Below are 111,187 nucleotides of genomic sequence, written 5' to 3' on the forward strand. Positions count from 1 at the left end.
ATTGCAAGCGAAAATCGCTCGCGAAACGGCGTAGGCGGAGCATTACAACGTAGAGAGGATTTCGGGCAGATCGTCCGGCCAGATCGTATCTTCCGACGCCGCAATTTGGGCCGTCGTCCACCAGCGATGCTCGATCAGGACGCGACGTTCTTCCTCGGTCCAGCCGGTCGGCGAGGGCTCGAAGGGTTCGGTGCGCAGCAGGAAGAAGCGCTGGTCCACATGGGACAGGCGGCCGTCGGGCAGGCGGAAATCGACGACGCGGCGGGCGACTTCCGGCCCGGGATCGGCGACGATCAGGCCGGTTTCCTCGAACAGTTCGCGACGCGCGGCGTCGGCATAGGTCTCGCCCGGTTCGCAGCCGCCGCCGGGCGTGGCCCAGAAGGCCGTGCCTGCGATCGGTCCATCGGCGTAGACGAAGCGGAACAGCAGCACCCGCCCCTGCCCGTCCAGAATCAGCCAGCGCGAGGTCGGCCGGTCGGGAAGGACGGGCGCGACCTGCATCACAGGCTCACTTCTTGGCGCCGCCCTTTTGGCCGGTGCGGATACGCCCGGAGCGCGAGACCTGGCGGGCGCCGCCGCGGGCGCCCTTCTGGACCGCCACCGACGATCCGGCCTTCTTGGACGCGCTGGACTTCAGGCCGCCCAGGACCTTGGGCTGGGCCTTGCGGGTCTTCTTCTGCTCCAGCGCCTTGCCGGGCAGCTTGGACAGGGCCTCTTCCTTCTCGGCCTTCTTGATCCGGCGCGGCGCGGTCTTGGCGTCGCCCTTGTAGCGTTCCGGCCCGGACTTGGCGCCGCCCTCGGCATAGGGGTTCACGCCGCTGGACTTGACGTTCAGCCGGATCGGCGTGCCCGGCAGGTCGAAGCTCTCGCGGATCGAGTTGACCAGATAGCGCTTGTAATGCTCGGGCATCGACTCGGCGCGGTTGGCCATCAGCACGAATGTGGGCGGACGGGCCTTGGTCTGGGCGATGTATTTCGGCTTGATCCGCTTGCCGTCCACGGCGGGGGGCGGGTGCCGCTGGGTGGCCATGGACAGCCAGGTGTTCAGGTCCTTGGTCTTCACCTTGACCGACCAGGTGTCATAGGCCTGGAGCACGGCCGGCATCAGGCGTTCGACGCCCCGGCCCGAGTGCGAGGACAGGGCCACGAAGGGCGAGCCCTTCAGTTGCGGCAGCTTGTCCTCGGCCATGCCCTTCAGCTTGGCCATGCGGGCCTGGGGCTCGTCTTCCAGATCCCATTTGGACGCGACATAGACCAGGGCGCGGCCTTCGCGCTCGACCAGGTCGGCCAGTTGCAGATCCTGGGTGTCGAAGGCGTCGTCCTTGTCCATCATCAGGATGACGACTTCGGCGAAGGTGATGGCGCGGATGGTGTCGGCGACCGACAGCTTCTCCAGCTTCTCCTGCACGCGCGCCTTGCGACGCATGCCGGCCGTATCGACCAGGCGGATGTTCTTGCCCTCGAACGTCCAGTCGACCGAGATGGAGTCGCGGGTGATGCCCGCTTCCGGTCCGGTCAGCAGGCGGTCGTCGCCGATCAGACGGTTGATCAGAGTGGACTTGCCTGCGTTGGGACGACCGATGACGGCGATGCGGATCGGCTTGTCCGGCTCGTCGATCTCTTCGATGAAGATGTCTTCGGACGCCGTGCGGATGGCCTTGTACAGGTCGGCCATGCCCTCGCCGTGCTCGGCCGAGATGGCGACGGGTTCGCCGAAGCCCAGGGCGTGCGCCTCGCCGACGCCGCCGCCGCTCTCGCGGCTCTCGGACTTGTTGGCCAGCAGGATGATGGGCTTGTGCACCTTGCGCAGACGCTCGGCGAAGATCCGGTCCAGCGAGGTGACGCCTTCGCGGGCGTCCATCATGAACATGACCAGTTCGGCGTCTTCGAGCGCGGCCTCGGTCTGCTCGCGCATCCGGGCTTCCAGGCTGTCGTCGGTGACGTCCTCGTAGCCCGCCGTGTCGATCAGCGTCAGGTCCATGTCGCCGATATTGCCGTCGGCGTAGCGCCGGTCGCGGGTCACGCCGGGGCGATCATCGACAAGCGCGAGACGCTTGCCGACGAGGCGGTTGAACAGTGTCGATTTGCCCACATTGGGGCGGCCGACAATCGCGACCTTCAGAGCCATTTCGGCTTTCTAGCTTAATTCGGGCTGAAGAGTCAGCGAATGCAGATCAGCTGGCCGTTGTCGGTCAGCACGTACAGGGCGCCGTTGTAGGCGGCGGGGGCGATATAGGCGGGGGCGCCCAGTTTCAGCGTCGTCTGGGCGACGCCCGTCTTGGGATCAAAGGCCACGGCCTCGCCGTAGGAGTTGACCATCACCAGGCGGTTTGAAGCCAGCAGCGGCCCCGACCATTGGGGATAGATGGTCCGACGGCCGAAGTTGAGGAACCCGCCGACCTTGCGCTTGCGCCCCTCGTTCAGTTCGCGGGTCCAGTAGATCTGGCCCGTGTCGCGATTGGCGGTGATCAGCTCGCCCGAGGTGGAGACGATGAAGACCACGTCGCCCACCGGCAGGGGGGCGTTCACGCCGGTGACCGGCAGCTGCCACTTGGGCTGACCCGAGCGCAGGTCCAGGGCCGAAAGAACGCCCGAATGGCTGACGCCATAGACCATGCCCCGGCTGATGACGGGGCGGCCGGCGACGTCGCGGACTTCCGACAGGGCGCTGGTGCGGCTGGTGCGCGACAGGGTCTGTTCCCACAGCGGCTGGCCGTTCAGGGCGCTGAGCGCGACCAGCTGGCCCGACGAGAACGGCGCAATGACGGTGTTTCCGGTCACGGCCGGGCTGGAGGCGCGCATGACGCGCGCCGGCTCGGCGATGCCGCGATAGGTCCAGTCCTGGGCGCCGCTGTTGACGTCGAAGGCGAACAGCTGGCTGTCCACATCGACGACGAAGACGTGGGCGCCGACGACCGTCGGGGCGCCGTGGATCGGGGAATCGACCTGCTGGGTCCAGACCACGGCGCCGGTGGCGGCGTCCAGGGCCGTCACCGAGCGATAGCCGGACGAGACGAAGACCTTGCCGCCGGCGAAGGCGACGCCGCCGCCGAAGCCGCCGCTGCGGTCACGCTCGGCGTCCTTGACGTTGACCTTCCACAGGATGTCGCCGGTGTCGGCCGAGACGGCCGAGACGGTCGATTCGCCGTCCAGCACGAAGATCTTGCCGTCGGCGGCGACGATGGGCGCCATGACATTGCCGACGCGGGCCGAGCCCTCGCCCACGCTGCGCTTCCAGGCGATCTGGAAATTGGGGGCCGCGATAACGTGTTCGACCAGGTTTTCCGAGGTCCCGCCCGGCTGGGTCCAGGCCGTGGCGGCCTGGGGTCCCGGCAGGAAGTAGTCGCGGCCGGACAGGGCGGCCGACGGCGCCAGCTGCTGTTCGAACTCGAGCACCGAGATGCGTTCGCCGGCCGAGGCGGTCGCCTTGGCGTCGTCCTTCTTGCCCAGGCCGAACGGCAGGTTACGGCTGACCGTGCCGCATGAGGCCATGGTGGCGGCGACGCCGCAGATCAGCGCGACTTTCAGAACTCGGTTCATCTTGGGCGTCCTGTAGGGGGTCGTCACTGTTGGGCCGGGGCGATGGAAGTGGGCGCATTGGCGGCGCCGGCGGCCGGCGGAGCCGCGTTCTTGGCCGCATCGGCGATGCTCTTGAGCGCCCCCGCCGTGCCGGCGTCGATCGTGGCGACAGCAATGTTGGCGCGCTGACGAACATCATCAGGCACGTCCTGTCCCAGTTGCAGCAGGACGAAGGCCTCGCGGGCTTCCTTGGTCTTGCCATGTTGCAGGCGGGCCAGGGCCAGGGCTTCCTGGGCGAAGGCGTGCAGCGGGCGCTTGTCTTCGGCCAGGGGCGTCAGGCGAGCCTCGATGTCGGCCAGGGGCGCGGTGTCCATGATCAGCAGGGCCGCCTTGAACGCCGCCGGGTCCGACAGGATCGGATCGCTGGAGGTCTTGGCGGCCTGGTCGAACAGGCGGACGGCGTCAGGGATCTTGTCGGCGGTCACGGCCAGGCCGGCCTGCTGCTGCAGGGCCAGGACCTTGTAGGCGTCGTTGCCTTCCTTGACCGTCTCCTCGAAGGCGAGACGGGCCTCGGCGGGCTTTTCGGCGCGCAGGGCCTCCATGCCGCGATCATAGGCCTCGGCGCCCTTGGCGGCCTTGCTCGAATTCAGGCTGTCCCAGCCCCACCAGCCCAGGGCGGCGACCAGGGCGACCACCAGAATGACGCCCACGACGGGCAGCCAGGTGCGGGCCAGGCGCTTGTACCGGTCGGAGCGAAGCTCCTCCTCGACCTGCTCGAAGACATCAACCACTGAAACGTCGCCCCAAAATCGCTAAAAGCAAACCGGCGCGGACCCTAGAGGTTCGCCCTTGCCGCCGCAACGTAGCCCGTTACTGCGAAGCCGGCTTTTTCGAGAAGTAGGTCTCGACTTCGGCAGGAAAACGGCGGGTTTTCACATCATTGGCGAAAGCGGCCGCCGCGCGGTCGATCTCGGTGCGCAGATCCGCGTATTTGCGCACGAATTTCGGGGTCCAGTCGAACAGTCCCAGCATGTCGTTGACCACCAGAACCTGGCCGTCGCAGGCGGCCGAGGCGCCGATGCCGATGGTGGGGACGTCGATGCTCTCGGTGATCTCGCGCGCCAGCGATTCGGCCACGCCCTCGATGACGATGCAGAAGGCGCCGGCCTCGGCCGTGGCCCGGGCTTCCGCCATGACACGGTCCCGCTCGAAATCGGTGCGGCCCTTGGCCTTGAAAGCGCCCTCGGCCAGAATCGCCTGGGGACGCAGCCCGACATGACCCATGACCGGGATGCCGCGCTTGACAAGGAAGGCGACGATCTCGGCCAGTTCGACGCTGGTCTCCAGCTTGACCGCCTGGGCGCCGGTTTCCTTCATGACGCGCACGCAGTTGTCATAGGCGGCTTCCTTGCCGCCCTCATACGAGCCGAAGGGCATGTCGACGACGACCAGGGCCCGACGCGATCCCCGCACCACCGCCTGGCCGTGCAGGATCATCATCTCCAGCGTCACGCCCACGGTGTTCGGCAGGCCATGCACCGCCATGCCCAGGCTGTCGCCGACCAGCAGAACATCGCAGTGCGGATCCAGCAGGCCCGCCATCGGCGCGTCATAGGCGGTCAGGCAGACGATGGGCTCGCCGCCCTTGCGGCCAGCGATATCAGGCACGGAGACGCGCTTGATCGTCTCCTGGGTGTGAACGGACATCGAGAGGCTCCTGACTTCAAGTCGGGTCAGATAAGCCCCGCGATCCCGCAAGTCACCCTCACACGTCCTGAGACAGTTTCACCAGGCCCGCCGCCAGCACGGCGACGAGGGCTCCAGCCACGATCCAGAAGGCCATCATGCCCGACCCGTCCATCAGATCGAACGATCCGACACCCAAGCCCTCCAGCCCAGATTGGGCCGCGCCCTGAGCCGTCGCCGCCGCCGTCCGCACGCCCTGCGTCAGAGTCGTCTCTCCGTCTGCAGAGAAGTTGAAATTCACCCCCTCGCGCACCGCCAGGACGCCGCCGACCAGGCCGGCCCCGGTCAGGGCCAGGGTGCGCCAGCGCGACCGTTTCTCCATACTGGCCTGGACGGTCGCCAGAAACAGGCCCTCGTCGGCCAGTCGCGGGCTCTGCGCGAACAGCCGCTCGATCATCGGATCGAATTCATCAGCCGACATGGGTCGACCTCCCGCCTGATGCCTGCGCCGGCTGAAGCCGGGCGCGGAGTTTATCCAGACCACGTTTGACATGAGACTTCACCGTGCCGAGCGGCAAATTCATGGCCGCCGCGATTTCGGGGTGGGACATTCCTGCGCCGTGGCACAGGGAGACGCAGACCCGTTCGGTTTCGTTGAGCGTCTTCATCGCTTCGTCCAGGTCCATGAAGCCGGCGTGATCGACCACGACGTCGGCCTCGTCCGCCTCGACTTCCGCGACATAGCGGGCCTCGCGCGCGACGCGCTTCAGATAAAGGCGCGCGGCGATCTTCTTGATCCAACCGGCGAAAGTCCCCTGCCCCCGGAACTCCGAGCAGCGCTGGAAGCCTTGCAGGAAGGCGTCCTGGGCCACGTCGTCGGCCAGGGACGGCGCCGCGCCCATGCGGCGGAGCAGGCCCCGGACCGCCGACCCGTGCCGACGGACCAGTTCGCCATACTCCCGCCGTCCGCCGGCCGCCGCCTGGGCGGCCAGCTCGACGTCGTGGAGATCTCTGAGTGGTTTGATCATGACGTTCCCCCCTTCCGGCGGACGTCAGTCTTTGTTCGGGTTGAACAAGCCCAGGATGATGAAGGCGATGCCGATAGCGACGGGGATGCAGGCCAGACCCAGCAGAGGCCCCTCGCCATTTCCGCCCCATTGACTGGTGAACCCGCCGACCGTGAACGCAAATCCGGCGATACCCACGCCGCTCGCCAGGCTGAGCACGCCCTTGCGGATGTCCTTGCTGCGCGACGGCAGCCCTTTCTGCACGTCCTTGGTCATGGCGTCGATCAACTCGGGCGGAAGGGTCTGGCCCTTGTCGACCGCGTGCCTTACCGTCAGTTGCATCTCGCGGCGCTCCCGATTTTTCAGGAACGATGGCCCGACAATCACGGCGACGATCGCGGTGAAGACGATGAAGACGATGAAGACGGGTGTAGCGCCCATGATGAACTCTCTCTTGATCCGATGCGACAGCCTGATGTGGCGGCCTTCTGATCACAAGAGGCTGTGGGATGCGCGTACGGATGCGCGGCCCGACGTGAAATCTTTGTAAGGTCGCGAAGCGAAGCCCATGACGCGACAACGGGTTCGGGCTAACGTCATGGCCTGACCCCCTGAAGGAGATTCCCATGGCCCACGTCACCTATCGCATCGTCGAGCACGACGGCGGGTGGGCCTACCAGTCCGGAGGCACCTATTCCGAGACCTTCGCCACCCACGAGGCCGCCAAGGCCGCTGCGGTCCGGGCCGCGCGCGAACAGAAGGTGCCGGACGAGAACGCCGCCATCGAATACGAAACCTCCGACGGCCGCTGGGTCACGGAAAGCGCCGACGGACACGACCGCCCGGCGACCGACGTCGAAGACTGACGGCCCCCGCCCCTATTCAAAGACGGCGGCGTAGGCTTCGGGCTTGAAGCCGACCAGGCGCCGGTCCCCCAGATCCAGAACCGGCCGCTTGATCATCGAGGGCTGGGCCGTCATCAGGGCGACGGCCTTGTCCCGATCAATGTCCGCCCGGTCGGCCTCGGGCAGTTTCCTGAAGGTCGTGCCGGCGCGATTCAACACCGTCTCCCAGCCGTGGTCGTCGATCCACTGGCCCAGTTGGACCGGGTCGACGCCAGCCTTCTTGTAGTCATGAAAGACATATTCGACGCCGTGCTGGTCCAGCCAGACGCGGGCCTTCTTGACGGTGTCGCAGTTGGGAATGCCGTAGAGGACGACGGTCATGGGCGGTCCTTTTCCTTGGGGCGGCCGCTGTGCCTGTAGATAGTCCTCCTGACAAGCTTGGAAACCCGCTGTTCATGAGCGGGAACCCAATACTCATCGCCCCGCCAGAACACGGTTTCCCATGTCGATCCGCGCCGCTTCAAAACGTGTCCTGGCCTTGATGAGGACCAGGGCGGCGCTGTCCGCAGTCTCCATGATGGCGACGATGACGGCGATGATGGCCGCCATGATCGTCGTGGTGTTCGGGAACCTGTCCACCATAGAGGCCGCAGACCGCGCGGTTCACCACACCCGGGTCGTCGAAACCGCGGCGGCCGATCTTCTGGCGTCCAGCCTGGATCAGGAAACCGGCATCAGGGGATACGGAGAAAGCAGGGGCGAACCGGCTGCGCTCGAACCCTATTTTGCAGGCCAGGCGAAGTTCAGCGAAGAACTGCAGACCCTCTACCGTCTGTCGAGCGACAGTCCGCAGCAGACAGCCCGACTGGACGCCCTGCGTGAGGGGCTCAACCGCTGGCGTTCCGTCTATGCAAGCCCTCAGCTGGCCCGCCCCCAAAGCCAGATCGCCGATCCCGCCCTGGCGGAGCGTGGTCGAGTCGCGATGGGCGAGGTGCGCCAATTGCTGGACGATCTTCGTGCGGAGGAGGCCTTGGCGGCCCAGGAAAGCGAGGAGGCGCGTGATCGCGCCTATACGACCGCACGGATCGTCGTCGGCGGTGTCGGCCTGGCGGCGCTGGGGTTCGGGACGAGCCTGGGTCTTTGGGCCGTCCGCGCCTCGGCGCGACGTGAACGCGAAGCCGTGGCCTTCGCCAAGGCCAAGACGCGAACCCTGGCCGTCGTCAGCCACGAGATCCGCACGCCGCTGAACGGCATGCTGGGCATGTTGCAGGCCATGGCGGCCGAGCCGATGGCGGCGACCCAGAAGGAACGGCTCGAGGTCGCGCTTGAATCGGGAGAAACCCTGACGGCCCTGCTCAACGATCTGCTGGACGCGTCGAAGATCGAGGCAGGACGCCTGGAGTTGCTGGAGGCCGATTTCGACCTGACGCGTCTGCTCGCGCGCATGGAGACCGCCTTCGGCGAGACGGCGCGCAAGAAGGGCGTGCCGCTGCGGATCGACATCGCGCCCGAAGCGGCGGGCGACTGGATCGGGGACAAGGTGCGGATCGGCCAGATCCTGGCCAATCTGATCTCGAACGCCGTGAAGTTCACCGATCAGGGCGAAGTGGCCTTGTCCGTCGACGTCCCGAGCGCAGGCCTGCTTCGGATCGCCGTGCGTGACAGCGGCATGGGCATGAATGAAGCCACCCTGGGCCGCCTGTTCTCACCCTATGCGCAGGCCAGCGCCGAAACCGCGCATACGCACGGCGGCACCGGCCTGGGCCTGGCGATCTCGCGCTCGCTGGCGCGGATGATGGGGGGCGACATCACCGTGACCAGCGCGGTCGGTCAGGGCTCCTGCTTCACCCTGGAGCTTCCGCTGCAACGCGGGCGTTCGGCCACGACCGAGCCCGAGAGCGCAAGAAGCCTGGCCGACCTGCACGTCCTGGCGGCCGACGACAACGCCGTGAATCGCCAGGTTCTGTCCGCCATCCTGCCCAGTCTGGGCGTCGAGCTGACGGTGGTCGAAAACGGCGACCAGGCTGTGGCCGCCTGGCGTGAGGGCGCCTATGATCTGGTGCTGCTGGACCTGCGCATGCCGCTCTGCGACGGCTTCGAGGCCGCCCGCCGGATTCGCGCCGAAGAGACGCCCGGCCAGCGCACGCCCCTGATCCTGTTGTCCGGCGACGTCTCCGCGTCGGTGCGCCAACAGGGCCGCGAGGCCGGTCTGGACGGCTTCGTCGCCAAGCCGCTGGACATCCATATGCTGATCGAGGCGATGAGCGCCGCCCTTCCCCCCGCGCATCCTCTGGCCGCCTGACTCCAGCGCCCTGATCAGAACCGTTTCGTCAGGCCCAGGCTGAACACCCGTCCACGCGGATCGGCGACGACCGGGTCGTAGCCGAAGGCGTACTGGGCCAGAGGCGGCGCCTTGTCCGCCAGATTGACCAAGCCCAGGGCCAGGTCGAGATCGAGGCCGAGCGTGCGGGTGTAGAGCAGATCGACGGTGGTCTGGCTGGCGATGGTGGTGTCGTTGATCCCGCTGCGGTCATTACGATAACCGGCTGTGTAGTGGACCAGGCCGGTCAGGGCATGACCGCCGCCGCTCCAGGACAGGGCGAACTCGCCGCGATTGCGCGGCAGGGACCGGCCGATATTGTTCAGATTGGTCGAGCCCACGCCCGACACCTGGGCCGCGCCGTCGCTGAGCCGGATGTCGTAACGGTCCACATAGGTCCAGGTCGCCGAGGCCGAGGCCCGACCGCCCCACAGATCGCGACCGTAACGCGCCGCCAGGTCGATCCCCTGCGTCTCGATGGAAGAGGCGTTGACGAAATAGAGCTGGACGAAGGTCAAGGCGCCGCCGGCCGAACGGGTGATGCGCGACTGGGCGTCCGTGCCGGTGCGGCCCGCCGCCGTATCGGCCGCCGCCTGATCGATGATCGCCTGGGCCGACTCCTTGACCACCTGGTCGGCATAGTCGAAGCGCCAGGCGTCCAGGCCCAGTTCCAGCCCCTTGATCGGACGCCACAGGGCGCCGAAGGTCAGGCTCTCGGACTTTTCGGGTTTCAGGTCGGCGTCGCCCGAGGTCAGGGTGTTGACGAAGACGAACGCCCCCCGATCGAACACCGACGGCTGAGAGGCCTGGGCGCCGGACTGGGCGTAGACGGACGGGGCGCGGAACCCCTGCCCCCACGAGGCGCGCAGCGCCAGGGCGTCGGTCACGTCCCAGCGGACCGCCGCCTTGGGGCTGAACCGCCCCTGATCGCCGTCATAGGACTCATAACGCCCGGCCAGTTGCGCCTCGATCCGGTCGCCCAGGTGGATGCGAGCCTCGGCGAAGCCGGCCAGGGTTTGCTGGTCGCCCTCGAAGTCGGGCGAGAACCCGGCGGTCAGCAGTTCGCCGGCGTTGACCAGATCGCTCCAGTCGTGACGGAAGGCGCTGCGGCGATACTGGGCGCCCAGGGCCACATCGACCCGCCCCCCGGCCCAGGCCAGGGCCTGACCGCCGGTCGAGGCGTCGGCCGTGGTCAGGCTGGACGCGCCGCGCAGACCGGTTGAGCCGGTCAGGCTGTCGATCAGTTCGGCGCTGTTGGCCGTGCCGGTCCCGAGATAGGCGCTGCCGAAGGGATTGAAATACTGACAGGCGCCGACGCCCGGCGACCCCGTCGCCGCATCGCAGCCGGCGCCGCCCAGACCATTCAGGGCGTTCCGCAGCGCGCTGCCGATCACGTCCGGCTTGTCATAGGCGACATGCTGGCGGCTGGCGGTCGCGGCCAGGCTCCAGGTCCAGCCGCCGGCGAAGTCACCGTCCAGACCGGCCGCCAGTCGCCATGTCTCATACTCGAACACGGCGGTCGAAGCCCCGGCCTCTGCGCCCAGAAGCCGGCCCCGGAACAGGACGTCCTCGCTGAACGGATTGTCGGGGTGCGAGGCCGGCACGGTCAGGGACTGGGCCAGGATGGGCAGCGACGGCGTCTGGCGGGCGCGGGTTTCGGAGGTTGACCAGGCCGCCTGAAGCGACAGGCTCATGTCCCCGACCGGACGGCGATAGTCGGCGAAGACCTGGGTGCGCGTCTCCTCCGGCGTCAGGTCGAAGAAGTCGGAATAGTCGAGGCGGCAGAAGGCGTCGCCGGCGCTGTTGCGATAGGCGGCGTCGAAGGCGGGATTGTCGCAGGCCGGGTCCGGCGCATAGCCCCCCGTGCCGGGCCGGTAATAGGAGCCCGGCTGACCGTAGCTGGTCACGGCGGTCCAGGACGCGCGGCCGTAACGGTCCGCCTGGGTGAAGTCGCGCTCGTCGGTGCTGAGCGCCGACCGGTGGAAATGCGAGGCCGCCAGGGTCAGGTCGCCGCCCAGCAGCGCAAGACCGCCGACGGCCTGGATCACGCTCTCTTCCGATCCGTCGGCCACGGCGTATTTGGCGCTGATCTCGGGCTCCGCCACATTGTGACGGGTGATGAAATTGACCACCCCGGCCACGGCGTCCGAGCCATAGACGGCCGAGGCGCCGTCCCTGGCCACCTCGACCCGCTGCAGGGCGATCATGGGAACGAGCGAATTGATGTCGACGAAGGCCGAGCCGTCGGTCGCCACCACGGCGCTGGTCGTCCAGCGCTGGCCGTCGACCAGGACCAGGGTCGAACCCAGGCCGAGATTGCGCAGATTGAACTGGGCCGTGCCCGAGCTCTGCGGCTGGTTCAGCTGATCCACCTGGGCCTCGGAGCCCGAGTTGGCGGTGATCAGGCGGACCAGTTGCGAAGCGTCGGCGGCGCCGGCGGCCGCGATGACGTTCCGCTCCAAAGTCTCGACCGGCGCGATCCGGTCGCCGCCGGCGATGCGCGATCCGGTGACGACGATATCGTCCACGCGCGACGGCCCCTCCTGCGCCTGAACCGCACACACGCCCGCCAGCCAGGCGACCGAAGCCGTCGCCATCAGGATTTTACGCCGCGCCATGTCTGTGCTCCCCAAAACCGTGACGGCGGCTTCTAGCGAGGGCGTGTATTTTGCGAAAGAGCAATTTTGCAGATTTGCAAATTATCGGTTCTGCATACGCTCTGGAATATCGCGAGCCTTTGATCCGGCGATGTAACCGGTTACGGTAGAGAAAAATGGAAGCAGTTCAGGAAAGAAGCATGGCGAACGTCCGTCTGGTCGACGTGAAGAAGGCGTTCGGCGCCGTCGAGGTGCTGAAGGGCGTCGATCTGGAGATCGCCGACGGCGAGTTCGTGGTCTTCGTCGGCCCGTCCGGCTGCGGCAAATCCACCCTGTTGCGCACCATCGCCGGGCTGGAAGAGGCGACGACGGGCCAGGTCTCCATCGGCGACCGGGTGGTCAACGACCTGTCGCCGTCCGACCGGGGCATCGCCATGGTGTTCCAGTCCTACGCCCTGTATCCGCACATGACGGCCTATGAAAACATGGCCTTCGGGCTGAAACTGGCCAAGACGGACAGAGCCGAGATCGATCGCCGCGTACGCGCCGCCGCCGAAGCCCTGAGCATCACCGACTATCTGGACCGCAAGCCCAAGGCCATGTCCGGCGGACAGCGCCAGCGCGTCGCCATCGGCCGCGCCATCGTGCGCGAACCCGACGTCTTCCTATTCGACGAGCCGCTGTCGAACCTGGACGCCGCCCTGCGGGTTCGGATGCGCTACGAGTTCGCACGCCTGCACGCCGAGCTGAAGACGACGATGATCTATGTGACCCACGACCAGGTCGAGGCCATGACCCTGGCCGACCGGATCGTGGTGCTGAACGGCGGCCGGATCGAACAGGTCGGGGCGCCGATGGACCTGTACCAGCGCCCGGCCAATCTGTTCGTCGCCGGCTTCATCGGCAGTCCGCGCATGAACCTGCTGACGGGCGAGGTGGTCGCCGCCTCGGCCGCCGGGGCCACGGTGCGGACGACGGCAGGCGAGACGATCCGCGTGGCGGTGGACGCCGCCTCGGCCAAGGCTGGCGACCGCATCACCCTGGGCGTCCGGCCCGAACATCTGAGCCTATCGGCCGAGGGCGACGTGCTGACCGCCGAAGTCCTGTTCGTCGAGCCCCTGGGGGCGACGACCATGGCCCATCTGAAACACCCGGCGTCGCAGGACACCCTGACGGTCCAGCTGGCGGGCGGGGCTCCGGCTAGGGTCGGCGAATCGCTGACCCTGCACGTCCCCGCCGACCAGGCCCATCTGTTCGACGCGGAAGGTCGCGCCTTTTCCCGACTTTAGCCGCGCTTTTCGTCACCGCCGATGAAGGCGCCGGCGATCCAGCTGACCACGCCGGTGACGATGGCCGCCCCGATTCCCGCCCACAGGCCGTCCACGGCGAAGCCGTTCAGGAACAGGGCGGTCAAGCCGATCATCGCCGCGTTCACGATCAGCAGGAACAGACCCAGGGTGACGACCGTGATCGGGAAGGTCAGCACCACCATGATCGGCCGCACGATCGCGTTGACCAGGCCCAGAATGATCGCCGCCGCGATCAGCGAGCCGTTATTGGTGAAGTCGACGCCCGGCACGATCTGGGCCGACAGCCACAGGCCGGCCATGGTGACGACGGCCTGGATGATGAAACGGATCATGTTGTCCTCAATGATGTGGAAGCGTCACCATAACGCGGCATGCCGGCAAAGGCTCCCCCTCGCCCGCCCCGGCTGCTAATCAGGGCGCTGATCCAGACCGCGACACGATACGGAGACCGGCCATGAGCCTTCACGGCGAATACGACCCCGACAACATCTTCGCCAAGATCCTGCGCGGCGAGATCCCCTCGGTGAAGGTGTGGGAGGACGACCACGTCCTGGCCTTCATGGACGTGTTTCCCCAGTCGGAAGGCCATGTCCTGATCATCGCCAAACAGTCGCAGGCGCGGAACCTGCTGGAGGTCGAGCCGGACATCCTGGCCCGGCTGACGGCCGCCCTGCAACGCACGGCCGTGGCGGTCGAAAGGGCGCTGAAGCCCGACGGGATCGCCGTGATGCAGTTCAACGGCGACGCCGGCGGCCAGACCGTCTTCCACCTGCATTTCCACATCATCCCCCGCTGGGCCGACCGGCCGATGAAGGGACACGGCCACGCGCCCATGGCCGAAGCCGCCGCCTTGAGGCCCCTGGCCGACCGGATCGCCGCAGAACTGGCCTGAGCGTGGCGGATCCGTCTTGCACAGGCGTCAATCCGTCCGCATAAGGCCAGCCAGTCCTCAAGACCGGGGCCGGTTTAGCTCAGTTGGTAGAGCGCCAGTTTTGTAAACTGGATGTCGCGGGTTCGATTCCTGCAACCGGCACCATCTCTTCACGACTTGGCCCTGCAGTTTTGCAGGTGGCGCCTTGAGGGCGCAGCGGATCACAGACCGATATCGAACGGGTGCGCTTTCACAGCGTTTCAGTCGGGAAGGCACGGGCGACCACGCGGTATGGCTTTGACCATAGCCGAGCCCTGAAGGGTGGCGAGACACCGATCGCGCCGAAACACTCAGGTCGGAACATCCTTGTCCGATACGGCTTAGGTATCTGAAAGCCGCGAAGACACGCCGGGGCCACGGACGCACGACACTCATCAATCGGCAGGGAAACGCCCTGAATGCACGCCACTTACTGCGGTCCTGCGCCGCTTCCCGGCGAACTCGCCACGAGCTGGAATCTGGACCCGATTCTTCTCGCCGCGCTGTTCGCGCTGGGCGTGGGCCTGCGGCGCGACCGGGCCGGACTGGCCGGCGTGGCGGTGTTGGCGATCGCCTTCGTGTCTCCGCTCTGCGCTCTGTCGGCGGCCCTGTTTTCGGCGCGGGTCGTGCATCACGTCCTGCTCATCGCCGTCGCCGCGCCGCTTCTGGCCTTGGCGGTCCCGGCGCGACGGCCGGCCGGGATCGTGATTCCCTTCTTGGTCTCGACCGCCGTCCTCTGGATCTGGCACATTCCCGCAGCCTATGACGCCGCCCTGACCAATATCCCAGTCTATTGGGTGATGCAGATCTCGCTGCTCGGCAGCGCGGTGCTGTTCTGGCGGGCGGTCCTGGCCGGGGACGGCGCGCCTGTGGATCGCCTCGGGTTTGTGATCGCCGCCTTCGCCCAGATGGGGCTGCTCGGCGCCCTGCTGACCTTCGCCCCGACGTCCCTCTATGCGGCGCACAGCTTCGCGCCCCTGGCCTGGGGCATGACCCCGCTTGAGGATCAGGCCCTGGGAGGGCTGATCATGTGGGCGCCGGCGGGGATACCCTACGCGATCGCAACCATCTGGATCGCGCGCCAAGGCTGGTCGCGACTGAAGGCGACGCGCGCATGATCGACTGGCTCGCACCCGCCGTTCCGCTGTTCAAGGCGGCCCATATCGTCGCCCTGGTGATCTGGTGCGGAGGGCTGCTGGCCCTGCCGTTGATGTTGACGCGCCATGACCCGAACATCTCGATTGAAGACTATCGCGTCGTCCGGAACGCCTCGCACCTGACCTATACGATGTGCGTCACGCCGGCGGCCGTCATCGCCGTGATCGCCGGCACCTGGCTGATCTTCCTGCGCGAGGTCTATGTGCCGTGGCTGTTCGCCAAACTGGCGTTCGTCGCGATGCTGGTGATGGCCCATGGCTGGATTGGCCACACCCTCGCGCGGATCGGCGAAGACCCTGACGAACACACCCCGCCCCGGGCCTATATCCCGATCGCCCTGGTTCTCTTGCCGATGTTGATGATCCTCACCCTGGTGTTGGCCAAGCCGACGCTGGCCTGGGTCGTCCTGCCGGACTGGCTGACGGAACCCCGGAGCGGTCAGCTCTTGTTCGACACGCCCAGTCGATAGTCGAAGACGAGTTTGCCGCCATGCCAGCCCGTTACCGCCACCACCCCGACACACAGGGCCGAGAGCAGGATGCCGTAAGGCAAAACGGCCGTCTCATATCCATAGAGACGATGCCCCCAGTTCGCCCCGAGCAGCGCCAGCAAGGTCACCGCGATGATGAAATGGGTCCAGGCCGGAGCCCGCGCCCGGATGCCCGACACCATCAGCAGTTCGGCCGTTCCGGAAACGCCCGCCAACATGCCGAACAGAAAACCCGTGCCGGCGGACCACAGGGCGGCCCGGGCCCAGAAGCCGTCGCCCGTCCACCAGTACAGGGCGTCCGCGCCCAGGGTGCAGAAGGTCAGGGCCACGGGGAAGGCGACGCTCATCGCATGAATCGGGTGACCGAACACCGCGACGCGCGACTCGGTCGCGGAAAATCCGGGCGCGGCCGCAATCGGGTCGATCAGGGCCTCGGCTTCCTCTTCGATCTTGTCCGTCATTTCCCGTCCCTGCCGCGTCCCATGGTGGTTCTGACAACGGCGCTGGCGCTGGCGGGTTGCGAGGGGGCCCTGTCGACCGTCGATCCGGCCGGCCCCGCCGCCCGCACCATCGCCCAGATCTGGTGGGTGATGCTGATGGGGGCCGTCGCCATCTTCGCCCTCGTGATGGCCCTGGTCGCGCTGGCGTTCCGGGCGCGCGGCCCCGTTGACGAGACGCGGCACGAGCGCCTGTGGGTGATCAAGCTGGGCATAGCCTTTCCGGTCGTCGTGCTGCTGGCCCTTCTCGCCTATGGGCTGGCGGCGGGCGAGCGATTGCTGCCCAGGCAGGGCGCGGATGTCGTCCGCGTCGGCGCCGAGGCCCGCCGGTCCGCCTGGGCCTTCAGCTACGCTGATGTTGCGGGGCTGAGGACCGACCAAGTGCTGCACATTCCCGCCGGGCGGCCCGTCGATGTCGCGATCACCTCCACGGACGTGATCCACAGCTTCTGGGCGCCGCGTCTGGCCGGCAAGATCGACGCCATTCCCGGCCATGTGAACATCCTGCGCATCGAGGCCGACGCCCCCGGCGTCTATGCCGGCCGAAGCGCCGAGTTCAGCGGCGTCGGCTACGACGATTTCGCCTTCACCGTGGTCGCCCACGACCCCGCCTCCTGGGAGCGCTTCGTCCGAAGCGGCACGCCATGAACATGCTCCAGCGCCACCGCCGCCTGACCGAAATCTGGTCGTCCGAACCCGGCGCTCGCGGCCTGTTCTCGACCGTCAACCACACCGACCTCGGCCGGATGTTCCTGGCCGTGTCCTTCTTCTTCTTCCTGGTCGGCGGCGTGCTCGCCATGCTGATCCGAGCCCAGCTGGCGACGCCCCACTCGGCCTTCGCCGGGCCGGAGATCTACAACCAGATCTTCACCATGCACGGGACCATCATGATGTTCCTGTTCGCCATCCCGACGTTCGAGGGACTGGCGATGTATCTGCTGCCCAAGATGCTGGGCACGCGCGATCTCGCCTTCCCCCGCCTCTCCGCCTACGGCTTCTGGTGCTATGTCTTCGGCGGGACGATGCTGCTGGTGTCGATGGTGCTGGGCATCGCGCCGGACGGCGGGTGGTTCATGTATCCCCCGCTGACCGGACCGATCTACTCGCCGGGCATCAACACGGATTTCTGGCTGATCGGCATTACCTTCGTCGAGATTTCGGCCATTGCGGCGGCGGTCGAGATCACCGTCTCGATCCTCAAATACCGCGCCCCCGGCATGTCGCTGGACAAGATGCCGATCTTCGCCTGGTACGCCCTGGTCACCGCCCTGATGATCCTGACCGGCTTTCCGCCGCTGATCCTGGGCTCGATCCTGCTGGAGTTGGAACGGGCGTTCGGACTGCCCTTCTTCCAGGCCGAGTTCGGCGGCGACAGCCTGTTGTGGCAGCACCTGTTCTGGCTGTTCGGCCACCCGGAGGTCTACATCATCTTCCTGCCGGCGGCGGGGGTGATCTCGACCATCCTGCCGGTCATGTGCCGCACGACCCTGCTCGGCTATGGCTGGATCGTGGCCTCGGCCACGGGGCTGGCCTTCCTGTCGTTCGGCATCTGGGTCCACCACATGTTTACGACCGGCATCCCGCATATGGGGCTGGCCTTCTTCTCTGCGGCCTCGACCCTGGTCGCGGTGCCGACGGGCGTTCAGTTGTTCGCCTGGATCGGGACCATGTGGAAGGGCAGGCCCAGCCTGCGCATGCCGATGCTTCACCTGCTCGGCTTCTTCTTCACCTTCGTGATCGGGGGGCTGACCGGGGTCATGGTCGCTGTGGTTCCGTTCGACTGGCAGGCGCACGACACCGCCTTCATCACAGCCCACCTCCACTACGTCCTGTTCGGCGGCTTCGTCTTTCCGATCCTGGCCGGGCTCTACTACTGGATGCCCCACGTCAGCGGCCGTGCGCGGTTCTTCCGGCTGGGCGAGCTGGCCTTCGCCCTGGTCTTCATCGGCTTCCACGTCACCTTCCTGGCCATGCACTGGGTCGGTCTGCTGGGCCAGCGGCGGCGGATCTCGACCTATCTGCCGGAGGACGGCTGGACGACCGTCAACCTGATCTCGTCGATCGGCAGTTTCGTGCTGGCCATCGGCATCGCCATGGTGATCGTCGATCTGGTGCTCCACGCCTTCACCGCGCGACGCAGCCGTCGCGACCCCTGGCAGGCCGGAACCCTGGAGTGGGCGATGATGACGCCGCCGCCGGCCTATAATTTCGCCAGCCTGCCCCATGTCGACAGCCGTCAGCCGCTCGCCGACGATCCAGAGCTGACGCTCCGCCTTGCGCGCGGTGAAGGCTATCTCTCGGAACCCGAACAGGGGTGGCGCGAAAGCCTGACGGTCGAGGTCGCGACCGGCAAGCCGGACTTTCACATCATCTACCCGACCAACACCCGCCTGCCGATCCTGATGGCGGCGGTCACCGGGGTGTTCTTCGTCTCCCTGTTGCTGAAGTTCTACTGGACGGTTCCGCTGGCGGTGGTCGGGGTGACGATCCTGGCGTGGCGCTGGGCCTGGTCGCTGGGACGCACGACCGATCTGCCCCCTCGGTCGATCGGTCGCGGCCTGACGCTGCCCAACGCCACCCAGGTCAGCCGTTCGCCCAGCTGGTGGGGGTCGGCCCTCCTGCTGACGGCCAATGCGACCTTCTTCGGCTCGCTGCTGTTCGGCTTCGCCTTCCTGTGGACGGTCGCCCCGTCCTGGCCGCCGCCCGCCTGGTTGACGTCGTCGGCGCCGGAGCTGGCGCTGGGCGTCATCGGGGCCGGGCTTGGCGTGGTGGCGATCCGACGCGCCGCGCGGACCAATCGAGAGGGCCAGGACGCCCGGCCTTGGCTGGGCCTGACCTTCGTCGCCGCCCTGGGGGTTGCGGCGGCGGCGGGCGGGGTGGTCCTGCGGGCCCCGACGCCCGGCGACCACGCCTATGGAGCGACGCTCCTGGTGCTCGGATCCTACGCCCTGTTTCACGCCGTCCTGGCGGCCCTGATGGCCGCCTTCCTCACCGCCCGCGTCGTCAGGGGCTTCACCTCGCCCAGCCGTCAGGCCGAATTCCCGGTGGTGACCCTTTGGGTCGACTACCTGGCCGGCGCCTCGACGCTGATCCTCGTCGTCGCCCATCTTCCGGGATTGCTGACGTGAAGGATATCCTGCGCATCCTGGTCGCGCCCCTGGTCTGGCTGGCCAGCTTCAGCGCGGTCTACGGCCTGCACGGGCTGATCTGCGGACACGGGATCGGCGGGTCGGCTTTCGGCCTGGTCTCCGTCCCGCGCCTGCTGATGGGGGGCGCCTATGGGCTGGCGGTGCTGCTGCAGGTGGGTCTGATCCTGGCCCTTCACGCCGCGCGCTTCAGTTCGCCCTCGCCGTTCGTGCGCTTCGTCAGTCGCGCCACAGCCTGGGTGGGACTGATCGCGGCGGTCTGGACGCTGTTGCCGACGTTGGTCACGACCTACTGCCTTTAACGAGCCGACAGCGAGCGATAATCACCGACTTGATCTGGATCAGATCGTCTCCCGACCTTGCCCCTAGTATCCAGGGCTCGAAGCGCGGGACAGGACGATGCGTCATTTCATCGACACGCAAGATTTCACGAGCACCGAGCTCCGGTCGCTGCTGGAGCTGACCGGCCTGCTCAAGGCCGCCGACAGACAGGGAGGCTTGCCGCCTCTGCTGGCGGGGGCCTCCCTCGGGATGATCTTCGAGGAGCCTTCGACCCGAACCCGTATCTCGTTCGAGGTCGCCATGACGCGGCTCGGCGGGCACGCCCTCTATCTGAAGCCCGGGGAGATTCACCTCGGCGTTCGCGAGAGCATCAAGGACACCGCCCGGGTGATGAGCCGGATGGTCGACGCCATCGAGGCGCGGACCCTGAAACACGCCACGGTGACCGAATTGGCGCGCTGGGCGACCGTCCCGGTGATCAACGGCCTGACCGACTACAATCACCCGACCCAGGTGCTGTGCGACGTCTTCACCATGATCGAGCACAGTCCGGCCGGGAAACGGCTCGAGGATTTGCGGGTCGCCTTCATCGGCGATGCGACCAATGTCTGCTCGTCGCTGATGATGATCTGCACCCGGCTGGGCCTGAACTTCACCCACTGCGCGCCCGCCCGCTACCAGGCCCCCGAGGCGTGGCAGGCGATCGCCCGGGCCAACTGCGCTGCGTCCGGCGGCTCCTTCACGGTCGCCGAGGATCCGCAGGCCGCCGTGGCCGAGGCGGATTTCGTCTATACAGACCTGTGGTGGTGGGTCGGTCAGGAGGCCGAAATCCCTGAGCGCACCGCCGCCTTCATGCCTCGCTACCAGATCAATGAGGCCTTGCTGGCCCATGCCCCGGCGCACGCCAAATTCATGCACTGCCTGCCCGCCTCGCGAGGCGTCGAGGTGACGGACGCCGTGATGGATGGCCCTCGCTCGATCATTTACGACCAGTCCGAGAACCGGCTGCACGCGGAAAAGGCCATTCTCGCCGCCTTCGTCGCCCCGCGCCTGAAGCCGCGGTCGGCCGCGCGCTCGCATTGGCATGCCGGGCGCATCGCAGAGTTTCTCAAGCACCATCCCCTCACCGAGCCGGCTTCGCCGGCTCTCCTGTCGGAGGTCGACCGCCATGTCTGACGCTGTTTCCGCCACGCCGCGCCCGCGCTTCAAGCGCGTCATGGGCCTGTTCGACGTCACCCTGTTCACCGTCTGCGCCATCCTGGTGATCGACACCCTGGCCGCATCGGCGGCGATCGGCCCCTCGGCCCTGTCGTGGTGGGTGATCACCTTCCTGCTGTTCTTCATCCCCTACGGCCTGATCACCGCTGAACTGGGGGCGGCCTATCCCGGCGAGGGCGGCATCCAGCAATGGATCCGGCGCGCCTTCGGCGATCGCTGGGCGGCGCGCACGACCTGGTACTACTGGGTCAACGTCGCCCTGTGGATGCCGTCGGGATACATCCTGATGGCCGGAATGATCGCCCAGATCACCGGCGTCGAGATGAGCCTGTGGGGCAAGATCGGCATCGGGATCGGGGCCACCTGGCTGACCGTCCTGATCGGCGTCACCAGCCTGGCGACGGCCAAATGGGTGCCCAATCTGGGGGCGGTCATCAAGGCCGCCATCATGCTGCTGATCGGCGGTGCGGGGATCTACGTCCTGACCACCCGGGGACCGGCCAACGACCTGTCCTGGCCGAGCCTGATCCCGCAATGGGGCGCCGGTCTCGCCTTCCTTCCGGTCATTGTCTACAATTTCATGGGCTTCGAACTGGTCTCGGGGGCCGGCGAAGAGATGCGCAACCCCGCCCGCGACGTGCCGATCGCGGTCATCACGGCCGGCCTGCTGATCTCGGGCTTCTACCTGCTGGCGACCTTCGGCATTCTCGTGGCCCTGCCCGTCAAGGACATCGGCCTGATCGAAGGCCTGCTCGACACCCTGAGGTCGCTGATGGCCGGGGCTCCGGGGCTGGACGTGATCATCCCCCTCATCGGCGTCGGGGCGGTCTTCACCATCCTGGCCAATCTGGTCACCTGGTCCATGGGCGCCAACCGCACCGCCCAGGCCGCAGCGGCCGACGGCGAACTGCCGACCGTGTTCGGGCGGCTGCGCAAGTCCAACCAGACCCCGGTCGGAGCCTATCTCCTCACCGGCCTGGTCTCGACCTTCGTGATCGTCGTCTATGGCGTCTTCGCCAGCAGCGCCGAGGACCTGTTCTGGTCGCTGTTCGCCTTCAGCTCGGTCATCTTCCTGCTGCCCTATCTGGTCCTGTTCCCCGCCTTCCTGCGTCTCCGAGCCCGCGACGCGGAGACGCCCCGTCCCTACCGGGTTCCCGGGGGCGCGATCGGGGCCAGCGTCATGGCGCTGGTCTGCACCCTGTTCATCGTTCAGGCGATCTTCTTCTTCCTCTGGGTTCCAGGACAGCCGGTGGATTGGCGCAAGACCGGCCCGATCCTGACCGGCGTGCTGCTGATCCTGGGGCTCGGCGAGATCGTCATCGGCGTGATGAAGGCCAACCGGCGCGGACCGCCCCCCCCGGCCCGGTCCGCTGAACCCACCCTCTCGTTTCCGAAAAGGTCCGCCATGTCTGAGGTTCTCGACACCACGCCCCGCGCCGACGGGTTCCGAATGCCCGCCGAATGGGAGCCCCATATCGGTTGCTGGATGCTGTGGCCCGAACGGTCGGACAACTGGCGGGGCGGCGCAAAGCCGGCCCAGCACGCCTTCGCTGCGGTGGCGGCCGCGATCGCCGAAGGCGAGCCGGTGACGGTCTGCGTCTCGCCCGCCCAGTATGTGATCGCGCGCGCCATGCTCGCGCCGACCGTGCGGGTCGTGGAAATGACCAGCAACGACAGCTGGATCCGGGACTGCGGCCCGACCTTCGTCGTCAACGACCAGGGCGTGGTGCGCGGCGTCGACTGGAAATTCAACGCCTGGGGCGGGCTGACCGACGGCCTCTACTTCCCATGGGACCAGGACGATCTCGTCGGCGAGAAGGTCATCGAACTTGAGCGCGACGATCGCTACGCCCCGGACTTCGTGCTGGAGGGCGGCTCGATCGACGTCGACGGCGAAGGAACGGTGCTCGCGACCGAGGAGTGTCTGCTGAACCCCAACCGCAATCCCGGCAAGACCCGTGAGGAGATCGAGCAGTCGCTGCGCGACTACCTCGGCGTCGAAACCGTGCTGTGGCTGGAGCACGGCGTCTATCTCGACGAAACCGACGGCCACGTCGACAACATGTGCCGCTTCGTCGCTCCGGGCGAGGTGGTGCTGACCTGGACGGACGACCGCGCCGACCCGCAGTACGCCCGCTCGGCCGCGGCGCTGGAGCGCCTGGCCGGTTATCGCGACGCCCGCGGGCGTCCTCTGCAGGTGCACAAGCTGCACCAACCGGCGCCGGTGCTGATCACCGCTGAAGAGGCCGCCGGCGTCGACAAGGTGGCCGGCACCCTGCCGCGCGAGCCCGGCGACCGGATGGCGGCCTCCTATGCGAATTTCTACATCGCCAACGCGGTGGTGGTCGCGCCTGCCTTCGGTGATCCGCAGGACGCCCCCGCAATGGAGACATTGGCCCGACTGTTCCCGAACCGGCGAATCCTCTCCGTGCCTGCGCGGGAGATCCTGTTGGGCGGGGGCAACATCCATTGCATCACCCAGCAGGAACCGCTGGGGGCGCGCGAGCGCGCCGCAAGTCGGCCTCGGTGACATGCGGCGCGTGATCGCCGTGGGCGGCAACGCCCTGTTGCGCCGGGGCGAGCCGCTGTCGGCCGAAAATCAATGGCGCACCATGGCGGCGGCCGCCCCGGGGCTGGGCCGGGCGTGCGACGGTCACGAGATCGCACTGGTTCACGGCAACGGTCCCCAGATCGGCCTCCTCGCGCTGGAGGCGGGAGCCTATGAGGCGGCCCCTGGCTGGCCGCTCGACGTGCTAGGAGCGGAATCCCAGGGCATGGTCGGCTATGTCATCGCCCAGGCGCTGCGCAACGCCCTTCCCGCCCGCGAGGTCGCCGTGGTGCTGACCCAGACGCGGGTGGATCCCGCCGATTCCGCCTTTCTTCGGCCGACCAAGCCGATCGGCCCGGTCTATGCGTCGGACGTGGCCAAGGCGTTGGGCGCGGCGCGGGGCTGGACCTTCGCGCCCGACGGCTCCGGACTGCGGCGCGTCGTCGCCTCGCCCACGCCGCTCGAGATCGCCGAGGCGGCGACCATCGCCCGGCTGGTGGGGGCCGGCGTGATCACCGTCTGCGCCGGCGGCGGCGGCGTTCCGGTCGCCGACGCCCCGGACGGGTCCCGCCATGGCGTCGAGGCCGTCATCGACAAGGATCTGGCGGCGGCCCTGCTGGCCGCGCGGCTGGACGCCGACGAACTGCTGATCCTCACCGATGTCGATGCGGTCTACCTCGACTGGGGGCGGCCCCATGCGCGGGCGGTTCGGGACGCCCGGGCGGAAGACCTGCTGGGCCGCGACTTCGCCGAGGGCTCGATGGCGCCCAAGGTGCGCGCCGCGTGCGGCTTTGCGCTTCAGACCGGGCGGCCCGCCCTGATCGGGACGCTGGACGACATCGACGGCCTCCTGGCCGGCGCATCGGGCACCCGTATCCGACCCTGACATCGTTCGGAATGGCGTCGCTGTGCGGCCGACGAAGCTCGGCCGGACGTCACCCCGCGCGCCGGGCCTTCACCCGGACGCCGTCCCGCACCTGGTCCGAAGGAAAGACCACCAACGAATCGCCGTCGGCTGCGCCCTCCAGAATTTCCGCGTCCCGGTCCGTGATCGCCCCGACCTTGACCGGACGCAAACGCGCCCTGCCCTGCTCAATCCGGAACACGGCCCATCCTCCGCTGTCGCGCACCAGCGCACCGGCCGGGGCGATCACCGCCGACGGGGTTTCGTGCAGGAACACCCGTCCCCAGACGCGATAGCCGGGCGCGAGCCCCGCGCGGCCGGATTCGGGACCAGTGAAACGCAGCATGACCCGCGTCCGCTGCTCCTCGATCCCCAGAGCAGATATCTTGGTGAAGGCCTGCGGCTCGACCAGCCGCACCTCGGCGGGAAGGTCTGTGGCGCCGCCCCAGTCATAGATTTCGGCCCGGTCGCCCGGCCGGATCCTGACGGCGTCCTGGGACAGGAATTCGATCTGCGCTTCCAGCCCTGCGGTCGCCCCGACCTCCACCAGCGGCGTGCCGGCGGCGACGTCGCGCTCGCTCTGCTGCAGCAGGGCCGTCACCACGCCGGATGTCGGGGACGTGATGGGGATCAGGCCGGCGCCCGCTGCTTCGGGACCGGTCAAAACCGCCTGGGCCGCCGCCACATCCGCGCGCCGGGCGAGAACCGCCGCGTCACCCGCCCGAAGCGCCTCGCGCGCGGATGTGGCCGCCGCTTGGGCGTTCTCCAGACCCTGGCGTGAGACGACGCCCTGCGCCGCCAGCGGCTCCAGCCGCGCCTGCGCCCTCGCCGCCCGGTCAGCCTCGGCCCTGAACTGAAGGCGCTGCGCCTCGGCCTGGGCCAGCATCGCGCGCGCAGCTGAAATGGAGGCCTCGGCCTGGGCGCGCATGCGTGGATCGAGAAAGGCAGAACGCGCGGGGCGCAGGGTCGCCACGACCGTGCGCCCCGCGATCACGGCGTCGCCCACCTCAAGCGGCAGCCGGGTCAGATGACCACTGACCGGGGCCGACACGACATAGGCTTGACGAACGCGCGCCCATCCCTGGTCCGAGACGGTTTCCGCGATCGGCCCGCGATGCACGGCGGCAGCCTCCACCGTGACCGGACGGGGCGCGAACAGGACCGCCAGAATCGCCGCGGCCGCGAGCGCCAGCCCCCCCATGACGATCCAGCGTGTGTTGCGTTTTGCGGCCATGATTACTCCCGGGTCTTGAGGGCGGCGACAAGGTCAAGGCGCCAGATACGCTGACCGACGAGAACGGCGGCGGCCAGGACGGCGGCGAAATAGACGCAGACGGCGACGCCGTAGCCGTGCGCGGTGATGATCATCGGAAGTTGCATCTCCTGCTCCGCAAAGGCCGCGACGAGCGTCCTGGCGAGCGCCACGCCGCCAATGACGCCGAGAGGCATGGCCACGAGGGCCAACAGGAAGAGCTCACCCAGCAGGATGTAGGCGCATTCCGACTGGTCGAGGCCGAGAACCCGCAGGGTGGCCAGATCACGGCTGCGATCGGCGAGCGCGATCCGGGCGACATTATAGGCGACTCCGAAAGCGATGGCGGCGGCGAAGCCCGCGAAGAAGGTCATCTCGTCGTTCAGGATGCGCATGAAATTGGTCCGATACGCCTCGACCGTATCCGCGCGTGACGCGGCGCCCACGATCGCGGGCGCGCCCACGACGGAGCGGTAGAATTCGGCGCGACGGTCGCTCGCGACCTGGAGGGTCACCAGATTGACCAGGTCTCCCTCGCCCATGATCTGGCCGAGCGCCCGGCGGTCCATATAGGTGGAGAAGCCCGCGTAGTCCCGCGTGGTCCCCGTAACCGGCAGCACCACCCGGGGGCGCCGGCCCTCGCTGACCTCGAGTTCCACCAGGTCGCCCGGCTTGACGCCCATACGTCCCGCCAGCGATTCCGAAAGGATCAAGCCCCGCCCCTTGAAGGGCACGCGGCGATCATCCACGTCGATGGGCAGGGAGAGCACCGCGTCCGGCTCAAGGCCGGCGACGTACCCCTGTTCCTCGCGACCGTGGGCGCGGATGCGCGCGGCGGCGTAGCGCTCGCCTTCGGCCGCGACCACGCCCGGCAGGCATCGAACCTCCGCCACCGCGACCACGCCTCGGTTCTCGGCGAAGGCCACGGCGTCCGTCCAGTGGCGCGCCCGGAAATAGGCCTGGTCGATCACCTCGTTGAGGCTGCCGAACATGAATTGCGAACCGACCAGCAGAGCCAGGCTCACCGCCAGGCCCAGCAGCGTCGACACGGCCCGGGTCGGAAAACGCTCGAGATTGCGGACAATCATCCGGCTGGACTGGTCCAGCCGCTCCCACAACGGAATCCGTTCAAGGAAACCTTTGCGATAGGCCGCCGGGGCCGGCGGGCGCATGGCCACCGCCGGGTCGAGGCGGGCGGCGCGCCTGGCGGCGAACAGCGATCCGCCCAGGGCGGCCGCGACGGAGAAGACCGAGGCCACAAGAAAGGCCTGCCAGGAAAACTGCAGGTCGAGGCGCGGAAAGCGCATGTACTGCGCCAGAAGCTCGGTGATGACCCGGCCCATCCAGGCGCCCAGAAGTCCGCCCCCGATCGCTCCGACCACGCCGATCAGCGCAGCCATCTTCAGATAGACGGCCGCCGCGTCGATGTCGCCGTAACCAAAGGCTTTCAGCAGGCCGATCTGTTCGCGCTCGCTCTGCACCAGACGCCCCAGAACCATCTGCACCAAAGCCGCCGCCACCAGTAGAAACACCGGCGGAATGACCCAGGCGACAATGCCGAACCGGTCGATGCGATCCTGCTGGAACCGGTTCGAGACCTGGTCGGCGCGCCCCACCGCCGGAACCCCTCCATAGGGAGAGAGAATGCGGTCGACCGCCGCCAGAACGGCCGCCTCGCGCGCGCCCGCCGCAAGCTTGAGCGAGACCATGGCGAAGGCGCCGCCCAGGCCCGTCACCTTCTCGACCGTGGTCCTCGGCGCCCAGAACACGCCCTGGTGCGCTTCGTCCGGCATCATGGAGGCGGGACCGGGCACATAGACGAACTCCGGCGACAGGGCTGCGCCGACCACCTTGAAGGCGACCTGGCGACCGTCGATGACCATGGTCACCCGTTCGCCCATCTGAATGTGCGCGGCGTCGAGAAAGGTCTTGAGCGCCAGGGCCTCGTCGGTCCGCCCGGGCTCGGGATACCGGCCCTCGATCAGGACCAGCTTGTTCAGCGCCTGCCGCGGATCGTCCGGAAGAGAGATCAATTGGGCCGTGGCCGGACGCGTCAGCCCCGGGATCTGCATCAGGCCGTAGTTCACCGCGCGGGCGTCCACCGCGACGACGCCGTCGATGGTCGCCAGTTCCCGGGCGGCGGCCAGGGGCGCGCGCTTGACGCGGGCGAAGACGTCCGCAAACCGGGTCGTCTCATAGTAGCGGCCCTGGGCGACGACCAGCGCCTCCTGGGCCGAGAAACTCATGACGGCGACCGAAACCCCGCATGTGATCAGCAGGGCGATGGCGAGCACCTGCAGCCGCATGCGCCAGAGGTCGCGCAGGAGCTTGCGATCCAGCGACGAAGGTTTCACCAGCGCATCTCCCGCGGCGCGATCTTGCGGCTGTTCCGGATCGTCTCGGCGATCTGTCCATCCCGGAACTTGACGACCCGGTCGGCCATGTCCGCGATAGCGGCGTTGTGCGACACGATCAGGGTGGTGGCTCCCACGGCGGCGGTCACTTCCGCGATGGCTTCCAGGACCTGGATCCCGCTCTCGCTGTCGAGCGAACCGGTCGGCTCGTCGCAAAACAGCAGTTGCGGCCGTTTTGCGATGGCGCGGGCCACCGCCACGCGTTGCTGCTGCCCCCCGGACAGCTGCGCCGGGAAATGATCCATCCGATCGGCCAGCCCCACCCGCTCCAGCGCCTCTTCCGGCGACATCGGGTCGGTCGCGATTGCGGTGATCAGGGCCACATTCTCCCGGGCCGTCAGGCTCGGCACGAGGTTGAAGAACTGAAATATGAAACCCACGGACGCCCGTCGGTAGCGGGTCAACGCCGCGTCGGACGCGCCCGTCAGCTCGAAGGTCCTGAATTTCGCCGAGCCCGCCGTCGCACGATCCAGACCCCCGAGGATGTTGAGCAGGGTCGATTTTCCCGAACCCGAGGGACCGATCAGCACCAGGGTCTCGCCTTCGCGGATCTGGAAATCGACGCCGCGCAGCGCATGCACGGCCCCGGCCTCGGTCTCGTAGACCTTGGTCAGACCCTGGATGTCGAAGGCGATCGCGACGTCAGAGGCTGCTAAGGGAGAGGACATGAAGCTTGAGACCAGGCGGACCCTTTCCGGGCATGTTCGGACAATGCCACTTCGAGCGAAGGCGCGACTTGATGGAGGTCAACAGACGCGTCGGGGAGTGACTGCGGCGGGATAGGCCGGCGAAGGGCGGAGGCTGCGGCGCGTGATCTGCGTCAACAGGAGAGACGCTGCGCGGAACGCCGGTCTGACCCGAGCCCGCGCCCAACACGACCGGCGGATGCGGGGTCGGGCCAAACAGCGATGAGACGGGCTCCCGGGTGCGCAGAACCTAAGAGGCCGGTCTGTGGCCGGCCGTCAGTCGGCGGGCGTGGCGATCGACCTCGGCGCAACATTCCTTAAACCGTATGGGAGCCAGTCCTGGCCCGATGGCGCCGAAGTTGTGACGATCCGCGATCTCCAGACCGGTCATGAGCGAGAGATGCTCATCGAACTGTTTATGCATGGCGGCCCAGGCGCCGCTGCGCTCCACCCAGTCCTGAGGCGCGCCGGACGAGGTGAAGCTGACAAGCTTGCGCCCGACCAGCAGAGGTTGATTGCCGCCGCGCTGGATCGGCGAATAGCCAAAGCCCATCCCGAAGACGCGATCCACATAGCCCTTCAGCATGGCCGGCGGCGCATTGAACCAGAGCGGATAGAACAGGGCGAAAACATTGGCGTCGCCGATCGCCTGGCGCTCGCGCACGACATCCGCCCGAGGCGCGTAACCGGGATGGTCCGGCATCTCCCGCGCGCGCATTCGCGGATCGAAGCCCAAACGATAGAGGTCGCGCACCTCCACGACCGCCCCGTCGGCGCGGCACGCGTCCGCAAAGGCGGTCGCCATCGCCAATGTGAAGCTGCGGCGGCGAGGATGGGCGGCGATGACGGCGATGTGGAGGGACTGGGTCATGATCCAACCATGCCCCACCGACGGGCGGCGGCCTTGATCTCGCTCAAGGCGGGGCGTTTCGATCGCCTCCGTACCGACCCTTAGGGGCCGCTCCTGAATGTCGCGCAGATTGGCGGCTCTCTACTCAGATCGGGTCAGACAGGGAGAACCAGACGATGAGCGCCGCTGAAAGCTTCGCCTCCGCCCGTTCGATCGGCCACGACGCCTGGATCGGCGCGGCTCGGATGAGTTTCGCCGAGGGCAAGGAGATTTACGCCCAGGACGAAGACGCCGACCTGATCTACCGCGTGATCCGCGGCGCGGTGCGGACCTCCCACCTGCTGGCAGATGGACGCCGCCAGATCGGCGACTTCTACTACGAAGGCGAAGTGTTCGGCCTGGAGTTGTCGTCGGCGCACCGGTTCTCGGCGGAAGCCCTCACGTCTTGTGAAATCGCCATGATCCGTCGAACCTCCCCGGCGTCCGGCCGTGACGTCCAGGTCGACCGGCTGATGTGGGCGGCGGCGGGGTCGGAGCTGGCTCGGGCGCAGTCTCACATGCTGCTGCTTGGCCGGACCACTGCCGCCGAGAAGGTGGCCCGCTTCCTTCTGGACGTCCAGGCGCGGTGCTCGGGCGACGCGGCGATCCTGCCGATGAGCCGGCAGGACATGGCCGACTACCTCGGCCTGACCATCGAAACCGTCTCACGCATGCTGAGCCGGTTCCAATCGGAGGGCTTGATCCGTTTCGCCGGCGCGCGCCGTTTCAACGTCGTGCGGCCGACGAGCCTGGCCGCCAGCGCCGCATTCTGAACCGCCGTGCCGCCAAACGTGCTATATCGCCCCCAAGACGTGGAGCACGGGAAGGGGTGTTGCAGATTCAGTCGTCGATCCTGCGTCACACCCCGGGCCGCTGGGGCTATGCGGTGGCGGTCTTCGGCGCCCTGATCGCCCTGCTCCTGCGTCTACTGGCTGATCCGGTCTTCAATGACCGAAGCTTCCTGCTGCTCAACGTCCCGGTGATGCTCGCGGCGGCCGCCTTGGGCGGACGAGGCCCGGCGCTACTGGCCGCAGGCTTGTGCCTGCTCGGGAGCGTCCTGGTCTTGGGTGAGGCTTTCTGGCTCGGCCCCGCCAACCGGATCGAGGCCTTGGTCTTCCTCGTCATGGGGCCGGCGATCGCAGTGGTGGGGGAGCGACTGTGGCGAGGCGCCCGCGAGGCCGAAAGCCGGCAGGCGCAACTGCAATCCATTCTGGAGACCGTGCCGGAGGCCATGATCGTCATCGACGAGGCCGGGATCATGCAGTCGTTCAGCCCGACGGCCATGCGCCTGTTCGGCTGGAGCGCCGAGGAAGCGATCGGCCGGAACGTCAGTCTTCTGATGCCTGAACCCTACCGCCACGAGCACGATGATTACCTCAGCCGCTACCAGACCACGGGGGAACGTCGCATCATCGGCCTCGGCCGCATCATCGTCGGTCAGCGCAAGGACGGCTCCACCTTCCCGATGGAATTGGCGGTCGGCGAGGCGCGGATCGGAACCGGCCGCTTCTTCACCGGATTCGTCCGGGACCTGACCGAACGGCGGGCGCAGGAGCGGCGGCTTCAGGAGTTGCAGTCCGAGTTGGTCCATGTCTCCCGGCTCACCGCCATGGGGGAGATGGCCACCGCCCTCGCTCACGAGCTGAATCAGCCCCTGTCCGCCATCGCCTCCTACACCATGGGGTCAACGACCCTGCTCGCCTCGCCGAAGCCGGACCTGGACAAGGTGCGGAACGCCTTGTCCGCCGCCGGAGATCAAGCCCTGCGGGCCGGCGACATCATCAAGCGCCTGCGGGAGTTCGTCGCCAAGGGCGAGACCGAGCATGTGCTGGCGGACCCCGTGAAACTCATGGAGGAGGCGAGCGCCCTCGCCCTCGTGGGCGCCAAGGACCAGGGGATGCGGGTCGATCTCGCCTTTGACCGGAACACCGGCCCCGTCATCGTCGACAAGGTGCAGGTCCAGCAGGTCGCCCTAAACCTGATCCGCAACGCGATCGACGCCATGGGGGATGCGCCGAAAAGAGCGCTCCATATCGCCGTGGCGGAGGACGACGGCGATATGGTCCGCTTCACGGTCTCCGACACAGGGCCGGGCGTTCCGGAGACTGTTCTTGAGCGGCTGTTCCAGCCCTTTGTGACGACCAAGCCGGACGGCATGGGCATCGGCCTGTCGATCTGCCGCGGCATCATCATGGCACACGGCGGCCGCATCTGGGCCGAGAATCCGCCGGAAGGCGGAGCCCGATTCATCTTCACCTTGCCGACAGCGGACCAGGAGACCGCAGATGAGTGACCGAATCCATGTCATCGACGATGACGACGGCGTTCGCCAGGGGCTGGCTTTTCTTCTTGAGGCCCACGGGCTCGACGCGCAGTTTCATGCTTCAGCGACCGCCTTCCTGGCCGATGTCGAGGACCGGGGTGCCTGCATCGTGACGGACATCCGCATGCCGGAAATGACGGGTCTCGAACTCGTGAAACGGCTCCGCGACGAGGGCGATCAGACGCCCGTGGTGGTGATCACCGGACACGGCGACGTACCCTTGGCGGTCCAGGCGATGAAGGCCGGCGTGCACGACTTCCTGGAGAAGCCCTTCAGCGACGCACACCTGGTCGACGCCGTCAGGTCGGCCCTCGCCGAGCGGCCGCAGCCGGACGCCGCCCGGCGCGAGGCCGAGGCCCGGCTGTCTTCGCTGTCGCCCCGCGAACGGGACGTCCTGGCCGGAGTCGTGGAGGGCAAGCTGAACAAGGTGATCGCCTTCGAACTGGACATCAGCCCGCGGACCGTCGAGATTTATCGCGCCAATCTGATGAGCAAGACCGGCGCGCACAACATGGCGGAGCTGATGCGGATCGCCCTGGCCGCCGGCCTCTGACTTGCGCCAGATCAATGCGGTTGGACGGCAGACGCCTTAACCAAAGGCTTCACTTTGAAGCCGTCCATGTCTCTATCTCCACCACCGGTCGTTCTGCTCGTTGAAGACGACCCCGCTGTCCGCGCCGCGCTCGCCTTCGCCCTCGAAACCAGGAATTTCACCGTCGTCCTGGCCGTCAACGCCGCCCATGCGCTGGCTCAGGATGTCGAATCCGCCGCTGCCCTGATCCTTGACCAGAATCTTCCCGATGTTCAGGGGCTCGAGCTTCTGTCCTTGCTCCGTCAGCAAGGGGTAGCGGGGCCTGCCGCCCTGATCACGACTCACCCGCCCACGGACCTGGAGAACCGCGCGCGGGCCGCAGGCGTCCCGATCTTCGACAAGACCCGGCTTCATGATGGTCTGTTCGCCTGGCTCGCCGACGTGGTCCGGCCCTAGTCCGGCGGATTTCGGGCCGCGCCTCGTCCGCGCATGACTTGGATCAAACGCCGACCTGCCGGCGAAGGGTAGCTTGGCCGACAACCACAAGGAGATCGCCATGCCGCTGCAAAGCCAGGACGCGCGCGACGCTGTTCGCGCGGCTCATCACCAGATCGGGAACAGCCTGCAGTCTGTCGTCAGCCTCCTGCGCCTCGAAGGGCGTTCGGCGCGGCCGGAAGCCGCCGGCGTCCTCCTGGAAGCAAGTCGCCGGGTCCAGACCGTCGTGCGTCTACACCAGCGCCTGCAGGAGAATGGCGGGACCGTCCGCCTCGACGATCTGCTCGGCGACGTCTGCAGGGACGTGGCGGAACTCGACGCGTTGGATCGGGACGCCGAGATCCACATCGACGTCCACCCCTCCACGATGGACGCCCAGCGCGCCTCGGCTCTTGCGGCGGTCACCGCGGAATTGGTCGGCAACGCCCTGGAGCATAGCCTGGCGCGACGCTCCGGCCGGATCTCCGTCCTGCTGGCTCCTGCCGGAGAAAGCCTGATGCTGACCGTGACGGACGACGGAGAAGGCGCGGCCGGCGGTCGGCTGCCGGAAGGGTTCGGCCTGTCGCTGGTGCGCAGCCTGTGTCGTCAGTTGGAAGGCCAGTTCGCCTATGAGACAAGCGGTTCCGGAACGTGGGTCCGACTGGTCCTCCCTGTGTGAAGCCTGGCTAAACAGTATCCAGCCGGAAACGACGGGGCGCGCTGCGGCCGTCGCTCACCGTCACAAGACTCAGGCTTTCCGGCGAGAAACGGAAAAGCGCCACGGCGTTGGAGGCGGCGCCGAAGGCATGCTGATCGCGTCTGCGCTTCGCAACCAGGTCGTTGACGTGCGCGACGAGCTCGAGGTCGACAACCTCTGCGGCGCGCCCGGTCATGGCGACGCCCAAGGCGTCCGCTGAGTCGGCGCCGGACCGCACCACCGCCGCCGTCCGGTCGTCCGCCGCCAGACGCTCGGTCCGAAGACTGTCGCGCGCAGAGACGAAATAGAGGATCAGGCCTTCGTTCACATAGCCGACCGTCGCCGCCCAGGGGTAGCCGTCGGCGCCGTTGACCGCGACCGTCGCCAGCCTCTGGCTGTCAAGGAGGCGGACCGCGTGGCGAACCACCTCGGGCGGCGCGGGAAGACGCTCGGTCACGGCGTGCGCTCCTCCGCCTGGAGCGATTCCAGATAGGCGATCAGGTCGTCGATCTCGCGCGCCCGGAACACATAGTCCGGCATCGACGGATGGTCGGCGATCGCGCCGTCGACGAAGCGGTTCTCAAGCTCCGACAGGGACCGTCGTCGCACGATGTCGCGAAAGGGCGGGGCCGTCTCCATCGGACTGGTTCCGGTCCGCGCCACGGCGTGGCAACTGGCGCAGGTCCGCCGCGCCACCCAGCCGCCCCGATCGGCCGCGTCCTGCTGGACCGTCCGCTCGACCGTCGGCTCCTGAGCGGCAGCCGCCGCTGCGAGATTGATCAACACCAGGGCGACAAGATGAACGCGGATCATGGGCTGTTTCTCCAATTGTCAGCTTGGCTCTTGTCCGAGGCGGCGCGTGTTCGGGGGCGAGCGCGCCTCAGGCGTCCGGACGTCGGCTGCGCCAGGCGGCCCACCCCGCAAGGGCGGCGAAGGCGGTCAGACCAGCGAAAATCGCGCCGCTCGTCACCGGCCGCGCGCGCGCCTGATCGCCCAGATGCTCCGCGCCCGCCTCGACCTCGCGTCTCAGGCGCCGCATTTCCCTGCGCCCCGCCTTTCGCCAGCGCTTGGCGGACTTCCGCAAGGCCGCCGTTCGCTCATCGACGGCATCATGCAGACGGGCGGCGGCATCGTGGGGGTTATGGGTTTCAGACCGTTCATGGGACATGGAAAACTCCTTTCATCGGAGGATCATGGTCGTTTGGCCGACGATAACCTTGACCGATATCAAGATGCTCTGAAGCCCCCTCCATAGGCTCGCAGAATACCGGGCGAGCCGTTCGCGCCCCTCGATGACGAAGAAGCGCCAGGGCTGCTGGTTCATGCCGCTGGGCGCCCAGACGGCGTCCTCGACCACCCCCTGGATGAGATCGCAACCGAGAGGGACGTGGCGGTAAAGACGGACCGCCCGGCGGCCTCGAATGGCGTCACGCGCGTCCATGACGCCCTCCCGGTCGCGACGGCCTAATGCGACGCCTGGATGGCGACGGTCCGTGTCGTCGCCTGGCCGTCCTTGGGCGCGGAAATCTTCAGCACGCCGTCCTTCATCACCGCAGTGATCTTGTCGGCGTCGACGCTGCGCGGCAGGACGATCGAGCGCGAGAAGGCGCCGTAGCTGCGCTCGGACAGGCGATAGTCCTTCTCCTCGACGGTCTTCTCCGCCTTCTTCTCGCCGCTGACGGTGAGCACCTCGTCCTCGACGGCGACCTTGACCTCCGCCTGGGTCAGGCCTGGAAGCTCGATGCTCAGCTCGAGGCCGTCCTTGGTCTCCGTAACGTCCATGCGCGGCGAGAGGGCGAGGTCGGAGCCGATGTTCCAGCCGGCGAAGCGGTCGAACAGTCGGTCGAATTCCCGCTGGATCGGCCCCAGGGGACCAGGAACGGCCGACCTGGCGGGAACGGAAGGCGATGTCGGGTGGGAGGCCATGAGAAAATCTCCTTGAATGGCTTGAACGCCACGACAATTCCCGATGCGCCGCCGACGCGTCTTGATCAGGGTCAAATCAGCTCGAATATCCCGTCAGCGGCCCCAGCAGCCGCCCCCGGCCGAGACGCTCGAACCAGGTGTCGAGCGCATGGTCCGGTTCCCGGGTCAGGTCCTTGCCGATCGTGCGCGCCACAAGCGCGACCCGGCCGTCGCGGAACCGGCGTCGCAGCGGCCCGATCAGTTGCGGAGGCGCAGCCAGGACCACGCCCTGAAGCCCGCGCCGTCGCACCAGTTCCACGGCGCGGCTCGCGACAGTGGCGACGAAGGCCTCCTTGGCGGGGCGCAGATAATCCTCCCGTCCGACGGCGTGCCGCAGCCGCCCCACGCTGTTGAAGGTTCGGGCCGGCGGGCTGGCGCGGAGTTCGCGGCGCAGACGACGGAGCGAGGCCGCATTGTCGATGGCCTCCAGGGTGACGAAGGCGCCGGTCTCGACGTCCCGTTCCACGAACCGGGCGCGCCCGCCGTCGGCCAGCACGAAGAGCAGTCCCTTGCGCATGACGACCTCACCTCCCCCCGGCTTCGACCGGCCATAGCGTGCGTAGCGCACCCGGCGAATGTCGAATGATCTTGTCGACCTCGCCCGGATCGAGCCGCTTGGCGGCGACCGCCAACACGGCCTGCGCGGCCGCAATCGTCTCGCGCGGAAACCCGGGCGGCAGCCGGCCTTCGACGTCGTCGAGGAAGGTCTTGAGGTCCCGCGAGCCGCCGGCCTCCTCAGGACGCCAGCCTTCCAGGACGAAACCTCGCATCAGCATCGGCAGCTGCGCCGACAGGCCAAGAACCAACGCCAGCGGCAGCCGGTCGCGCAACCCCTGCAGCACGGCGCGCGTGGCCCCGTAGGCCTCGACCCGACTGCACGGCGGCAACCGCGTCTCGACGGCGCGCAGCCATTCATTCGTCTCCTGGACCGTCGTGTCGAAGACGGGAAGCCCGGTGCTCATGACGTCCTCCTCCTTTCGTCGCAGCATCGACGCCTGCCGGACGGCCGCCTTGATCTCGGTCAAGCGCCGTCGGTCACAGCAGACGACCAAGCCGTTGCAACAGCGCCGTCCGCGCGCCGTCGTCCGGCTGCGCCTGCAAAACCTCGTTCAGGCGCACCAGGAAGTCGGCCCGATCATTGTGCCAATCGAGCCGCGCCGCCTGTCCCGGCGCCAGGCGCGGCCGCCCCCCGACCAGGCGCTCGGCCGAGGTCTTCGTCAGGACGAAGGCGTCGTCCATGGCCGGGACGGCCGTTCTCCATCCTCCGTCGGCCAGCCTTGCGCGCAGGGCCTCCAGCGCTACGGGTTCGCCGTGGTCGAGCAGGACGCTTCCTCCCACCTGTCCGCGCGCCTTCAGCCAGTTCACGAGATCCGTCGCGTCGGCGTGGCCGGAATAGGCGTCAAGGGTGCGAATCCGCGCCCCGACCCGGATGTCCTCGCCCTGGATGCGGAGGATCGGCCGGCCCTCCAGCAGCAGGCGGCCAAGCGTTCCCGCCGCCTGGAAGCCGGTGATCAGCACCGTCGTCTCCCGTCGCCACAGCAGCCGCTTCAGATGGCGACGGATCCGGCCGGCGTCGCACATTCCGCTGCCGGCCAGGATCACGTGCCAGCCCCGTATGCGCTCCAGGCCGTCGCTCTCCTGCGGCCGCTGCAGATGATGCAGGCGCGTCGCATGACGCAACGTCTCGAACGGATTGGAGCCGGCGTCCGGATTCCAGCCCCGCCGCAGGAAGACGTCGGTCGCCTCAATGGCCAGCGGCGAGTCCAGGTAGATTTCCCCGGCGAGCGCGGGGTCGGCGTCCATGACGGCGAGGAGGTCGAGGATCAGCTCCTGCGCCCGTCCGACCGCGAAGGTCGGCATCAGCAGCGGCCCGCCGGCCGCCTGGGCCGCCCGCAACTCCTCGGCCAGCCCTGCGCGGCGTCCCTCCAGGTCGAGATCCTCGCGGTCACGGTCGCCATAGGTGCTCTCCAGGATCACATGGTCCACGTCGCGGGGGCCGTCGGGTGCGGGCAGGAAGGGCTGGCGCCCCGAGCCCAGGTCGCCTGAGAACAGCAGGCGGACGGTCTCCCCGCCTGCCGCGATCGCCAGTTCGATCGACGCCGCGCCGAGCAGATGCCCGGCCGGCCACCAGGTCGCCTCCATGCCCGGCCCCGCCGCGAACCGTTCGCCGAACTTCACCGTCTGGAACAGGCGCAGCGCGGGATCCACGTCGACGGTCGAATAGATCGGCTCGACCGGCTTTTCGCCGCGACGCAGCTTGCGTCGGTTCAGATGCTCCACCTCGCCTTCCTGGATCTCGGCGGAGTCGGCCAGCATCACCTCGCACAGATCGCGCGTCGCGCGGGTGGCGTAGATCGGCCCGCGATAGCCGGCCCGAACCAGCTTGGGCAGCAGGCCGGAATGGTCGATGTGGGCATGGGTCAGAAAGACGCCGTCGATCGAAGCCGGGTCAAAGGGAAAGGCTTCGTAGTTCAACGTCTTCAGCGTCTTCGGCCCCTGGAACATGCCGCAATCCACCAGGAACCGGCCATGGTCGGTGTCCAGCCGCATGCAGGAGCCGGTCACGCACTCCGCCGCGCCGTGGAAAGTCAGGGTGAGGCTCACGCGCAGGATCTTTCCATCACGGCGTCAGTGCGCCAGGACCAGGCTCGGCCCGTCCGCGTCCTTCAGGAAGGCCCGCGTGGCGCCGCCGAACATAGTCTCGCGCAGCCGCGAATGACCGTAGGCGCCCGCGACCAGCAGGCCCGAACGGCGGGAGCGCGCGGCGCCGACCAGGGCCGGCCCCTCCTCACCCTCCACCAGAACCGCGACCCCTTCGCCGACGCCATGGGCCTTCAGATAGGCGTTGAGCCGATCGACATCCGGGTCAGCTGTGGACCTGTCGAGGCCGGACACGCACTGCAGGATATGAATCTCCGACGCCATGGCCAGAAGCGGCAGGGCGGCGCGGACGGCCCGCCCCGCCTGCGGGCTGCCGTCCCAGGCGATGGCGGCCGGGCCGTCCAGCCTGGCTGGATCGCCACGGCCGACCAGGACCGGCGCGCGCAGGTCGAGCAGGATCTGGGCGAGTGCGTCGCGCCCCGCGCCGGCCGCATAGGCCTGTCCCATGACGACCAGGTCGCACAGGGCCAGGATGCGCGTCAGCGCCAGGGCCGGCCGCAGCCCGCGCTCCAGCACCGCCATCCGGGGGGCGCCGTCGCCGGCGCCGAAGACCACGTCATGGGCGGCTGCGGCACGGGCGGCCGTCGCCTCGATGCGGCGCTGCAGTTCGAGCTGCGCCCGGGCCAATTCGTCGATCGCCTCCTGCGACAAGGTGGAACCGAGGGTCAATCCCAGCGTCACCATGTCCACGGCCATGTCCGGATAGACCGGCAGAACCTCCACACTCCCCTCGTGCTGGGCAGCCAGGGCCGCCGCGAAGGCCAAGGTCTCGCCGTCGCCAGCGCCCCCGTCCGTGATCGCCACCAAGCGCTTCAGGCTCATGTTCCGCTTCTCCCTGATGACCGACACCCTGGGCGCGCCCTCCGGCCTCCACCTTGATCAATGTCAATCGGCCGCTTGACCCTGATCAAGGCCCCCTCCCCGCAAGGCGTCATCCTCCTGTCCAAGGAGAACGCCATGACCTACGCCAGCCTGATCGTCGCCGTGGAGTCCGGAGAGGCGGGCGACGCCGCCGTCCGCCAGGCCGTTGAACTTGCCGCGCGGTTCTCGGCCGCTCTGACCGGCGTGTGCACCGTGGCCGTTCCGCCGCTGATCGGCGACGACCCCTTCACCGGCGGCGCCGCGCTCACGGTCTTGCTCAGCGACTACGAGGCGACCGCCGAGGCGGAGCTCCTGACGGCCGAAAGACGGTTTCGCGCCTTGGCCGAGGGTCTCGCCGTCGATTGGCGCGGCCGGATCGGATGGCCCGCCTACGTTCTGATCGAGCACGCCCGCCTCGCGGACCTGATCGTCATGCCGGGCCGCATCCCCAGGCCGCCCTATGGCCGGTCGAACCCCGTCGATATCGTCATGAGCGCCGGACGCCCGGTCCTGATCGTCCCTTCCAGTGCGGGCCCGGCGCTCGGCCGGCCGGCCCTGGTGGCCTGGAAGGACACGCGGGAGTCCCGGCGGGCGGTCGCCGGCGCCGTTCCCCTGCTCAAGCAGGCGTCGGCCGTTCGTCTGGCCCAGGTCTGCGCCGGGGAGGATCGCGGCGACGCCCAGGCCGCGCTCGTCGAGGTCGCGACCTTTCTCGCGCGTCACGGGATCGAGGTCGATATCGAGATCCTGTCCGCCGAAGACGCTGCGGCAGGGAACCGGTTGCTGGACCACGCCAGGGAGACAGGTTGCGGCCTTCTGGTCGCCGGCGCCTACGGTCATTCCCGTTTGAGGGAGTGGGTTCTCGGAGGCGTGACCCGATCGCTTCTGGATCGGAGCGACCTGTGCCTGCTCCTCGCGCACTAGGCTCGCCAGGACGCATGCCGCCAGACTTCGCCGACGCCTGGGACGTCGCGGCGTCCCCGCGAGACAGGCGCGGCCTCGAGGAGGCCGAAGCGCGCCGCCGTCTCGAGAGCGGCGGGCCGAACAGCCTTCAGCAACCTGAAAACCGAACGATACGGGCCAGCGTCTACGACGCGGCGCGCGAGCCGATGCTGCTTCTCGTGGCCGCGGCGGCGCTTCTCTATCTGGTGATCGGCGATCATGGCGAGGGCCTCTTCCTGATCGGCGGCGTGGTGGTGACCCTCGCCTTGGTTGTCGTGCAGGACCTTCGCGGCGAGCGCGCCCTGGCGGCGCTGCGGACCCTCGCCCAGCCGTCCGCGCGCGTCATCCGGGACGGTCGCGAACGCCGCATTCCGACCCAGGATCTCGTGCCCGGCGACCTCGTCCTCGTCGGAGAGGGTGAAAGACTCCCGGCAGATTGCCGCCTCCTCGGGGGCGACATGCTGGGCGTGGACGAATCCGCCCTGACGGGGGAATCCGCCACAGTGCTGAAGACGCCCGGCGGCGCGGGCGACGATGCGCGCCTGTTCGCGGGAACCCTGATCGTGCGAGGGCACGCGGTCGCCGAAGTGGTCCTGACCGGAGCTCGCACGGCGCTGGGGCGGATCGGCGGCGCCTTGGCCGAGATGGACGACGAGCCCACGCCCCTGCAACGGTCGTCCGGGCGGCTCGTGCGTCTTCTGGGCCTGGCCGCCCTGGTCTTCTGCGCCCTGATCACTGCGGCCTACGGCCTGACGCGCGGCGACTGGATGGAGGCGATCCTGGCGGGGATGACCTTCGCCATCGCGCTGATCCCCGAGGAATTCCCGATGATCCTCACCGTCTTCATGGCCCTCGGCGCCTGGAGGCTGGCGCGCCACAATGTCCTCGTGCGCCGCGCCGCCGCCGTTGAGGCGCTCGGCGGCGTCACCCTGCTGTGCGTCGACAAGACCGGAACCCTGACCGAGAACCGCATGGAGCTGGTCCGGCTGACGGTCGACGGCGTCGACCATGCGATCGCCGACGGCCTGCCCGCCTCCGGCGCCGCCGTGCTGAGAACCGCCGCCCTGGCCTCGGCGCGCCGGTCGATCGACCCCATGGATCGGGCGGTGCTGCGCCTCAGTGCGGCGCCGGAGTCCGACCCGGTCAGGAGTTGGCCGCTGCGTCCGGAGAAGCCTGTGGTCGTGCAGCTCTGGTCCCGACCGGAGGGCGCGTTCGCGGCCGCCAAGGGCGCGCCGGAAGCCGTGTTCCGGCTGTGCCGCCTGACCCCGGACCAGGCCGCCGCGCAGCTTCGCGCGGTGGACCGCCTCGCCGGCGAGGGCCTGCGCGTGCTCGCCGTCGCCGCCTGCCGGACCTCGGAGTCTTTTCCTGACGATCCCTGGGAGGCCGTCTTCATCTACGAAGGCCTGCTGGGCTTTGTCGATCCGCTGCGCCCCGACGCGGCTGCAGCGCTGCGGGACGCGTGCGAAGCCGGGATCGCCGTCGCCATGATCACCGGCGACCATCCGGCCACGGCTCTGGCCATCGCCCGCGAGGCCGGTCTGGACGAGACGGCCGGCGTCATGACCGGCCAGGACGTCGCCGCCTTGTCGCAGGAGGCCCTTCCGAGCCGCGTCAGGGACGTTCGCATCTTCGCCCGGGTCACACCCGACCAGAAGCTGCGGCTGGTCCAGGCCTTCAAGGCGGCGGGCGGCGTGGTCGCCATGACCGGAGACGGCGTCAACGACGCCCCCGCTCTGGAGGCGGCCCATATCGGCATCGCCATGGGACGGCGCGGCACGGATGTCGCGCGCGAGGCGGCGGACATCGTCCTGCTGGACGACCGGTTCGCCTCCATCATCGGCGGAGTGCGGCTCGGACGCCGCATCTTCGCGAACCTGCAAAGGGCCCTGACCTATGTCACGGCCATCCACGTCCCCATCGCCGGCCTCGCGCTCGCGCCGGTCCTTCTGGGCCTGCCGCCGCTGCTGTTTCCCCTCCATGTCGTTCTGCTCGAGCTTGCGGTCGATCCGATCTGCGCCCTGGTGTTCGAGGCCGAACCCTCCGAGCGGAACGCCATGCGCCGTCCCCCCCGTCCGGCGGGATCGCCGCTGTTCGGACCGAGGCAGGTGATCGCCGCCCTGGCCCAGGGCGCGGGCGTCCTCGTCCTGGTCCTCGGCCTGTATGTCTGGGGCCTGTCCTGGGCGACCGAGGCCGAGGCGCGGGGCGCCGCCTTCCTGGCCCTGATCGGGGGCAATCTGATGCTCGGCCTGGTCGATTCCGCCGCCTCAGCGCGCATCTTCGCGCGCCAGAGACGCGCCTACTGGGTCATCGTCCTGCTCATGTCGGGGGCGATGAGCCTCATCTTCTCCGCGCCGCCCCTCGCCCGGATGTTCGCCCTCCAGCCGCCCGGCCCTGCGCTTCTGGCCGCCGCAGTCGCGGTCGCAGTCCTGGGCGGCGGGTGGGCCGTGCTGGCCCGTCTGGCCGGCGACTTCATGGGGAAGGACCGGAGTCCTGGGCACAGGGCGGCCGTCCCGGAGACCGCGCCGCTCAGTGGATGAGCAGGCAGGCGAGTCCGGTCTGCTGCAACAGCGCGTGGGTGACGCCGCCCAGGACGACTTCCCTCAGTCGGCCGCGACTATAGGCGCCCGCTACGATAAGATCGCTGTCGTCGTCTTCGGCGATCTGCAGCAAGCCTTCCGCCGCATCGGCGTCCGCTATGTCTGTATTCTGCCAGCCCTCCGCCGGCAATCCGTGCCCCTTGAGGAAGTCGACGGCGTCCGCCAGTTGGGGTGCGGTCGTCCCCTCCCCCAGCGCCGCCACCAGGATACGGTCGGCGCGCGACATCAGCGGCAGTCCGGCGGATAGAGCGAGGCGCGCTTCGCGCGAGCGCTTGTAGCCGATCAGGACCCGTCTGAACCGCAGGGTCTCGGCGGACCTCGGCACGGCCAGCACCGGTCGGCCGGCCTGGAGGACCAGACGGCTCAGATCCGCCTGACCCAGATCGGTGTCCAGCGCACGGTGCTGGCGGGTCACGATCAGGTCGCAACGCGCCGCCTGGTCGAGCAGGAAGGCCGTCACATCGAGAACCCCGGCGCTGCGGAAGTCGAGCGCGAACCCGTCGGCCGCCTCGCACAGGGCCTGTTGGAGCGACTCGATCAGGTCGTACATCTCACGCTCTCGCGCCTGCGCCTGTGCGAGGGGAAAGGCTGCGGCGACGAAGGGATCGGGCAGCCGCCCAGGGGCGGCGGCGACGAGATCGCGCACCTGGTAGTCCCGGGCGAACTGCAGAAGCGGCGGCGCGAAGCGCAGCGGCGCGTCGCCGTCATCGAGGTGGAACATAACGCTGCGCAGGGTCATAGCCGTACTCCTCAAGCCAGGCTCGACGCGCCGGTCTGGCGCGCAAGGAAGGCGTCGATGGCGTCGCCCTCGAAGCGGCCAAAGTTGCGGGTGAGCTCAATGTGAACACGTTCTTCAAACGCGTGAATCACGTCCTCGGTGCTGAGCGTCATGGCCGTCTCCTAGCGAGCGCTGGGCAGATCAGCAGATATCCGGGAGGCGGCCTTGACCAATATCAAGACTCTGCTGCTCTGACGGCGGTCATCGGACGCCTCGACTGCGGAGGATATCCGATCACCCTGACTCGGGCCGGAAAACGCCAGCCTCCGGCGCTTCAGAAAAAGGGGGCGGATCAGTTCCCCCGCTCTTCCCCCTCCAGCGTTTCCATCCTGGCGACCCCGTCCTCGCCCTTCGTCAGGCGGAAGGCGTCCAGTTCGCGGCCTGTCGCGGTGAAGGCGCGATAGACCACCGCGTCTTGCGACACATTCAGCGTCTGGAAGGTCTGGGTCCGCGCGGCCGTCCGGTCGGCCCAGGTCAGATCCGCCATCGGATACATCTTCGGCCCGGCGACCGAGACCACATAGGTCGAGCCCTGGTCCGACCTGTGGCCAGGGCCGGCGTTGGTCATGGCCCCCTCGCCTATGGCGCCGCGCGCATAGCCGTGGTCGTGGGCCTGAAGCACCAGGTCCACTCCGTACTTGTCGATCAGCGGCTTCAGCGCATCCCGGACGCGGCTGTTGTCCCGGTCGGGGTCGATCGAGAACAGCGGGAAGTGCAGGAACAGCACTGTCCAGCGGTTCGGATTGTCGGCCAGGACCTGATCCAGCCATCGCACCATTTCGGCCCGCATGGCCTCGTCGCCATGGAACAGCGGGGCGTCGATCGAGATCAGGCGCAGACCCTGATAATCGACGGTCCAGGCGGTTTCCTTCAGACGTTCGGCGCCCGCCGGCCCGGTCTCCGGCAGGGTGAACTGCCGGCGCCATTGGGGGTTCAGGATCGGGCCGCGGCCGTATTCGTGATTGCCCGGCGTCGGCATCTGCGGCGTCTGGGCGTACAGGAATCCGCCCGAGGCGAACCATTCGCCCCACTCGTTGTCGCTGTCGTGCCGGTTGATCAGGTCGCCGGCGTGGATGACGAAGGCCGCGTCACCGGCCTTGCGGAACCCCATCCTCAGGGTGCGGGACGCCTCGCTGAGGATATTGTTCTGCATGTCCCCGAAATACAGGAAGGTGAAGGGCTCGGGCGTCGCGGCCGCCGTCCTGAACTGCAGCCACTCGGACCAGGCCCCGCCCGAACCGACCCGGTAGACATAGACGGTCGCCGGCTTCAGCCCCTTCATTACGGCCGAATGATAGGCGGCGCGGAAGTCCGCCGCCTCGCGCACCGCCAGGACCGCGTCGTCGGTGGTCGCGGCCACGCGAACGGCGGAGGCGATGAAGTCCGGCCCGTCCTGGGCCTCGGCGAACTCCACCTGACCGTCCAGGCCCGGCGCGGTGCGCCAGGTGACTGCCATCTGATGCGCCGGATCAGCGGTCAGGTTGAGAATGATCCGCTCCGGCTGCACCGTCGCTGGCGCTATTGGGCGTTCGGACGCCTGGACCGGCGTTGGTTCGGGGCGATCCGGACGCTGCGTCTGGGCGAGTGCCTGGGCGCCGGTGGAGACGCCCAGGGCCGCGACAGCGGCCCCGAGCATGAGGGTGCGAGCAAACATCATTTTCGCCACCTCAGAAGACGTAGGTCAGGCCGAGCGAGATCGACCGCCCGTTCTTGATATAGGCCCGGCTGGACCCCGTGCTCGAACCGGCGGTGTACCAGTAGGTGTGGTTGTCGAAGAGGTTCTGCACCTGCAGTGAAGCGGTGGCGCCGCCCCACAGCTTGCGCCGCACGTTCAGATCCACAAACTCATAGTCCTGTTCGTAAGGATTGTTGCCGAAATCTTGGATGCCCTCCAGGAACTCTGACTGGTAGCTGTAGGCGGCGTAGGCTTCCCATCCGCTGTACTGCCAGAACAGCTGCACATTGGCGATGGCCTCGGGCGTCTCCATCAGCGGTAGGGTGTAGCCCGCCGGGTGCCAGGAGATTCCGGTCTCGGCTTCCGAATGCTGCAGCGTCAGGTTCACGCTTGCGCCCAGGCCCGACAGGGCGCCCGGCAACCAGTAGAAGATCTGCTGGGCGCTCATCTCGACACCGTAGACTTCGGCCCATTTGCCGTTGTTGGGCATGGAGATGGTGACGCCGTCCGGCCCGATGTTCGCCCCCGCCGTGCCGTCGCGGATGTTGCTGGAGGCCGAGCGGAACAGGAAGTTCTCGATATCCTTGTAGAACAGGCCCAGCGAATAGGCGCCGGTGTCGCCGTTGTAGCGCTCGATCGACAGATCGTAGTTGATCGCCTTCATCGGCTTCAGATCCGGGTTGCCCTGTTCGATGCCGATCAGCACCCAGTCTGAGGTGGGGTTCTCCTCGCCGTCGCCGTCCGGATCGATGTCGTAGCTGTATTCCCGGGCCGAGGTCATGCGCGCGATGTCGGGACGGGCGAAGCTGGTCCAGATCGCCGCCCGCACCTTGGTGTTGCGATTCAGCGCATAGTTCAGGTGGATCGACGGCAGGACATTGACGAAGTCGCTCTTGTCCGTGGTGAATCGCTCACCCTGAACCTCGTCCAGCACATAGGCCGAGATGTCGTTGCGGGTGCTCTCGACCCGCAGGCCGCCGATGATCTGGGCGTCGCCGAAGCGGGCCGTGGCCATCAGATAGCCGGCGAGAATGTCTTCCTTGAACTCGAAACTGTCTTCTCCGCTGACCTTGGCGCTGGAGGGATCGGTGGCGAAGCCTTCGAAGAAGCTGCTGTCGCCGTTCATCGCCCGCTGAAGCTCGGCCAACATGGCCTGATTGTCGATGATCACGCCCAGACGATAGAGGCCCGTATATTCGCCGTCGAACAGGTCGGTGACCTCCTTGCCGTAGAAGGCCGAGAAGTCCGCCAGGGTCCCCTCCGCGTCCAGATCAAGGAACTCGCCGCTATAGGTCGCGCGTTTGGAGGAATAGAATTTCGCGCCGCCCTTTACCGAGTCCAGCCAGGGCGAAACGGGCCGCCATTCGGCGTTGAACTGGCCCTGCCACAGATCCTCCTGCGCCCCGCCGACCTCGCCGGATAGGCCCGCATACTTGTATTGCGCCGGGTCCTGCACCGCCGCCATGCCGGCGTCGTTCAGCACCCATTTGGGGAAGCGGCTGTCGCCGAAGTTGACGATATCGACGCCTTTGTTGCCCAGCCAGCCGTATTTGTCGCTACGGAACTCCATGTCGTAGCTGTCGTCGATATTGTCCTCGGACTTGGCGTAGGACAGATCGTAGTCGAGCTTGAAGTCGCCGTAGCGGCTGACGCCACCCAGGTTCAGCGACATCAGAGACCCCGTCTCGCGCGAGCCTTCCCAGAAGCGACGCAGACGGAAACCCTGCGGATCCCAGGTCCCCGAGGCGCCGTTCAGTGTGTAGTAGGACCTGGTCGATCGGTCCGCATCGGTGATGACGCCGTCGCCGTCCCGGTCAACGATCTGGGCGGTGGTATAGGAATAGATATTGCCCTTGGTGCCTGAACCTATGATGGCGTCGTCCGGGTTGGCCAGGCCCGTGGCGGTCTTGTCCACCTGGGTTAGTCGCGTGGAGTTCTTCGACGTGTCGTTGCGGAAGTTCAGCCGGTTGTCGAACTCGTCCTGGGTGTATTCATTGAACTGACCGCGAAAGTGGAAGTCGTGGTGATCGCCGCGGTAGTCGAGGCTGGCGTTCAGCCCCTTGCGCTCGACCTCGGTCTCGCCGAACGCCAGGTCCATGCCGCGCAGCACGAAGGTATCGGTTTCCCAACCCAGGCTTTCGCTGTCTTCGTACCAGACGGGAGGCTGGTTATCGCCATCGACGCCGTTCTGTTCGAACTGGGACTTGCGCCGCGACCAGCTGGCGGTGACGAACACGCCCCAGTGGTCGTTGAACTGGCGGCCGAAGGAGCCGGAAACTTCGCCCGAGGTCTTGTCGTCGAACTTGTCCAGCAGACCGGCCGAGGCCGACAGGACGCCGTAGGTCGGCTTGTGGTCGAAGGCGGTAGGGGTGCGGATGTCGATGGAGCCGCCCAGGGCGTCGCCGTCGCGGTCCGGCGTCAGGCTCTTGACCACCGTGATGGAGTCGATGCCTTCCGGCGGCAGAAAGCTGAGCCGCACGCCGCGATAGAAGCTGTCGTCCGGGGAACCGGTGCCGCCGATGCGGACGCCGTTCATGGTGTAGTTGTTCAGCTCGGTCGACAGGCCGCGGATCGTGATCCGGTCGCCCTCGCCCGTGGTGTGGTTGCGCACGGCGTTGACGCCCGGCAGGCGCGACAGGGACTCGGCCACATTGTTGGCCGGCAGGTCGCCCATGTCGTCAGCGCTGATGACGTCGGATATGAAGTCGGCGTCGCGCTTGGCGTCCAGCGAGCGGCGCATGCCGGCGGCGTAGCCGACCACCAGGACCTCCTCCAGCACCGTCGCATCCGGGGTGGGCATGGACGCCTCGGCCGTCTGGCGCACCAGGGTCAGAACGCCGCGAACCTCGCGCGCCTCGACGCCGGAGCCTGCGATCATCCGGCGAAGCGCCTCACGGGGAGTCATGGAGCCGGAAACGGCCTGAGCCCGCAGACCCCGCGTCAGTTCAGGGTCGAAGACGATCTGCAGGCCGGTCTGACGTGACAGGGTCTGGATCGCACGTCCCAGATCCTGCGCCGGGATGTTGATGGCGGCGCGCGCCTCGGCGCTGCTGGCGGCCTGCCAGGCCTGGGCCGGAGCGGCGGCGGATGTCAGGACGGCGACGGCGGCCGCCGCAAGGAGGCCGGTCTTGTAAATGCGCATGTGATAGATCCCCCGCGGCCGAACCTGGCCGCTATTGGGGAAGACGACGAACATCGCGGTCCTGACACCCGTCTTGAAAACTTGCTCTATCCGTCACCTAAGCTTCAGACAGCAGATAGCGGCCAGCGTCTTTTCGGGTCAGCCTGAGCCCATGAAGCCGGGCGATCGCGGCCAGGGCGTTCTCGGGATTCTCATAGGAGAAACGACCGCTCACGAGCGCACGGCCCAGTTTCGGATCAGAGAGTGAGACCTCCACCCCGGTGGTCCGTTTCAGATCGCCGATCACGCTGGTCAGCGTCGTCTCATCCAGTTCCAGCCACCCCCTGGTCCAGGATGGAAGGTCGGTCTTGGCCTCGGGTTGTCGCAGGCTGGCGCGTTGAACACCGGCCTTCAGCACCCGACCACGCTCCCCGGCCCGGATTCGCACGACGCGCCCCTTGGTCGGCGTCACATCGACGGCGCCTTCGAACACCACGACCTCGACCATCGGGCCGTCAGGGGTCTCGAGAGAGTCCACGTTGAACCGAGTGCCGACGGCGGTGATCCGCACCCCTTCGGCTTCCACCGTGAAGGGGCGGCCAGCGTCATGGGCGACTTCGAAGAAGCCTTCGCCGTCCAGTCGCAGTCTCCGTTCCGTGTCGCCCAGCAGGACACGCACCTTGCTTGCGCCATTCAGCCGGACCGCCGAGCCATCCGCCAACGCCACGGCTTGCGGAACGCCGCGACGACCGACGATCATCTCTCCCCGAAGGGAGGAATTTGCGCCGAACAAGGCCGCGCAGGCGACACAGGCGGCCAGGCCCGCCGGCGCCCAGATCTTCACCCAGGCCGGCGTCGAGGCGAACAGGCCCGGCTTCGCCGTCCGGTGAGCGGCTCGCCGCGCCGCCCACAGGATGGCCGGATCGGCGATCAGAGCCTCATGCTGCTCCAGCAGGCGCTGTCGATCGGGCCGCCCCGCCAGCCAGGTGTTCAGCGCGGCCTGCCGCGCCGGGGTCCAGCCGTCTCCCTGCTTTTCATCCGCCCAAAGGGCCGCCGCCCGGTCGTCACGAGCGTCAAAGATTTCAGTCGACATGACGCCCCTCCGCCGTCTTGCGAAGCGTCTGAGCGGCGCGACTATAGTGTTTCTGAACCGCCTCAACCGACATGTTCAATTCGCCGGCGATATGTTCATAGGATTCCTCGCCGGCGCGGCGTCTCACGAACACCTCGCGGCGCACGGCGGGCATGGCGTCCAAGGCTTTCTGACACAGACGCAGCCGTTGGTTCATGTCCAGCGCTTCCAAGGGAGACGCCGCGCCGTCCGCTTGGTGGTCCGTCTCGCCGAAATCGTCAAAAGGCGTGGTTTCTGATCGGCGCGCGCGATCGATCAGAATATTGCGGGCGGCCCGCATCGCGTAGGACAGCGGATCCGTGATCAGCGCCACCCGCGCACGGGAAAGCACACGCAGAATAGCCTCCTGCGCGACGTCTTCCGCATCGGCGCTCGACGCCAGTCTCCGTCGCACATAGGCGAGAAGCGCACGATTGTGCGTCACAAGCGCCTGCCCCACTTCGTGCTCGTGACTCACTGGGCGGCCCCTTACCGAAGGGGCCGACATAGAAGCGGCGCGTAACGGAAATTCGACATCTTGATGTCGGTTTGACTTCGCATCCGCGAATGACGGGCGCCGTCGAGCCTGGCCTGGCGCCCCAACGCAGGCTCTGCCCGCGCCGGGAACCAAGCCTCGGCTTCGACGGTGCGCGACGGTTCAAGGCCTGGGGGCGGCCTCCCTGTCTGCGGCGGACGCGGCATACCGTATCTGTGAGGGACGCGGCGATGTCGAAGCCATCCCCTCCGCCGTCATGCCGCGCGACATCATCCACGCCTGGATGCGGTTCAATGTGGCGAACGTCTGAGGCGTGAGCCCCTCGCCTGTATTGATCACCTCGAGCAGCCAGGCGGCTTCCCGTTCGGACGTGGGCGTGCAGGCGAGCAACTGGCTCTCGCATCGCTCAAGCCGCATCTCAAAATCGCGCTCGGCCGCGCAGCAGGCTTCGTAGGATGCAAATTCATCGGGCAGGAAGCCGTCGAACCGGCGAAGGATGTCCCATTCGGCGAACAGGTCGGCGAAGGTCGGCATGTGGCTCTCGGCCATGGGGGAATCTCCTCGCCGTCAGCCCCTGGCGACGGCGAAATCAACAAGAGTGAGTTAGGCCGGCGCGCCAGGCAGCAATCGATACCGGCGCACCAGATGAGCTTCATAGGCGCCGGCCAGAAGCACGATCAGCAAGGCGATCCAGGTCGCAAGCCTGACCGTGACGGCCGTCCAGTTATAGATGAAGGCGGGGCCCAGGGCGGCGAAATGGGTCAGGACGACGGCGACCTGCAGACCAGCGGCGAACAGAAGCCACCATCGGTCCGCCCGCAACGCCAGGCCGATCAGGCCGATCGCGCAGGCGAGATCCACCAGGGCGACGCCCCAGCGGACATCGCCGAGCATCAGATGCTGCGCCAATGGGCTGAGCACCATGTCCGCCAGCAGAAGCACGGCGGCCCAGCGGTCGGCGCGACCGCCCCAGACGACAGGGGCGGCCAGGGCGACCAGACTGATGATCAGCAGCCCCGCCTGGAGCATCAGGCGTCCAGCGCCAGCGCCGTCGCTCCGCCGGCGGGCTGATCCTTGCCCTCCAGCGGTCCGCCGGCTGTGACGATTATGCCGAGCGTGCGGGCGATGCGCGCCAGTCGATCGTGACTGGCCACGAGCCGGGACCGCCCCTCGACAAGCGCCCCGGCCGCGGCCTGGACGTCGACCAGGGCCTGGTGGCCCGCCTGGGCGGCGAACCGGGCGCCGGCGCGGTGGCGCGTCATGTCGTGGGTCAGAAGGCTGATTTCGGCGAGCGCCTGATCGAGCGCCTGTTCAGCGGTCTGAAGTCGTCTGGCGATTAAGTTGGCGAAGTCGGTCTTGTGATTCATGGCGAGGATCCCGGCTAAGAGGGCCGCCATGCGTCGAGCGTCGAGAAGATCGTCATCACCAAGGACGTCAGACCGCCCAGTACGAGCAGCCAGAGCGCCGTCGCGCCGACGATGACGCCCAGACGGATGAGCCGGTTCGCCGGAGGCGGTCGCCAGAAGCGCGCCGCCCAGGGCCGGTCATCGATCGGGTTCCCCACGCCCGGCGAGACGGCCGGACGCAGTCGTTCTGGCAGCCGCTCGGCCAGTTCGGCATCGGTCATTCCGGCGCCTGGGTATTGAATGCCCAGCGCCTGGGCCGCCGCCCGCCGGTGACTGGTGCCGAGTTTGGCGTTGGCGCTTTGCAGATAGTTCGCCACGGTGCTGGGCGTGATGCCCAGCACGTCTGCAATCTCCTGATTTGACAGTCTCAGGCCGGCCAGTTGCACGCATTCGATCTCGCGCCGCGTCAGTCGCCCCATCGCCTAGCGTCCGATCCGCGAAAGGGCTCGCCGTCCGCAACGGACAGCGAGCCGAAGTCTAGACATCGATTTCCGCGCCGGTCTCTGCAGAAACCCGGGCCAGTTGCTGGATCAGGTCCAGAACGAGCTTCTGGTTTCGCACCGACAGCTCGGGCGCCCGCCGGGCGATCTCGGCCGTCTGTTTCGTGGGTGCGCCGCCCATGCGCGCCTCAGGTCCATCGGGCAGACCCAGACCCTCGAAGAAGTAGTTCAGATCGACGTTCAGGAATTCCGCAATCTCCCACAGACGCGAGGCGGCGATCCGATTGCTCCCGCGCTCGTACTTCTGGATCTGCTGGAAGGTGACCCCGGCCGCCTGGGCCAGTTGAGCCTGACTGTAGCGCAACGCCTGGCGGCGTTCGGCGACACGCCGGCCAACGTGCAGGTCTACGGGATTGAGGTTATCGCCTTGGGGCGTCTTGATCGCGACTTTTGCCATGGCGAAAGCTAGCCTTGGTCCGACCCGAGTCGTCAAGCCGCCTGACGGCCTCGCCGACGTTTGCCGCCGATATGGAAGACGCCGACAGCCATCGCTTCGATGATGCGACAGGATGATGGCTTGTCGCGGCAGGAAAAAGCTCCAGTACTTGCGCTCCGCCCGCAACGCGTCGGCCGTTCAGATTGAAACAAGCCCGATGATCATGAAGTCTACGCGCCGCGCCGTCTCGCCCTGAAACCACACCAACCCTTCCCCTTGTCCCGGAGTTTCGCCCTGCCCCTCTCTCGTCGTCTCGTTCTCGCTGGAAGCCTCGCGGGAAGCCTCGTCGGCGCCGGTTGCGCCGCGGCCCGCGCGCCCGCCCCCGCCGCCCGCGTGATCCGTCACGATCCGGCGCTGGACCGCCTGATCGCACCGGACGCCCGGCTGGAGACGCTCGCCTCGGGCTTCACCTGGTCCGAAGGCCCGGTATGGATCGCTGACGGCGGCTATCTGCTGTTCAGCGACGTGCCCGAGAACCGGATTCATCGCTGGTCCGAGAAGGACGGCGTCTCGGTCTTCATGGAGCCGTCGGGCTATGACGGGCCGGACGCGTCTGTCTTTCGAGAGCCAGGGTCGAACGGACTGATCGCCGCCCCCCGCGGTTCGATCCTGATGGCCGATCATGGCGCCCGCGCCATTGCGCGCGTCGATCTGGCCACCCGCGCCAAGACCCTGCTGGCGACCCGCTATGGCGACGCCCGCTTCAGTTCGCCCAACGACCTGGTCCAGGCCTCCAACGGCGCGATCTTCTTCACCGATCCGCCCTATGGACTGAAGGAGATGGACCGGTCGCCGCTGAAGGAGACGGCGTACAACGGCGTCTATCGGCTGGACCCCGACGGCGTCGTGACCCTGTTGGACGACAGTCTCAGCTTCCCCAACGGGATCGGCCTGTCGCCGGATCAGCGGACCCTCTATGTGGCGGTCTCCGATCCCGAACGTCCGTTATTGCTGGCCTATGATCTGACCCGGACCGGGCCGGCGATGAAGCCGCGCGTGCTGATGGACTTCTCCGATCAGGTCGGGCCGTCCAATCCTGGCCTGCCGGATGGTATGGCCGTCGATCGCGCGGGCCATCTGTTCGCCACAGGTCCCGGCGGAGTACATGTGCTGACGCCCGAGGGGCGCAGCCTGGGCCGTATCGACACCGGCGGGGCTGCGGCGAACTGCACCTTCGGCGAAGACGGCCGGAGCCTGTTCATCACGGCCGGAGACCGGCTTCTGCGCCTGCGGACCTTGACCCTGGGCTGAGGGTCTGACGACCTCCATAGGGTCTCGACATCGCGGCTTCGCCAGACCATTGACGCCTATGCTTCAGCGACAAGCCTCACCCAGATCGACCGACGCGCAGCGGATCATCGAGGCGGCCATCGACCTGGTGATCGCTCAGGGTTTCCGCAAACTGACCCTGCGCGACCTGGCCCAGGCCGTCGGCAAGAGCACGACCGTCATCGTCAACCTGTTCGGCGCCAAGTCCGGCCTGGTCCTGGCGGTCGGCGAACATGCGCTGGAGGCGGACGCCGTTTTTCATCAGCGCTTCTTCGGCGCCGTGGCTGGTCTGCCGGCGAGCCGCGACACCCTGCTCGCCCTTGTCCTGCGCTATCTGAGGCTCCGCGCCGCGGCCGAAGCCGGCTTTGTTCGGGTCTGGGAGGCCCTGCTGCTGGACACGGACCTGGGCGAGGCGCGCCATGACCTGATGCGACGCTGGGAGGCGATGCGCGAGGCGGCCTGGCGGACCTATCTGGCGACCGTCCCCGGCGCCGCCGATTTCGCCGCGCCCCTGACCGCCTGTCTCGTCACCGAACAATTCTACGCCGGCGCCCTTCTGGGCCGCACCGACTATGAGGTCATCAGCGCCGAGGGCCTGGGCGCCCTGGTCGACCGAGTCCTGGGCCGAGACGACGGCCCCGCCCCGGCCACCTTCTGGTATCGCGAACATCTGGTTCTGCCCCAGGCGCCGGCTGCGGGACTGGAGGTCGATTCGATGCGGCTCAAACTGCTCGACATCGCGGCGGACCGGATCCTGGCCGGCGGCGTGGCCGGCGTGACCAATCGCTCGGTCAGCCTGGTGGCCGGCACCTCCACATCCACCATCGCCTATCATTGGCCGGACATGCGTCGCTTCGTCGTGGATGCGGTGTGGCACAGCGTGTTCCGCGACCTGCCCCATTATCTGGCGAGGCGGCGTCCCGACATGGACCCTTCCGCGGCCACGCTCGAGACCTGGGAAAGGCTGATGACGCCAACCGTCTCGATCGATCCTCAGGCCGAGGGCTTCTACACCCGATACGCCCGCCTGATCGCCAGCATCTGCCTGGAGGCCCGCCGAGATCCGCCGCTTCAGGACCTCGCCATGGTCCTGCGCGGACCGGAGGGCGGCGGCACCTTCTACAACAGCGCCGGGGTCTGGCCGACGGGTTTCGACCTGACCCGACTAGCCGCCACCCGGTTCGCGCTCTGGATCAAGGGCCAGGCCCTGGTCGCCTCGGCGACGGGGATTCCGCTGTCGGGCGCAACGCTCAAGACCGCCGCGACCCAGCTTGTGGCGCAGCAAGAGCCATAGAACGGGCGTTACTTCCAGCTTCAGGTTGCCAGGGCGCTGCCTAACAGAAAGTCTTCCTACAAGCGTCATAAAAGCTTAGCAGGGCGCGCCTAATGCCGAACCGTTGTCGAACAGTTGTTTTTCTGCGGGACGCCAGCGGCTCCAGCCTTCCTCCCCATCGCCAGGGGCCGCTCCCGTCAAATCGCCGAACCGAACGGCTGTTCGACAGCATCATCAACAGATCGGCCCGTGCGGCAGGGGGTGCCTGCGCGCGCCGCCCGCAATGGATCGTGCAATGCATCGTCTGCTCCTCGGCGTCTCGAGCGCCGCACTCGCCCTGGCCGCGGCCCTGCCCGCCGCCGCCCAATCTTCCTCGGCTCCGTCGGCGACGGTCGAGGACATCGTCGTTACCGCCCAGCGTCGGGCCCAGGCCAGCCAGGACGTCGGCCTCGCGCTGAGCGTCATCGGCGGCCAGGACCTGGACGAGAAGGGCGTTCAGGTCATCAACGACATCGAGAATGTCGTGCCCAATATGGAAGTGGACAGCCAGTTCGGCAGCGGCCAGCCCGCCTTCCGCATCCGCGGCATCGGCACCCGCGAATATTCCAGCAACAACGCCTCGACCGTCGGCGTCTACGTCGACGAAGTCGCCCACCCCTATACGATCACCACCCAGGGCGCGATGTTCGACATCGCCCGGCTGGAAGTGCTGCGCGGGCCGCAGGGCACCCTGTACGGCCGCAACACCACGGGCGGCGCGGTGAACATCATCACCAACGCCCCGACGGCGGACCGGCACGCCGGCTTGACCGCCGAATACGGCTCCTATGACCGCTACAAGGTCGAGGGCTTTGTCTCGGGTCAGATCGTTCCCGGCCTCCTGGGCCGCCTGGCCGCCGTCACCGAACTGGGCGGCGCCTGGCAGTATCACCGCACGACCGGCCAGAAACTGGGCGACGTCGACAAGACCGCCGTGCGCGGCCGCCTGACCTGGGACGCCTCGGAAGACGTCACGGTCGATCTGGCCGCCACCTATTCCATCGACAAGTCCGACGGCCTGGGCTTCCGCCTGCGCAGCGACTATCCGGTCTTCGACGGCAGCGTGACCTATCCGGCCGACACCGCCCGCCGGATCACCGGCTGGAAGATCTCCGAGGCTTTGGCCGGCGTTTCCGGCCGCAGCCTGGACGCCAAGCCGGGCCGCGACAACGACGGTCTGGACCTCAGCGCCCGCGTCCGCGCCGACCTGGGCTGGGCCACGCTGAACACCATCACCGCCTACCAGACCTTCAGCCGTTCGGAATACAACGACTGGGACGGCACGCCGGCGGCGGAGTCGGACGTCTATTTCTACAACGAAATCAAAGCGTTCTCGCAGGAAGCCCGCCTGTCGAACCAGGCTGGGCGTCTGAACTGGATGGTCGGCGCCCACTATGCCGATGAGAGCATCGACGGCGGCTTCTACACCGAGTTCCGCGGCGCCAACCGCAACCTGATCAACACCCCCTACGACCAGTCGGTCGAGGCCATCGGCGTCTTCACCCACAACAGCTTCGCCCTGACGGATCGCCTCAGCCTGATCGCGGGCCTGCGTTACGAGAACGAAGACCGCAGCCTGACCACGACCGGCACGCGTCGCCTGAACGTCGCGGTCGGACCGGAAAAGACCTACGATATCTCGCTGTCGGAATGGACCGGGCGCTTCGGCCTGGAATACGATCTCGCCGAAAACGCCCTGCTCTACGCTAGTGTCGCGCGTGGGGTGAAGTCGGGCGGCTTCACCACCTACAATGGTCAGTCGCAGACCCCCTTCAAGCCCGAAATCGTCATCGCCTACGAGACAGGGATCAAGTCGGACCTGTTCGACAAGACCCTGCGCGTCAATGGCGCGGTCTTCTTCTACGACTACGAGAACCAGCAGATTCAGGGCACCGAATACAGCCGGGAAACCGGCCAGTTGGGCAAGATCACCAATGTGCCCAAGTCCGAAATCTACGGCGGCGAAATCGAACTGACCTGGACGCCCTTCGCCGGCCTCACGATCAGCCAGAACTACGGCTACAAGGAAGGCGAATACAGCGAGTATTTCGCCATCGACGCCACGGCGACCAACGCCGCCAATCCGGCGAACGGACCGTGGGACGTGATCATCTCGAACGACCGTTCGGGCGAACCGCTGCAGTTCCCGAAGTTCAACTACGGCGGCTCCATCGCCTATGACTGGTCGATGGCCGGTTTCGCCCTGCGGGCCGAGACCAACTACAATCAGCGCGACGGCATCTACAACGCCTCTTCGGCTTCGGTTCTGCCTGGCTACTGGCTGTGGAACGCCAATCTGAGCGCAGGTCCGGAGAACGCCAACTGGCGCGTCGGTCTGTGGGCGCGCAACCTCTTCAACACCGAATACGAAGAGACCCGCAACAACTTCAACGGCGGCGCTCGTCCGACCAGTTCGCCGAACCAGGGCCGCACCGTCGGCGTCCGTCTGACGATGGACTTCTAAGACCAGGACAGGGCGGATCGGCTTCAGGCCGGTCCGCCCGATCCGTTGCTCCCGTTGGAAAGCCCCCCATGCTGCTGAAGCCCACCCTTCCGATGAACCGCCGCCTTCTGCTGGGCGGCCTGGTCGCCGCGTCCCTGGTGCTGCGTTTCGGCCGGGCTCAGGCCCAGGCGGGCGGGGCCTATGTCTTCCCGCTGGGCGTCGCCAGCGGCGATCCGGCCCCCGATGGTTTCGTCCTGTGGACGCGGCTGGCGGTCGATCCGGTGGCGCCGGACGGCCTGGGCGGCATGGGCGGCCCGGTCGCCGTGCGTTGGGACGTGGCGGCGGACGAGGCCTTCAACCGCATCGTCGCCTCGGGCGAGGCCGTGGCGGATCGCGCCGACGCCCACAGCCTGCATATCGAGGTCGAAGGTCTGCGCCCCGACCGCCCCTATTGGTACAGGTTCACCGCCCAGGGTCAGCAGAGCCCCGTCGGCCGCACCCGCACCGCCCCCGCCCCGAACGCCGACATCGACCGCCTGCGTCTGGCCGTCGCCTCCTGCTCGAACTGGGAGTCGGGCTATTTCAGCGCCTATGGCCATATGGCCGACGAAGCGCCGGACCTGACCCTGTTCCTGGGCGACTATATCTACGAATACACCCGCACGGGCGCCCAGGCGGCCAATGTGGTGCGGCCCTACGGACTGGAAGAGGCGACGACCCTGGCGGGTTATCGCAACCGGTACGCCCTGCACCGGACGGACGCGGACCTGCAACGGCTGCACGCCGTCGCCCCCTGTCTGGCGGTGTGGGACGACCACGAGATTCAGGACGACTATTCCGGCGTCTGGTCCAAGACGCCCGGCGTCATGCCCAATGATTTCCTGCTGCGGCGCGCCGCCGGTTACAAGGCCTTCTACGAGGCCATGCCCATTCGCCGCACGCGGCTGGACGCCCGGCTGCAGATGCCGATCTATCGCGGCGTCCGCTATGGCCGGCTGGCCCAGTTCTTCATGCTGGACGGCCGGCAGTACCGCTCGAAACAGGCCTGCGCCGACGGCGTCAACGGCGGCAAGGGCCAGGTGGTCACCGACGCCGCCTGCCCAGACCGGCTGGACCCGGCCCGCACCTTCCTGGGCTTCGAACAGGAACGCTGGCTGTACGACGGCCTGGCCCGGTCGCAGGCGCGCTGGAACATCCTGGGCCAGGATCTTGTGATGGCGGGGCTGAGGTTCGGAAACGGCGACGCCGAGACCCGCTACTGGACCGACACCTGGGACGGCTATCCCGTCGCCCGCGACCGGATGACCGACGCCCTGGCGACGCTGAAGCCCCGCAATCCGGTGGTGCTGAGCGGCGACTACCACTCGTTCTGGACCAATGACGTCAAGCGGGTCAGCGCCGATCCGTCATCCGCGACGGTGGCGACCGAATTCGTCGGCACCTCGATCTCGTCGTCCGGCCCGCCCTATGACGCCCTGATGGCGAACATGCCGAACAACCCGCAGATCAAATTCTTCGACAGCCGGGTGCGGGGCTATATGTCCATCGACATGGACCGCGACCGGATGAACACCCGTTATCGCGCCATCTCGGACGTACGCGATCCCCATGCGGCGGTCTCGACCCTGAACAGCTGGGTGGTCGAGGACGGCCGTCCCGGCGCCGTCGCCGCCTGATTTCCCCACAGTCTGATAAGCGTAGTCTAAATGCCCCTTCTTTCCTCGGCCGGTCGCGGCCTGGCGGTCCTGTGTCTGGCCCTGAGCGGCTGCGCCGCGACACCGGACACGGCGCCGGTGTTCTGGACCGGTTTCCAGGATCATCCCCACGGTTATCTGTCCGCAGACGCGGCGCCGAACGCCGCCCGGTTCCTGCCGCCGCCGCCCGCCGCCGGATCCCTGCGTGAACAGGCCGATATCGAGACCTATCGCTCGACCCGCGCTCTCGAGGGCGGTGCGCGCTGGGCGATGGCCCAGGCGGACAATGAGATCGAGACCCCCTCGGCCCCGCGTGTCTTCGCCCCGGCCCTGGGCGTGACCTTCGACCCCGAGCGCGTGCCGACCCTGACCCGTCTGCTGGGCCGGATGCTGGGCGACCTGGAAACGATCCAGACCCCAGTCAAGAAGGGCGTCCGCCGCCCCCGGCCCTTCGTCGCCGAGCCGGCGGCCACCTGTATCGCGCCCCAGCCCTGGCTGACGGCCAGCGGTTCCTATCCGTCGGGCCACGCCGCCCTGGGCTGGGCCTGGGCCCTGGTCCTGTCGGAAATGGCGCCGGACAAAGCTGACGAGATCCTGGCGCGCGGCCTAGCCTATGGCGACAGCCGGGTGATCTGCGGCGTCCACTACCCCAGCGACGTCGAGGCCGGCCGGATCGTCGGCGCCGCCCTGGTGGCCAGCCTGAAGGCCGACCCTGACTTCCAGGCGGATTTCATCCAGGCCCAGCGCGAACTCCAGACCCTGCGCGCCGCCCGGCCCTGATCCGGCTTCAGGTCGAGGGCGCCAGCACGCCCTCGACGCTGATCGTCGCATCGGCGTTTTCGACGACGTTCAGCGTCGTGGCCTCGACCTTGCGGTCATGCAGGGCCGCCAACCAGCCGAAGGCCGCCGTGCTGGAGACATTGGTCAGGTTGAAGCCCAGGCCGCCGTCCGGCGACATGCCCATGACCGGCGTCACCCCAGTGATCGAACCGACCTCTGCGACCACCGCCGCGACATCGACGTCGCTGCTGGCGGCGTCTGTCCTCGCCATGCGACCCGTCGCCGTCTGAACCAGGGCCAGATCGGCCTCGGCCACGGCTCGCGCCTCGGCCGCATCGGCCCGCCAGGCCCATGCCGGACGAACGATCAGCAGCCAGACCAGAACGGCGGCGATCGCCAGGCCCATCACCGTCAGCATCCGCTGCTCGCGCAGGGTGCGGCCGTCCCACCAGGCGGCGGCTTGAGACATCAGGCCGTTCATGCGGCGCCTCCCACGATGATTTCACTGACCACCCGCCCGCCGTCCTCGACGGTCGAGGCGTCGGACATGGACAGGCCCGAGGCGGCCAGGGCGGTCCGCAAGGTCTCCAGGTCCGAAAAGGCCGGATAGCTGACGGTCGCGCGCACCCCCTGGCCGGGATCGGCGCTCAGACTGTCCAGTTCCGCGCCCTCGACCTGTTCCACGGCGGCGAACAGGGCGGCGCTGACCGAGGCCAGGCCGCCCGGCGGCGGGGCCACGGCGATCTGGCGACGCGCCGCCTCCATCGGATCGCTGGCGCGGGCGGCGTCGGGCATGGTTTCGGTGATCAGGGCCAGGGTCCGGCGTTCGGCCCGGTCGGCGGCGACCTGATCGCGCGCGCCGACGGCGAGGGTCAGGATCAGGGGCGACACCACCAGAGCCGCCGCCAAACCGGCCGCCAGCCGCCAGCCGCCCGCCCGAACCTCGCGTTTGCGCTCCAGGCCCGACAACAGATCGACGGCCGGCGCCGCCGCTGCGGCCGCCAGCAGCCGCTCCAGCGTCTCGGGATCGTCCATGCGGATCAGGGGGCGCCCGCCCGCCACCGCCTCGACCAGATCGGACTGGACCGTGGCCGCGAAATGCGCGCCGCGCAGCCCCATGTCGGTCCCGAAGACGGCGGCGCTCAGAGCGTCGTCGGCCGGCGCTGGCAGGATCAGACAGTCGGGCACTACGGCGACAGGGGTCACGCCCAGAGCGGCGAGATAGTCGATCCACGCCTCCAGCAGACCCGCGCCCACGGCGGCGACCAGACGCGGCCCCTCGCCCGCGACCGGCCCCAGGGCCACGACCGGCCCCAGGGCCACGACCGTGCGCTCGGGATCGCCGGCCAGATCATCCTTCAAGGCCCAGCGCGCCGCCGCCCGCACCTGGGCCGTCCCGCCGACCGGCAGGTCCAGCCAACGCACCAGGACATCGGCGCCGGGAGCGACGGCCACCGTGCGGACATCGAGCGTCGCGGCCGAGTCTTCCAGCAGCAGCGAGCCGCGTTGCAGCACGCGTCCCCCGGCGTCGAACGTCAGGAAGGGCGCCGGCATCGAGGCCGCCGGGGGGATGATGACGATACGGGTCTGGCTCATTCTTCAGGGATCCAGCGGCGAATGACAGTACGCACGCCGCCGTCCGGCGCGGCGTGAATCAGGGCGGTGCGGACGGCGTGGGCGCCGCCATAGTCGATATCGACCCGAAGATCGAAATAGCGCGTCGACAGCGTGACTTGCCCGCGCGTCTCATCATCGGGCGTGAAGCCCTTGAGCGCCGGCTGGCTCCAGAAGGCGTCGACGCTGGACCAGCCCAGCGCCGGGCGGGCGGCGATGGCGGCGCGCGCGCCCTGAAGCCCCAGGGCGCCGCGCGTCAGCATGACCAGAAGGGGCGCCTCGGCCGGGCTCAGGGTGTTGATGTTCAGCGTCGTCTGGGTGGTCGCCGGCAGGGCGCAGACATAGGGGCGCAGCCGCCGATACAGGGCGTCGTCCATATTGGCGACCGCCCGCATCTCGCTGACGTCCGCCAGGATGACGCCGCCGGTGCGATACGGCGTGGACAGGCCGGCGTAACGGGCATCCTCGGCCCCGCCGGGTGAAGCCTCGGCGTCATTGTCCATCCAGTCGGTCAGGGCGGCGGCCGCAGCGGCCATCCGGGCGCGCGACAAGCCGAGGGCGGCGCCCAGGGCGACGAACTGGGTCGTGGCTTCGGGGCGGGGAAACAGGTCCTCGTTCTGGCCGAAGACAAGGCTGTTCAGGTTGAAACAGGCCTGGCCGTCCGTGACGACGGCGCGGATCGCGCCCTCCTCCACCGGAAACTCCAGCACCCGGCCGTTCCAGCGCGGCTCCAGCGGGGTGCGGGCGGGATCGATCTTGACCAGGTCGGCGATCTGGCTCCGCGCCAGGCTTTCGGCGCCGGCGGCGTACCACTGGGCCTGAGCCTGGGTCTCGGCGTTGGTGGTGCGGCGCACCGAGAAGCGCACGTCGTCCAGAATGGCGACCGCCACGACCGCCATCACCGCCACCAGCAGCAGCACGGTCAGCAGGGCCATGCCCTCGCGCGATCCCCGCAGCCGTCTCATGCGGCGGCGACCAGGAACAGTTGATCCAGGCGGCCGAAACCGTCCAGGGTCATGACGATCCGCACCGCGTCCGGCAGCGGCCGGTCGCTGGTCGAGATGAAGGCCGGCGCCTCGGATCCGTTCAGGATGAAGGTCACGGTCGCGTCCTTGACCCCGCGATACAGAACCTGGGGCGGTCCCGCGCGGGCGCCGTCCAGATAGGGAGAGACGCGCCGCTCCAGCCGCCCCTCGACCACCCGGTATTCGACCCTTTGCAGCGACGGGCGCGGCGCCGCGTCCGGGTTGGACCACCCGTTGCGAACCAGGACCAGAATGGGATCGCCGGGCGTCTCCTGACCCATCAGGGCGCGCGGCAGGGGGCGGCCGGTCGGGCCGCGCGTGCGACGCGGCGACGCCTGGGCCAGATCGGCCTTCAGCAGGGCGCGCGTCCGTTGCAGATCGCCGATGCGGTCGGTCTCGGCGCGGATGGCGAATTTGGCGTCGATGGTCTGGCTCAGCACCAGGGCGCCGGCCCCGGCCAACAGGGCGAAGATGGCCAGCGAGACCAGGACCTCGACCAGGGTGAACCCCGCCCGCCCCTCCCGTGACTTCGTGCGCGGCGCCCTCATGCCCCGGCCGCCCTGAACAGGACGCGGTCCGCCACCTGGCCCTCGTCGGTGAAGACCCGCACGTCAATCCGGCCCATGCCGGCGACTTCGGTCCCGGTGACGACGCGACGCCAGCGCCAGACGCGGCCGGCCATCTGGGTTTCGCCGCTGACTTCGCCCACCGGCAGGCTGGGCGCGATCATGGCCTCGGCCGCGACATTCTCGGCCACCAGACCGCCCAGGGTGCGCACCTCGACGCGCACGGCGGAACGGGTGCTCTCGCCGGACAGGTTCAACAGGGCCATGGCCGCCAGGGCGAACACCGCCAGGGCCACCAGCATTTCGATCAGCGTAAACCCGGCGCGGGCGTATCGAGCCCTGCCGCCGGCCGGACGACCACGCGCTGCTGGAACGGAATCAATCATGGATCGACACCTCGCCCGCGCCGTCGACCGTGACGGTGCGGGACTGGTTGTCGCGGGTCAGGCGGACCCGGGCGGGGTCGGCCACGCCGGTGGGATCGAAGACGATGCGCACAGGGTCCGCCGGCGCCGCGACGCCCTCGCCCCAGGTGCGGGCGATGAAGACGCCGTTCAGCGGCGTCCAGACGGCGCCGTCGAAACTGGAAAAGGCGTAGCCGGCGGTGTCCGCATCCGCCGCCACCGGCCGATTGGTCAGGATCGCCTCCTCGCGGGCGCGCGACAGCCGGGCGGCGAACTGCTCCGCCTCCAGACCCACGGCCGGGCGGGGATCGGGCAAGGACAGGGCGACCGCCCCGGCCGCCAATCCGATGACGGCCACCGTGACCATCAGCTCGACCAGGGTGAATCCAGTACGGCGACGCTGAAGCCTAGCCCTGCCAGTTGCCGAGGTCCGCGTCATTGCCCTCGCCCCCTTCCTTGCCGTCCGCCCCCAGGGAGAAGACGTCGAACTGCTGGCCGTGCGCGCTCTGGCGACGATAGCGGTAGGGGTTGCCCCACGGATCTTCGGGCAGGCGACGCACATAGCCGCCCTGGCGATAGCGTTCCGGCTGGGCCAGGCCGGCCGGCGCGGACACCAGGGCCTCGAGCCCCTGCTGGTCGGTGGGGAAGTTCAGATTGTCCAGGCGATAGGTCTCGATCGCCTGCTCCAGAACCGAGATGTCCGCCTTGGCCTTGCCGACCATGGCCCGGTCCTGGCTGGGCAGGACATTCAGCGCCACCACGGTCGCCAGCAGGCCGATGATGACGATGACCACCATCAGTTCGACCAGGGTGAAACCCTGACGCTTCTTACGCTTGTTCTGATTTTCTGACGTCATCACTAAACTCTCCTCACCCCATCGCCAGGGTGTTGATCTGAAGTATGGGCAGCAGGATCGACAGGACGATCATCGCGACCACCCCGCCCATGACCACGATGATGGCCGGCTCCAGCAGGCTCAGCATCACGGCGGTGAAGGTCGCGAACTCGCGTTCCAGATAGTCGGCGGCGCGTTCCAGCATCGGCTCCAGCCGTCCGCTGCTCTCGCCCGAGGCGGTCATATAGACCAGCAGCGGGGGGAAGACGTCGGCGCGGCGCATGGCCGCCGACAGGCCCCCGCCCTCGCGCACCGCCTCGCCCATGGATTCAGTCGCCTGACGCAGGGCCATGTTGGACACGGTGCGGGCGGTGATGGTCAGGCCCTCCAGCACCGGCAGGCCCGCGGCGATCATGGTCGACAGGGTGCGCGCCATCCTGGCCCCATGCAGGTCCCGCGTCAGACGGCCGAGGACCGGCAGTTTCAGCATCGCCTGGTCGATCCGCAGGCGGATTTCGGGTCGGCGTCGCGCGACCACGCCCGCGACGATCAGCCCGGCCAGCAGCAGCAGGAACAGCCAGCCCCAGTTCCGCATCAGGTCCGACACCCCGATCACCAGTCGCGTCAACAGCGGCAGGGTCTGGTTCATGCTCTCGAACTGATCGACCACCTTGGGCACGACGAAGGTCATCAGAATGGCGATCACGCCCAGAGCGACCACGGCCAGGACGCTGGGATAGACCACGGCGGTGATCACCTTGCCGCGCACCTGCTGGTCCCGCTCCAGCCCGTCGGCCAGACGTTCCAGGATCGGCTGAAGCGCGCCCGACTGTTCCCCGGCCGAGACCATGGCCCGGTACAGGGGCGGAAAGGCCTGGCCCTGCAAGGCCATGGCGTCGGACAGGCGACGCCCCTCCATGACCCCTGCATGCACGCCTTCCAGCACCCGCCGCACCACCGGCCGATCGGCCTGAAGCGCCAGGGTGCGCAGGGCCTCTTCGATCGGCGAGACCGAAATCAGCGTCGCCAGCTGGCGCGTCGTCAGGGCCAGGGTCTTGGCGTTCAGGCGGTCGCCCCGGCCGGCGCCGCCCGTCCGCTCGGCACGCGGCGCGATCCGGGCCGGCGTCAGCTCCAGCGGCATCAGCCGGCGCTTGGTCAGCCAGCCGCGCGCCGCCGCCTCGTCCGAAGCGGTGACTGCGCCGGACACCGTCCGCCCCGCCGCATCGACGGCCACATAGTCGAAGGCCGCCATCAGGCCGCCTCCGCCGGATCGGTCGCCGTCTCCTGGCGGGCGACGCGGACCGCCTCCTCGACCGAGGTCACGCCGTCCAGCACCAGGGCGCGGGCGCGTTCCGTCAGGGTTCCGCCCCCGGCGAAGGCGGCGGCGATCACGGCGTCCTCATCCGCCTCGGCTGCAATCAGCCGGCGCACGCGATCGTCGATCTTCAGCACCTCGTACAGGCCGACCCGGCCGACGTAGCCGGTATTGCCGCAGTGGGCGCAGCCGTGCGGACGCCAGACCTGCACCCCGGCCTTGGCGCCGACCAGTTTCGCCGTCTTTTTGTCGGCGATCTCGGGCGTGCGGCAGTGGTCGCACAGCCGCCGCACCAGCCGCTGGGCCACGATCAGCCGCAGAGTCGAGGCCAGCAGGAAGGGCTCCACCCCCATGTCGCGCAGCCGCGTCACCGCCCCCGCCGCGTCGTTGGTGTGGACGGTGGACAGGACCAGGTGGCCGGTCAGGGCGGCCTGAACCGCAACCCCCGCCGTCTCCACGTCGCGGATCTCGCCCACCATGACCACGTCCGGGTCCTGGCGCAGGATGGCGCGCAGGCCCGCCGCGAAGGTCATGCCGACCTTGGTGTTGACCTGGGTCTGGCCGACGCCGTCGATGGCGTATTCGACCGGATCCTCGACCGTCAGGATGTTGCGCGTCTGGTCGTTCAGCAGGGCCAGGCCGGCGTACAGGCTGGTGGTCTTTCCCGAGCCGGTCGGCCCGGTGACCAGGATGATGCCGTTCGGCTCGGCCAGGGCGGCGCGGAAGGCGGCCAGGGCGTCGGGCGCCATGCCCAGACGGTCCAGGGTCAGGCCCGCCTGATCCTTGTCCAGAATCCGCATCACCACCCGCTCGCCGCCGCGCGACGGCAGGGTCGAGACCCGCACGTCCAGCGTCTTGCCGCCCAGGGCCAGGGGGATGCGCCCGTCCTGCGGCACGCGCTTCTCGGCGATGTCGAGCCGCGCCATGACCTTGATGCGCGACACCAGCAGCGGGGCGATGCGCGGGTTCAGGCTCAGGGCCTCGCGCAGCACCCCGTCGATCCGCATCCGCACCAGCAGCGCGTTCTCATAGGTCTCAAGGTGGATGTCAGAGGCGCCGGTCCGCACCGCCTCGGCGATGATCCCGTTGATCAGCCGGATCACCGGCGCGTCGTCGGCCGTGTCCAGCAGATCGGCCGCCGCGGGGATGTCGTCGATCAGACTGTCCAGCCCGGCCGGCATGTCCAGATCGTCGCCGTCGGTCGCCGCCAGATGGTCGCCGGCATAGACCTCGGACAGTTGGCGGTCGAAGGCCGCCTGGCTCAGGGCTTCGACCGCGAGGGGGCGCCCCAGGACGCGCCGCGCCTCGATCAGGGCCTTGGGATCCGCCCCCTCGCGCAGACCCACCCGCGCCACCTCGCCGGCGTCCAGCAGCAGGACGCCGTGTCGTTTGGCGAATCCATAGGGCAGGCTGGGGCTGACCAGGGTGATCATGGGATCAGTTTCCGGTCGGCGGCAGGGGCGCGACCTCGACCGGGGCGACGGGGGCGGTCACGCCAGTCGGGGCGATCACCATCGGCTGGCCCGTCGCCGGGGCGGCCGGCGCCTGGGTCCGCATATAGTCCCGCACCAGGGCGTCCAGGCTGGGCTCGCGATCCGGCTGCACCGCCTGCTGCTGGTCGCGCATATAGCCCCAGCGATCGGCGGCCAGCCCTTGAGCCTCCTCGCGGGTGCGGACGATGGTGGGACGCAGGAAGACCATCAGATTGGTCCGCCCGCGCTGACGGCTGTTCGACCGGAACAGGGCGCCGACGCCCGGCAGGTCGCCCAGGCCGGGGATCTTGTCGGTCGAGATGATGTCGTTCTGGTCCAGCAGGCCGCCGGCGACCGCGATGTCGCCGTCATCGACCACCAGGGTCGTCTGCAGCTCGCGCTTGTCCAGCACCAGGTCTGTCGCGCCACGGGTCAGCCCGCCGTTGATCGCCGACACCTCCTGGCGCAGCGTCAGGGTGATGGAGCCGCCGGCGTTGATCTGCGGCTTGACCGTCAGCCGAACGCCGATGTCCTTGCGGTCGGTCGTGGTGAAGGGGTTGGAATTGCCGTCCAGCAGGGTCTGGCCGGTCGTGATCGGCACCTCCTGTCCGACCAGGAAGGTGGCCTCTTCGTTGTCCAGCGTCATGATCGACGGGGTCTGGAGCAGGTTGGAGCCCTTGTCGGTCTTGGCCGCATTGATGATGAAGCCGAACAGGCCGTCGCCGACCTCGACCCCGGCGCCGCCGATAAAGCCGTTGGCGCCCACCAGACTGTTCAGGGCCAGGGTCTGTAGCTGTTCCCGCAGCGGATCGTCCTTGTCCAGCTGCCCGGCATAGGCGCCGCCGGCCATGTTCACCAGCGGGGTGGCGTTGGCGGTGTAGTTGGTCAGACCGACGCCGTTCTCGCCGCCGTACAGCCACTGGACGCCCAGCTCGCGCACCGCGTTGTCGCTCAGTTCGACCACGATGGCCTCGATCAGCACCTGCTGGCGGCGCACGTCCAGCCGCCGGATGACGTCGGCCAGGGTCCGCTGCATGTCGGCCGGCCCGGCGATGACCAGGGCGTTGGCGCCAGGGAAGCGGGCGATGGTGGCGCGCTGGCCGGTGGCGGTGACGGTGGACGAGCCGATGGCGCCGCGGTCCGCGTCCGCTCCGCCCAGGCTGGAGGCGGCGCGCGACAGGCCGCTCGACGCGCCGTTCGTCGATCCGGTCGGGGCGGTGCGCAAGCCCTGGCTCGCGCCCGTCGAGGCCGTGACCGGCTGGCCCACCACCTGCTGCAGCACCGGCAGAAGCTGCTCGGCGTTGGCGTGTTCCAGGAAGACGACGTTCACGTCCTGGCTGGCGCGCGAACGGCCGTCCAGGTCATGGATCAGGCCGCGCACGCGGGCCAGGGCCTGGCCGTCGCCGCGCAGGACGATGGAGTTCGAGCTTTCCACCGCCGTGACGGTGACCATCCCCTGCCCGCCGCCGCTCGGCGCCGCCATCACCTGCTGCAACACCCCGGCGATCTCGCGCGCCGAGGCGTTTTCCAGCGCCACCACCTCATAGCTGGACCGGTCCACGTCGATCCGGCCGATCAGGGAGCGGATACGGGCCAGATTGTCGGCGAAATCGGCGACAACCACGCTGTTGGCGCCGGGATTGGCCAGGACCTGGCCCTGGGCCCCGACCAGCGGCCGGATCGTCTCGGCGGCCGAGGCTGCGTCGATGTTGCGCAGTTGGAACACCTCGGTCGAGAACCGCTCGGCCCCGACGGTGGAGGGCCCCTGGGCCGCGCCCTGGGCCGGGCTGATCCGATAGGCGCCCGACTGGGTCGGGGTGACCACCAGGCCGTTGGCCCGCAAGGTGGACAGGAAGACCTCGAACATCTGGGCGCGGCCCAGCGGCCGATCGCTGGTCACCGTCACCGTCCCAGTCACGGCCGGATCGACGATGAAGGTGCGGCCGGTGGTGCGGGCCACGTCCTGAATGAAGGCGCGGATGTCGGCGCCCTGGACGTTCAGGGTCTGGCGCGCCTCCTGGGCCATGACGGGCGCGGCGGCCAGGGGGGCCTGCAGGGCCAGGACGGCGGCGAGGGCGCCGACGCCGGAACGCTTCAGGCGATTGCGCAGAGAGGCGGTCATGGACGCGTCCTTATGGTGGTGGTGCGCGTCTCGCCCGCGCGCTCATATTGGATGTCGGCGGACGGGGCGCTGGCCAGCTGGCCACGCAGGGCGCCGATGGCCTGAGGGCTGTTCAGCGCCACGCCATTGACGGACAGGATGACGTCGCCCGACTGAAGCCCGGCGCTGCGCAGCTCGGACGCATTGCCGGCCGACGAGACGGTGAAGCCGTTGACGCCCAGACCCTGGATCCGGGGCCGCAGCGCGGCCTGGGCCATCAGCCTTTGGGGATCGACGACCACGCCCTGAGACGAGGCGGGCGCGGCGGTCGGCGGGGCCACGACCTGGGGTGTCGACGGCGGCGGGGGCGGCGCAGCGGCCCCGGCGGGCGTGTCGGCGAACTCCAGACGGCTCAGGGACTGGCCGCGCGCCAGGGTGACGAAATCCGACCCGACAGACTGCAAGACCAGGCCGGGCTCGACCTCCTCGCCGACGCCGACGGACAGTTGGCGTCCGTCCGCAAGACCGATGATGGCCGATCCGCCGCCGACGCCGCCCGCGCGCACGCCGAACAGCCGCATCTGGCTGGCGTCCGCGCCCGAGGCGCCGGCCAGGGCGCCCTGCCCGCCTGTGCGGAAGAAGGCGTCGAAACGCGACAGAATACTCATGTCCACCGGCCCCGCCGGGGCCGTGGCACCGGCCGGTTCGAGCTTCGGCTGAGGCCCTGCGAACAGCCAGACAAGCCGCCCCGTCTGAACCAGCAGCAGCAGGATCAGCACGACCTCGACGATGCGACGCAGCGGCAGACGACGCATACGGTCGGCCACCGAAGAGACGTTAAAACTACGGATAGCCGCGATCACGACGCCATGCCTGTTCCGACCCCGACGGCCATCCCGCGATCTAGACTAATCGTCCGTATGCGGGCCGCACCGAAGTGTGAAGACACGAAGAACATCTGGTGACAGATGCGATCCATACGGATCATTCAGTAACGAAAACGACCGGAAGGCCGAGGCCTCCCGGTCGCAACGCGTCACTTGTTCCAAAGATCAGAAGCGGGCGGTCAGGCTGACCGAGGCGCTCTGGCCCAGGTCGTAGTTGTTGACCCGGATCTTGTTGCCCCGTTCCTGGTATTCGTCGAACTCGGTTCCCAGCAGGTTCCGCAGTTCCAGGGCGAAGCCCATGTCGCGGGCCATGACGGTGAAGTCCTTGCGATAGACGAAGTCCAGGAACACGCCGGGCTCCTGGATGAAGTCAGGCTCGCGGCTCGCGCCGGTGCCAGCGCCGCGGGCGGTGATCCGGTCGCTGACATAGTTGACGATGATCGTCGCCTGCGAGCGGGCCGTATCGTCTTCCCAACCCAGTTGCAGGTTGGCGACATGGTCCGACTGGCCTTGCAGACGGCTGCCGTCCTGAATGAAGAAGGACGCCTGTTCCGGCGCACCTGCCCCACCCAGGGTCAGGACGGTGTCGCCCTCGCCCACCTTAACCTCGGAGTCCGAGTAGGTGTAGTTGGCCTGCACCAGCCAACGCTTGTTGGCGATGAAGCTCATGGTCTGGTCGGGGAACTCGAAATACTTCTTCACCTCGACCTCGGCGCCCATGATGGTCGCCTTGGGCGCGTTCAGATACGACTGCTGGCGCTGGTTGCCCACTTCGACGATGACGGATTCAACCGGCTTGTCCATGTCCTTGTAGAAGACGCCGGCGGTGATGAACTGCTGGCGGGCGAAGTACCATTCGTACCGCGCGTCCAGGTTCAGCAGTTCGGTGTCCACCAGATAGGGGTTGCCGATGAAGATGCGGTCGCTTTCCGGATCGGTATAGGCCTGGGGCGCCAGTTCGCGGAACTGCGGACGGCCGATCGTCTGCGACACGCCGAAGCGCAGTTGCTGATCCTCGGCGAAGTTCCAGGTCGCGGTCAGCGAAGGCAGCCAATACTGTTCTTCGATCTCGGTGGCCTCGTAGGTCGAGGTTCCGCCGAACACGTCGCGCGGCGTGACGCTCTGCTGACCGTCTTCGAAGCGGACGCCGACCGTGGTGCGGACCAGCGGGATGATTTCCGCATCGACCATGGCGTAGGCGGCGTTGACCTTCAGCTCGGCGTCATAGGCGCTGGCGCCGTTGCTGCCGGCGATTTCACGCAGCTGCAGCGTCGTCGGATTGATATTGTAGTCCGAGAACAGATAGTCGATGCGCGACAGGCGCTGGCTATCGGTCAGGCCGTTGACGGCTTCGAACTGCAGATCGTGGCGGCTGGCTTCGCGGTTGTTGTCGAGGGTGGCGACGCCCGCGCTGATGACGGCTTCGCGCGCCGAGGACAGCGGCAGGGTGTAGGCCACGTCCACGCCGCCGGAGACGATATCGTTGTCCAGTTCGCTGAACGAGATCAGATTGCCCTGAACGTTGTGAATGTAGTCGCCGTTCGCATTGACGCCGTACTGGAAGCGCGACTCATAGGGCGCGTCCCGCGACGTCTTGGCATAGGCCGCGCGCCAGTCGATCTCCAGCGCGCCATCCATGAACTGATGTTCGCCGGCCAGCTGGCTGCTCCAAAGCTGGCGCACGAACCATTCCGTATAGTCGTTGCGGATGACGCTGCCGCCGGCGTCGAAGTCCGGACCGGCCACCGAGCGGGCTTCCTTGGTCGTGTTGCGGACGTACAGGTTGGTCCACTTGACCTCGTGGTCGGCGTTCGACAGCGACAGACCGCCGAGGAAGTTCAGGCGAATGTCGTTCTGGTTCGAGTCGACGTCATAGGTTGAAACCGGCACCAGGACTTCGCCCTGGAACTGGCCCTCTTCCTGGACGCCGCCACGGGCGCGCCAGCTGTTGTCGTATCCGGCGACGGCGATCAGGCCCAGGGTGCCGAAACCCGTGTCCTGCGAGAAGCCGCCCGCCAGTTCCACACCGCCGTCGATCGGCGTCTTTTCGCGTTGCAGCAGGCGCAGCGGCGCATTGACCAGCGACTGCCCCATGGTCTGGAGTTGGTCGGCGGTGAAGTTGGCGCTGTTGATCTGCTTGCCCTGGTCGAAGGCGATGGCGATGGCGCCGGGCACTTCGCGGGTGTCGTCGTCAAAACCGGTGAAGTCGGTGCGCGACCCGTAATAGATCAGGTTTTCCTTGCCGGTGGATTCGGTGTTTCCGCCCAGCGACAGCTTCATGTTGAAGAAGGGTTCGTTCGGGGCGTCGATGGTGTGCAGATCGATCACGCCGCCGCCGAACTCGCCGGGGAAGTTCGGCGAATAGGTCTTCTGAACCGTCACGCCGTCCAGGATGCTGGAGGGGAACAGGTCCAGGGGCACGACGCGCTGCAGCGGCTCGGGGCTGGGCAGGGGCGAACCGTTCAGCAGGGCCGAAGAATAACGCTCGCCCAGTCCGCGGACGTAGATGAACCGGCCCTCGACGATCGACAGGCCGGTCACGCGGGTCAGGGCGGCGGCGGCGTTGCTGTCGCCGGTGCGCTCCAGGTCCTCGGATGTCAGGAAGGCCGCGACTTCGGAGCTCTCGCGGTTGGGTTCGGGAATATAACGGCCCAGGACGACGATCTCGCCGACTTCGGTCGCCTGTTCCTCGACCTGTTCGGCCGGGGTCTGCGCGGTCGGGGAAGTCGTCGGGGCCGTCTGGGCGAACGCCAGGCCGGGCGCGATCAGCGCACTGGTGGCGAGAAGGACCCCGCTCAGGGTCAGAGTAAGTCTATTCATGGTCTGCGCCTTGAAGGGGTCAGGAAACGCGAAGAACCGGCGGCGACCTCATGGTCGCCGCCGGAACTGTCATCGTCAGCAGGTCGAGCCGGAGGTCAGGCCGCAGGTCCAACCCTGCCACCAGGTGTCCTGAGCGTTCCGCACCGCGCCGATGTAGGTCACGCTGTCGAAGAAGCCGTAGACGGTCTTCGGATCAACCGCCGTCACGGCGTTTTCATTGGCGCCGTTGATGAACGCCAGGTTCTGGTTGGTGATGGTCGTGCCCGAGGCCGGAGCGGTCAGGGTCGAGGTCCCCAGCGCCGTCACATTGGTGTTGCGGGCGTTGGTGAAGACCGCCGTCGAGCGGGCGACGTTGGCCGGACGATACGAAACCGAGCAGGACATGAAGATCGAACGCAGCGACGGCGTCGAACCGCTGTCGAAGCTGGTTTGGGTGTCGCCGTCGGCGATGTCGAAGCAGCCGGCGACCGAGCCCGTCGTCGAGGTGGCGACGATATTGATCAGGTTCGGGTTGGTGCCGGTGTCGAAGTGCATGACCGTGTGGGCGTCTGTCGGCGAGTTACGGCCGACCAGGGTCCAGTTGGCGATCCTCGGCTGCGACAGGTAGCGCGAGAGGTAGGGCGTCGATGTCGGGGCGGACGAGAACTCGAAGCCGGCCGAACGGCTGGTCGAGTTCGGGGCGCGCTGGGTCACGATGCCGAACTGGGCGCCGCCGCGCCAGCCGGTGTCGGTGTCCAGGCCGTCGTCGTCGGCGCCGTTGATGACGATATGCTTCAGATTGGCGTTGCCGCCGAAGATTTCGATGCCGTCGTCCGAGCTGTTGTACGACTGGATGTGGTCCAGAGTCGTGCCCGAGCCGACGCCAGCCAGGGTCAGGGCCTGAAGCTCATTGCCGGTCGCGATTTCGAAGCCGGAGTATTTGATCTGGATGTAGCGCAGGCGGCCAGAGTTATCGGCCGGGGTGTTGCCGCCGAAGAAGGCGTTGGTGCCCTCGATCTGACCGGTGCAGGTGACCGGCGCGGTCAGTTGGCAGTTAGCCGCAGGCGCGCGGCCCGCGAGAACGATGCCGCCCCACTGACCTTGCGAGGTCGGCGTGGTCGTGCCCTCGACGTTCTGGCGGCTGGTGAAAACGATCGGGTTGGTGGCGGTGCCTTCGGCAAAGATCTGCGAACCGCGATTGACCAGAAGATAGTCGCCGCCGTTGGAGGCGAACACCCGCACGCCCGGATCGATCGTCAGGATGCCCTGCGTGCCCGTAGTCGAGGCCGGATCGACGCCACGGTCGGTGCCGACTTCGGTGCGGCCGCTGATCGCGTAGATGGTGCCTGCGCGAACCGACAGGGTCAGGTTGCCTAGAACCTGGGTCGGCAGTTGGCAGACGCGCAGAGTGCCGTTGGCGATGGTGCCGACATTGGTCAGGCCGGTGGGGCAGTCGGCGGCGGGGGTGCCGGGTGTCGGCGTCGTCGGCGTGGTCGGCGTGCCGCCGCCGCCGTTGCCGAAATCGCCTTCACCAGGCGAAGCCACCTCGGCGGAGCCGCAGGCGGCGAGCGCGAGGGCGCTGGCCGCCGTCACGAGAAGGGTCTTGAGCTGAAGGCCGGTCATCGTCAGTCCACCGTGTCTGGTCAAAGAGCTATGACAGGGGACGACCGAGCTCATGCCCGGCCGCGATGACGTGATCGTCCCTCCTGCCCGGCTCCAGTCATTAGGGATGCTGTGTGACGGCGCATGCGCCTCGGCATGAAGGTTCGGCGGAGGTTTTGCGGAGAAATAGAATCTGTTTTGCGACGATTGATCTGCCCTCCGATCAATACGCCACATCGAATACGTCTGCTGTCGGTGGTTGCAGAGGCGCAGACGCCGAGCTTCGCCCGATCAGTCGCCGTTCCACCAGCCCAGGCTGAACGGGATCCTGTGGCCCTTCACCGTCACGGCGCCGGTGATCACCGGGGTGCGGTCGCCCAGATTGCGGCGTGCGGTGGCCAGTGCGCCGGGATCGATGCGGGCGTCCAGAACGAGTTGTCGCCCATCGGGCATGACGCCGACGAAATGCAGGCGCTCGTCGGTCAGGTCATAGGCGCGCGGCGTGATCTGCACCGGGCCGTCCGGCCCCGACAGCGTCAGGATCAGGGGTGCGCCGCCCCTCTGCGCCGCTTCCCACGCCTCCAGGGCCGAGGCCTGGCCAATGAACAGGCTTTCGACCCGCCAGCCTTGTGTCGGTTCGGACACCGGCCGATAGTCGCCCGAGATGTCGCCTTCGAGCCGATGCCGGAAGGACGCCGTGGCGGCGGGCGCCGTCGCCGTGGACGCCGGGGCGGTGTCGCGCCGCTCACAAGCCGCAAGCGCCGCCAGACAGACCAGGGCTGGCGCCAGAAGACGCCGCATCACCGATCCAGCGAACGGTCCAGGGCGCGGAAGCCGGCGATGGCCAGTTCGGTCGCCGCAGTGAAGACCTCAGGCCTGATCCGCTCGAAGTCATCGGTCGGGCGGTGATAGTCGGGGTGATAGTCGATGCCCATATAGAGGAAGGGCACGCCCTTGTCGTGGAAGGCGCCCTGGTCCGACGCCGAGACCCAGTTGTTCTCCCCCTCGTCCTGCGGCGTGTCCTTGCCGAAGGCGAAACTGACCGGGCCGACCGCCGGCAGGGGCTCCAGGATCGGGCGCAGGTTCGGGTGCTGGTATGTGCCCGTGACCCACAGATGCCCGTCGGTCTCGGCCCGCGCCGTCATGTCGAAGTTCAGATTCAGGGCGATGGACGACAGGGGCACGGGCGGCGCCTTGACGAACTCGCGCGCGCCCAGCAGCCCCCGCTCCTCCCCGTCGAAGGCGACCAGCAGGACGCTGTGCTCCGGCGCCTGGGCCTTCAGCCGTTTGGCCAGCTCCAGCATCGTGGCGACCCCCGAGGCGTTGTCGTCGGCGCCGTTGTAGATCTGGCCGTCGTGCATGCCGACATGATCATAATGGGCGCTGACCACGATATAGCGGTCGCCCACCCGGGTTCCGGGGATCAGGCCCAGCACATTGACCCCGCGATAGGTGACAGGCCCCTGCGGCGAAGGCCCCGTCCCCTCGAACGGCTGCAGCCGCCCGAACGGCGCGGGCGCGACGCCCAGCGCCTCGAGTCGCGCCACCAAATAGGCCCGCGCCCGCTCCCCGCCCGGCGTGCCGGTTCCCCGCCCCTCCATGTCGTCGGCCGACAGGATCCGCACATCGTCCAGCAGCGAGCCATAGTCGGCGGCGGGCATCGGCGCGGGCGGCGGCGGGCTGATGGGCTCGACACAGCCGCTCAGGGCCAGGGCGGCGCATCCGCCGAGCAGAAGGGATCGGGCGGCGGCGGACAGCATGGACGACTCCGTAAACGATGATTCAGCCTAGCGTGCGGATCGCCCGGCGTCAGCCCGTGGTAATGAGACGACGACATGTCCAGCGCGATTCCCCCCTTCCCGCCCGTCGAAGACCTGACCGCCGAGACGGCGGCGGAAGAACTGGCCTGGCTGGCCGCCGAGATGGCCCGCCACGACGCCCTCTATAATGAGGCGACGCCCGAGATTTCCGACGCCGACTACGACGCCCTGCGCGCCCGGAACCTGGCGATCGAGACCGCCTTCCCCGACCTGGTCCGCCCGGACTCCCCGTCGCACAAGGTCGGCGCCGCCGTCTCCAGCCAGTTCGCCGAGGTCCGCCACGGCGTGCCCATGCTGTCGCTGGACAACGCCTTCGACGAGGGCGAGGTGCGCGACTTCGTCGCCCGGATCGCCCGTTTCCTGAAACTGCCCTCCGACGAACCCATCGCCTTCGTCGCCGAGCCCAAGATCGACGGCCTGTCCGCCAACCTCCTCTATGTCGACGGCCGGCTGACCCTCGGCGCCACACGAGGGGATGGCCGCACCGGCGAGGACGTCACCGCCAATCTGAACACCATCGCCGATGTGAAACAGACCCTGGCCGGGGACGACTGGCCCGACCGGATCGAGATCCGGGGCGAGGTCTACGCCCCAAACGCCGCCTTCGCCGCCTTCAACGCCGCCGCCGAGGCCGAGGGCCGCCGCACCTACGCCAACCCCCGAAACTTCGCCGCCGGCTCCCTGCGTCAGAAGGACGCCCGGATCACGGGCAAACGCCCGCTGAACTTCTTCGCCTACGCCTGGGGCGAACACTCCAGCGACTTCGCCGAGACCCAGTGGGAGGCCCTGCAAAAGCTCAAGGCCTGGGGCTTCCCCGTCAACGCCCGCTCGCGCCGGGTCGAGGGCGCCGAGGGCCTGATCGCCGTCTATCGCGAACTGGAACGCGACCGCGCGACCCTGGGCTATGACATCGACGGCGTGGTCTACAAGGTCGACCGCCTCGACTGGCAGCGCCGCCTGGGCTTCGTCGCCCGCAGCCCCCGCTGGGCCATCGCCCACAAATTCCCGGCGCAACAGGCGACCACGGTGCTGGAGGGGATCGACATCCAGGTCGGCCGCACCGGCTCCCTGACGCCTGTGGCTCGGCTCCACCCCGTCACCGTCGGCGGGGTCGTGGTCAGGAACGCCACCCTTCATAATGAAGACGAGATCGAACGTCTGGACGTCCGCATCGGCGACACCGTCCGCCTGCAACGCGCCGGCGACGTCATCCCCCAGATCCTGGGCGTCGTCCCCGACCTGCGTCCCGCCGACGCCGTTCCATACGTCTTCCCCGACAAATGCCCGGTCTGCGGCTCGGAGGCCGTGCGCGAGGGCGACGAGGTCAAGCGCCGCTGCACCGGCGGCCTGATCTGCGACGCCCAGATCGTCGAACGGCTCAAACATTTCGTCGGCCGCCGCGCCTTCGACATCGAGGGCCTCGGCGAGAAACAGCTGGCCGCCTTCAATGCGCGCGGCTGGATCAAGGAACCGGCCGACATCTTCCGCCTGGCGCGCGACGAGGCGCGGCTGAAGGAGCTGGAACGCGAAGACGGCTATGGCGAGACCAGCATCCGCAACCTGGTCGCCGGCATCGACGCCCGTCGCGTCATCTCGCTGGACCGGTTCCTGTTCGGCCTGGGCATACGCGACATCGGCGAACAGACCTCCATCGTCCTGGCCCGCGCCTTCGAGAGCTGGCCCGCGCTGAAGGCCGCCTGTCTCCAGGCCGCCTCGGGCGTGCCGTCCGACGCCTGGACCGCCCTGGCCGGCGCCCACGCCATATCGCCCCGCGTCCTGACCCTGATGGCCGAGGCGACGCCCCCCGCCGCCGATCCCTGGCCCGAGGCGACCATGGACATGAAGATCAGCCAGGCCTTCCCCGGCATGGCCGCCCCCGCTCGCCGGTCTCTGGCGACGATGACGGGCGACTGGTCCGGCCTGGTCGAACTGGCCCGCGTGGCGCGCGAGGAAGGCCCGTCCGAAATCCTGAACCAGATCGCCGGCGTGACCGGCGTCGGCCCCGTCGCCGCCCTGGCCCTGGCCCACTTCTTCCACGAGCCGCACAATCTTCAGGTCGTCGCCGCGCTGGAGGCCGAGCTGACCCAGATCCTCGACGCGGAACGGCCCAAGTCCGACACCCCGGTCGCCGGCAAGACCGTGGTCTTCACCGGCGCCCTGGAACGCTTCACCCGCGACGAAGCCAAGGCCCGCGCCGAAAGCCTGGGCGCCAAGGTCTCGGGCTCCGTGTCCAAAAAGACCGACTACCTCGTCGCCGGCCCCGGCGCCGGCTCCAAGCTGAAGGACGCCGAGAAGCACGGGGTTCAGGTCCTGACCGAGGACGAATGGCTGGCCCTGATCGGCTAGCCCCGCAGCGTCGCCAGGGCGGCGGGATAGCGGCGTGACAGGGGCGCATTGACCGCCCCCAGTTCCACGGTCCAGTCGCCGGAGCCGTCGGGTTGCAGGCCGGTGACGCGCTCTGAATTGACCAGCCACGAGCGATGGACCCGCACGAAGCCGAACCTCGACAGTTCGGCCTCGACCGCCGCCAGGGTCGCGCGCATCAACGGACGCCGCCCGTCCGCCAGCAGGAACTCGACATAGTTCCCCGCCGAACTGACGGCCAGGATGTCGCCCAGGGGCGCTCGGATGATGCGTGCGCCGTCGCGGATGTCGAAACTGACCGGCCGAACCGGTTCGTCCCGCCGCCGCCGCAGATAGGCGGTCAGCAGGAAGCCCCCGACCAGCAGGACATAGGTCACCAGGTCCTTGCGCAGTTCATAGCCGAACCGGTCGCCGAACTGATAGGCGCCCGCGTCCATGACGGCGTATCCCAGCTTCCTCAACGCCACGAAGCCGCTGACGTGCAGGGCTGAATAGGCCAGAAGCGCCGCCAGATGGATCACCGCGAACCGCGCCTTGGGCCGCCATCCCTCGCCCGCCGCCTCGTCCGGCGGCGCCAGACTGGCGGCCAGCCAGGGAATCCAGATCGCCGCCATCAGAGTGATGGCGCTCGACACCTCCCAGACCATGGGCTTCCAGGCCGATACATCCGGATTGTCCGCCTGGGCCGTCAGGACATTGACCGGCGTGTTGATCAGCGAAAAGGCCAGGGCCGCCAGGGCGCAGCGCCATAGGTCACGACCGTTCAGCCGTCGCGTTATACGCGCCCATCCGCTCGTCACGATACGCGCGCCGTTCGTCCCCGCGACCCCGGCGTCGTCCCGGCCAGACGACCGCACAGCCCCGGGCGATTGCTGACCCGTCCGTCGTTCCGCGAGGACGGGCCCTGCATCATTCGCCATGGAGTTCTCGCATGTCTGTTCCGCCCCCGCTCGTGTCGCCGTCCGCGATGAAGGGCAGACGATACGATCTGGACTGGATCCGTGTCGGCGCCTTCATGCTGCTGATCCTCTATCACGTCGGCATGTTCTATGTGCCCTGGGACTGGCATGTGAACAGTCCGCGTCAGATCGAGGCGCTCGAGCCGATCATGCTGATGACAAGCCCGTGGCGGCTGACCCTGCTGTTTCTGGTCTCGGGCTGCGCGACCCGGTTTCTGGCGGACGGGTTCGAGGCGCGCGGCCAGAGCGGATGGGCGCTGGCCGGATCGCGCATCCTGCGCCTGCTGCCGCCGCTGCTGTTCGGCATGTTCGTGATCGTGCCGCCCCAGAGCTATTACGAGATCCTCGAAGCGGCGAAGGGCCTGGGGATCGCCGACCCGGCGCACAGCTTGGTGCTCAAGGACTTCTGGCTGCGCTACGTCACCTCGACCGGCCACTGGTGCGACGCCGACGGCTGCCTGACCACGCCGACGTGGAACCACCTGTGGTTCATCGCCTATCTGCTGCCCTACAGCCTGTTGCTGGCGGCGATGATCGCCTTGCCGACCGTTCGGCGCGCCCTTCAGGCGGCGGGCGATCGGGTCTTTCGGGGATGGGGTCTGGTGGTCTGGCCGATCCTGTATCTGATCCTGATCCGCTGGTTCCTGGCGCCCCGGTTCGAGATCACCCATGCCCTGACCGACGACTGGTACAACCACGCCCTCAGCTTCGGCGCCTTCCTGTTCGGCTATCTGATCGCCCGGTCCGAAGAGGCGCGTCAGACCCTGATGCGGATGCGTTGGCCGGCCCTGATCATCGCCCTGTGCAGCTGGGCGGCCTGGGCGACCTATGCCTGGGTCTATCGCGGCGACGTCAATCCGTCCGAGCCGCTCAGGCAGGCGATGCGGATCGTCTATGCGCTGGATCAGGCGGGCTTCATCGCCGCCATTCTGGGCTTCGGCGCACGACGGTTGAACCGGGGCGGCCCGGCCCTGCGCTATCTCTCGGTGGGCGTCTTCCCCTTCTATATCGTCCACCAGACCGTGACGGTCGTGGCGGCCTATAATCTGGCCACGCTCCACCTGCCGTTGGGCTTGGAGGCCGGCCTGCTGATCCTGATCACCGCCCTGGGCTGCCTCCTCGCCTATGAGATCGCGCGCCGGATCGGATGGCTGGGCCTGTTGCTGGGGGTGAAGCCGCAGAAGGAAGGGCGAACCGCGCGGTCGCCCGCCTGATGCGAGGGCTGGGACCGCCCAGCCCTCCTAATTCCGCAGGAAAACCGTCGAGGGATCAGTGGCTTGAAAATGATTCAAGCCGCCAACCCAGCACGTTCGCCGACGGGCCTATGATCTCGCCCAGGTCTTTGACATCGCGATCCGACATCCTGACGCAACGGCTTTGGACGTCGGAAATAGACGAAATAGACGAAATAGACTCTATTTTTTGTAGAGGGATCGCGTCGATTTCAGATCGTCATCACGATCCGGCCCTCGATCTGGCCGTCGCGCATCCGCTGGAAGATGCTGTTGATGTTCTCCAGCGGCTCGACCGAGACCGTGGCCTTGACCTTCTCGTCGGCGGCGAACTGAAGCGCCTCCTGAAGGTCCAGACGGGTGCCGACGATGGATCCGCGCACCGTGGTGCCGTTCAGCACCATGTCGAAGATCGACAGGGGGAAGTCGCCGGGCGGCAGGCCGTTCAGGGCCACGGTCGCGCCGCGCGAGGTCATGTTGACCGCCTGTTCGAAGGCCTTGGGCGAGACGGCCGTGACCAGCACGCCCTGGGCGCCGCCGTCGGTCTGGGCCTTGATGTCGGCGGCGGGGTCGTTGGACGTCTTGGCGTTGACCGTCACGGTCGCGCCCAGCCGTCGCGCCAGGTCCAGTTTGGCGTCGTCCACGTCCACGGCGGCGACGTTCAGCCCCATGGCCTTGGCGTATTGGACCGCCACATGGCCCAGGCCGCCGATGCCCGAGATCACCACCCAGTCGCCCGGCTTGGTGTCGGTCATCTTCAGCCCCTTGTAGACCGTCACCCCGGCGCACAGGATCGGGGCGATGTCGGTGAAGCTGACATTGGCCGGCAGATGGCCGACGTAGTTGGGGTCGGCGATGGCGTATTCCGCAAACCCGCCGTTGACCGAATATCCGGTGTTCTGCTGGTCATGACACAGGGTCTCCCAGCCGCCCAGGCAGTGTTTGCAGTGGCCGCAGGCCGAGTAGAGCCACGGCACCCCGACCCGGTCGCCCTCCTTGACCAGAGTAACCCCGGCCCCCACAGCCGAGACATAGCCGACGCCCTCGTGGCCCGGAATGAAGGGCGGGTTCGGCTTGACCGGCCAGTCGCCCTCGGCGGCGTGCAGATCGGTGTGACAGACGCCAGAGGCCTCGATCTTGACCTGAATCTGGCCCGGACCCGGCTCGGGGACCGCCACCTCCTCGATGGTCAGCGGCTGGCCGAATGCGCGCACGACGGCGGCCTTCATGGTTCTGGACATGGAACATCCTCATCGATTTGGGGGAACGGGCGGACCGGAAGCAGGACACCGGCCCGCCCGCCTGGGAGTTAGCTCTCCGGACAGACGGATCAGAGAGCGATCGGAGAATGGCCGATCCGGAACCGGCCATCCTTGATGCAGATCAGAAGAAGCCCAGTTTGTCGGGGCTGTAGCTGACCAGCAGGTTCTTGGTCTGCTGATAGTGGTCCAGCATCATCCGGTGGTTCTCTCGCCCGATGCCGGACTTCTTGTAGCCGCCAAAGGCCGCATGCGCCGGGTACTGATGATAGCAGTTGGTCCAGACCCGACCGGCCTGGATGGTACGACCCGCGCGATAGGCGGTGTTCATGTCGCGCGACCAAACCCCGGCGCCCAGGCCGTATTCGGTGTCATTGGCGATCTCCATCGCCTCTTCGAAGGTCTTGAAGGTGGTCACGGCCAGGACGGGACCGAAGATCTCCTCTTGGAAGACCCGCATGTCGTTGGTGCCCTTGAACACGGTCGGCTTGACGTAATAGCCGCCCGACAGGTCGTCCGGCAGCAGCGACTGTTCGCCGCCCGTCAGCACCTCGGCCCCCTCGTCCTTGCCGATCTGCAGATAGCTGAGAATCTTCTTCAGCTGCTGTTCCGACGCCTGGGCGCCGACCATGGTGGCCGGGTCCAGCGGGTCGCCCTGGACGATGGCCTCGACCCGGGCGATGGCCTTGGCGATGAAGGCCTCATAGATGTCTTCATGGATCAGGGCACGGCTCGGGCAGGTGCAGACCTCGCCCTGGTTCAGGGCGAACATGGCGAAGCCTTCCAGCGCCTTGTCCAGGAAGGCGTCGTCGGCGTCCATCACGTCCTTGAAGAAGATGTTCGGCGACTTGCCGCCCAGCTCCAGCGTCACCGGAATGATGTTCTTGGTCGCATACTCCATGATCTTCTGACCCACGGCGGTCGAGCCGGTGAAGGCGATCTTGGCGATGCGGGGGTTGGTGGCCAGCGGCTCGCCGACCTCGGCGCCCGTGCCGGATACGATGTTCAGCACGCCGGCCGGCAACAGGTCCTGGATCAGTTCGATCAGCAGCAGGATCGAGGCCGGGGTCTGTTCCGCCGGCTTCATCACGATGCAATTGCCCGCCGCCAGGGCCGGGGCGATTTTCCAGGTCGCCATCAGAATGGGGAAGTTCCACGGGATGATCTGGCCGACCACGCCCAGCGGCTCATGGAAATGATAGGCGACCGTGTCGTGATCCAGCTCCGAGATTCCGCCTTCCTGCGCGCGGATACAGCCGGCGAAATAGCGGAAATGGTCGATGGCCAGGGGGATGTCGGCCGCCAGGGTCTCGCGCACCGGCTTGCCGTTGTCCCAGGTCTCGGCCTCGGCCACGGCCTGAAGATTGGCTTCGATCCGGTCCGCGATCTTGTTCAGGATGACGGCGCGCTGAGCGACGCTGGTCTTGCCCCAGGCGTCCTTGGCGGCATGGGCGGCGTCCAGGGCCAGTTCGACGTCGGCCGCGTCCGATCGTGCGACTTCGCACAGGACGCGGCCGTTCACCGGGGAGGTGTTCTCGAAATAGCGGCCGTTGACCGGCGGGACCCACTGGCCGCCGATGAAATTGTCATAGCGCGTCTTGAACTTGGGGGTCGCGGCGCGCGCGAATTCGGGTTTGGTCATGAAACACTCCTAACGTTCCCTCGGGCGTCGATTGCCGACGTCGTTGGAACGGGAAGCTCTGCCTGCCCCGGCCGATCCGCCAGACGGGCCGTTCATGGTGCAGCGCAAACCTGTCGCACGCCTGCGACAGTCGGCTCAGTGAGGTTCGCGCGAAAGCCCCAGCCGGTGCAGCTTGCGGTGCAGGGTCGCACGGCTGATCCCCAGGGCCCGCGCGGCGGCCGAGACATTGCCCCCGCTGCGCGCCAGGGCGCGACGCACCGCCCCGCGCTCGGCCTCCAGCAGCTCCGTCTCGACACAGCCCGCCCCCAGGACCTCTGACGCCGCCAGTTGGGCCGCGATCCGCTCGTCGGTGATGGACAGGGCCAGGCGGGCCGCGCGGGTGGCGCCGATCACCAGGTCGTCCCGATCGACCGCCAGCAGGGCCGCCGTATTCCGCTCGACCGGATCCCCGGCCAGGACGATCCGCGCCTGGGAGAAGGCCTGACGAAAGGTCTGGGCCTCGATGGCCCGCGCCGCATCCGCCACGGCCGCCGCGATCAGGCCCAGCACGCCCGCGGTCGCATCGGCCCGGCAGGACGAGACGTCCAGCAGACCGGCGAGGCGTCCCAGATGATCGTGGATCGGATGGCTGGTGCAGCTCAGGGCCGTGTTGCGGGTATGGAAATGCTGGTCCCGATGGATGGTCAGGGGCCGGTGTTCCGCCAGGGCCGTGCCGATGCCGTTGGTGCCCTCGACCGCCTCGGACCATATGGCGCCGGGCCATAGCCCCCAGCGGCGAAAGATGTCGTCATCCGCCGCCGCGCCCCGGCGCTCCAGCGGCACCCCGTCGGCATTGGTCAGCAGGATGCAGCAGCCGGTGTCGCCGACGGCCAGGAACAGCCGATCCAGCACCCCTTGCGCCGCCCGCGTCATCGGCTCCATGGCCTGGCGCGCCTCATGCAGTTGCGCCTCGGTCAGGGTCTGGGGACGGCCGCCGTCCTCGGGATCCAGGCCGTACAGCGACATGGACCGACGCCAGGATGCGGCCAGGGCCGAACGCGCCGGCTCGGCGCCGTTGTCGAGCGCCTGTTTGATCAGGCTTCCGTGATCGTTTCCTGGCCGATCGCCCATGGTGTCTCCCAAGGCTTGTTTCGCCAGATCAGACGCTTGCCGCGCCACAAGGTCAAGGCGACCCGGCTGAACGCCACGAAAGCTTCCCTAAGGTCCGGTTTTCATTGGCGATAGGGGATCAGTTCAGCCTTGTTTTGAACCGAAACCCGGATCACCCTGCATATCAACGGGTCGCCGAACCGGCCCGAGAAAAGGGAACGACCATGAAGACCAAGATCATGCTGGCCGCCGCCGCCCTGGCGGCTGCGCTCGCCTCTCCCGCCCTGGCCGCGGATCCGACCGGCCTGTGGCAGACCCCGACCAACGGCGGCCAGGTGCGGATCGCCCGTTGCGGCCAGGCCCTGTGTGGAACCCTGGTGACGTCGAACCATATCCGGGCGGACGCCGACGTCCGGGACGAGCATAATCGCGACACCGCCCTGCGTAGCCGCACCCTGCGGAACCTGCCGATGCTGACCGGCTTCACCGGCGGCCCGACCGAATGGCGCAACGGCTCGGTCTATAACCCGGCCGACGGCCGCACCTATCGCGGCACCATCACCATGACCAACGACAACAGCCTGAACCTGCGCGGCTGTGTCGTCGCCCCCCTGTGCAAGACCCAGACCTGGACCCGCATCCAGTAGGCCCGACCCAGACAGACGAAGGCCCGGCCGGATCGCTCCGGCCGGGCCTTTTCATGCCTGCCGTCAGGCTTGACGGATCGGCCTCGGGCGGCCTGCGCCCCTAGCGGTTCAGGGCCGCCCGCGCCGCCTCGGCGTAGCGGTGGCCCACGGCCGCGCCCCTGGGGAAGACCGCGTCGATGCGCGCCAGGTCTTCCGGCGTCAGGACGATGTCCGTCGCGGCGGCGTTCTGTTCCAGAGTAGCGATGCGGCGGGTGCCGGGGATCGGAACCAGATCCTCGCCCTGGGCCAGGACCCAGGCCAGGGCCAGTTGGGCGGCGGTCACGCCCTTGTCGGCGGCGATGGCCTTCACCGCCTCGACCAGATCCAGGTTCTTCTGGAAATTCTCACCCATGAAACGCGGATTGGTGCGGCGGAAGTCGTCCGCCTCCAGATCGTCGATGGACTTGATGTCGCCGGACAGGAAGCCCCGACCTAACGGGCTGTAGGGCACGAAGCCGATGCCCAGTTCCCGCACGACCGCGAACAGTTCGTCTTCCGGGTCCCGCGTCCACAGCGAATATTCGGTTTGCAGGGCGGTGATCGGATGGGTCGCATGGGCCTTGCGCAGGGTGTCCGGCGCGGCCTCGGACAGGCCCAGGAAGCGGACCTTGCCCTCCTTGACGAGCTCCGCCATCGCCCCGACCGTCTCTTCGATCGGCGTGTCGGGATCGACCCGATGCAGATAATACAGATCGACGTGATCGACGCCGAGACGCTGAAGACTGCCCTCGATGGCGCGGCGGACATTGGCCGGACTGCCGTCGACCAACAACTTGGAACGATCAGCGTTGTAATTGATGCCGAACTTGGTGGCGATGAAGGCCTGATCGCGCCGGTCCTTCAACGCCTTGCCGACCAGGACCTCATTGGTGTGCGGGCCGTACATCTCGGCCGTGTCGAACAGGGTGACGCCCAGGTCGAGGGCGCGGTGGATGACGGATATGGACTGGCCCTCGTCCGCGCCGCCGTAGAAGGCGCTCATGCCCATGCAGCCCAGGCCTATGGCCGAAACCTCGGGACCGTTCAGGCCCAACTTGCGCGTCTTCATCTGCGCTCTCCTGTCGATGTGGGGGATCAGCGTTCAAAGACGCCGACGATCAGGAGATGGTCACTGCAGCGGCGGGCCGCAAGCCCGGCCGCGCTGCGCGATGGTACCGCCTCTCAGGCTTGAACTGAGGACCTCCGGTTCCACAAACCGGCGCTCTAACCAACTGAGCTAAGGCGGCCCGCGCGTCGCGAGGCGCGTTCTCTACCGGGACTGCGGCAGGGGATCAAGGCGTCGTTGCGCCTGACGCAAAGAAAAACGCCCCGGCCGAAACCGGGGCGTTCTGTCTTGTCTAACTCGGCTTCGCCTACTGGAGACGGAAGCGAACCGTAAAGCGAGCCTGACCGCCTTGAGCCACACCGTCAACGGTGCCGGGCGAGAACCGCGCCGACCGCATGGAGCGGAGAGCGGCCTGGCCGAAGCCAGCGCCGGACGGCGTTTCCGAAACTACGCTGCAGTTCGTCGGCGTGCCATTGGCGGCGACGGTGCAGAGCAGGGTCACGGTGCCGCCTTCGATACCGCGCTCCTGAGCACGCTCAGGGAACTCGGGTTGAGGCTGACGCGACCAAGCAACGCTGGTCACCACCGCAGGACGAGCCGGGGCCGGCGGCGCCGGAGGCGGCGGCGGTCCAGGAATGTTCACGGGCGGACCCGTGTACTCGACCCGGTCTTCCTTCTTCGTCGGCGTGATGTTCACCGGCGGAGGAGGCGTCACGTTCGGAACCGGAGCCGGCACCCGCACCTGAAGCTTGGGCGGAGGCGGCGTATCCGTCGGCGGGGGCGGCGGGGGCGGAGGGGGCGGAGGCGGCGGAACCGGCTCGACCAACTCGACCTCGACAGACTCGTCGACGTAGTTGAACTCCTTGAGTTTGAACTTCGACTGCTGAAGGAAGAAGATCAGCAGGGCGAACAGGAGGGTGACGATCAGAAGGCAGACGATCAGGACGGGGTAGGAAACCCCCATGAAGCCCTTCTTCTTGGGTACGTCGTAACGACTGCGATGATATGCGACGTCTGTCATTCTATCTCCGCACTCTAGCTCGTCGCCTGGTCTTCGCCGACCAGTGCAACGCTGTAGAAGCCGTTATCCTGCAAAGCGTTCATGACCTGCATGAAATCACCATAGCGGGTGTTTTGGTCGCCCCGAATGAAGATCCGCTCATCGGCCGGGTTCCGGGATCCGATCTGCTTCAGCAGATCTTCGCCCAGAGAGCCGACGCTGGTCGGGAAGTCGCCCACAAAGACGTCGCCGTCGTTCTGGATCGAAATATAGACCGGCTTGGGCGGGTTCGGAGCCGCCTTAGCGACGGCGATTGGCAACTCGACCGGCACCGACACGGAAGCGAGCGGAGCCGCGACCATGAAGATGATGAGGAGGACCAACATGATGTCAACGAAAGGCGTGACGTTGATATCGCTGTTGGCCTCGACCTTGTTGCCGCCGCCGCCCGATTTAATCTTGGCGGCCATCCGTCTTACGCCCCCTTGTCGAGCTGACGCGAGATGCCGTTCAGCAGCTCGGCGGCGAAACCATCGGCGCGGGTGCCGTAGGCGGCGATGCGCGTGTTGAAGTAGTTATAGAAGACAACGGCCGGGATAGCGGCGAACAGGCCGATACCGGTGGCCAGCAGGGCCTCGGCGATACCCGGAGCAACGACGGCCAGGTTGGTCGTGTTGGATTCCGCGATGCCGATGAAGGAGTTCATGATGCCGTAAACGGTGCCGAACAGACCGACGAACGGACCGATCGAGCCGACCGAAGCCAGGAACTGCTGGCCGCCCGACAGGCGCAGGGCCAGACCGGATTGAACGGCGGCGACGGCGGCCTGGGCGCGGCCCAGGGCCGAGTCGAGGTGATCGCCGGTGACCGAGAGACCGGCCTGACGCGACATTTCGACTTCTTCGGTCGCCGCAGCGGCCATGTCGGCCAGCGGGTTGCCGTCGAACTCTTCTTGCGTCGAGACGGCGCGCATGTCCGCGATGGTGCGGGCGCCGCGGAAGTTTTCGAGGAAGTTGTCGGTCTTGCGGTTCAGCGCGCCAAACTCGAACAGTTTGATGAGCAGCAGGGTCCAGGACAGGATCGAGGCCAGCAGCAGGCCGATCATGACGACCTTAACGATGACGGTCGCTTCCATGAACATGGAGATCGGGGTGATGCCGGCGCCGTGTCCGCCGCCGACGGACTCGTTCATGGTTTGCGGGTTGGCCGCGTCGGCGGCCGGAGCCATCGCCGTCGGGGCTGCTGCGGGTGCAGCGGCCGGGGTCGGCTCGGCCGGGGCCTGGGCCAGGACCGGCGAGCTCGCCATCAGCACGGCGGCGCCGGCCATGGCGAGAAGGATGTTCGTCTTTTTGCTGTTCAGCATAATTCGCCAGTTCCTGCTTGGTCTGACTCGTGGAACCAAAGGTGCGGCCGTGTCAAAGAGCCGCCCCCCAACCTGAAAATGTTTCCTTCAACGCCCCGCGTCCCATCGGGATCATCCAGGCGCTGAATTCTTTGATGGAGACGCATCCGGTTTCCCGCACCGCCCCCGTATTCGAACCGCCGGAGAACACGTCTCCTAAGAATCCGTCTGACGCCTTTGTGGGAGGACGTCCTACCCCCTTTGGCGAACCCTTACCGGAGCGTCAAGGGAGAACAGCCGGATTTCACCCGCCGGGCGAAGTTCGAGCAAGTCTTGCTCCTTTCGACCGCCAGCAGGCCGGAAAGCGACACTTTTGTGATGATTTCACCGCGATTAGCGCAAGCTTGTTCGAAAGCCATAATCCGGAGGAGTTTTTTACTCCTCTGAGAGCGTTTCTCAGATCATCCGCCCCCAAAGCAGTCGATCAGCATCGTTTCAGATGACGTCGTTCCATGGAACGGGACGCTTAGGCTTGGTCATTTCAGGGAAGGTCGGCGCGCCGACGAAAGATGGTGCCTGGAGGCGGGTTCGAACCACCGACACGCGGATTTTCAATCCGCTGCTCTACCAGCTGAGCTATCCAGGCGCCGACGCGGCGTCGCGAGAGGCGGGTCTATAGGCGAGCCGTTTCCGCCTGTCCAGCGTCGTTTCAGTCCTTTTCGCCATCATCTTCGGCGCCCTCGTCCAGGGCGGCCGGGATGGCGTAGCCGCCCGTGAACCAGCGCTGCAGATCCACTTCCGAGCAGCGGCGCGAGCAGAACGGCTTGTACTTGGGATCGGCGTCGGCCTTGCGGCAGATCGGGCAGGTGCTCATCGATCAGGTCCTTCGATACGTCCACACCCGCGCCGCACATCGGCGTCGGCCCTCACCGAGGCGCGCGGCCCCATCCGGGCGGCCAGGGGGCCAAGAAGCGCGGCCTCGTCCGGCGCACAGCGCGCGACGACGCGCGCAGACCGGGTGTCGGACAACAGTCGTCGGCGCAGCGCCCGGGCCAGGGCCAGGACTTCAGTCTGGACCGACGGCCGGCGGCCGGCCTCGAACAGGATCTCTTCTATAGGGGTCCGCCGCCAGGGCAGCGACATCTGCAACAGGCCGAACCGGCTGATCGGGCCGAACACGGCCTGGGGTTCGTGGGAGAAGGCCGCGCGGGCCGCCTTGTCCCCGGCGGCCGCGTCCTCCGCATCGCCGACCAGGTCGACGACGATCAGCCCGCCCCAGTTCCGCAGGCTGATCAGCCGCGCGGCCTGGTTCAGCCCCAGGCGATTCGCCGCCGCCCGCGCCTGTTTCGGATCACGCCCCGTCCCGGCCGTATGATCAATGTCGACGGCGATCAGGGCGCGGGTGCGTTCGATGGCGAGGTCGACGCCGTGGGAGTTGAAGACATGGCGGGACGCCAGAGCCTCTTCCTCCGCCTCCGTCACCGCGTCGATGGCGGCGAGGCCCGTGGTCAAGCCCCCGCCTCCGGCGAGGTCCCGCAGCTGGGCGGCGATGCTGGGCGCGGCCTCCAGCAGGCGGGGCGCCCCCTCCCCCGGCCCAAGGCGGCGCAGAACCGCGCCCTTGCCGGCGCGCGGCTCGGCGACGACCGTCGCCTCCAGCCGTTCGCCCTGGGTCAGACGTTCATTGCGATGGAAGGGCAGAAAGGCCGGCGCGCCGGCGCCCAGATCGACGAAGGCGCCGCGCAGGCCGGGATTGATCTCGGTCACCCGGCCGACGGACCGTGCGCCCAGGCGATGCTGGGGCAGATCGCCGTCACGATGGATCAGCAGATGAGTATAGCGGCCGTCACGCAGGACCGCGCCGCGGGTCTCGCCCGGCGCCTCGTCGAGGAAGACCTCGATCTCGCCGCTCATGCCCGCCAGCCGACGCCATGCAGCAACTGCACCGCCTCATAGAGGGGCAGGCCCATGACGGCGGGATGGCTGCCGACGATTCGTTGAACAAAGGCCCCGGCCGGGCCCTGGATGCCATAGCCCCCGGCCTTGCCGCGCCAGTCGCCGGTGGCGACATAGGCGGCGATCTCGTGGTCCGACAGGGGCTTGAAGCTGACGCGGGTCTCATTGACCCGCGACGACAGCTTGCCGTCGCGCACGACAGCCACGCCGGTGAAGACCCGGTGATTGCGGCCGGACAGCAGCTTCAGGAACCGCGTCGCCTCAGCCTCGTCCGCCGCCTTCTCCAGGAAACGTCGTCCCACGGCGACCACCGTGTCGGCGGCGATGACCACCGCGTCGGGCCGTCGCGCCGCAACCACCTGGGCCTTGGACGTGGCCAGACGTTCGGCGAGGCGCGGCGGCGTCTCGCCCTTCAGCGGCGTCTCGTCGATGTCGGCGGGATCGATATGGTCGGGCGTGATCCCGACCTGCGCCAGCAGTTCGATGCGGCGCGGGCTGGCCGAGGCCAGCACCAGCTCAGGCCGGCTCATACGAGCCGTCCCTTACTTGAAGCGATAGGTGATGCGACCCTTGGTCAGGTCGTAGGGGGTCATTTCCACCAGAACCTTGTCGCCGGCCAGCACGCGGATGCGGTTCTTACGCATCTTGCCCGCCGTGTGGGCGATGATCTCGTGGTCGTTCTCGAGCGTCACGCGAAAGGTGGCGTTCGGCAGCAATTCGCTGACGGTGCCGGGAAACTCGAGCAGTTCTTCCTTAGCCATGCGGCCTCTCACGCCCGTTGAATATGCGTTCGACCCCACGCCGGGCGGGCGCGAGGGGCGGAATGGAGGGGCCTAATGCCCGAAAATGCAGAGATAGTCGAGGTCAGCCGCGACGGTAGAGGGCGCACAAGAGCGTAAACAGCCGTCGCGCCGTCTCGTGATCGACGATGATCTTGCCATCCAGCCGCGTCTTCAGCTGTTCGGCCCCCTCGTTGTGCAGACCGCGCCGGCCCATGTCGACCGATTCGATCTGGCTGGCCGACGAGCCGCGCAGGGCCTCGTAATAGCTGTCGCAGATCATGAGATAGTCCCTCAGCACCCCCTTCAGGGGCGTCAGGCTGATGGCGTAGGTGCGGGTGAAACCTCCGCCGTCGATGTCGAACACCAACCGGTTGTCCTGCAGCGACAGTTTCAGCCGATATCGTCCGCCCCCCTCTGCATCGTCAGGCGCGCCGACGGGTTCGAAACTGTTCTTCTCGACCAGGTCGAAGATGGCGACGCGGCGCTCGTGCTCGATCTCGGCGGTGGCGGCGGGAAGCGTGACCGTGTCCAGCTCAACCGAGACCAGCTTGTGGACGCCGCTCATGCCGCGCTCCCTTCATCGTTTTCAGGCGCGTTCAGAGGGACCGCATCCAGATGCGTCGGGGCGATCCGCGCCGGCCAGCGCTCCGAGATGTCGGTCACCACGGCGTCCAGGCATTCGACGTCGATCCTCAGATCGCCGCCGCCGGCGAACATCAGGATCACCCGCCCGCCCGGCGCCTCGGTCGGCATGAAATCCAGGGCCAGCAGTTCCAGTGAGGCGTCGGGGCTGCGCGACAGGCGCCGGCTCTTGACCGCCAGCACGTCCCCGAACTGCATGGCGCACATCACCCGCGTCCCGCCGCACTCCCAGCAGAAGCGGCTGAAGGCGATGGTCAGGGTGCGGGCGCCCTTTTCCCAGACGATGTCGACCGGCCGCAGGATGGCGTCCTGAAGCGCGGCGGAGATGATCTGCAGATCGTCGGCGTCCTCGGCCAGCAGGCGCAGCGGTTCTACCGGCGCCTTGGCTTCCGTGACGACGCCGTCGATCTCAGTGCTCATCACCTGTTCCTTTAATCCGTCGGATATCCGCCCCGCACGCGCCCAGCTTCTCCTCCAAACGCTCGAACCCGCGATCCAGATGATAAACCCGGCCGACCGTCGTCTCGCCCTCGGCGACCAGGCCGGCGATGACCAGGCACATGGAGGCCCGCAGGTCGGTGGCCATCACCTGGGCGCCGTGCAGCCCCTCGACCCCCTTGACCTGGGCCTCGCCGGCGTGAACCGAGATCTCGGCTCCCAGCCGGGCCAGTTCCGGCACATGCATGAACCGGTTCTCGAAAATGGTCTCGCGCACGGTGCTCACGCCGTCGGCCGTGGTCATCAGGGCCATGAACTGGGCCTGCAGATCGGTGGCGAAGCCGGGATAGATGGCGGTCTCGATATCGACCGCCTGCAACCGCACCTTCGGATCGCGCTTGATCAACACCCCGTCGGCGGTCGGCGACACCTCGACGCCCGCCTCGATCATCTTGTCGGTCAGGGCCCCGATCAGTTCGGCCCGCGCCTTGGTCAGACGCACCTCGCCCCCCGCCATGGCGGCGGCGACGGCGTAGGAGCCCATTTCGATTCGGTCGGGAATCACCGACCAGGTCGTTCCGTTCAGCGACGAGACGCCGGTGATGGTCAGGACGTCGGTGTCGATCCCCTCGATCTTCGCCCCCATCGCCGTCAGGCAGCGGGCCAGGTCGCCGATCTCCGGCTCGCGCGCGGCGCGGCGCAGCACGGTCGTGCCCTGGGCCAGCACGGCGGCCAGCAGGGCGTGTTCGGTGGCGCCGACCGAGACGAAGGGAAACTCGATCTCAGCGCCCTTCAGACCCGACGGAGCCTTGGCGGTGACATAGCCTTCATCCAGTTCGATCTCGGCGCCGAGCGCGGTCAGGGCCTGGAGGTGCAGATCCACCGGACGGGCGCCGATGGTGCAGCCGCCGGGCAGCGACACCTTGGCCTCGCCCGTGCGGGCCAGCAGCGGGCCCAGCACGTTGAACGAGGCCCGCATCTGCCGCACCAGATCATAGGGGGCGAAGGTCGAAGTCAGGGCCTTGGCGTGGAACAGACTCTCCTGCCCGTCCGCCCCGTCCCGTTCCGTCACCTCGATGCCGAACTGGCGCAGCAGTTGGCCCAGGAAGCGGGTGTCCGCCAGACGCGGCATATTGGTCAGCAGCAAGGGCTGATCTGTCAGGATCGAGGCGGCCATCAGCTTGATGGCGGAATTCTTGGCGCCGCTGACGGGAATATCCCCGAAAAGCTGGGCGCCGCCCTGAATGGCGATGCTGTCCATGACGTCCTTAAGCGCGCCCGAAGCAAACGCCTCGGGGGGAGGGTTCTCTAGCAAGCCGGCGCGCGCTTGCCAAAGGGCGGAACGGGCGCGGGCCGATGACTTTCAGTTGCTGTCTTTTGGCGGGGCGGGCGTGCGGGCCGGCGCCTTGCGACGTCGCAGGTTGGCGCGCAGGGCCGAAGCCAGGCGGATGGCCCGGTCCGCCTTGGCCCGTTCGACCTCCGACGGCGCCGAAATCTCGGGGGGCGAGGCCGCTGCGGCGGCGGGCGGCGTGTCGGCGTCAGGCGGGGGACGAGTCATGCCCGGATCATGCCGCGATCAGGAGCCGTGTCCAAACTTTCTTTCAGATCGTCAAAAAGCCGCTTCCCTCCCCGGAAGGGTTTGGCTATACGGCCGCTTCCTCAGTCGGGGCCGCCGTAGCTCAGTGGTAGAGCGCATCCTTGGTAAGGCTGAGGTCGTGGGTTCGATTCCCCCCGGCGGCACCATCTGAGACTGAAAAGGCCCGGCGCAAGCCGGGCCTTTTTGTTATGCGCGATCAGGAGAAGACCGGCATGATCGACACGCGGAAGACGGAGCCGCGCAAGCTGGGCTGGGCGCTGGCCGCCCTGCTCGTCACAGGAAACATGATCGGCTCGGGGGTCTATCTACTGCCCGCCTCCCTGGCCTCGGTCGGCAGTTCCAGCATGGTCGGCTGGGTCGTGGCCGCAATCGGCGCCCTGCTGCTGGCCGGGGTCTTCGCGGGCCTGGGGCGAAGGCTGCCCGCCGCCGACGGCCTGTCGGGCTATGCCGAACAGGGACTGGGTCGATTCTTCGGCTATCAGGCCTCGATCGGCTACTGGGTCGGCAACTGGTTGGGCAATGTCGCCATCGCCGTGGCCGCCACCGGTTATCTTGCGCATTTCTTCCCGGTGCTGGCGGAACGCTGGCCCAGCGCGATCTGCAATATCGCCCTGCTGTGGCTGACCACCTTCCTCTATATGGCCGGACCGCGCGCCGTGGCGCGTTTCGGCGGTCTGTCGCTGGGAATCGGCCTGATTCCCCTGGCCATAGCCGCCGTCGCCGGCGCCCTGGCCTTCGACCCCCAGATTTTCGCCGCCTCCTGGTCGCCGGACGGCGCCGGGCTGGCGGCCAGCGTGCCCGCCTCGATGGCCCTGATCTTCTGGGCCTTCCTCGGCTTCGAGAGCGCCGGGGTCGTGGCCCAGCGCCTGAAGAACCCCGAGCGCGACGTCGGCCGCGCCACCTTCGCCGGGGTCGGCCTGGCGGCGGTCATCTATATCGCGGTCAGCGCGGCGATCTTCGGGGTGATTCCGGCCGCTGAATTGGCGAAATCCAGCAGCCCCTTCGCCGATGTCGCCGCACGGGTGATCGGCGGCGGCGCGGCGGGCTTCGTCGCCGTCTGCGCCATCGCCAAGACCCTGGGCACCCTGGGCGGCTGGATGATGCTGACCGGCGAGACCGCCCGCGCCGGGGCCCGCCAGGGCTTCCTGCCCCGCGTCTTCGGCCGGGGCGCCCTGACCCCGCCCGCCAATCCGCTGATCCACGGCGGCCTGATGACCCTGATGGTGCTGATCAGCGCCCAGCCGCGCCTGGCCGGCCAGTTCAGCCTGCTGATCGGCGCGACCACCGTGCTGTTCCTGGTCGTCTACGGCCTGTGCTGCGCCGCCCTGTTCCGGTTCAGCGACCGCTGGCCCGCGCGCCTGGCCGCCCTGGGCGGACTGGGCTTCTGCGGCTGGGCGGTCGTGATGTCGGGCTGGACCTTCCTGGGCATCGCCCTGGCCTTCTTCGCCGCGACGACAGTGGGATGGGCGTTTGTTCGCAAGACGAACGATCCGACGGAGATGTCTGTTTAGGGACTTCGGGCGGACGTCAAGGACTTCAGCCAAGGGTGGGAAAGGAACAGCAACCTGCTGAGTGCGTCTCCAGGAAGAGGGCTCGCCGCAGCGCCTGATACTGTTTGAAGGTGGTGTCGCCGAACGCATCGTCGCGGCTCGCGGGAAGATCCTCGTAAGCGATCTGCCCTCCAAACTGACTGCTGGTCAGGTCGATGCGTGTGTCGTCTATCAGATTATAGAAGTGATAGTTCGGTCCCACTCTGGTCTTAAGGATGCGACCGCCAAGCAAGTCGTTGACCACCAGCGCCGTAACACTGCACTGGCCAAGAGCTGGGTTATCGCGCGTCCATGTGGTCGCTGTCTCCACCGACCACGCAGATTTCAAACGTCCTTCAAGTTCGTTTAGCGCCAGCGCCATAATTCGATGGTCTCACCGTAGGCGAGTGTCCGCAACAGATCGATTGGCGGCTTCAACGACCAGCCAAAAACCGGACTAATCGATACAAGCCTCAGTCGTAGGCCGACAGCCCCCGCCGCCACGAATCGCGCTCATCGGCGTCCTTGTCCTTGCTCCAGCTGAACCCCATCGACAGCGACTTGCTGGTCGAATCGGCGCCGTAGCCGCGGCCGGACCAGCCGCCGTAGGGAGAATAAAAGCCCGGCCCGCGCAGGCCGTATCCACCGCTATAGCCGTAACCCCAGGGTTCGTTGCGGCCCTCGCGATAGGCCAGGTCCAGCCGCCCGTTTTCGCCGACCGGCAGGGACACCGCCGCGCCATAGCTGCGGTAACCGCCCGTGCCGATGCCCGCCTCGACCATGCCGTGCATCTGGCGGTCGTCCTGAGGGCCGGGCGCGGGGGCTTCGTCGAAGCTGGCGCCGGGAGTGCGGCTGTCGATCCAGTGCTGGATCTGCTGTTCAGTGGTCAGGCCGTGGGGCGCGGCGTCCTGGGCCGTGGGGGCGGCGACGGCGGCCTCGGGCGCGGCGGCCATGGCCTGGGCCAGGGTCGGAGCGTTCGAGGGCGCGGTCGTGACCACGCCGTCGGGATCGCCGCCCGACATCGCGCCCGGCATCGTCAGAGCCATACCCGCCAAGAGTCCTGCGATCAGCATGCGCCGCCTCCGTTCGAAATCATCCTAGCACAGCGAATGCGGCCAAGGTCAGGCGTCACCGTCGCCGCGGTGCAACGGATCCGGCAGGGGTTCGCCCTCGGCCACGAAGCTCAGGGCCACCGAGTTGATGCAGTAGCGGTTGCCGGTCGGCGGCGGGCCGTCAGGGAAGACGTGGCCCTGGTGGCTGCCGCAGCGGGCGCACTGGGTCTCGATGCGGACCATGCCGTAGCTGGTGTCGCGGATTTCATGGACATGGGCCGGATCGACCGGCTCGGTGAAGCTGGGCCAGCCGGTGCCGCTCTCGAACTTGGTGCGGCTGCGGAACAGGGGCAGGCCGCATTCGCGGCAGCAGAAGACCCCGGCCCGCTTCTCGCCCAGCAGGGTGCCGCAGAAGGGCGCCTCGGTGCCGTGCGACAGCAGGACGCGCTTCTCCTCGGGGTTCAGGTCGGCTTCCAGCCGGGCGCGTTCGGTGTCGTCCGGCGGGGTCAGGTCATAGCCGGAGGGCGAGCGCAGGCGGTCGGACGGGGGGGCGAGATCGGTCATGACCTCCAAATAAGAAGGGGCGGGCCGAGGTTCCACCCCTGCCCGCCCCCGCAGTCCATTCGATCCGGACGATTTTACTGGAACAGAGTTCCCACCCAGGCGCGGACAGCGGCCTCGTCGGTCGGATCGCCGGCGTAGGCCAGGCCCTGGGCCGGGGTGAAGGGCATGTCATTGCCGCGCTGGCGGGTCATCCAGGCCTTGTGACCATAGCTGAGGTCCGCATAGTTGGACGGCAGGCGCAGGACGGTGGGCTCGATGAAGATCGAGTCCTCGGCCGTCACCGATCCGGCCAGGCGCACGTTCGGCAGACGGGTCAGCAGGTCCAGCGTGTCCAGGCAGCCGCTGGTGCAGCCGCCGTCCACCAGAACGATCACCGGACCGGCGACCGGATTGGCCGTGCCGGCGTCCGGAACCGACGGGCGGCCCGGCAGGGTGAAGGTCGCCTGATTGGCGGCCAGGGCCGAATCGAAGGCGGCGACGATGGCCTGGGTCTGTTCGATGACTGCGCCCGATTCCTGCACGAAGCGCGGATCGGCCTGCATGCGGTTCAGGGTGTCGACGAACCACTGACGGTTGGCCGGGGTGGCGCGATAGGTGATGGAGCCGGCTTCGGGCTGGCGGCTGACGGTGAACTCGGGCGTCCAGATCCGGTTGGCCAGGCCATAGCCCCGGCCCGTGGCGTTCAGCGACGCGCCATTGGCGCCCCGCAGGTCGATGACAAAGCCCTGAGGCCCGCGGAGGGCGGCCAACTGGCCTTCGACCGCAGCATAGAAGGCGTCCCAGCCCGCTTCGTCGGCCAGACTATGGACATGGACCCAGGGACGGCCGTTGACCGTCTCGATCGCCAGGGGATTGGCCGGCGGCATATAGACGGTGGCGCGATAGGCGGTTTCCAGCGCTCCGGCCTCGACGGGTTGGGGCTGCATCTGGAACTCACGCTCCCGACGGCCGACCTTGAAGGTGCAGAGCGACGGCACGCCGCTGGTCAGCGGATTGTTGCGGTTCCACAGCAGATAGGGCGCCGTGCGGACGCGGCCGGCCTCGGTCGTCAGATCGCCTTCCCAACGGTCCAGACGTTCGTCAGCCAATTGCGCCGCAGTCTTGTCGCCGCACTTCACCAGGGTCGAGCCGACCGGGGGAAGGCTGCGTACGCCGGGCTTCACATAGGAGACCACATATTCGCCGTTGCGCCACGCCGTCGTCAGACCCGGCCAGCCGATGGCGAAATAGGGCCCCAGACCTTCGTAGGTGGGGCGGGTCGCGATGTTCGAATCGCGGAAACCGTTGGCGTAATAGCGCAGCAGATAGGCGTGGCTGTCGCCGCTGTTGACGCGGCCCGCCTTGCTCTGGGCGTCGGCCAGGCCGGTGTCGATCCAGGCCCGGAAGGCCTCGCCCGGCGCGCCGGGCACGACGGCGGCGGGGTGATTGGCGGCCAGGACGTCATGGACCGTCTGCAGGTCCTGCTGCGCGAGGGCGCGGAAATCCTGGGCGGAGGCGGCGCCGGCGGCCAGTGTCAGGGACACGACGGCGGCCGAGGCGGCGGCGATCAGGCGGTTCATGGAGGCTCCTGGGCTTGGGCGATAAGCTGGCGCCGTCGTTAAACCTTATGCCTCCCACGCTTGCCAACCCCCGCCGCCGTCCTTTCGCCCAAATGTCATACCGATTGCGGCGAAGCGGCGCAGGTCAGAGGGGGGAAGCCGTTTCGACGGTCGCGCCGAAAAGATGATGAAAACTGGTCTTCAGCGCCGCGTCCGCCTCGTCCATGGTGGCCAGAACGCCCAGATCGACCAGGCTGGTGACCCCGTGCTCCTGGATGCCGCAGGGCACGATGCCGCCGAAATGATCCAGATCCGGCTCCACGTTCAGGCTGACGCCGTGGAAGCTGACCCATTTGCGCACCTTGACGCCGATGGCGGCGATCTTGTCCTCACGGCTCCAGCCCGCGCCCTTGCGCTCGACCCAGACCCCGACCCGACCTTCGCGCACGTCGGCCGTCACGCCGAACTGGGCCAGGCCGCCGATGAGCCATTGCTCAAGCCCCCTGACGAAGGCGCGCACGTCGCGGCCGCGCCGGTTCAGGTCCAGCATGACATAGGCCACCCGCTGGCCCGGCCCATGATAGGTGAACTGCCCGCCCCGCCCCGTCCGGTGAACCGGGAAGCGGCCGGCGTCGAGCAGGTCCTCGTCCCGCGCCGACACCCCGGCGGTATAGAGGGGCGGATGTTCCAGCAGCCAGACCATCTCCCCCGCCTCGCCCGCCGCTATGGCGGCGACACGCGCCTCCATGAAGGCTTCGGCGGCGGCGTAATCGACAGGGCGGGTCGCCACCGCCCATTCGACGGGGCGGTCGTCGTCGCGACGCAGCTTCTGAAGTTCAGGACTTAACGGCTCGGCAAGCATAAGGCTTCAATGTGCAGCTTGAGGCGTTTCCGCAAGGGACGACCTCATAGTGAACGAGAGCGCCCGTGTCCCAGATCAACGCCGTCGACGTCGAAATCTCAGTGGTGCTGGGCCGTATGGTGCTGCCGATGTCGCAATTGCTGCGCATGGGTCGGGGCGCCGTGATTCCGCTGGACGCCTCCGAAGGCGACGAGGTCTGGATCCTGGCGAACAATCACCCGGTCGCGCGCGGCGAGATCGAGATTCGCGACGACCGGATCGCCATCACCGTGACCCGATCGGCCGACCTCTACGACTTCATGGCCGGTTCGGCCTGACGTATCCACAAGCTGAAACGCACAAAGCGCGACAGGGCTGAAAAGAGAGCCTTTCCTTTTCCGGCGGCTTCGTCTATTCGCCGCCGCTCCGATGCGAGCGGTCGTGGCGGAATTGGTAGACGCGCAGCGTTGAGGTCGCTGTGGGGCAACCCGTGGAAGTTCGAGTCTTCTCGACCGCACCATCTGGCTAAACAGGGCGATTCATCGGCTAACTACGGCTGGACATTCTACCAAGGGAGGCGACCACGTGAGCACCACGGACTCCGCCTTCGCTCCAGCCGAAGCGCCTGATATCGAAGACCACGCCGCCCTGGACGAGGACTATGTCCTCACCCCTCAATTCGTCGAAAAAGTCGTGGACGCCGCCGACGACGGCGACGGCATGCGGCTGCGGTCCCTGCTGGAGGATCTGCACCCCGCCGACGTCGCCGACCTGATGGGCTTCCTGACCTCGGAACACCGCGCCGTCGTGGTGCTGTGGCTGCCGCCGGAGCTGCTGGCCGAGACCCTGCCCGAACTGGATGACGGGATTCGGGAAGAGGTGCTGGAGCGGGTGCCGCACGGCACCCTGGCCGAGGCCCTGCAGGAACTGGATTCCGATGACGCCGCCGCCGTGGTCGAGGACCTTGAGGACGACCAGCGCGAACGCGTTCTGGCGGCCATGCCGGACGTCGACCGCGCCGCGATCGAGAGCAGCCTGGGCTATGATGAGGAGTCCGCCGGCCGCCTGATGCAGCGCGAGGTGATGGCCGCGCCCCAATTCTGGAGCGTGGGCGACACCATCGACCACATCCGCAAACAGGGCGACGATCTGCCGGAGCTGTTCTTCGACATCTATGTGGTCGATCCGCTGAACCGCCCGGTCGGCGGCGTGCCGATCAGCGGTCTGTTGCGCGCGCCGCGCAGCGCGGCCCTGGCCGACCTGATGGAGCCGATCAACGAGATCGCCGTCGATCAGGACCAGGAAGAGGTCGCCTATATCTTCGAGAAATACCACCTGATCTCGGCCCCGGTCGTGGACGCGGCCGGGCGGCTGGTGGGCCAGATCACCGTCGATGACATCGTCAACATCATTCAGGAAGAAAACCGCGAGGACATCCTGCGCCTGGCCGGTGTCGCCGACGAGGATCGCGGCTCGTCCGTGTCCGAGATCGTGCGCGGTCGCGTGCCCTGGCTGGCGATCAATCTGGCGACGGCCGCCCTGGGCGCCAGCGTCATCGGTCTGTTCGAAGGCACCATCCAGCAGATCGTCGCCCTGGCCGTGCTGATGCCCATCGTCTCGGCCATCGGCGGCAACGCCGGGACCCAGGCCCTGACCGTCACCGTCCGCGCTCTGGCGACCCGCGAACTGAACTCGGCCAACGCCATGCGGACCTTCCTGCGCGAGCTGGCGGTCGGCGTCGCCAACGGGCTGGTTCTGGCCCCCCTGATCGGGGTCGCGGCGGGATTCTGGTTCCGCGACGAGGACTGGCGGATCGGTCTGGTCATCGGGGCGGCCATGATCCTGAACCTGCTGGTGGCCGCCTGTATCGGCGTGCTCACGCCTTTGACCCTGTCAAAGCTGAAGTTCGACCCCGCCGTTTCGTCGGCGGTGTTCGTCACGGCCACGACCGACTTCTTCGGATTCCTGATTTTCCTCGGTCTGGCCACCATGGTTTTGCTGTAGAAGCCTGGCCCCATGTTTGCTGAGACGTGGCCCTGGGCCGCGCCGCCGTCTCGCTTTGGGGCAACACCTGTGTCTGACACGCCGAAACCGACCAAGATCTCTCGCGAAGGGGTCATTCTGATCAAGAGCTTCGAGGGTTTCCGCCCGCGAGCCGTTCAGCGCGCCGACGGCCGCTGGACGATCGGCTATGGCCATACCCGTTCCGCCCGCGAAGGGCTGAGCGTGTCCGAGAGCGACGCCGAACTGCTGTTGCAGTACGACCTGATCCCGGTGGTTCGCGCCATCGGCTCCGTCCAGGCGCCGCTGAACCAGCATCAGTTCGACGCCCTCGCCAGTTTCGCCTTCTCGGTGGGGGTTGATCGTTTCACGACGTCAGACGTCCTGGCCCGATTGAACGCGGGCGCGCCTGACGAAGCCGCCGAGGCCCTTGGCGGCTGGTCGGACGACACCGAGATCGCCACGCCGCCGCGACGCCGCGCCGCCGAACGCGCCCTGTTCGTCGCCAATCCCGACGCGCCGGTTTCGCTGGCCGACCTTCTCGCCGCGCCCCTGCCGCCGGTGGCCGCCACCCTCGTGGAACGCACCGTCGAACCGGAAACGCCGGTTGAGGGGGGCACGTTCGAAAACGCGGATGTCGCGCCCTTCCCGGCCCTGCCGTCGGCGACCCTAACGAGAGCGGCGGCCGTCGCGGTTCTGCTGGGCGAAGACCAGGACGGTCTGCTTCCCGTCGCTGCCGACGAGACGCCTCCGGCGCTTGAAGTCGCGCCGGTCGAAGAGGAATCGACCCCGGACGTCCTGATCGAGACAGACGTCGCCGAAGAAGCCGAACCGGCGAAAGAACCGGAGCCGCGCCCTTCGCCGCCCGCACCTCAGATCGACAAGACGGCCGGCGTCGCCGCCTTCTACTCCCCCTACGCCGTGCGCGCCCACGGCCCGCTGCTCGGCTTTGGAGCGGGACGCGTGAACGCCAAGCCGGAGGCGACCGCCGCCGCCAATGACCTCGTTGCGCAAGACGTCGAGGTCGAGGCGACGGAAGACCGTGCGGTCGAGACTTCATTCACCCCGCCCGCGGCCCTGCCCGCCCCCTCGCCAGGCGAAACAGCGGTCGCCGGCGGGGAGGTTTCAACGCCTGAACCGGCTGTAGAACCTGCGACTTCAGAAGACGCGCCTGAGACGTTTGAACAACCGCAAATGATCGCCGAGCAGGCGGTCGAAGTCCCGGTGTTCGCCGCCGCCGCGCCGCCGCAGGATCCGATCCCGCTTGAACTGACGGCTGATCCTGTCTCGCCGCAGGAATCGTCGAACGCCCGCCAGGCATGGCCCGAGAGCCGCGAGGCGGTCGATCCTGACCAGACGCCTCTGTTCGAGGCGGAAGAGAATTCCGCGATCGATGAAGAGATCCAGGCCGACTATGCTCCGGTCGCGCCCACCGCTCAGCAGGGCAGTTGGAGCGAAACGGCGACCTTTCTGGTGATGGGCGGCATCGGCATGCTGTCGTTCGGCGCCGCCATGGCCGCCTTCCGGCAATCCTCCCGTTCGAGCGACGAAACGCTCCTGATCGGCTGGGTGCTGGCCGTCATCGCCCTCGCCTGCGTCGGGGTGTCGGGCTACAATCTTTACAAACGCTGGGGCCGCGCCGACCGCGCCTAAGACTGTTTTGCGAAAGAGGATGCGCGATGCTACCCCTTTGCGCATGAGCATTCCCTTCGCGCCGCAATCCATGGAATTCAGCCTCGGCGAAAACGCCGACGCGATTCGCGAGACGACCGCCCGATGGGCGGCAGATCGCTTGGCCCCCCTGGCGGCCGAGATCGACGCGACAAACGCCTTCAGGCGCGAGCTCTGGCCCGAGATGGGCGAACTGGGTCTGCACGGGATCACGGTCGAAGAAGACTACGGCGGCCTGGGCCTGGGCTATCTGGAACATGTCGTGGCGATGGAAGAGGTGTCCCGCGCCTCGGCCTCCATCGGCCTGAGCTACGGCGCCCACTCCAACCTGTGCGTCAACCAGATCCGCCGCTGGGGCACGCCCGAGCAGAAGCGGAAATATCTGCCCAAACTCATCAGCGGTGAACATGTCGGCGCGCTCGCCATGTCCGAGGCCGGATCCGGCTCGGACGTGATGTCGATGCGGACGCGGGCCGACCGAAAGGGCGACCGCTATGTCCTGAACGGAACCAAGTTCTGGATCACCAACGCCCCCCACGCCGACACCCTGGTCGTTTACGCCAAGAGCGATCCCGACGCCGGATCAAAGGGCTGCACCGCCTTCCTGATAGAAAAGGGCATGAAGGGGTTCAGCGTCTCCAAGAAGCTGGACAAGATGGGCATGCGCGGCTCGGACACCGCGGAACTGGTGTTCGAGGACTGCGAGGTGCCCGAGGAGAACATCATGGGACCGGTGGGGGGCGGCGCCGGCGTTCTGATGAGCGGCCTGGACTATGAGCGCGCGGTCCTCGCCGCCGGCCCGCTGGGCATCATGCAGGCCGCCCTGGACGTCGTCCTGCCCTATGTCCGCGACCGCCAGCAGTTCGGCCGACCGATCGGATCATTCCAGCTGATGCAGGGCAAGGTGGCGGACATGTACGTCGCCCTGAACAGCGCCCGCGCCTACGTCTATTCGGTCGCCCGCGCCTGCGACGCCGGCCTGACGACCCGCTACGACGCCGCCGGCGCCATTCTACTGGCGTCCGAAAACGCGGTGAAGGTCACGCTTGAGGCCGTCCAGGCCCTGGGCGGCGCAGGCTACACCAAGGAATGGCCGGTCGAACGCCTGGTCCGCGACGCCAAGCTCTACGACATCGGCGCCGGCACCAACGAAATCCGTCGCTTCCTGATCGGTCGGGAACTGCTGGGCGGCTGACGGCTTCTTCCGGGCGGAAGGAGACATCCCATGCCCGCAAAATCCGCAGCCCAGCAGAAGGCCGCCGGCGCCGCCCTGTCGGCCAAACGCGGCGACACGCCCAAGTCCGAACTCCAGGGCGCTTCGAAATCGATGGTGGAGTCCATGACCGAGAAACAGCTCGAGGACTTCGCCCACACCAAACGGAAGGGCAAGCCCGAGCACGCGGCGAAGAAATAGGCGCCGCCGGTGCGATTATTCGGCTTTGTTGCCGTTCGGTAAGTGGCGGTGAAACCTCTGTGCGCCTAGATGGCGCGAACCCCTTTCCCGAGCCGCGCCTGATGCCCGCCCAACCGCCTCCGAACGACGACCTGCGGCTCTTCTCGGACGTGATCGAGGAGCTAGGCGAAGGCGACGATCCCAAGCTGAAGCTCGAGGAGCTGGTCGCGGCCTTCGGCGAGCGCGGCTTCGGGGCGATGATCCTGATTCTCTCGATGCTGGCCCTGCTGCCCTGGCCGCCAGGGGGCAAGGCGGTGTTCGCGGTCCCCATCATATTGATGTCGCTGGAGCTTGCCTTCCAGCGCAGTTCGATCTGGCTCCCACGCTGGGCGCTCCGCACCTCCATCAGCCGTGCGGCCTATCGCGCGGGGGTGTCGCGAATCATGAAGACGGTCCGTTACGTCGAGAACCTGACCCGACCGCGCATCCCGTTCCTGACCGGCGAGGTCGCCGACACGGTCACCGGTCTGATCTGCGTGATCCTGGCGCTGATCATGGCCCTGCCCATCCCGTTCGGCGACGCCCTGCCCGGCATCGCCCTGGTCTTCTTCGCCCTGGGCATGATGCAGAGGGACGGGATCGCCATCCTGCTGGGCGCACTCGCGACCGGCGGCTGCGCCCTGTATCTGTTCCTGATCTGGCGCACGGTCTTCGAAGTCGCCCACCACGCGGCCGGCTGGTTCGCCCAGATCTTTCACTGAAGCCAGACAAAAGGGCCGCCGCGTCGCCGCGACGGCCCTTCATTGTCTGACCGCGAACGGCCGGACCACAACACTCAGCCTGAACAGCGCCAAAACAGCCCGACGGGCGTTAGCGCCAACCAAAAGGTCAGGCCCGGACCTCTCCGAGGACCAGGGTCGCGGCCACCGCACGCGATTGATGACAATGAGACACTGGATCACCTCCTTTCGACTGTTCAACAGGGATCTGAAAGGTAGGTCGGTTCAACAGCTTGCAGCAACAGGCTTCGCGATTTCGTGAAGAAGGGCGCGTTCAGGCCGCCTGCTGCGCTCCCGGCGCCAGCCCCTGCATCATCATGCGGTTGATCTCGATCAGGTCCTGGAACGTCTCTTCGCCGCGCATGACAGCGGAGGAGTGGCGATTGATGAACAGGCTCAGGGAAATGATCTGCGCGCGCAGGGACGCCGGCAGCACGTTGGCGGGATCGCCGCAGTCCGAAGCCAGAGTCGACCACAGACGCCGGTTCCAGTCCAGCGCGTCGATACGCGTGGCCAGATCCCGTTCATCGACCGTCGAGGCATGCACCAGCGCGCGCGTGACCTGGCCGAAGAGCCGGTACTCCAGGTCGCGCGGCGTCTCAGCCCGCGACGTCGCCGCTTTGTAAGCTTGAAGCGACATTCAGAACCTTTTCTTCGTATTCGACAATCTTACGGGCCGCCATCAGGGCCTTGTAGTATTCGCGCGCCAGAACGTGACGCGAGGCGGAGACGCATTCGGCGAGAATGGCGGGGTTCTTGGTCGCGCCCATGAACTCGGAGATCCGCAGCGCCAATTCGTCGTAGAACTTCGCTGCAGAGGCCTCTTCCAGATACATCATCATGATCGGGAAATAGATCCGGCGGGCGGGGGTGGTGACCTCGTCCGCCTGCATGATGTCCTTCTCGCGCAGCACGCTGGCGCGGTTCTGAAGAATCAGCACCCCGCGACGGTCGCCGTTCTGGACCACCGCGCCGTTCAACACGAACCGCTCGCCGGGTTTCAACGACAGCTTCAACGCCATGGACGACCGAACTCCCCAATAGGTCGGAACCGGTCAATCCTGGACCGCACCTGATGAGTCGAACCTTAACGCGAGAGGGTTAACCATCTCTTGTCCCCCCGTACGCTGGAACACCTAGCCACGGCTGACGTTTCCTCTTCGCAGAGGAGGCGCACATGCCGGACAACGATTACCAGGACGACCAGGAGCAGTCGGAGGTCTTCGACGAAACCCATGTCGACGACGAGGGCGAAGGCGACATCCTGCTGGACGAGGCCGAACAGGTGCTGGACGTCACCCAGGCGGACGGCGACGCCGACGAGGATGAGTTCGACGAGGACGATCTCGACATCGACGATCAACTCGCTCTCGACGGGATCGCGCGCGAAGCCGACGCCCTGCTGGGCGTGGATGGCGAAACCCTGAGCCAGTCTGACGCGGACAGCAACAATCTGCGCGCGGACGATGAGGTCGAGCTGGTCTATTCCGGCCTGATGGAGAACGAGCGCGGGGCCCAGGCCAGCGCCGCCCACTGGGAATCCAAACGTCTCGACGACGACGACATCGAACAACTGGGCTACGCGCCCGATCAAACCCCTGATCCGGCGCCCTGAGCCGCCAATCCCTTAAGGAGACGACATGAACGATCCCCACGCCAAGGCCGACGCATCCACCGATACTCCCTATGCGAAACGAATCGTCGCCGAGGAGGGCAAGACGGACCAGCTGAAGGACAAGGTGCAGGAGGCCGAAAGCCGCGAAGAGGCTCTGGTGGACGAAGGCGTCGAAGAGACCTTCCCCGCCAGCGACCCGGTGTCGGCCAAACACATCACCTGATCGCTGTTCATACCCGATCCGATCCGCTAACCCGCTTCGTGACATTCACGGAGCGGGTTTTTCATGGGCCGGTTCGAAGGCACCGATCGCTACATCGCCACCGCTGACCTCAAGGTCGCGGTCAACGCCGCCGTGGCGCTGGAACGGCCTCTGCTGATCAAGGGCGAACCCGGGACGGGCAAGACGGTTCTGGCCTATGAGATCGCCAAGGCCTTCGACGCGCCCCTGATCACCTGGCACGTCAAATCGACGACCAAGGCGCACAACGGCCTGTATGAATACGACGCCGTCAGCCGCCTGCGCGACAGCCAGCTGGGCGATGAGCGGGTTCACGACGTCCGCAACTACCTGAAGAAGGGCAAGCTGTGGGAGGCCTTCACCGCCCCGGCCCGCCCCGTGCTGCTGATCGACGAGATCGACAAGGCCGACATCGAATTCCCCAACGACCTCCTGCAGGAGCTCGACCGGATGGAATTCTATGTCCAGGAGATCGACGAGACGATCCGGGCCGAAATCCGCCCCATCGTCATCATCACCTCAAACAACGAGAAGGAGCTGCCGGACGCCTTCCTGCGCCGCTGCTTCTTCCACTACATCCGCTTCCCTGACGCCGAGACCCTGTCGGCCATCGTCGATGTCCACTTCCCCGGCATCAAGCCCCGCCTGGTCGCTGAAGCCCTCAAGACCTTCTACGAGATCCGCGACACGCCGGGTCTGAAGAAGAAGCCGTCCACCTCGGAACTGCTGGACTGGCTGAAGCTGCTGCTGGTCGAGGATATCGACGCCGAGACCCTGAGGGAAAAGACGCCGAACAAGCTGATCCCGCCCCTGCACGGCGCCCTGTTGAAGAACGAACAGGACATCCACCTGTTCGAACGGCTGGCCTTCCTGGGTCGGCGCGACGGCGGCCGCCCAGGCGGTTGATCGGGCGGTTGATCGGCATTACCGCGATTTCACTGGATCGAAGCCGCCCAGCGCCCACAATAGCAAACATGAGCGTTACCGCCCCGTATCGTCTTCTGACCGCCGGCCTGATGGCCGCAAGCCTGAGCGCCGGCCTGGCGGCCTGCGACGGCGAAAACGCGGTCCGCATCACCACCACCACGACCACCTCGCCGGACGACACGCCCTTGGGCGTGTTGAAGGTGGTGGATGGCCTGCAATGCCCGGACGCCCTGAACGTCCTGACCCGCAAGGGATCGGCCAGCCCCGGCGGGGGATCCTGCACCTATGGCGGGCCGCGCGGGTCCGAGGTGGTTCTCTATCTGGTCAAGCTGGACGGTCGTTCGGCCGATCAGGTGCTGCGGGACTACGAACGCCGCCTGTCCGATGAAATGCCGCAGGCGGCGGTGCGGATCGACGCCCGCGAGCGTCAGACGGGCGAAGACAAGACCTCGGTCGAGGCGCCGGGCGTCAACATCAGGACCAAAGGCGAAGACGCCACCGTCAGCCTGCCCGGCATCCACATAGAGACCCAGGGCGACAACGCCTCCGTCCGTATCGCCGGCATCAACATCCAGTCCAAGGACGGCCAGGGCGTGCGGACGGAGACCAGCAACGTCAGCGTCCAGTCCAACGGCGAAACCACCCAGGTCCGCACCCAGGCGCCCGGTGACGCCACCCGCATGACCTTCCTGCTCGCCGACGACAATGTCGAAGCCGGCGCCTGGCGTCAGGTGGGGTTCGTGGCGCGCGGTCCGGTCGGCGGCCCCCTGGTCATCGCCACTGTGCGGTCCAAGGCCACCAACGACCGGGTGTTCGAATCCGCCAAGGATCTGGTCGCGCTGAACGTCGGGAACTGACGGTTTTCCACGCTGGATGCGGCGCTGATCGATCCGATTCGCCCTTGCCGCCTTGATCCCCGCGCCGCTTTGCGTCACCTGACCAGCCCACAAGCCATCAGGATCGACGATTTGGCCGAGCGCCCCAAGAAGAAGACCGAAGTCCGCGCCTGGCAGCGCATGCTGTCGGGCCGACGCCTGGACCTGCTCGATCCCTCGCCCTTCGACATCGAGATCGAGGACATCGCCCACGGCCTGGCCCGCGTCGCGCGCTGGAACGGTCAGACGATCGGCGAACACGCCTTCTCGGTCGCCCAGCACAGTGTCGTGGTCGAGGAGATCGCCGCCCACATCAAGCCGGGCCTGGACCCGAAATGGCGCCTGGCCGCCCTTCTGCACGACGCCTCGGAATACGTCATCGGCGACATGATCTCGCCGTTCAAGGCGGCCCTGGGCGAAGGCTACAAGGATTTCGAGGCCCGGCTCGAGGCGGCCATTCACGTCCGCTACGGCCTGCCGCCCAAGACGCCGCAGACCATCAAGACCCTGATCAAGAAGGCCGACAAGGCCTGCGCCTTTTTCGAGGCGACGCAGTTGGCCGGATTCAACGAAAAGGAATCCCTGGGCATCTTCGGCTCGCCCCCGCAGGGCTACAGCCTGGTCATCGAACCCCAGCCGGCCTCCATCGCCCAGGCCCGTTATCTGGAACGCTATCAGGTCCTGGCCAAGGCGGTCGGCCTCCTGCCCGCCGACGACGCCTGGCATACGGAATAGGCATGGCGGGACCGGCGGATCAGGGCGTGCGCATCGGCCTGTCGGTCGTCGTCATGGCGCTGAAGGACCGCCGGGCCGTGGTCCTGACGACCCAGGCCGAGGACGGCGCCCGCGCCCTGCCCTTCGGCCCGTTCGATCCCGTGCGCGACCGCACGTTCGAACGGGCTCTGCGCGACTTCGTGACCGACCAGACGGGCTTCCGCCTGGGCTTCGTCGAACAGCTCTACACCTTCGGCGACGCCGGTCGCGCCACGCCCCGCGCCACCCCCACTCCAGACCAGAGGCGCGAGGTCTCGGTCGGCTATCTGGCCCTGACCCCGGACGCCGCCCAGGGCCAGACCCATGACGCGCACTGGGACGCCGTATTCGACTTCTTCCCGTGGGAGGATCGTCGCGCCGACAACCCCGCCCTGCACGCCGCCCTGGTCGAGGGACTGACCCGTTGGTCCGACGCCGACGACCGCCGCACGGCCCGCGCCCGCGCCCTGTTCGCCCTGACGCCCGACCACCGTTGGAACGAGGAACGGGTGCTGGAACGCTATGAGCTCCTGTACGAGGCGCGACTGGTCGCCGAGGCCTGGCGCGACGCGCGCCAGACGCCGCCCGCGGCCTCCGCCCTGCTGCCCGGCGCGCCCATGGGATCGGACCATAGGCGCATCCTGGCGACAGGTCTCGGCCGGCTGCGCAGCAAGCTGAAATACCGACCGGTCCTGTTCGACCTGACGCCCGGCCTCTTCACCCTGTCGGAACTCCAGGCCGCCGCCGAGGCCGTCTCGGGCCTGACACTGCACAAGCAGAATTTCCGGCGCGGCGTCGAACGCACAGGCCTGGTCGAACCCACCGGACAACTGTCCTCGACCACCGGCGGACGCCCCGCCGAACTGTTTCGATTCAAGGGCGTCGACCCCCAGACGGGCGCCGCGCCGGGCCTGTCCCTACCTGCGCAAAGATAGCGTCCGATTTCTTTCACAGACCGCTTGCGATGCGGCGCGCCTGCCATTAGAGAAGCCGCTCGCTCGACCAAGCGACTATGCACCGCGGAGAGGTGGCAGAGTGGTCGAATGTACCGCACTCGAAATGCGGCGTGCCTGGAAGGGTACCGTGGGTTCGAATCCCACCCTCTCCGCCATTCGCCTGTTCAGGGGCGTTCGCCAAGGTTCCTGAACGTCCGAAAACCCAATAAAAACAACACTTCATGAGCTAGACC

Annotated in this window: 115 protein-coding genes and 6 tRNA genes; 44 read left to right on the top strand and 77 right to left on the bottom strand. The window is 67.6% G+C overall.

Annotation, left to right across the window (positions count from 1 at the left end):
* Positions 1-42 precede the first annotated feature (42 nt).
* The 8 genes from GYM46_RS00300 to GYM46_RS00335 form a co-directional block, all read right to left on the bottom strand.
* On the bottom strand, positions 43-501 hold the full coding sequence (locus tag GYM46_RS00300; RefSeq protein WP_008261740.1) for an NUDIX hydrolase: 459 nt from the start codon (positions 499-501) through the stop codon (positions 43-45).
* A gap of 7 nt (positions 502-508) precedes the next feature.
* A complete protein-coding gene (gene der, locus GYM46_RS00305) occupies positions 509-2,128 on the bottom strand; it encodes a ribosome biogenesis GTPase Der (RefSeq protein WP_008259997.1) in 1,620 nt (539 codons plus the stop codon).
* 32 nt (positions 2,129-2,160) lie between these two features.
* Positions 2,161-3,540, bottom strand: coding sequence for a PQQ-binding-like beta-propeller repeat protein (locus GYM46_RS00310; protein WP_040349441.1), 1,380 nt, complete (start codon positions 3,538-3,540; stop codon positions 2,161-2,163).
* 23 nt (positions 3,541-3,563) lie between these two features.
* Positions 3,564-4,310 (bottom strand): tetratricopeptide repeat protein, encoded by a 747-nt coding sequence (locus GYM46_RS00315; RefSeq protein ID WP_008263930.1) that lies wholly within the window; start codon positions 4,308-4,310, stop codon positions 3,564-3,566.
* A gap of 79 nt (positions 4,311-4,389) precedes the next feature.
* The gene (gene panB, locus GYM46_RS00320; RefSeq protein ID WP_008262535.1) at positions 4,390-5,226 is read right to left on the bottom strand and encodes a 3-methyl-2-oxobutanoate hydroxymethyltransferase; all 837 of its coding nucleotides are present in this window, start codon (positions 5,224-5,226) and stop codon (positions 4,390-4,392) included.
* A 58-nt stretch (positions 5,227-5,284) separates the two neighbouring features.
* A complete protein-coding gene (locus GYM46_RS00325; RefSeq protein WP_035307401.1) occupies positions 5,285-5,686 on the bottom strand; it encodes a hypothetical protein in 402 nt (133 codons plus the stop codon).
* On the bottom strand, positions 5,676-6,233 hold the full coding sequence (locus GYM46_RS00330; RefSeq protein WP_008263098.1) for an RNA polymerase sigma factor: 558 nt from the start codon (positions 6,231-6,233) through the stop codon (positions 5,676-5,678). The genes GYM46_RS00325 and GYM46_RS00330 overlap by 11 nt, the downstream gene beginning before the upstream one ends.
* A gap of 24 nt (positions 6,234-6,257) precedes the next feature.
* Positions 6,258-6,653 carry a DUF6249 domain-containing protein gene (locus tag GYM46_RS00335; RefSeq protein WP_008264372.1) on the bottom strand — a complete coding sequence of 132 codons (396 nt, stop codon included), beginning with the start codon at positions 6,651-6,653 and terminating at the stop codon, positions 6,258-6,260.
* A 185-nt stretch (positions 6,654-6,838) separates the two neighbouring features.
* On the opposite strand from GYM46_RS00335, the gene GYM46_RS00340 reads away from it, so the two are divergent.
* A complete protein-coding gene (locus GYM46_RS00340) occupies positions 6,839-7,078 on the top strand; it encodes a DUF2188 domain-containing protein (RefSeq protein ID WP_008259809.1) in 240 nt (79 codons plus the stop codon).
* 12 nt (positions 7,079-7,090) lie between these two features.
* Here GYM46_RS00340 and GYM46_RS00345 read toward each other — a convergent pair whose 3' ends face one another.
* Both GYM46_RS00345 and GYM46_RS16910 read right to left on the bottom strand, forming a co-directional pair.
* Positions 7,091-7,438 (bottom strand): ArsC family reductase, encoded by a 348-nt coding sequence (locus GYM46_RS00345; protein WP_008260879.1) that lies wholly within the window; start codon positions 7,436-7,438, stop codon positions 7,091-7,093.
* A gap of 93 nt (positions 7,439-7,531) precedes the next feature.
* Positions 7,532-7,666, bottom strand: coding sequence for a hypothetical protein (locus tag GYM46_RS16910; RefSeq protein WP_255343239.1), 135 nt, complete (start codon positions 7,664-7,666; stop codon positions 7,532-7,534).
* Here GYM46_RS16910 and GYM46_RS00350 point away from each other — a divergent pair.
* Entirely contained in the window at positions 7,656-9,359 is a 1,704-nt protein-coding gene (locus tag GYM46_RS00350; protein ID WP_164952569.1) for an ATP-binding protein, read from the top strand. The genes GYM46_RS16910 and GYM46_RS00350 overlap by 11 nt on opposite strands.
* A 14-nt stretch (positions 9,360-9,373) precedes the next feature.
* Here the strand turns inward: GYM46_RS00350 and GYM46_RS00355 are convergent, their stop codons facing one another.
* Positions 9,374-11,995 (bottom strand): TonB-dependent receptor domain-containing protein, encoded by a 2,622-nt coding sequence (locus tag GYM46_RS00355; protein WP_008264278.1) that lies wholly within the window; start codon positions 11,993-11,995, stop codon positions 9,374-9,376.
* A gap of 179 nt (positions 11,996-12,174) precedes the next feature.
* Here GYM46_RS00355 and GYM46_RS00360 point away from each other — a divergent pair, with 179 nt between their 5' ends.
* Positions 12,175-13,263, top strand: coding sequence for an ABC transporter ATP-binding protein (locus GYM46_RS00360; protein WP_035307397.1), 1,089 nt, complete (start codon positions 12,175-12,177; stop codon positions 13,261-13,263).
* On the opposite strand, the gene GYM46_RS00365 is transcribed toward GYM46_RS00360, so the two are convergent.
* The gene (locus GYM46_RS00365) at positions 13,260-13,616 is read right to left on the bottom strand and encodes a phage holin family protein (RefSeq protein ID WP_008260563.1); all 357 of its coding nucleotides are present in this window, start codon (positions 13,614-13,616) and stop codon (positions 13,260-13,262) included. The genes GYM46_RS00360 and GYM46_RS00365 overlap by 4 nt on opposite strands.
* Before the next feature lie 122 nt (positions 13,617-13,738).
* Between GYM46_RS00365 and GYM46_RS00370 the strand changes: the two genes are divergently transcribed.
* From GYM46_RS00370 to GYM46_RS00385, 4 genes are all read left to right on the top strand, one after another.
* Positions 13,739-14,176 carry an HIT family protein gene (locus GYM46_RS00370; RefSeq protein ID WP_008263758.1) on the top strand — a complete coding sequence of 146 codons (438 nt, stop codon included), beginning with the start codon at positions 13,739-13,741 and terminating at the stop codon, positions 14,174-14,176.
* Positions 14,177-14,244: 68 nt separating this feature from the next.
* Positions 14,245-14,320 (top strand) — tRNA-Thr (locus GYM46_RS00375).
* 293 nt (positions 14,321-14,613) lie between these two features.
* Positions 14,614-15,312 carry a cytochrome c oxidase assembly protein gene (locus tag GYM46_RS00380; protein WP_008262324.1) on the top strand — a complete coding sequence of 233 codons (699 nt, stop codon included), beginning with the start codon at positions 14,614-14,616 and terminating at the stop codon, positions 15,310-15,312.
* Entirely contained in the window at positions 15,309-15,821 is a 513-nt protein-coding gene (locus tag GYM46_RS00385; protein WP_008262467.1) for a CopD family protein, read from the top strand. Before GYM46_RS00380 ends, GYM46_RS00385 begins: the two co-directional genes overlap by 4 nt.
* Here the strand turns inward: GYM46_RS00385 and GYM46_RS00390 are convergent.
* A complete protein-coding gene (locus GYM46_RS00390; RefSeq protein WP_008264091.1) occupies positions 15,791-16,303 on the bottom strand; it encodes a DUF2231 domain-containing protein in 513 nt (170 codons plus the stop codon). The genes GYM46_RS00385 and GYM46_RS00390 overlap by 31 nt on opposite strands.
* 21 nt (positions 16,304-16,324) lie before the next feature.
* Here GYM46_RS00390 and GYM46_RS00395 point away from each other — a divergent pair, with 21 nt between their 5' ends.
* From GYM46_RS00395 to GYM46_RS00425, 6 genes are all read left to right on the top strand, one after another.
* The gene (locus tag GYM46_RS00395; RefSeq protein ID WP_008260668.1) at positions 16,325-16,987 is read left to right on the top strand and encodes a cytochrome c oxidase subunit II; all 663 of its coding nucleotides are present in this window, start codon (positions 16,325-16,327) and stop codon (positions 16,985-16,987) included.
* Positions 16,984-19,467: a cytochrome c oxidase subunit I gene (gene ctaD / locus GYM46_RS00400; protein ID WP_040349434.1), complete on the top strand. Its 2,484-nt coding sequence runs from the start codon at positions 16,984-16,986 to the stop codon at positions 19,465-19,467. Before GYM46_RS00395 ends, ctaD begins: the two co-directional genes overlap by 4 nt.
* A complete protein-coding gene (locus GYM46_RS00405; RefSeq protein WP_008259213.1) occupies positions 19,464-19,787 on the top strand; it encodes a hypothetical protein in 324 nt (107 codons plus the stop codon). Before ctaD ends, GYM46_RS00405 begins: the two co-directional genes overlap by 4 nt.
* A gap of 97 nt (positions 19,788-19,884) precedes the next feature.
* A complete protein-coding gene (ptcA, locus tag GYM46_RS00410) occupies positions 19,885-20,943 on the top strand; it encodes a putrescine carbamoyltransferase (RefSeq protein ID WP_050771618.1) in 1,059 nt (352 codons plus the stop codon).
* Positions 20,936-23,515 carry an agmatine deiminase gene (aguA, locus tag GYM46_RS16725; protein WP_008264207.1) on the top strand — a complete coding sequence of 860 codons (2,580 nt, stop codon included), beginning with the start codon at positions 20,936-20,938 and terminating at the stop codon, positions 23,513-23,515. The genes ptcA and aguA overlap by 8 nt, the downstream gene beginning before the upstream one ends.
* Position 23,516: 1 nt before the next feature.
* The gene (locus GYM46_RS00425) at positions 23,517-24,419 is read left to right on the top strand and encodes a carbamate kinase (protein ID WP_008259999.1); all 903 of its coding nucleotides are present in this window, start codon (positions 23,517-23,519) and stop codon (positions 24,417-24,419) included.
* Positions 24,420-24,468: 49 nt separating this feature from the next.
* Here GYM46_RS00425 and GYM46_RS00430 read toward each other — a convergent pair whose 3' ends face one another.
* The 4 genes from GYM46_RS00430 to GYM46_RS00445 all read right to left on the bottom strand — a co-directional run bounded on the left by GYM46_RS00430 (position 24,469) and on the right by GYM46_RS00445 (position 29,660).
* Positions 24,469-25,671, bottom strand: a complete 1,203-nt coding sequence (locus GYM46_RS00430; RefSeq protein ID WP_008262208.1) for an efflux RND transporter periplasmic adaptor subunit — start codon at positions 25,669-25,671, stop codon at positions 24,469-24,471.
* A 2-nt stretch (positions 25,672-25,673) separates the two neighbouring features.
* The gene (locus tag GYM46_RS00435) at positions 25,674-28,043 is read right to left on the bottom strand and encodes an ABC transporter permease (RefSeq protein WP_008264177.1); all 2,370 of its coding nucleotides are present in this window, start codon (positions 28,041-28,043) and stop codon (positions 25,674-25,676) included.
* Positions 28,040-28,771: an ABC transporter ATP-binding protein gene (locus GYM46_RS00440; RefSeq protein ID WP_008260740.1), complete on the bottom strand. Its 732-nt coding sequence runs from the start codon at positions 28,769-28,771 to the stop codon at positions 28,040-28,042. The genes GYM46_RS00435 and GYM46_RS00440 overlap by 4 nt, the downstream gene beginning before the upstream one ends.
* Before the next feature lie 268 nt (positions 28,772-29,039).
* A complete protein-coding gene (locus GYM46_RS00445; protein WP_040349430.1) occupies positions 29,040-29,660 on the bottom strand; it encodes an NAD(P)H-dependent oxidoreductase in 621 nt (206 codons plus the stop codon).
* A 155-nt stretch (positions 29,661-29,815) separates the two neighbouring features.
* On the opposite strand from GYM46_RS00445, the gene GYM46_RS00450 reads away from it, so the two are divergent.
* From GYM46_RS00450 to GYM46_RS00470, 5 genes are all read left to right on the top strand, one after another.
* The gene (locus GYM46_RS00450) at positions 29,816-30,451 is read left to right on the top strand and encodes a helix-turn-helix domain-containing protein (protein WP_008263400.1); all 636 of its coding nucleotides are present in this window, start codon (positions 29,816-29,818) and stop codon (positions 30,449-30,451) included.
* A 59-nt stretch (positions 30,452-30,510) separates the two neighbouring features.
* A complete protein-coding gene (locus tag GYM46_RS00455; RefSeq protein ID WP_008259660.1) occupies positions 30,511-31,971 on the top strand; it encodes a sensor histidine kinase in 1,461 nt (486 codons plus the stop codon).
* Positions 31,964-32,554 (top strand): response regulator FixJ, encoded by a 591-nt coding sequence (fixJ, locus tag GYM46_RS00460; RefSeq protein ID WP_035306590.1) that lies wholly within the window; start codon positions 31,964-31,966, stop codon positions 32,552-32,554. The genes GYM46_RS00455 and fixJ overlap by 8 nt, the downstream gene beginning before the upstream one ends.
* 66 nt (positions 32,555-32,620) lie before the next feature.
* A complete protein-coding gene (locus tag GYM46_RS16985) occupies positions 32,621-32,989 on the top strand; it encodes a response regulator (protein WP_081836113.1) in 369 nt (122 codons plus the stop codon).
* Positions 32,990-33,062: 73 nt separating this feature from the next.
* On the top strand, positions 33,063-33,686 hold the full coding sequence (locus tag GYM46_RS00470) for a sensor histidine kinase (protein ID WP_008264069.1): 624 nt from the start codon (positions 33,063-33,065) through the stop codon (positions 33,684-33,686).
* A 7-nt stretch (positions 33,687-33,693) separates the two neighbouring features.
* On the opposite strand, the gene GYM46_RS00475 is transcribed toward GYM46_RS00470, so the two are convergent.
* The 9 genes from GYM46_RS00475 to GYM46_RS00515 form a co-directional block, all read right to left on the bottom strand.
* Entirely contained in the window at positions 33,694-34,161 is a 468-nt protein-coding gene (locus GYM46_RS00475) for a pyridoxamine 5'-phosphate oxidase family protein (RefSeq protein ID WP_008258822.1), read from the bottom strand.
* Complete coding sequence (locus GYM46_RS00480; RefSeq protein ID WP_008260903.1) at positions 34,158-34,517, bottom strand: c-type cytochrome; 360 nt, start codon at positions 34,515-34,517, stop codon at positions 34,158-34,160. The genes GYM46_RS00475 and GYM46_RS00480 overlap by 4 nt, the downstream gene beginning before the upstream one ends.
* Before the next feature lie 67 nt (positions 34,518-34,584).
* Positions 34,585-34,743: a hypothetical protein gene (locus tag GYM46_RS00485; RefSeq protein WP_008259103.1), complete on the bottom strand. Its 159-nt coding sequence runs from the start codon at positions 34,741-34,743 to the stop codon at positions 34,585-34,587.
* Between the two features lie 141 nt (positions 34,744-34,884).
* The gene (locus tag GYM46_RS16990) at positions 34,885-35,145 is read right to left on the bottom strand and encodes a nitroreductase family protein (protein ID WP_008259074.1); all 261 of its coding nucleotides are present in this window, start codon (positions 35,143-35,145) and stop codon (positions 34,885-34,887) included.
* Positions 35,146-35,168: 23 nt separating this feature from the next.
* Positions 35,169-35,630, bottom strand: coding sequence for an Hsp20/alpha crystallin family protein (locus GYM46_RS00495; protein ID WP_008261884.1), 462 nt, complete (start codon positions 35,628-35,630; stop codon positions 35,169-35,171).
* Positions 35,631-35,706: 76 nt separating this feature from the next.
* Positions 35,707-36,186 carry a host attachment protein gene (locus tag GYM46_RS00500; RefSeq protein WP_008261598.1) on the bottom strand — a complete coding sequence of 160 codons (480 nt, stop codon included), beginning with the start codon at positions 36,184-36,186 and terminating at the stop codon, positions 35,707-35,709.
* A 7-nt stretch (positions 36,187-36,193) separates the two neighbouring features.
* Complete coding sequence (locus tag GYM46_RS00505; RefSeq protein ID WP_008262406.1) at positions 36,194-36,694, bottom strand: DUF2267 domain-containing protein; 501 nt, start codon at positions 36,692-36,694, stop codon at positions 36,194-36,196.
* A 10-nt stretch (positions 36,695-36,704) separates the two neighbouring features.
* Entirely contained in the window at positions 36,705-38,273 is a 1,569-nt protein-coding gene (locus GYM46_RS00510) for an MBL fold metallo-hydrolase (protein WP_035306601.1), read from the bottom strand.
* 24 nt (positions 38,274-38,297) lie between these two features.
* On the bottom strand, positions 38,298-39,152 hold the full coding sequence (locus GYM46_RS00515; RefSeq protein WP_050771617.1) for a universal stress protein: 855 nt from the start codon (positions 39,150-39,152) through the stop codon (positions 38,298-38,300).
* Between the two features lie 135 nt (positions 39,153-39,287).
* Here GYM46_RS00515 and GYM46_RS00520 point away from each other — a divergent pair, with 135 nt between their 5' ends.
* Together GYM46_RS00520 and GYM46_RS00525 are read left to right on the top strand one after the other, a co-directional pair.
* Positions 39,288-40,112 carry a universal stress protein gene (locus GYM46_RS00520; RefSeq protein WP_040350019.1) on the top strand — a complete coding sequence of 275 codons (825 nt, stop codon included), beginning with the start codon at positions 39,288-39,290 and terminating at the stop codon, positions 40,110-40,112.
* Positions 40,113-40,126: 14 nt separating this feature from the next.
* Positions 40,127-42,667, top strand: coding sequence for an HAD-IC family P-type ATPase (locus GYM46_RS00525; protein ID WP_008264200.1), 2,541 nt, complete (start codon positions 40,127-40,129; stop codon positions 42,665-42,667).
* Here the strand turns inward: GYM46_RS00525 and GYM46_RS00530 are convergent.
* The 11 genes from GYM46_RS00530 to GYM46_RS00580 all read right to left on the bottom strand — a co-directional run bounded on the left by GYM46_RS00530 (position 42,657) and on the right by GYM46_RS00580 (position 52,211).
* A complete protein-coding gene (locus GYM46_RS00530) occupies positions 42,657-43,466 on the bottom strand; it encodes a universal stress protein (RefSeq protein ID WP_050771616.1) in 810 nt (269 codons plus the stop codon). The two genes, GYM46_RS00525 and GYM46_RS00530, sit on opposite strands and share 11 nt — an antisense overlap.
* Positions 43,467-43,477: 11 nt before the next feature.
* A complete protein-coding gene (locus tag GYM46_RS00535; protein ID WP_008263362.1) occupies positions 43,478-43,618 on the bottom strand; it encodes a hypothetical protein in 141 nt (46 codons plus the stop codon).
* Positions 43,619-43,797: 179 nt separating this feature from the next.
* Complete coding sequence (locus GYM46_RS00540) at positions 43,798-45,162, bottom strand: purple acid phosphatase family protein (RefSeq protein ID WP_232216226.1); 1,365 nt, start codon at positions 45,160-45,162, stop codon at positions 43,798-43,800.
* A gap of 10 nt (positions 45,163-45,172) precedes the next feature.
* Positions 45,173-48,322 carry a TonB-dependent receptor gene (locus tag GYM46_RS00545; protein WP_156796412.1) on the bottom strand — a complete coding sequence of 1,050 codons (3,150 nt, stop codon included), beginning with the start codon at positions 48,320-48,322 and terminating at the stop codon, positions 45,173-45,175.
* Positions 48,323-48,419: 97 nt separating this feature from the next.
* Positions 48,420-49,394 (bottom strand): FecR family protein, encoded by a 975-nt coding sequence (locus GYM46_RS00550; RefSeq protein WP_008263963.1) that lies wholly within the window; start codon positions 49,392-49,394, stop codon positions 48,420-48,422.
* Positions 49,384-49,890 (bottom strand): RNA polymerase sigma factor, encoded by a 507-nt coding sequence (locus GYM46_RS00555; protein WP_164952572.1) that lies wholly within the window; start codon positions 49,888-49,890, stop codon positions 49,384-49,386. Before GYM46_RS00555 ends, GYM46_RS00550 begins: the two co-directional genes overlap by 11 nt.
* A 180-nt stretch (positions 49,891-50,070) precedes the next feature.
* Positions 50,071-50,442, bottom strand: coding sequence for a hypothetical protein (locus tag GYM46_RS00560; RefSeq protein ID WP_154726041.1), 372 nt, complete (start codon positions 50,440-50,442; stop codon positions 50,071-50,073).
* Between the two features lie 69 nt (positions 50,443-50,511).
* Positions 50,512-50,937, bottom strand: a complete 426-nt coding sequence (locus GYM46_RS00565; RefSeq protein ID WP_008264033.1) for a hypothetical protein — start codon at positions 50,935-50,937, stop codon at positions 50,512-50,514.
* On the bottom strand, positions 50,937-51,275 hold the full coding sequence (locus GYM46_RS00570) for a hypothetical protein (protein ID WP_008260189.1): 339 nt from the start codon (positions 51,273-51,275) through the stop codon (positions 50,937-50,939). Before GYM46_RS00570 ends, GYM46_RS00565 begins: the two co-directional genes overlap by 1 nt.
* 14 nt (positions 51,276-51,289) lie before the next feature.
* Entirely contained in the window at positions 51,290-51,733 is a 444-nt protein-coding gene (locus GYM46_RS00575; protein ID WP_008259390.1) for a response regulator transcription factor, read from the bottom strand.
* A gap of 58 nt (positions 51,734-51,791) precedes the next feature.
* Positions 51,792-52,211, bottom strand: coding sequence for a helix-turn-helix domain-containing protein (locus GYM46_RS00580; protein WP_008261975.1), 420 nt, complete (start codon positions 52,209-52,211; stop codon positions 51,792-51,794).
* Between the two features lie 372 nt (positions 52,212-52,583).
* Between GYM46_RS00580 and GYM46_RS00585 the strand changes: the two genes are divergently transcribed.
* The 5 genes from GYM46_RS00585 to GYM46_RS00605 all read left to right on the top strand — a co-directional run bounded on the left by GYM46_RS00585 (position 52,584) and on the right by GYM46_RS00605 (position 59,748).
* The gene (locus GYM46_RS00585; protein WP_008261331.1) at positions 52,584-53,501 is read left to right on the top strand and encodes an SMP-30/gluconolactonase/LRE family protein; all 918 of its coding nucleotides are present in this window, start codon (positions 52,584-52,586) and stop codon (positions 53,499-53,501) included.
* 58 nt (positions 53,502-53,559) lie between these two features.
* The gene (locus tag GYM46_RS00590) at positions 53,560-54,813 is read left to right on the top strand and encodes a TetR/AcrR family transcriptional regulator (RefSeq protein ID WP_008263749.1); all 1,254 of its coding nucleotides are present in this window, start codon (positions 53,560-53,562) and stop codon (positions 54,811-54,813) included.
* Positions 54,814-55,087: 274 nt separating this feature from the next.
* Positions 55,088-57,295, top strand: coding sequence for a TonB-dependent receptor (locus GYM46_RS00595; RefSeq protein WP_008259406.1), 2,208 nt, complete (start codon positions 55,088-55,090; stop codon positions 57,293-57,295).
* Between the two features lie 68 nt (positions 57,296-57,363).
* The gene (locus GYM46_RS00600) at positions 57,364-58,950 is read left to right on the top strand and encodes an alkaline phosphatase D family protein (RefSeq protein ID WP_008260426.1); all 1,587 of its coding nucleotides are present in this window, start codon (positions 57,364-57,366) and stop codon (positions 58,948-58,950) included.
* Between the two features lie 30 nt (positions 58,951-58,980).
* Positions 58,981-59,748 carry an acid phosphatase gene (locus tag GYM46_RS00605; protein WP_008260297.1) on the top strand — a complete coding sequence of 256 codons (768 nt, stop codon included), beginning with the start codon at positions 58,981-58,983 and terminating at the stop codon, positions 59,746-59,748.
* A gap of 7 nt (positions 59,749-59,755) precedes the next feature.
* Here the strand turns inward: GYM46_RS00605 and gspM are convergent, their stop codons facing one another.
* From gspM to GYM46_RS00680, 15 genes are all read right to left on the bottom strand, one after another.
* The gene (gspM, locus tag GYM46_RS00610; protein ID WP_008259418.1) at positions 59,756-60,229 is read right to left on the bottom strand and encodes a type II secretion system protein GspM; all 474 of its coding nucleotides are present in this window, start codon (positions 60,227-60,229) and stop codon (positions 59,756-59,758) included.
* Entirely contained in the window at positions 60,226-61,344 is a 1,119-nt protein-coding gene (gene gspL, locus GYM46_RS00615; protein ID WP_008261180.1) for a type II secretion system protein GspL, read from the bottom strand. Before gspL ends, gspM begins: the two co-directional genes overlap by 4 nt.
* Positions 61,341-62,327 (bottom strand): type II secretion system minor pseudopilin GspK, encoded by a 987-nt coding sequence (gene gspK, locus GYM46_RS00620; RefSeq protein ID WP_008263980.1) that lies wholly within the window; start codon positions 62,325-62,327, stop codon positions 61,341-61,343. The genes gspL and gspK overlap by 4 nt, the downstream gene beginning before the upstream one ends.
* Entirely contained in the window at positions 62,324-62,935 is a 612-nt protein-coding gene (gspJ, locus tag GYM46_RS00625; RefSeq protein ID WP_008260305.1) for a type II secretion system minor pseudopilin GspJ, read from the bottom strand. Before gspJ ends, gspK begins: the two co-directional genes overlap by 4 nt.
* Positions 62,932-63,339, bottom strand: a complete 408-nt coding sequence (gene gspI, locus GYM46_RS00630) for a type II secretion system minor pseudopilin GspI (protein ID WP_083793348.1) — start codon at positions 63,337-63,339, stop codon at positions 62,932-62,934. Before gspI ends, gspJ begins: the two co-directional genes overlap by 4 nt.
* Positions 63,332-63,796, bottom strand: coding sequence for a GspH/FimT family pseudopilin (locus GYM46_RS00635; RefSeq protein WP_083793347.1), 465 nt, complete (start codon positions 63,794-63,796; stop codon positions 63,332-63,334). The genes gspI and GYM46_RS00635 overlap by 8 nt, the downstream gene beginning before the upstream one ends.
* On the bottom strand, positions 63,765-64,214 hold the full coding sequence (gspG, locus tag GYM46_RS00640; RefSeq protein WP_008263479.1) for a type II secretion system major pseudopilin GspG: 450 nt from the start codon (positions 64,212-64,214) through the stop codon (positions 63,765-63,767). Before gspG ends, GYM46_RS00635 begins: the two co-directional genes overlap by 32 nt.
* Positions 64,215-64,227: 13 nt before the next feature.
* Positions 64,228-65,445 carry a type II secretion system inner membrane protein GspF gene (gene gspF / locus GYM46_RS00645; protein ID WP_008262104.1) on the bottom strand — a complete coding sequence of 406 codons (1,218 nt, stop codon included), beginning with the start codon at positions 65,443-65,445 and terminating at the stop codon, positions 64,228-64,230.
* A complete protein-coding gene (gspE, locus tag GYM46_RS00650) occupies positions 65,445-66,941 on the bottom strand; it encodes a type II secretion system ATPase GspE (RefSeq protein ID WP_008261443.1) in 1,497 nt (498 codons plus the stop codon). The genes gspF and gspE overlap by 1 nt, the downstream gene beginning before the upstream one ends.
* A 4-nt stretch (positions 66,942-66,945) precedes the next feature.
* Positions 66,946-69,102, bottom strand: a complete 2,157-nt coding sequence (gene gspD, locus GYM46_RS00655; RefSeq protein WP_008259455.1) for a type II secretion system secretin GspD — start codon at positions 69,100-69,102, stop codon at positions 66,946-66,948.
* The gene (locus tag GYM46_RS00660) at positions 69,099-69,896 is read right to left on the bottom strand and encodes a type II secretion system protein N (protein WP_008262500.1); all 798 of its coding nucleotides are present in this window, start codon (positions 69,894-69,896) and stop codon (positions 69,099-69,101) included. Before GYM46_RS00660 ends, gspD begins: the two co-directional genes overlap by 4 nt.
* A gap of 237 nt (positions 69,897-70,133) precedes the next feature.
* The gene (locus tag GYM46_RS00665) at positions 70,134-72,788 is read right to left on the bottom strand and encodes a TonB-dependent receptor domain-containing protein (RefSeq protein ID WP_040350012.1); all 2,655 of its coding nucleotides are present in this window, start codon (positions 72,786-72,788) and stop codon (positions 70,134-70,136) included.
* A 75-nt stretch (positions 72,789-72,863) separates the two neighbouring features.
* Positions 72,864-74,390, bottom strand: coding sequence for a hypothetical protein (locus GYM46_RS00670; protein WP_008263633.1), 1,527 nt, complete (start codon positions 74,388-74,390; stop codon positions 72,864-72,866).
* A 270-nt stretch (positions 74,391-74,660) separates the two neighbouring features.
* Entirely contained in the window at positions 74,661-75,170 is a 510-nt protein-coding gene (locus GYM46_RS00675; RefSeq protein WP_008261711.1) for a hypothetical protein, read from the bottom strand.
* Positions 75,170-76,129, bottom strand: a complete 960-nt coding sequence (locus GYM46_RS00680; protein ID WP_008261354.1) for a M28 family peptidase — start codon at positions 76,127-76,129, stop codon at positions 75,170-75,172. Before GYM46_RS00680 ends, GYM46_RS00675 begins: the two co-directional genes overlap by 1 nt.
* 75 nt (positions 76,130-76,204) lie before the next feature.
* Between GYM46_RS00680 and ligA the strand changes: the two genes are divergently transcribed.
* Positions 76,205-78,535, top strand: a complete 2,331-nt coding sequence (gene ligA, locus GYM46_RS00685; protein ID WP_008264039.1) for an NAD-dependent DNA ligase LigA — start codon at positions 76,205-76,207, stop codon at positions 78,533-78,535.
* Here the strand turns inward: ligA and GYM46_RS00690 are convergent.
* Positions 78,532-79,353 carry a LytTR family DNA-binding domain-containing protein gene (locus GYM46_RS00690; protein WP_164952573.1) on the bottom strand — a complete coding sequence of 274 codons (822 nt, stop codon included), beginning with the start codon at positions 79,351-79,353 and terminating at the stop codon, positions 78,532-78,534. The genes ligA and GYM46_RS00690 overlap by 4 nt on opposite strands.
* 131 nt (positions 79,354-79,484) lie before the next feature.
* Here GYM46_RS00690 and GYM46_RS00695 point away from each other — a divergent pair, with 131 nt between their 5' ends.
* Complete coding sequence (locus GYM46_RS00695; RefSeq protein ID WP_232216224.1) at positions 79,485-80,726, top strand: acyltransferase family protein; 1,242 nt, start codon at positions 79,485-79,487, stop codon at positions 80,724-80,726.
* A gap of 230 nt (positions 80,727-80,956) precedes the next feature.
* Here GYM46_RS00695 and adhP read toward each other — a convergent pair whose 3' ends face one another.
* The 3 genes from adhP to GYM46_RS00710 all read right to left on the bottom strand — a co-directional run bounded on the left by adhP (position 80,957) and on the right by GYM46_RS00710 (position 84,755).
* The gene (adhP, locus tag GYM46_RS00700; protein WP_008261496.1) at positions 80,957-81,985 is read right to left on the bottom strand and encodes an alcohol dehydrogenase AdhP; all 1,029 of its coding nucleotides are present in this window, start codon (positions 81,983-81,985) and stop codon (positions 80,957-80,959) included.
* Between the two features lie 142 nt (positions 81,986-82,127).
* A complete protein-coding gene (gene exaC / locus GYM46_RS00705) occupies positions 82,128-83,645 on the bottom strand; it encodes an acetaldehyde dehydrogenase ExaC (RefSeq protein ID WP_008261774.1) in 1,518 nt (505 codons plus the stop codon).
* Between the two features lie 135 nt (positions 83,646-83,780).
* Complete coding sequence (locus GYM46_RS00710) at positions 83,781-84,755, bottom strand: GAF domain-containing protein (RefSeq protein WP_035310113.1); 975 nt, start codon at positions 84,753-84,755, stop codon at positions 83,781-83,783.
* 203 nt (positions 84,756-84,958) lie between these two features.
* Here GYM46_RS00710 and GYM46_RS00715 point away from each other — a divergent pair, with 203 nt between their 5' ends.
* A complete protein-coding gene (locus tag GYM46_RS00715; protein ID WP_008259611.1) occupies positions 84,959-85,381 on the top strand; it encodes a DUF2147 domain-containing protein in 423 nt (140 codons plus the stop codon).
* Between the two features lie 100 nt (positions 85,382-85,481).
* On the opposite strand, the gene GYM46_RS00720 is transcribed toward GYM46_RS00715, so the two are convergent.
* The 14 genes from GYM46_RS00720 to GYM46_RS00785 form a co-directional block, all read right to left on the bottom strand.
* The gene (locus GYM46_RS00720; protein WP_164952574.1) at positions 85,482-86,468 is read right to left on the bottom strand and encodes an aldo/keto reductase; all 987 of its coding nucleotides are present in this window, start codon (positions 86,466-86,468) and stop codon (positions 85,482-85,484) included.
* 101 nt (positions 86,469-86,569) lie between these two features.
* Positions 86,570-86,646 (bottom strand) — tRNA-His (locus tag GYM46_RS00725).
* 126 nt (positions 86,647-86,772) lie between these two features.
* A complete protein-coding gene (locus GYM46_RS16915; protein ID WP_008259763.1) occupies positions 86,773-87,486 on the bottom strand; it encodes an energy transducer TonB in 714 nt (237 codons plus the stop codon).
* A gap of 14 nt (positions 87,487-87,500) precedes the next feature.
* Positions 87,501-87,935 carry a biopolymer transporter ExbD gene (locus GYM46_RS00735; protein WP_008259452.1) on the bottom strand — a complete coding sequence of 145 codons (435 nt, stop codon included), beginning with the start codon at positions 87,933-87,935 and terminating at the stop codon, positions 87,501-87,503.
* Positions 87,936-87,940: 5 nt separating this feature from the next.
* Positions 87,941-88,828 (bottom strand): MotA/TolQ/ExbB proton channel family protein, encoded by an 888-nt coding sequence (locus GYM46_RS00740; RefSeq protein ID WP_008258688.1) that lies wholly within the window; start codon positions 88,826-88,828, stop codon positions 87,941-87,943.
* 549 nt (positions 88,829-89,377) lie between these two features.
* Positions 89,378-89,453, bottom strand: a tRNA-Phe gene (locus GYM46_RS00745).
* A gap of 63 nt (positions 89,454-89,516) precedes the next feature.
* Positions 89,517-89,681, bottom strand: coding sequence for a DNA gyrase inhibitor YacG (locus GYM46_RS00750; protein ID WP_008259215.1), 165 nt, complete (start codon positions 89,679-89,681; stop codon positions 89,517-89,519).
* Positions 89,678-90,718, bottom strand: a complete 1,041-nt coding sequence (locus tag GYM46_RS00755) for a ribonuclease E/G (RefSeq protein WP_008260569.1) — start codon at positions 90,716-90,718, stop codon at positions 89,678-89,680. Before GYM46_RS00755 ends, GYM46_RS00750 begins: the two co-directional genes overlap by 4 nt.
* On the bottom strand, positions 90,715-91,290 hold the full coding sequence (locus tag GYM46_RS00760; RefSeq protein WP_008264047.1) for a Maf family protein: 576 nt from the start codon (positions 91,288-91,290) through the stop codon (positions 90,715-90,717). Before GYM46_RS00760 ends, GYM46_RS00755 begins: the two co-directional genes overlap by 4 nt.
* Before the next feature lie 12 nt (positions 91,291-91,302).
* On the bottom strand, positions 91,303-91,521 hold the full coding sequence (gene infA / locus GYM46_RS00765; protein WP_008261544.1) for a translation initiation factor IF-1: 219 nt from the start codon (positions 91,519-91,521) through the stop codon (positions 91,303-91,305).
* Positions 91,522-91,624: 103 nt separating this feature from the next.
* Positions 91,625-92,107: a UPF0262 family protein gene (locus tag GYM46_RS00770; RefSeq protein WP_008260730.1), complete on the bottom strand. Its 483-nt coding sequence runs from the start codon at positions 92,105-92,107 to the stop codon at positions 91,625-91,627.
* Entirely contained in the window at positions 92,104-92,604 is a 501-nt protein-coding gene (locus GYM46_RS00775) for a DUF2948 family protein (RefSeq protein ID WP_040349425.1), read from the bottom strand. The genes GYM46_RS00770 and GYM46_RS00775 overlap by 4 nt, the downstream gene beginning before the upstream one ends.
* Entirely contained in the window at positions 92,594-93,883 is a 1,290-nt protein-coding gene (murA, locus tag GYM46_RS00780; protein WP_008259994.1) for a UDP-N-acetylglucosamine 1-carboxyvinyltransferase, read from the bottom strand. Before murA ends, GYM46_RS00775 begins: the two co-directional genes overlap by 11 nt.
* 102 nt (positions 93,884-93,985) lie before the next feature.
* Positions 93,986-94,180: a hypothetical protein gene (locus GYM46_RS00785; RefSeq protein ID WP_008264028.1), complete on the bottom strand. Its 195-nt coding sequence runs from the start codon at positions 94,178-94,180 to the stop codon at positions 93,986-93,988.
* Between the two features lie 110 nt (positions 94,181-94,290).
* Here GYM46_RS00785 and GYM46_RS00790 point away from each other — a divergent pair.
* A tRNA-Thr gene (locus GYM46_RS00790) sits at positions 94,291-94,365 on the top strand.
* Positions 94,366-94,431: 66 nt separating this feature from the next.
* Positions 94,432-95,730: an amino acid permease gene (locus GYM46_RS00795; RefSeq protein ID WP_040350010.1), complete on the top strand. Its 1,299-nt coding sequence runs from the start codon at positions 94,432-94,434 to the stop codon at positions 95,728-95,730.
* A gap of 25 nt (positions 95,731-95,755) precedes the next feature.
* Here GYM46_RS00795 and GYM46_RS00800 read toward each other — a convergent pair whose 3' ends face one another.
* The 5 genes from GYM46_RS00800 to lipB all read right to left on the bottom strand — a co-directional run bounded on the left by GYM46_RS00800 (position 95,756) and on the right by lipB (position 99,764).
* Positions 95,756-96,130: a YunG family protein gene (locus GYM46_RS00800; RefSeq protein WP_050771614.1), complete on the bottom strand. Its 375-nt coding sequence runs from the start codon at positions 96,128-96,130 to the stop codon at positions 95,756-95,758.
* A gap of 91 nt (positions 96,131-96,221) precedes the next feature.
* Entirely contained in the window at positions 96,222-96,821 is a 600-nt protein-coding gene (locus GYM46_RS00805; RefSeq protein ID WP_164952575.1) for a hypothetical protein, read from the bottom strand.
* Between the two features lie 48 nt (positions 96,822-96,869).
* Positions 96,870-97,364, bottom strand: coding sequence for a peptide-methionine (R)-S-oxide reductase MsrB (msrB, locus tag GYM46_RS00810; RefSeq protein WP_035309738.1), 495 nt, complete (start codon positions 97,362-97,364; stop codon positions 96,870-96,872).
* Positions 97,365-97,438: 74 nt separating this feature from the next.
* Positions 97,439-98,923: a hypothetical protein gene (locus GYM46_RS00815; protein WP_008262366.1), complete on the bottom strand. Its 1,485-nt coding sequence runs from the start codon at positions 98,921-98,923 to the stop codon at positions 97,439-97,441.
* A 124-nt stretch (positions 98,924-99,047) separates the two neighbouring features.
* A complete protein-coding gene (gene lipB / locus GYM46_RS00820; RefSeq protein WP_008260521.1) occupies positions 99,048-99,764 on the bottom strand; it encodes a lipoyl(octanoyl) transferase LipB in 717 nt (238 codons plus the stop codon).
* 65 nt (positions 99,765-99,829) lie between these two features.
* On the opposite strand from lipB, the gene GYM46_RS00825 reads away from it, so the two are divergent.
* The 7 genes from GYM46_RS00825 to GYM46_RS00855 all read left to right on the top strand — a co-directional run bounded on the left by GYM46_RS00825 (position 99,830) and on the right by GYM46_RS00855 (position 105,569).
* Entirely contained in the window at positions 99,830-100,081 is a 252-nt protein-coding gene (locus GYM46_RS00825; RefSeq protein ID WP_008260376.1) for a FliM/FliN family flagellar motor switch protein, read from the top strand.
* Between the two features lie 97 nt (positions 100,082-100,178).
* A tRNA-Leu gene (locus GYM46_RS00830) sits at positions 100,179-100,263 on the top strand.
* Between the two features lie 65 nt (positions 100,264-100,328).
* Positions 100,329-101,747, top strand: a complete 1,419-nt coding sequence (gene mgtE / locus GYM46_RS00835; protein ID WP_008263150.1) for a magnesium transporter — start codon at positions 100,329-100,331, stop codon at positions 101,745-101,747.
* Positions 101,748-101,816: 69 nt separating this feature from the next.
* A complete protein-coding gene (locus GYM46_RS00840; protein WP_008260862.1) occupies positions 101,817-103,397 on the top strand; it encodes a lysozyme in 1,581 nt (526 codons plus the stop codon).
* A 43-nt stretch (positions 103,398-103,440) separates the two neighbouring features.
* Positions 103,441-104,610 carry an isovaleryl-CoA dehydrogenase gene (locus GYM46_RS00845; RefSeq protein WP_008261281.1) on the top strand — a complete coding sequence of 390 codons (1,170 nt, stop codon included), beginning with the start codon at positions 103,441-103,443 and terminating at the stop codon, positions 104,608-104,610.
* Between the two features lie 30 nt (positions 104,611-104,640).
* Positions 104,641-104,829: a DUF3008 family protein gene (locus GYM46_RS00850; RefSeq protein WP_008261669.1), complete on the top strand. Its 189-nt coding sequence runs from the start codon at positions 104,641-104,643 to the stop codon at positions 104,827-104,829.
* Between the two features lie 101 nt (positions 104,830-104,930).
* Entirely contained in the window at positions 104,931-105,569 is a 639-nt protein-coding gene (locus GYM46_RS00855) for an exopolysaccharide biosynthesis protein (protein ID WP_008260023.1), read from the top strand.
* 292 nt (positions 105,570-105,861) lie between these two features.
* On the opposite strand, the gene flaF is transcribed toward GYM46_RS00855, so the two are convergent.
* Positions 105,862-106,227 (bottom strand): flagellar biosynthesis regulator FlaF, encoded by a 366-nt coding sequence (gene flaF, locus GYM46_RS00860; RefSeq protein ID WP_008260160.1) that lies wholly within the window; start codon positions 106,225-106,227, stop codon positions 105,862-105,864.
* Positions 106,187-106,609: a flagellar biosynthesis repressor FlbT gene (gene flbT / locus GYM46_RS00865; RefSeq protein ID WP_008259969.1), complete on the bottom strand. Its 423-nt coding sequence runs from the start codon at positions 106,607-106,609 to the stop codon at positions 106,187-106,189. The genes flaF and flbT overlap by 41 nt, the downstream gene beginning before the upstream one ends.
* Positions 106,610-106,764: 155 nt before the next feature.
* On the opposite strand from flbT, the gene GYM46_RS00870 reads away from it, so the two are divergent.
* The 7 genes from GYM46_RS00870 to GYM46_RS00900 all read left to right on the top strand — a co-directional run bounded on the left by GYM46_RS00870 (position 106,765) and on the right by GYM46_RS00900 (position 111,109).
* Complete coding sequence (locus tag GYM46_RS00870; protein WP_008259506.1) at positions 106,765-107,202, top strand: hypothetical protein; 438 nt, start codon at positions 106,765-106,767, stop codon at positions 107,200-107,202.
* A gap of 25 nt (positions 107,203-107,227) precedes the next feature.
* Positions 107,228-107,425: a hypothetical protein gene (locus GYM46_RS00875; protein ID WP_008264396.1), complete on the top strand. Its 198-nt coding sequence runs from the start codon at positions 107,228-107,230 to the stop codon at positions 107,423-107,425.
* Between the two features lie 63 nt (positions 107,426-107,488).
* Positions 107,489-108,349, top strand: a complete 861-nt coding sequence (locus tag GYM46_RS00880; protein ID WP_008261076.1) for an AAA family ATPase — start codon at positions 107,489-107,491, stop codon at positions 108,347-108,349.
* Between the two features lie 68 nt (positions 108,350-108,417).
* The gene (locus GYM46_RS00885; RefSeq protein WP_008264116.1) at positions 108,418-109,227 is read left to right on the top strand and encodes a hypothetical protein; all 810 of its coding nucleotides are present in this window, start codon (positions 108,418-108,420) and stop codon (positions 109,225-109,227) included.
* Between the two features lie 159 nt (positions 109,228-109,386).
* Positions 109,387-109,980 (top strand): YfbR-like 5'-deoxynucleotidase, encoded by a 594-nt coding sequence (locus GYM46_RS00890; protein WP_040350008.1) that lies wholly within the window; start codon positions 109,387-109,389, stop codon positions 109,978-109,980.
* 2 nt (positions 109,981-109,982) lie between these two features.
* Complete coding sequence (locus tag GYM46_RS00895) at positions 109,983-110,933, top strand: NUDIX hydrolase (protein WP_008261123.1); 951 nt, start codon at positions 109,983-109,985, stop codon at positions 110,931-110,933.
* Positions 110,934-111,019: 86 nt separating this feature from the next.
* Positions 111,020-111,109: transfer RNA gene (locus GYM46_RS00900), tRNA-Ser, on the top strand.
* Positions 111,110-111,187: the final 78 nt, after the last annotated feature.

This window comes from Brevundimonas mediterranea, from assembly GCF_011064825.1.
Classification (GTDB): domain Bacteria; phylum Pseudomonadota; class Alphaproteobacteria; order Caulobacterales; family Caulobacteraceae; genus Brevundimonas; species Brevundimonas mediterranea_A.

Coding starts and splice junctions, on each gene's coding strand:
- GYM46_RS00670 (WP_008263633.1), bottom strand. CDS start 74,390: ATGACCGGCCTTCAGCTCAAGACCCTTCTCGTGACGGCGGCCAGCGCC.
- GYM46_RS00350 (WP_164952569.1), top strand. CDS start 7,656: ATGGCCGCCATGATCGTCGTGGTGTTCGGGAACCTGTCCACCATAGAG.
- GYM46_RS00870 (WP_008259506.1), top strand. CDS start 106,765: ATGCCGGACAACGATTACCAGGACGACCAGGAGCAGTCGGAGGTCTTC.
- gspM (WP_008259418.1), bottom strand. CDS start 60,229: ATGAACGGCCTGATGTCTCAAGCCGCCGCCTGGTGGGACGGCCGCACC.
- GYM46_RS00540 (WP_232216226.1), bottom strand. CDS start 45,162: ATGATGTTTGCTCGCACCCTCATGCTCGGGGCCGCTGTCGCGGCCCTG.
- GYM46_RS00875 (WP_008264396.1), top strand. CDS start 107,228: ATGAACGATCCCCACGCCAAGGCCGACGCATCCACCGATACTCCCTAT.
- GYM46_RS00525 (WP_008264200.1), top strand. CDS start 40,127: ATGCCGCCAGACTTCGCCGACGCCTGGGACGTCGCGGCGTCCCCGCGA.
- GYM46_RS00495 (WP_008261884.1), bottom strand. CDS start 35,630: ATGGCCTCCCACCCGACATCGCCTTCCGTTCCCGCCAGGTCGGCCGTT.
- GYM46_RS00430 (WP_008262208.1), bottom strand. CDS start 25,671: ATGGCCGCAAAACGCAACACACGCTGGATCGTCATGGGGGGGCTGGCG.
- GYM46_RS00395 (WP_008260668.1), top strand. CDS start 16,325: ATGGTGGTTCTGACAACGGCGCTGGCGCTGGCGGGTTGCGAGGGGGCC.
- GYM46_RS00325 (WP_035307401.1), bottom strand. CDS start 5,686: ATGTCGGCTGATGAATTCGATCCGATGATCGAGCGGCTGTTCGCGCAG.
- flbT (WP_008259969.1), bottom strand. CDS start 106,609: ATGGCGTTGAAGCTGTCGTTGAAACCCGGCGAGCGGTTCGTGTTGAAC.
- GYM46_RS00895 (WP_008261123.1), top strand. CDS start 109,983: ATGGCGGGACCGGCGGATCAGGGCGTGCGCATCGGCCTGTCGGTCGTC.
- ptcA (WP_050771618.1), top strand. CDS start 19,885: ATGCGTCATTTCATCGACACGCAAGATTTCACGAGCACCGAGCTCCGG.
- GYM46_RS00600 (WP_008260426.1), top strand. CDS start 57,364: ATGCTGCTGAAGCCCACCCTTCCGATGAACCGCCGCCTTCTGCTGGGC.
- GYM46_RS16990 (WP_008259074.1), bottom strand. CDS start 35,145: ATGGACGCGCGTGACGCCATTCGAGGCCGCCGGGCGGTCCGTCTTTAC.
- GYM46_RS00480 (WP_008260903.1), bottom strand. CDS start 34,517: ATGATCCGCGTTCATCTTGTCGCCCTGGTGTTGATCAATCTCGCAGCG.
- gspL (WP_008261180.1), bottom strand. CDS start 61,344: ATGAGCCAGACCCGTATCGTCATCATCCCCCCGGCGGCCTCGATGCCG.
- GYM46_RS00535 (WP_008263362.1), bottom strand. CDS start 43,618: ATGACGCTCAGCACCGAGGACGTGATTCACGCGTTTGAAGAACGTGTT.
- GYM46_RS00310 (WP_040349441.1), bottom strand. CDS start 3,540: ATGAACCGAGTTCTGAAAGTCGCGCTGATCTGCGGCGTCGCCGCCACC.
- murA (WP_008259994.1), bottom strand. CDS start 93,883: ATGGACAGCATCGCCATTCAGGGCGGCGCCCAGCTTTTCGGGGATATT.
- fixJ (WP_035306590.1), top strand. CDS start 31,964: ATGAGTGACCGAATCCATGTCATCGACGATGACGACGGCGTTCGCCAG.
- GYM46_RS16910 (WP_255343239.1), bottom strand. CDS start 7,666: ATGGCGGCCATCATCGCCGTCATCGTCGCCATCATGGAGACTGCGGAC.
- GYM46_RS00300 (WP_008261740.1), bottom strand. CDS start 501: ATGCAGGTCGCGCCCGTCCTTCCCGACCGGCCGACCTCGCGCTGGCTG.
- GYM46_RS00545 (WP_156796412.1), bottom strand. CDS start 48,322: ATGCGCATTTACAAGACCGGCCTCCTTGCGGCGGCCGCCGTCGCCGTC.
- GYM46_RS00755 (WP_008260569.1), bottom strand. CDS start 90,718: ATGAGCGGCGAGATCGAGGTCTTCCTCGACGAGGCGCCGGGCGAGACC.
- GYM46_RS00785 (WP_008264028.1), bottom strand. CDS start 94,180: ATGACTCGTCCCCCGCCTGACGCCGACACGCCGCCCGCCGCCGCAGCG.
- GYM46_RS00775 (WP_040349425.1), bottom strand. CDS start 92,604: ATGAGCACTGAGATCGACGGCGTCGTCACGGAAGCCAAGGCGCCGGTA.
- GYM46_RS00345 (WP_008260879.1), bottom strand. CDS start 7,438: ATGACCGTCGTCCTCTACGGCATTCCCAACTGCGACACCGTCAAGAAG.
- gspE (WP_008261443.1), bottom strand. CDS start 66,941: ATGATCACCCTGGTCAGCCCCAGCCTGCCCTATGGATTCGCCAAACGA.
- GYM46_RS00390 (WP_008264091.1), bottom strand. CDS start 16,303: ATGACGGACAAGATCGAAGAGGAAGCCGAGGCCCTGATCGACCCGATT.
- GYM46_RS00665 (WP_040350012.1), bottom strand. CDS start 72,788: ATGAATAGACTTACTCTGACCCTGAGCGGGGTCCTTCTCGCCACCAGT.
- exaC (WP_008261774.1), bottom strand. CDS start 83,645: ATGACCAAACCCGAATTCGCGCGCGCCGCGACCCCCAAGTTCAAGACG.
- msrB (WP_035309738.1), bottom strand. CDS start 97,364: ATGACCGATCTCGCCCCCCCGTCCGACCGCCTGCGCTCGCCCTCCGGC.
- GYM46_RS00680 (WP_008261354.1), bottom strand. CDS start 76,129: ATGCTGTCCGCCGCCGCCCGATCCCTTCTGCTCGGCGGATGCGCCGCC.
- GYM46_RS00750 (WP_008259215.1), bottom strand. CDS start 89,681: ATGAGCACCTGCCCGATCTGCCGCAAGGCCGACGCCGATCCCAAGTAC.
- lipB (WP_008260521.1), bottom strand. CDS start 99,764: ATGCTTGCCGAGCCGTTAAGTCCTGAACTTCAGAAGCTGCGTCGCGAC.
- GYM46_RS00445 (WP_040349430.1), bottom strand. CDS start 29,660: ATGACCCAGTCCCTCCACATCGCCGTCATCGCCGCCCATCCTCGCCGC.
- GYM46_RS00340 (WP_008259809.1), top strand. CDS start 6,839: ATGGCCCACGTCACCTATCGCATCGTCGAGCACGACGGCGGGTGGGCC.
- GYM46_RS00885 (WP_008264116.1), top strand. CDS start 108,418: ATGAGCGTTACCGCCCCGTATCGTCTTCTGACCGCCGGCCTGATGGCC.
- gspG (WP_008263479.1), bottom strand. CDS start 64,214: ATGACGTCAGAAAATCAGAACAAGCGTAAGAAGCGTCAGGGTTTCACC.
- GYM46_RS00805 (WP_164952575.1), bottom strand. CDS start 96,821: ATGCTGATCGCAGGACTCTTGGCGGGTATGGCTCTGACGATGCCGGGC.
- GYM46_RS00695 (WP_232216224.1), top strand. CDS start 79,485: ATGTCTGTTCCGCCCCCGCTCGTGTCGCCGTCCGCGATGAAGGGCAGA.
- GYM46_RS00385 (WP_008262467.1), top strand. CDS start 15,309: ATGATCGACTGGCTCGCACCCGCCGTTCCGCTGTTCAAGGCGGCCCAT.
- GYM46_RS00795 (WP_040350010.1), top strand. CDS start 94,432: ATGATCGACACGCGGAAGACGGAGCCGCGCAAGCTGGGCTGGGCGCTG.
- adhP (WP_008261496.1), bottom strand. CDS start 81,985: ATGTCCAGAACCATGAAGGCCGCCGTCGTGCGCGCATTCGGCCAGCCG.
- GYM46_RS00715 (WP_008259611.1), top strand. CDS start 84,959: ATGAAGACCAAGATCATGCTGGCCGCCGCCGCCCTGGCGGCTGCGCTC.
- GYM46_RS00550 (WP_008263963.1), bottom strand. CDS start 49,394: ATGTCGACTGAAATCTTTGACGCTCGTGACGACCGGGCGGCGGCCCTT.
- infA (WP_008261544.1), bottom strand. CDS start 91,521: ATGGCTAAGGAAGAACTGCTCGAGTTTCCCGGCACCGTCAGCGAATTG.
- GYM46_RS00570 (WP_008260189.1), bottom strand. CDS start 51,275: ATGAATCACAAGACCGACTTCGCCAACTTAATCGCCAGACGACTTCAG.
- GYM46_RS00440 (WP_008260740.1), bottom strand. CDS start 28,771: ATGTCCTCTCCCTTAGCAGCCTCTGACGTCGCGATCGCCTTCGACATC.
- GYM46_RS00520 (WP_040350019.1), top strand. CDS start 39,288: ATGACCTACGCCAGCCTGATCGTCGCCGTGGAGTCCGGAGAGGCGGGC.
- gspJ (WP_008260305.1), bottom strand. CDS start 62,935: ATGAGGGCGCCGCGCACGAAGTCACGGGAGGGGCGGGCGGGGTTCACC.
- GYM46_RS00890 (WP_040350008.1), top strand. CDS start 109,387: ATGCTGTCGGGCCGACGCCTGGACCTGCTCGATCCCTCGCCCTTCGAC.
- GYM46_RS00580 (WP_008261975.1), bottom strand. CDS start 52,211: ATGGCAAAAGTCGCGATCAAGACGCCCCAAGGCGATAACCTCAATCCC.
- GYM46_RS00740 (WP_008258688.1), bottom strand. CDS start 88,828: ATGCTGAACAGCAAAAAGACGAACATCCTTCTCGCCATGGCCGGCGCC.
- GYM46_RS00365 (WP_008260563.1), bottom strand. CDS start 13,616: ATGATCCGTTTCATCATCCAGGCCGTCGTCACCATGGCCGGCCTGTGG.
- GYM46_RS00450 (WP_008263400.1), top strand. CDS start 29,816: ATGAGCGCCGCTGAAAGCTTCGCCTCCGCCCGTTCGATCGGCCACGAC.
- GYM46_RS00425 (WP_008259999.1), top strand. CDS start 23,517: ATGCGGCGCGTGATCGCCGTGGGCGGCAACGCCCTGTTGCGCCGGGGC.
- gspK (WP_008263980.1), bottom strand. CDS start 62,327: ATGAGACGGCTGCGGGGATCGCGCGAGGGCATGGCCCTGCTGACCGTG.
- GYM46_RS00560 (WP_154726041.1), bottom strand. CDS start 50,442: ATGCCGACCTTCGCCGACCTGTTCGCCGAATGGGACATCCTTCGCCGG.
- GYM46_RS00360 (WP_035307397.1), top strand. CDS start 12,175: ATGGCGAACGTCCGTCTGGTCGACGTGAAGAAGGCGTTCGGCGCCGTC.
- GYM46_RS00660 (WP_008262500.1), bottom strand. CDS start 69,896: ATGCGTCGTCTGCCGCTGCGTCGCATCGTCGAGGTCGTGCTGATCCTG.
- gspF (WP_008262104.1), bottom strand. CDS start 65,445: ATGGCGGCCTTCGACTATGTGGCCGTCGATGCGGCGGGGCGGACGGTG.
- GYM46_RS00355 (WP_008264278.1), bottom strand. CDS start 11,995: ATGGCGCGGCGTAAAATCCTGATGGCGACGGCTTCGGTCGCCTGGCTG.
- GYM46_RS00760 (WP_008264047.1), bottom strand. CDS start 91,290: ATGAGCCGGCCTGAGCTGGTGCTGGCCTCGGCCAGCCCGCGCCGCATC.
- der (WP_008259997.1), bottom strand. CDS start 2,128: ATGGCTCTGAAGGTCGCGATTGTCGGCCGCCCCAATGTGGGCAAATCG.
- GYM46_RS00675 (WP_008261711.1), bottom strand. CDS start 75,170: ATGCGGCGTCTTCTGGCGCCAGCCCTGGTCTGTCTGGCGGCGCTTGCG.
- GYM46_RS00770 (WP_008260730.1), bottom strand. CDS start 92,107: ATGAGCGGCGTCCACAAGCTGGTCTCGGTTGAGCTGGACACGGTCACG.
- gspI (WP_083793348.1), bottom strand. CDS start 63,339: ATGATTGATTCCGTTCCAGCAGCGCGTGGTCGTCCGGCCGGCGGCAGG.
- GYM46_RS00855 (WP_008260023.1), top strand. CDS start 104,931: ATGCCCGCCCAACCGCCTCCGAACGACGACCTGCGGCTCTTCTCGGAC.
- ctaD (WP_040349434.1), top strand. CDS start 16,984: ATGAACATGCTCCAGCGCCACCGCCGCCTGACCGAAATCTGGTCGTCC.
- GYM46_RS00485 (WP_008259103.1), bottom strand. CDS start 34,743: ATGCGGCGCCTGAGACGCGAGGTCGAGGCGGGCGCGGAGCATCTGGGC.
- GYM46_RS00800 (WP_050771614.1), bottom strand. CDS start 96,130: ATGGCGCTGGCGCTAAACGAACTTGAAGGACGTTTGAAATCTGCGTGG.
- GYM46_RS00515 (WP_050771617.1), bottom strand. CDS start 39,152: ATGAGCCTGAAGCGCTTGGTGGCGATCACGGACGGGGGCGCTGGCGAC.
- GYM46_RS00335 (WP_008264372.1), bottom strand. CDS start 6,653: ATGGGCGCTACACCCGTCTTCATCGTCTTCATCGTCTTCACCGCGATC.
- GYM46_RS00735 (WP_008259452.1), bottom strand. CDS start 87,935: ATGGCCGCCAAGATTAAATCGGGCGGCGGCGGCAACAAGGTCGAGGCC.
- GYM46_RS00710 (WP_035310113.1), bottom strand. CDS start 84,755: ATGGGCGATCGGCCAGGAAACGATCACGGAAGCCTGATCAAACAGGCG.
- GYM46_RS00500 (WP_008261598.1), bottom strand. CDS start 36,186: ATGCGCAAGGGACTGCTCTTCGTGCTGGCCGACGGCGGGCGCGCCCGG.
- flaF (WP_008260160.1), bottom strand. CDS start 106,227: ATGTCGCTTCAAGCTTACAAAGCGGCGACGTCGCGGGCTGAGACGCCG.
- GYM46_RS00575 (WP_008259390.1), bottom strand. CDS start 51,733: ATGGGGCGACTGACGCGGCGCGAGATCGAATGCGTGCAACTGGCCGGC.
- GYM46_RS00605 (WP_008260297.1), top strand. CDS start 58,981: ATGCCCCTTCTTTCCTCGGCCGGTCGCGGCCTGGCGGTCCTGTGTCTG.
- GYM46_RS00720 (WP_164952574.1), bottom strand. CDS start 86,468: ATGAAGACGCGCAAGTTGGGCCTGAACGGTCCCGAGGTTTCGGCCATA.
- GYM46_RS00880 (WP_008261076.1), top strand. CDS start 107,489: ATGGGCCGGTTCGAAGGCACCGATCGCTACATCGCCACCGCTGACCTC.
- GYM46_RS00595 (WP_008259406.1), top strand. CDS start 55,088: ATGCATCGTCTGCTCCTCGGCGTCTCGAGCGCCGCACTCGCCCTGGCC.
- GYM46_RS00815 (WP_008262366.1), bottom strand. CDS start 98,923: ATGAACCGCCTGATCGCCGCCGCCTCGGCCGCCGTCGTGTCCCTGACA.
- ligA (WP_008264039.1), top strand. CDS start 76,205: ATGTCCAGCGCGATTCCCCCCTTCCCGCCCGTCGAAGACCTGACCGCC.
- aguA (WP_008264207.1), top strand. CDS start 20,936: ATGTCTGACGCTGTTTCCGCCACGCCGCGCCCGCGCTTCAAGCGCGTC.
- GYM46_RS00635 (WP_083793347.1), bottom strand. CDS start 63,796: ATGACGCGGACCTCGGCAACTGGCAGGGCTAGGCTTCAGCGTCGCCGT.
- GYM46_RS00370 (WP_008263758.1), top strand. CDS start 13,739: ATGAGCCTTCACGGCGAATACGACCCCGACAACATCTTCGCCAAGATC.
- gspD (WP_008259455.1), bottom strand. CDS start 69,102: ATGACCGCCTCTCTGCGCAATCGCCTGAAGCGTTCCGGCGTCGGCGCC.
- GYM46_RS00530 (WP_050771616.1), bottom strand. CDS start 43,466: ATGACCCTGCGCAGCGTTATGTTCCACCTCGATGACGGCGACGCGCCG.
- GYM46_RS00565 (WP_008264033.1), bottom strand. CDS start 50,937: ATGCTCCAGGCGGGGCTGCTGATCATCAGTCTGGTCGCCCTGGCCGCC.
- GYM46_RS16985 (WP_081836113.1), top strand. CDS start 32,621: ATGTCTCTATCTCCACCACCGGTCGTTCTGCTCGTTGAAGACGACCCC.
- GYM46_RS00380 (WP_008262324.1), top strand. CDS start 14,614: ATGCACGCCACTTACTGCGGTCCTGCGCCGCTTCCCGGCGAACTCGCC.
- GYM46_RS00845 (WP_008261281.1), top strand. CDS start 103,441: ATGAGCATTCCCTTCGCGCCGCAATCCATGGAATTCAGCCTCGGCGAA.
- GYM46_RS00330 (WP_008263098.1), bottom strand. CDS start 6,233: ATGATCAAACCACTCAGAGATCTCCACGACGTCGAGCTGGCCGCCCAG.
- panB (WP_008262535.1), bottom strand. CDS start 5,226: ATGTCCGTTCACACCCAGGAGACGATCAAGCGCGTCTCCGTGCCTGAT.
- GYM46_RS16915 (WP_008259763.1), bottom strand. CDS start 87,486: ATGACAGACGTCGCATATCATCGCAGTCGTTACGACGTACCCAAGAAG.
- GYM46_RS00850 (WP_008261669.1), top strand. CDS start 104,641: ATGCCCGCAAAATCCGCAGCCCAGCAGAAGGCCGCCGGCGCCGCCCTG.
- GYM46_RS00590 (WP_008263749.1), top strand. CDS start 53,560: ATGCTTCAGCGACAAGCCTCACCCAGATCGACCGACGCGCAGCGGATC.